Raw genomic sequence first — 115,343 nt, 5'->3', positions numbered from 1 at the left:
GATTCGTCTTTCATTTATCTTACACGCTTGTAAGATTTCTAAAAAAACTGACAACAGAACTATTTCAAACTAAAATTAATGCATAACTATCTTATAATAATTGTATAGTAGTAGGAAATACAATGTATAATAAATCTTTATTATATAAATAAGAAAAGACCGATTGCTTTATCGGTCTTTTCCTTCTAAAAGTTACATTTTTATCCACTCAGATTTTCTCAATATATAATGATTATATATTTGATTTTCTATCCTCTGTTGGTTCTTATAACTAAATCCGCATTTTTCAATAACTTTATTTGATGCTACATTGTTAATTAAAGCGATTGCGTTAAGGACATCTACAGTTGTTTTTTCGAACAAATAGTCCACCAGTCCTTTAGTCGCTTTCGTTGCATAACCATTATTATGATATTCGCTTGAAACTGCATACATAATTTCTCTATTCGGTGCAGGGAGTTCACCTTTCATACCTGTGCAGCACCATCCAATCAATTCATTTGTGGTTCTCTTAAATATTCCTAGTTTTAATATGTGATCATCTATTTTAGTCGTAGTTCTCACTGCATGAAGAAACGCTTTATTTTCTGGTATCTCATAATTTACAACCCAATTAATCCTTTGTTCTTTCGTTGACTTCCAGTCTGGTAAAAACTTTTCTATTTCCGGTTGATTGGATATGTTATAAATACTCTCTGCATCTTTAATCGTAAACTCTTGCAGGTATATATCTCCACAATCTATTTTAAATAACTTAGTGAATCTCTCTTCTCCCATGTTAATCCCCCTTACTTACATTATAGCTCCTTAATCTGCTTCGTAAGTTCTATAAACCGTTCATCCAGTGCTTTATATTCTTTGTCTTTAGAAGTTAAAAAACTTAATTTCCCTAATACTTCTTGTCTCTCCGTTTCTAACGTTAAACGTAGTTCTTCAATTTCATCTCTTGTTTTAATAGGTTCTTCTAACTGCTTTTGTATCGTATTGTTTACAAACACAAACTTTGTATTAGTTGTTTTCTTCAAAAAATATCGATCGTGAGAAACGATAACAAGCGTTCCATTATACTCAGCTAATGTATTTTCAAGCTGTTCACGTGAAGGAAGATCTAGGTGATTCGTAGGTTCATCTAAAATAAGTACATCTTTTTCATCTAAAATATAAGCCATTAGCTTACATTTTACTCGTTCACCCATACTCATATATCGAATCGGCTCTTTCCATTGGGAAGATTGGAACCCTAAATGTTTCATTAAATTTTGGACTTTTCCTCTTTCTTCAAATGTCTCTTTATAAAATAAATCTTCTGGTGTTTTATCAAGTGGTAAATCAAATACTTCTTGTGTTAAATAACCGATGTTTGCTGATGGTGAAATCCATACCTCTCCTTCAGCAGTTTCGGTTCCCATAATCATCTTTAGTAAAGTTGTTTTCCCGCTACCATTCGGCCCAATAATCGCAACCTTCTCACCATGCTGAATTGTAAAATTAATGTTTTCAAATAATGTCCGATTATTAAATTCTTTTCGCAATTGTTTTACTTCTAAGAAACGTTTCCCTACTTTTTTACTCGCTTGAATAGAGAATTCAACTGAATACTCCTCTTTCACACGTTCTACCTTCGTTTTCTCTAACTCTTTTTCGAGACGTTTTCGTTTTGACTTCACTTGTGCATCCATGCGCTTCGCTTTTACACGATAAAATTCTTTAACTCCTTCTTGTTTTGTAGACTGCGCATGTGCCTTTTGTGACCATGAACTTAATTCTTTTATATGAGTTTCTACTTGTTCTATCTTTTTTTGTTGTTTTTCATATTCACGTTGCTGCGTCATTCTTTTGTGCTCACGTGCTTTCATATAACTTGTATAATTACCGCTATGGTCAATTAATTTCTTATCCTCAATTGACCATATTCTAGTTGCAACAACATCTAAAAAGTATCGATCATGCGATACGACGATAACTGTACCTTTCATATTTTTAATTTGTTTAATGAGAAATTCCGTACTCATCTCATCTAAATGATTTGTCGGTTCGTCTAATATTAGGACATTGGGATTTTCAGCAAATCCTTTTGCTAATCGTACTTTTAGCTTTTCGCCACCACTTAAAGTATGAAAGTCGTTCGTTGGCACGCCCCATTTCGCAAGAAGTTCTGCTTCTTGTGCAATTATATCCTTACTAACGAAAGATTCTTTTTCTTGCTCAACATATGCTGTTGTCATATTCATTTGCATCCATTCAACAGTACCTTTTGAAGGTTCAATCTTCCCATTTATTAATTGAAGTAACGTTGATTTACCAGCACCGTTTTTACCAATTAATCCGATAACATCCCCTTGTTTTACTATCATATTCATTTTCTCTAACAACATATTTTCCTTTATTTCAACATAAACATCATTTAATTTTAATAGTTCTTTCATAAATACCGATCCCTTTCATTAAGGGAGAATAAAAAAATCCTCCCAAATAAATTTGGCAGGATTAGTCATTACATTATTTATACCCAAATAAGCTATTACGCAAATCAAATAGCAAAATCATTGTTTGGAATTGGGCAGACTAATCCTATTTTTTAGAAATTGAAATTTATTGAATTTCAACATTTAAAAATAAGATTAGTTAATCATCGTCCACCCATCATTCCTTTCCGTCATTAATAACCATATTGTACCATGATAGTACTGTATGAGTAAATGCAATTATTTGTGCTACTTGCTTTAGTATTCTCCTACTTGTCAAAACAACGACCAATTATCCGTTATACAATGATTAATTATTGTTTTTCAATAAAATTTTATTGAAAATTTCCACTCGTTAAGATATTATATATTTACAGAAAATATTAATATAAGGATTGAATTTATGGACAAAACATTAAAAATTACAAAATTAAATATTATTTTAAGGATCGTTCTCATCCCGATTATAGTAGGAATAATTGTTGGTATACTAACTAAATTGGGGCAAGGTATACTTCCTGGACATTGGAATTCATTAGCTAATCTAGGAAGCGTTTGGTTAGTTCCATCCTTTTTTGTGGCTAGCTTTAGTTATTCTAAGCGTACAGCTATACTTTCTGGTATCCTTGCACTACTCGGTATGGTACTAGGCTACTATGGTTATGCAATAATATTTAAAAATGTATCTCATTCTATTTATTTTATTTCTGTATGGATAACATGTGCATTCATTGGAGGAACTATCTTTGGAATTGCAGGTTTTCTATGGAAAGATACTACAAATCCACTTCATAAATTAGGAAGTGCACTTATTGGTGGAGTTTTTGTAACAGATGGACTTCACATTCTTTTAAATTTTGAAGACTATAATCACATGTTACCTGTTGGATATACCGAAGTCATAGTCGGGATTATCTTGATTCTTGTATTAGAACGCTCTAATGCTAATCGAATTTCTTCTTTCTTAATGATGGTTCCTATCACTATTTTAGGATTAATTGGATATAAATTATTAAGTTTGTTTACTTAATTAAAATTCATAAAGCTAGCTCTTTCAAAGAGCTAGCTTTTTTCTTATAAAAAACTATTTATATATTAATAAATTATTAAAACCCTCTCATTTAACAGCCTTATTTATTATTGTGTCATTACACATACTTACACGACCTTTTATTAGAATCATACCAGTCTTTTATATCATTTCATTTAATCCATATAAAGTAAGGCTAAAAAACTTATTTCAAAAGTTCTTTAGCCTTAGTCATTTTACACATTTAAAATTTAATACGTACAACGGTACCTTTACCAACTTCTGAATGGATTTCTACACGATGTCCTAATTGCTTCGTAATTTCATATACGAGATATAGCCCCATTCCAGTTGATTCTTTAAAATCTCTACCATTTTCTCCTGTGAAGAAAGGTTTAAACACTCTTGGTAAATCTTGCTTCGGTATTCCTACACCATTATCGGCAATTTCAAGTATAACATTATTACCTTCCTTACAAGCTCTTACTTTAATCTTCTCTCTACTACCAGATGAATATTTAATCGCATTTGATAGTATTTGTCCAATTAAAAATTGTAACCATTTCGCATCACTTTCTACTGTAATGTCCTTATCAATTTTAAGCTCTGGATATACAAAATTCCGGATAAAGAAGCGTTTATGTTCATGCACAGAATCATTCACTATTTTATGTAATTGTACTCTTTCCACATAAAAATCTTGTGTAAATGCTTCTAAACGTGCGACATACAGTGCCATCTCTAATCCCTTTTTCAGCCTATCTGTTTCCTCATTTATACTTTCAAAACGTGGATCCACTTCATCCTGTGTAATTAATTCTATTACAGATAAAGGTGTTTTCATTTGATGAATCCACTGATTCATAAAAGTTAAATGATCATTATTTTTTCTCTCTTGTATCTGGAGTTGATTTTGATAATGGCGATATTGTACCTCAAGCAAGTCTTGAAGAGCAGCAGATATAGCTGCAAAATCAGATTTTTGAACCGATTCATCTAAAGATTGCATCGGGTTTGCTAATCGTTCATAGAAAGTACGATGAGTAAAGTAACGAAATACTAAATAGCCTACCATAAAAAAGGCACCTAAAAACATTGCATACAATGCCGTCGCGATATGCTTATGTCCATCAAACCAATATACGAGAAATATGGATAGTAGTTGGATTGCTGTAAAGCAAATAAGTGGTATATGATCACGTATAAACAGCCTTATCATTTTTCCATACCAGTATCCCAAGTAATATGCAATCTATATCCAACACTACGAATTGTTTCAATCGCATTCTCAATATGTAACGTTTTTAACTTTTTTCGAACACGTGTCGTATTTACACTCAATGTATTATCATCAACATAGGATTCGCTATCCCATAATTTATTTAATAACACTTCTCTACTCACAACACGCGGATAATTTTTCATTAACATTTCTAATAAAATAGCTTCATTTCTCGTTACATCAATTTCTTGATTCTTAAGCTTCAATACAAGCCTTTCAGGATATAAACAAAGACCCTGTTGCTCAACCATCCGTTCTTCTACTTTCGGTGCATAATCTCCGTAAGCACGCCTTAAATGACTTCGAATTTTAGCCATTACAACTTCGTAATGGAATGGCTTTGAAATGAAATCATCGCCACCGTTTTCTAGCGCCATGACTTGATCCATCGTACCTTCACGAGCTGAAATAAATAATATCGGACATGTAGAAACTCCGCGAATTTGACGACACCAATAGTACCCATCAAAACTCGGTAAATTAATATCTAATAAAACTAACTCTGGTTGTTCTTCTAAAAAAATATTTAATACATTATGAAAATCCGATACAATAATTCCTTCATACCCATATTTCGCAACGTGTGTTGATAATAGTTCTGCAATTTTCATATCGTCTTCTACAATCATAATTTTAACCATGTGTTTACTCCTTTTTCGACCCACAATCTTATATTCAACTATATAAAATAAATACTACCTTTTTTTATATAATCCGTAAATCAAAAAAGATACTTTTATACAAAAGCATCCTTCTTCTATCATTTCTTATTTAATATGGAATTCACTCATAGTAAACCCCAATTTCTCCACATAATTCATCCCTAATTCCATTCGAGCAGTCTTCAGCGGATCAACCACTTGACAAACTTTTAAATTGCCGGCAGCTGATAATAAAAGTGTTGCATCAGCTTTAGACATTTCTAATTCTTCATGTAAAAATGTCACCATATTACGTACAGCACGATTCGCTGCATCATCTAGCAATTTTTCTGAAGCAATCGTCATTACTTTTTCTTTTTGAATAGCCATTGGTAGTGGCCATTTTTTCCCTTTTATAATTTGGACTGTTACGGTTACCTCACCAGCAACCTCTACTCCACTAACACCAATTTCACCATCACCCATCGCTGCGTGTAAATCACCTAATGCTAATAGAGCACCAGGAACATTTACAGGTAATAATAATGTTGTCCCTTCTTTTATCTCTTTACAATCCATATTCCCACCGTGATCATGCGGTGTGCCACATGAAATGCTCTCTTCTTTCGGCGCAGTACCAATTACACCGATCATTGGATTAATCGGGATTTGTAGTTCATTTGAAAACAAAACATGTTCATTATGTACTGAGACAATTTTCACTGTATTTTCATGTAGCTCTTCACCCATTACACCAAGATTCGCACCTGTAGTTAAAACGCCTTTCTCTGCAATTTTTATCTCTTCAATCGTTACAACTAATATATCACCAGGTTCTGCACCATTAATATATACCGGACCAGTCGCTGGATTAATCCGGTTCCAATCTAATTCTTGAAACACAACATCTTCAGAATCAATTTGATTTTCAAAGCAATCATATGTTTCAAATATAAGACGACTCCCAATTTCTACTTCCATACATGGTTTATTTTCTGGTGACATTGCATAAATGATATGTTCTTTCTGAATTCGATACATATTATCTCTCCTCTTTATATTAGTCTACAATTACTAATTAGCTTTTTTTCATAAAAGCTCCTTTTAATAATTAATAAATTTACATATAGAAAAGCACTTAGCTTATTTTCATACATACACTCTTTACTATAACAGGTAAAGAAAGGTGGTATCACTATGCCCCTTATTCCATATAACGAAAGCGATGTTGATTTACTAGCTCGTTTAATGCGTGCTGAAGCTGAAGGCGAAGGTCGACAAGGTGAACAACTCGTTGGCTGCGTAGTAGTAAATCGTGTATTTTGTGATTGCTTAGATTTTAAACAACTTCGTTCTGTACGTGACGCTGTATATCAAAGCCCTGGTGGATTCGAAGCAGTGCAATACGGATATTTTTATCAACGGGCTCGTGAATCAGAAAAAGAAATCGCACGAAAAGTTTTACAAGGTGAGTGGCGCTGGCCAGCAAGATGGGCTCTTTGGTATTTCCGTCCAGTTGGAGCTTGTCCGCCTGAGTGGTATAATCAGCCGTTTGTAGGACAGTTTAAAAGTCATTGTTTTTATGAACCTAGTGGTGACGAATGTCCGAAATTGTATTCACGGTAGTAAAATTTGCAACGCAAGTACTTAGAATTTTGGGTACTTGCGTTATTTTTAACTAAGTTCTAGTAGTCTAATAATGTGATGGATTTTTCGATATACTTTTCTAAATTAAGATCCTATAATTATCTAAAAAAATTCTTTATAGCTTCTAATTGAATTTTGTGACTACACTCATCACAGCAATATACCCCTTTTGGTTTCTCTTTAAATCGCTTATATTTTTCACTATCTTCATAAACACGAAATATATTTTTACAAGAAAAGCAAACAATCTCATAAAACATCATATGCATTTTCCTCCTCGTACTTATAACCTATCATCAAGCAACTTGAGAAGGCTTCTTTCCTATATCCATATATTATTAATAAAAGGTTTTTCTGAATTTTTATCGAATTATATAAATATCACTAAAAGTGAGGTTTATACCTTTTTCAATAATTTTCAACTGAAGGATCATGTTGCAATGAAAGTATTGGAGCTGAAACACTATGAATCGTATCGATTACATAAGACAAGAAGAAAAGAAATATCACGACCTTTGTTATGAACAATATAAACTATTTGAAACTGGTTCTTGGCTGTACAAACCGGTTAAAACAGTTATGGATTTAATGGATTACTTTGAAGGACAAAACAACATGCAAGTACTTGATCTCGGCTCTGGCGTTGGAAGAAATAGTATTCCAATTGCCCAAAAGATTCAAAACTCTAGTGGTACTGTTACATGTGTGGATTTACTTGATTCTGCTTTAACAAAATTACAAACTTATAGTAAAGAATATGGCGTAATTAATAATATTAAAACAGAACAAGCAGCAATTGAAAACTACTACATCCAACCTAATACTTATGATTATATCGTTGCAGTATCAAGTTTAGAGCATGTTCAATCAGAAGAAGAATTAAAACACGTGCTCCATTCCATGAAAGAAGGTACAAAAAGCGGCGGTATAAATTGTTTAATTATTAACTCGAACATACAAGAAATTGACTTACATACAAATGAAGAATTAGATGCTTTAATTGAAATTAATCTCCCTACCGATGATTTGATACATCTATTAAAAAGTATTTATAAGGAATGGAAAGAAATTAAAGTTGAAATAAAAGAATTAGTCTATAATATTGTTCGCGATAAAAGGCATATTCAATTAAAAACAAATGCTATAACATTTGTTTTTAAGAAATAAAACTATAAAAGGTAAGGTTTTTCCCTCATATATTCAGAGAAACATCCTTACCTTTCAATTGTAAATTCTTCAAAAAATTGCTTCGTTATTACTTCATTTAAAACATTATTTTTATTAGAAATACTATTCAGCTATTAATTGAATCCATTCGTTTATTAATAATTGCTTGTCGAGCTTTTTCTTTATCATCAAAATGAATAGTTGAATCTTTTAAAATTTGATACGTTTCATGCCCTTTCCCTGCAATCAAAACAATATCATTAGAAGATGCCATGTTTATTGCGTGATTTATTGCAAGTTCACGATTTTCTTCTACTTTATAATTCAAATTATTATTTTGCAAAAATCCTTTTTCAATATCTTTCATTATTGCCTGTGGATCTTCCGAACGTGGATTGTCAGAAGTAATAAAAACAAAATCGCTATAACTTCCAGCAATTCCGCCCATTATAGATCGTTTTTTTGTGTCTCTATCTCCACCACAACCGAAAACAGTAATAACTTTACCTGTTGAAAACTCGCTAATTGTAGAAAGAACATTTTCTAACGCATCCGGTGTATGAGCATAGTCCACTATTACAAGAAAATCTTGATTTTCATCTATGATTTCCATTCTACCTTCAATACTCTTTAAGTTAGTTAAGCTATTACTAATGTTTGTAAGTGGAATACCTTCAACCATTCCAACTGTTATTGCTGCTAATGCATTATAAACATTAAAACGACCAACAAGATTAAGGCTAACCTCTATTTCTCCATTAAAGGATGAAACTAAAAAACGAATTCCTTTTGCACTTAAAGTTATGTTCTTCGCTTGAACATCTGCTCCATTATGTATCCCATATGTGATAACCTCAGCTGGAGTAATTTTTTTAAAGTATTCGACTGTTGTATCGTCTGCATTCAATACAGCAATTTTTTTATCTGTAATAGTCAAATCATTTCCTAATCTTGAAAAAAGAAGACCTTTTACATGCTTATATTCATCAAATGTACCATGATAATCCAAATGATCTTGCGTTAAATTTGTGAAAACAGCTATTTTAAAGTTACACCCTTTAACTCTTTCCATATGTAAACCTTGTGACGTAACTTCCATAACACAATAATCTGCATTTTGATTTTTCATCATTTGCAAATTCCGTTGAAGTGTTGGAGGTTCTTGCGTATTAATATCAGTAGGATACCATTTTGAACCAACTTTCACTCCGTTATTCCCCATAAGCCCCGTATGATATCCATAATCACTTAAAATTTTTTCAAGTAAATAGGAAGTAGTTGTTTTCCCATTTGTACCTGTAATTCCAATTAACTTCATTTTATTAGATGGATAACCATAGAAATGTGACGCAATAACTGCCATTGCATACCTAGCATCTTTAACAATTATTTTAGGTATCTCAATATTTACATCTCTTTCTACAATTAGTGCTACAGCACCATTATTCACTGCATCCTCAACAAATTGATGTCGATCTTCAAGAAAACCATCGATACCTGATACACATATAAATAAATTTCCATTAGTTATCTTTCTAGAATCCATTTCTAATCCCGTAATTTTTACATTCATATCGCCAATAGTTTCTTTAACCAATAACAAATTCGCCAGCTCTTTTAGTTTCAAATCTCCCGCCCCCTTACACATTCCCCCTATTTATTTTACCACTTTATATAAAATAATGGCTTAAAATCCCATATTAGTTGAACGAAATTTATTCATCTTAAATAAACAAAAAATAAAAGAGCACTTGTTTCCGCAAGTGCTCTTTTGGGGATTTTGAGATACCCTATTAACGAAAGTTACGGTTACTTAAAGTTAATAGGTATTTCTATTATATGCTTGTCCTTTTTATTTGTGCATAATCAATATATAAACATATTTAATCATTCTTAATAACTTTTCGTTATCGTTCTTTCTTACATTTTATCGTTAAAAAGTTGATTGAAGGTTTATTTGCCATGTTCTTATTTGGTTCATCAATTTCCGAAACTTGTACTAATCCATATTGATTAAAATCTTTTTTTATAGATTTAGAATCATAGAAGAACATTTTTACGCCTTCCATTATCTCATAATAATCTTGATCCAACTGTTTTCCTTTTCCGTACATTGGAGCTTTTTTAGAAACAGTTGTAAAAACCATATATCCACCAGGTTTTAACTGATTATAACATTCTTTAATAAATGTCACTCTTTCCTTCTCACTTAACAAATGAAGAAGAGCATGACTAAATATCCCATCATAAGATTTATTATCAAAAGGCATTTCGTTTACCGAGCCGTGATATATACTAATATCTTCTAATCCGTTTTGTTTCGCTAAATCAATAGCTGTTTTTGAAATTTCAATCCCTGTTACATTTATATCATTATCGATAAACACCTTTGCATTTCTGCCATATCCAATACCTGGAACTAATATATCTTTAACGTTCTTTTCTAGGAAAAAATCCTTTGTCAAAATTGCAGATTCTGTAGGTTCAAATCCCCACATCGTTTGTTTCTCAATAAAACTTGATTCCCAAAATTCCATTATGTTTTTATCTCCTTGTTCTAATCCTGTTTTTAGTATCACATTAAAAACTTATAAATTTTAGTGCTGCAGCTACCTATACCAAATTAAATTTTTTACCACATTCACTTTAGGTCCATTGAATATAGCATAATTATAAGTCTATATCTATTATAACGATTGCTTTAAACCCCACCTTATTTTATTAATCCCTACGTTAGTAGAAAAATAAAAAAAGCCAATACTTCCGTTGTAGTATTGGCTTTTCTCAAAAGAAATTATCTTTTTGTACTGTACTGATCTATTACTTTTTCTAACACTTCTAAAGTGATTGGTTGAGCTTTCTCTATTAATTGATAACCAATACGCCCATTCGGTTCAGCTGTAACTTGCTGTAAACTCTTTAAATCATGAATCCCTTTTTCTCTTAATTGCATATAAAGTTGTTGTTCCGACATTTTCGCCTTCATCAAATTCTCTTTTACAATCTCTCCATTTTCTACTACTATAATGCTACTGCCATTTAGGAATTGTTCCATCTTCTTTGATTTCAATTCAAAGAAATGAATGATAAGAAGGACGCCTGCAAATATTACAGCTGCAAATATAGATGGGCCTACTTTCCTACTTAATACAGGCTCCACAATAATACGTGCAATTGATACTACTATAATAATTTCAGCTCTTGTCATTTGGCTAACAGATTTACTACCTGTCATTTTTAATGCAATAATCCCAGTCAGAATTAAAATAATGCTTTCAAAAATCATATTCATAATAGCCCAATCCTTTAATGGTGAATGTTACTAGCATTCCCATTAAAGTTGTATTTTACATACTTACCAAGTTTTTAAACCCTTCAGCCCATGATGGAAATAAAGGCTTCCACCCATACTCTTTACGCGCTTTATTATTTAAAGCTCCTCTTTCCCAACTATTTTTTCCACCTTGAACTTTAGGCTTAGGCGCTCCTAATGCAGCTGCATATATCGGTAACCACTCTTTACTTGTTGCTGGAAAGTCATCTACAATATTTGCGGTTCCCGTCGGCCAATAAAGAGCTAACATAGCTGCTCTAGCGGCATCTTCAACATGTATAAACGAGCTTATCCCGTCTGATGCGATAATTTCATTATTACGAACTTGATTTGCAATTAATTCGTTTTCCGCATACCATGTACCTGGACCATATAGCGTACCGTAACGAAGTATAACCGCTTCTGGCAACTCAGAAACAGCCTCTTCTAATTTTAATATGCCATTAATAGTCAGCTGCCGAGGCATGGTAGCAGTAATATCTAGTGAATCTTTTTCTGTCGCAAATGAATCGCCTGGTTCATACGCCCATGAAATACTTTGGGCAATCATTTTCTTTACCTCTACATTTTTAGCTGCATCAACAAGGTTACGAGTACCTTCGATTCTAATTTTGGCATTATCCTCAAAATTCCACGTAGATAATGAAGTTAATTGATGAATCACTACATCGGGAGTTGTTTCTTTTAATACAGAAAATACAGCCTGTCGATTAAATATATTAGCTATTACTGGGATAGCACCAACTTTTTTCATTTTCTCTACTTGCGATTCATTACGAATCATTGCAAATACTGTATGGCCTTCTTCTATTAACATCGGTAATAAAGAACGCCCTATTACACCAGTTGCACCTGCCACAAATATTTTCATATAAGTTCCTCCTCATTTAGCAATCATAAATATGACGAAACTTATATAAGATGTGTGACATATATCCCTTATTTTTTCGTTATTCATATGAAACAAATACTTTTAATGGCTTAATAATCCCTAAACTCAATTCTGCAAAGCATTGTATGAGTGAAGTATACTGTATTTCATGTTGAAAAATCTCTTCTATCCATGGGGTTTGTTCTATTTGATTAAAGAACCAATCTGCATGTTTTTGATAATCATATCCATCACTTGAACCAATAATTTGCAATTCTTTCTGATAAAAATTGGCGGTTAATGTTAGTTCTTCAATATTACCATCAGAAAGTATACATATTTGTCCATTAGTTTTAAGTGCTTTTTGTAATGTATGAAATCCGCTATTTGTAGCAGAACATTCGAAACCGTAATTATATGTTTCTATTATTTGTTCTTCTGAAGCATATATGTTTTTCGCACCAAACTTCTTTACAAAATCTCTTCTATTTTTATTAGGTTCAACAACATCCACGTGCTCAATGCCTACATAGTATTTTAAGAAATAACAAGCGAGTAAACCAATTACTCCCATTCCAGTTATAAGTACCTTTTCATCCTGTCGCGGATTTAGTTTCAATATACCTTTAGCAGCATCACACGAAAGAATAGATAATAAAGCTACTTTAGGTTTTATATAACTAGGTACTCGAATTACTTTATACCCCTTAACTACTCCTATCGTTTCATGTCCATAAAAAGAAACTACTTTATCGCCTATGTTTAAATTCTTTACTTTATTACCAACTTGAATCACTTCACCGTAACTTTCATATCCAGTTTTTCTTGGATAAATAGGATGTGTATCTGTAACATCGGATCCATTATACTGTGGTAACTCTGCTCCAATACTTATTGCACCAGCAATTGTTTTAACGATAATTTTATCATCCTGTATAGGCTTAATTTTACACGTTTCCCACTTAAGCAGTTTGGGTCCTTCTAAAACTAACTTATTTTGTTCCATTTATAACCCTCTCATTTTATAAAAATATATTCTCACTCAATTTCAAACAATGTATAATAAATCCATCTAAAATTTAAGCTATAACGTTGGCTAGCACCCAACAGTGATAACATGATAATTGAATTTGATCGATATGGTATAAATGAGTATGTAGCTGGACAATGCGTTTCAATTACGAAATTAAAAAGGATGTATTTGAATGTAAAACATGAGGGGATTTCTAACGGTGGTGTCATCGATCTGTTTTGTGTTCGACATAATTATGAACGTATTCCCCGCTCTTTTTGTAAAGACATTATAAGTGATATTGTAATCGATCTAGATACCGACTATATTTATTTACCTAATCTATAAGCCTATCTTTGTCCTTTGCCTTTGTTTACCGTACATTTCTGCCCAGCACCTAATAAACAATTAACCATACATTAACTATTCTGATAACATTTTCAAAAAAGTTGTTGCCGCCCAAATGAAATACGCAATTTGCGTCACGATATACATCGTAATTTCAAAACCTGTAAGTTTTCTTTCCCTTTTTATTTTCTTTAAATATCTATAAAAACAAAATGAACATAAGATTAGTAAAACAATAGACATTTGATATAGATTTTCCACTAAAAGAACTGCCATTTATTTCATCACCTTTCCAATAAAAAAGTATATAGTTTAAGCATATCATGTTAACGGAATTAATTACCATAATTTTCAAATTAAACAATTTTCCTAAGTAAAAGAAGTCACTTTTTTTTAATGTTTCAATACAATATTATATAATTCACTACGCTCTATATAATATTAAATTACTTTTTCTTTTAATGTACATGCTTAGGAGGAAGTTTTACATGCAATTGATTCATAACATAAAAAAAGCGTTTCATAACTTATGTGACTACGATACGGCCAATCTAATATCCGCTATTCAATCATTAAATATTACACTTCATAAAATATCTCCTTTTATTACTTCACCAATTAACCTTGAATACGGAAGAAATGTTATCTATACGTCTGAATTTGTGGAGATTTTAGTATTAAATTTCCCTAGCAAAGCAAAGACTCTCATTCATGATCACGGAATATCTATAGGATGTATATTAATAGTCAATGGTACGCTACAAAATATTACGTACGAAAAAAATAGCGAACGGATTGAAGAGTTTACAGAGGGAAATATTTTCACCGTAAAAAAAGATACTGTGCATAAAATGTATAATGCTACAGATTCAACAGCAATAACATTCCACGTATATTCACCACCATTAAAAGATGTACAAATATATGAGTAATCTTTAAAAGGAGGAAATATGCAAAATTTAAAGGATCACTATATAAAGAGCTTACAAGATGGTCGAAATGTTTGGCTCTATGGAAAAAAAGTAGATGTAACTACAGACAACAATTTTGCGGGGACACTATGTACCATTTCTAATTTATTTTCGTTATTTGATGATCCCAAACAGAGAGATTCTATTGGATATGTGAGCCCAAAAACGAAAGACTTTGTTCATAAATCATTTTTAGTTCCCAATTCCTATAATGAATTATTAATGAGAAGAACTGCATTTGAAACATGGAGTTATGCTACAGACGGTGTAATGAGTAGACTATCTGATTACGCAAGATCGAGACTTACTGGCTGGTACGTATCAAGAGATTTTTATAAAAAGTTCGATGCACAGTTTCCAGATAAAATCGCATCTTATTACGAAAAAGCTAGGGATAATCACTTGTTTTTAAGTGTAGTCCAACGTGATCCACAAATAAATCGCTCAACAGAATCAATGTTAAATGCAAATGACTTAGGGTTGCTAAGAGTTACAAAGGAAACTTCTGATGGAATTTATTTAAGTGGTGCGAAAATGATAGGAACTGCTTCTCCTTATTCAAATGATTTATTAATCTACCCATTAACAAAACTCACTGACGCTCAAAAAGATTTAGCTCACTTTCTTATCGTGGCAGCCAATTCTCCAGGATTACATATGGTTTGTAGAGAACCATATGCGAATACAACTTCAAGCACAGTTGATTCCCCTATTAGCTCACAGTATGATGAAATGGATGCACTATTAATCTTCGATAATGTATTTGTCCCTTGGGAACGTGTTTTACTTTATAACAATCCAGAAGCAATTTGGGCTATAAAATCAGATACAGCTTCTAGTAGTTTAGCTTATCATCAAGCTATAGTACGATTACTAATAAAGCTAGAATTTATAACTGCGATTGCTTTTGAAATTGCTGAAGCAATTGGAGCTCACACTTATTTGCATGTTCAAGAAAAACTTGGAGAATTAATTATGCAAATCGAAACAATTCGCGCACTTTTAATTGCTGCAGAAGTTGAAGGTACTACAAATGAAACAAAAACTTATTTACCAAACTTTAAATATATCGAAACTGCAAGGAATCTTGGTTCTAAATATTATCCCCGTGCAATAGAAATTTTACAATTAATTGGAGCAGGTGGCTTCATTCAACTTCCTTCAAGCTCGATTGATTTCCAGAGTCCAATAGCTGATTTATTAAAAAAGCACTTTAAAGGAACAAATATAGATGCCGAACAACGCACAAAATTATTTAAGTTAGCCTGGGATATTATTGGAAGCCCGTTAGGATCAAGACACGAATTATACGAAAGATTTTACGCTGGAGATCCAATACGAAATACAGCTACACAATATGTAAATTATGATAAAAATCACTTTAAAAAGATGATAAGTAAATATTTATGATGAAAAAGAGCACCCTTTGCTAAGAGTGCTCTTAAAAAACAAATAATTATCCAGTTACATATATAATTGCTCCGGCCACAACTGCTACTTTTCTCCGTAATGGTTTCATCTTATTCACCTTTATGTTTCTATTTAAGCTTTAAACTTTTGGTATATGCTTCCTATCATATTTCTTCGTATAGATTTCTCCATCTGGAGTAACGAATTGTAATACAATCTCACCACAAACTCCATCTAGTATTTCAAATTCACCTTCTGCATTTGAAATACTGCGTTCCTTACCTTTAATAGAACCTTCATAAATTTTCACATTAAATATAGGTTCGTTATTTTGACCTATGATAATACCTCTTGAATACTTACCAACTGCAATGCATTGATCATATTTTTTATAATAATTAGTCACAACTATAGCTCCAATTATTGCAGTGATACACACAAACAAGAGAATCATTTTGCGTCTCACAACAAACCTCCTAATTCAATTTATTCTTTTTTAAATTGAAAATTTAGACGTTCCACTTGTTTGATTTCCTCCACTACTTTACGAATTCCTTCCTCAATCCTATCTTCCTTTACATTCGATACGTTTAACTTTAATAGTCTTTGTTTTGGAAAACCTCTCACATAATTTTTATCAATCGAATCAATACTGATTTGTATTTCACTTAGTCTTTGTATCAACATGTCCGAAATACTTGTTTTATGTACTTCTAAACAAGTATGGATTCCAATTGTATTTTGCTTTTTATATGTGAATAAAAGCGGGTTTTCACTATGCATTCTTTCTAATGCTTCTGCTAGTTTTTTAGATCTATTATTATAGGAAGATTTAATTTTATTTTTATGGCGTTCGAACATGCCACTCTTTATATAAATTTCTAAAGCAGCTTGAGATATCATGGGACTATCAATATCTAGTATCTTTTTGTATGTATAGAAATCATTTGCAATAGACGATGGAATGACCGCAACTCCAACCCGTAAACCAGGAAAAATAATCTTCGAATAACTTTTTAAATATATAACATAATTACCATGATCCAAGCTATATAACGGATCGGCTTTTGAATCTGTTTCTAAATCTGCTAAATAATCATCTTCTACTATAAATACATTGTATTTCTTAGCCAATAGTACGATTTTTTCTTTCTCATCTTTAGAATAAGAAGTTCCAAGTGGATGATGATATCTTGGTATTGTATAAAAGAATTTTATGTTACCAGTTCGAAAAATACGCTCCAATTCATTTAAATCAATACCTTCATTCGTACGTTTAATACCGATTACTGGAACTTTATTTATTTCTAGATATTCTATATATAAATGATACGTTGGCTGTTCAACTAATATTGTTTCATTTTCATTTGGAAATGGGATAGAAGTTAATATTGCAAGTGCCTGTTGCACGCCTGACGTTATAAAAATATTGTCTTCTTTCGTGAACACTTGATAATTTGCCAACTGTTTTTGAATGACTGGAATTAAAGACGGTAACCCTTTCGGTGTTCCGTATACGAACAAATCATTTTTATAAGTATCAATAGCCTTATTAATGCAATGCTGAAAATCTAAATATGGGAAAACATCTGGATCTGGTGCTGAAGAAGCAAAATCAATTATCTCGTTACTTTCTATAGTACTCCCCGATTTCTTAACTACGTAGTATCCACTTTGAGGGACAGAATATATAATATGACGCTTTTCTAATTCATGTAGTGCCCGTATAACTGTCGCCTTATTGCATTCATATTGCGCAACAAGCGATCGTATAGACGGTAATTTCTTTCCTTCTTTTATCACTCCATATTGAATCATGTTTTCTATATCGTTTAAAATATGTAAATACTTATACATATTACACCTCCTTCAACAATTCTATATTTAATTACATCGATTTTTCATTTATATAGCAATCATTCCTCAATTTGTTAATTTTCCGATCATCTATATCGGAAATCCCAATAACATATGAATCATTTTCAATCCATTTCTTTACTGCTTCTGTTTTAAGCACACCTTCCACTTCGTTTTCTATTCTCTGTCCAAGTTCTCTTGCCCCTACTTCCTCATTGCTAATCTTAGTTTTTATATCAATGGTAACAGGCTGATTCTTTTTATAATTTATTTGCTGAATCCCAAACCCTTCATATCCATTCTTTCTGAATACGTCATCAAATATCTGTCCAAAAACTAACTCCCATCTATGTTCTGCATTTACAATCTCCTTGTTTCTTTGAGATATATTTACTTTATAGGACATAATGCCTTGAATTTGCAATCTTTTATTAATTTCTTTTTTTATTTCGTTAGCATTTTCGCTATCAGCAATCTCTAAATCTACTATTCTTTCCTTTTCATCCCATATAGCAGCACTAAAAAATGATTCCTCCTTGACTGTCGCTGTAGCAATATCTATCACTATAGAATCTTCACTTTTGGATTCTTCCATTTCAGGCTCACAAGCACACAATAAAGCAATTGAAAATAAAAATACAATCAACTTCTTTCCTCTTTTCATTGTACTTCCCTCCGTAAATTTTCATTTACGATAAACTTTTACTTTCACATATAAATACCTTCTATAATTTTTAAATTTAACATTATTTCATATTTCCTCCTCTTAAAAAGGAAATTACAATTAATAAGTAGAATATTTTCATGAATAAATAAAAAGTGAGGGATATATAATGCAACGTTTAAATACGATTGATATTAGTAATGTACTACAATTAGAAAAAACTCTTTCGTCTTTATTAAATAAAAAGATTTCTTCAAAACTAGACCTAGAAAACTGGTTAAAAGAGCAGTCAAAAGTGATTTGGGAAATCGAAGAACAATTAAGATCACATTATATCGCCTTTCAATGTAATACGGATGATGAAGAAACAAAGGATACTTTTGAACATGATCAACAATTTGTAAAGCCACTTTTAAAGCGGTACCAAAATTTATTGGATAATAAATATTTAGAGTCACCTTTTCGAATGGAATTAGATTCTAACGTATATGGTTTATTAGATACAAAAATAAAAAATGCTCAAAAGTTATTTTGTGAGGAAAATATCGAATTAGAAATAAAGGAAGACAAATTAGTCACAGAGTATTTTGAAATCACTGGAGGATTAAGTGGAATTTGGGACGGAGAAGAAAAAACGATAACAGAATTACAATCCTATTTACAAGATTCGAATCGTGATATCCGTAAAAAGGCAAAAACCATTATTTCTGAACAATTTTTATCTGTTGAAAAAGAACTCCAAAACATATTAAATCAATTAATTGAAATTCGCCATCAAAAAGCAAAAAATATTCAACTAGAGAATTATCGTGATTATATGTTCAAGAAATACGAACGTTTTGATTATTCGGCGAAAGATTGCTATGAACTAGCTGAATCCATACGTAAGTATGTTGTACCTCTTAAAGATAAAATATTACTAGAGAAAAAAGAGAAACTACAAGTGGATACGCTTCGCCCGTGGGATGTATCAGCTGTAACTCCAGATCAAAAAGTACTTAAACCAATTGCAAATGAAAATGATTTAATTGAAAAGAGCACTCATATCTTTAATAAACTAGATGTTGAATTTTCAACACTATTAAACCGATTGAATAAACACGATTGTCTTGATTTAATAAGTCGCAAAGGAAAAGCAGCTGGAGGCTTTTGTGAGTACTTACCAGCTTCACAATTATCATTTATTTTTATGAACTTAAATTATACACAGGATGATATTATCACTTTTATACATGAAATGGGGCATAGTATTCATAACGAACTTATAAAATCATTAAAATTACGACAGTATATAGAAATTCCCGCTGAAACAGCTGAACTAGCCAGTATGACAATGGAATTATTCTCGCTTAATTATTGGGATACCTTCTATACAGACAAAAAAGATTTAAAACAAGCAAAAATTAACTTCTTTAAAGATGTTATTTCATATTTACCTGTTATGCTTATTGTCGATCAATTTCAACACTGGCTGTATGAAAATCCAACTCATACTTCTGAAGAAAGAAATGAAAAATACTTACAACTTCAAAAACATTATCAGTCTAACGTCATACATATTGATGGCTACGAAAACTGGATAGCAACGAGTTGGTTACCTGTACTCCATATTTTTGAAGTACCATTTTATTATATTGAATATGCGATCGCCCAACTTGGTGCATTACAAATGTATAAACAATATAAAGAGGATCCTAAGCAAGCACTAGAAAATTATAAAAAGGCATTATCACTAGGAAGCTCGCAATCTATAAAAGAAGTGTATGATGCAGCTGGAATTCGTTTTGATTTTTCTGGTGAAACAATTAAAGAACTGATGCGATTTGTGGAAAAAGAGTTAGAAGTACTTGAACAAATATAAGAAGAAAGCTGCACCTATATTTTAGGTGTAGCTTTCTTCTTTATTTTATTAATCAGCTCTATGTACTGAGTATCACCATATCCGATTGTAGGAAAAAGGTGAAACAACTTCGTTAATAATTCTTGAGTTGATAAATCTTTATTTTTAGAGATAAATTTCACTACTGCATTATCTTCTTTTAGCATTTCTAAAAATAAGTCTATAGCCTGATACATTACTGGCAATGTTTCAATAGATGGTTTTTCATGATTCACGAGCACTTCTTTATATGCAGAGTGATAGTTTTCTAACTTTATTTCAGTTTGACTTACTTTAAATTCATCCTCTCTGAAACTATTCAAATATACTTTCCCTTCATAATAAGACTGTTCAAGGTATGAAAGTATTGTAAGCAGATTCATTTGGCAAAACATATCTTCACCAAACCATAAAACAATACATTTATACTTTTTCGTAAAAAGTTTTTCTAACGGATCTATAACCTTTTTTGTATAACTCTCTACGGAACTGTTGTGTCCTTCCGCTCTTGTTTTAATAAAATCGTCATCAAAAACTTTTATAGTAGCGGGGTTCACACACATCGCCTCATTAAATGGTGCATAATCAGAATCACCCATTAACTTTTCGTTTTTAAATTCTTCATACATAACTTGACCATTTAATATGTTAAGTACTTCTTTATCAAATAGCTCACTCTTCCTATTTCGTAACTGTTCAACCTCTAATTTTCTAGAAATATTCATATGAAACGCCCCTTCTTTATTTAAATTTAGTTTAACAAATGATTGAATAGGCATTTTGCTAAGTTGGTATTCTCTTGGATTCATTCCAAAAACATTTTTGAAAGCTCTACTATAAGCCTCTTGGGAAGAGTAATCGTAATCCAATGCGATCTCAATTATTTTCCTACCATTCTTTAAATCTTCTGTAGATAAATACAACCTTCTAAGAAGAATATAACGTCTAATACTGAAACCCGTTACTTGATGAAATTTAAAAGAGCAATAATAAGGAGAATACCCCATATAACGAGATAATTCATCTAATGAAAATCCCTTTTTCAAATTGCGCTCAATCCAATCAATCATCTGCTGTATATGTTCATTCATTTCATTCACTCCTTATATAAAAGTATAAGAGAAGTGCGTTTCATTCTTTTGATATTTCTTGTGTTTTATAACATGAGCCATTCTGTAAAATCTATATATAAGTATTGGTTTTATATTTTTTACCTATCTTATTTTGACATACCTTCTATTCATTTTTCAATTTAGTGTTAAATCGTATACTGGCAACATCTAACTAATTATTAAAAGACAATGTATATCATATTTCATTTTAAAGGATTTCAAAAATGAAACTCGAATTTTGTAAAATAAGATTCTTTTGATTCTCTAATTAAAAAATAAAAGTTTGGAAAGGACATTACTATGAACAAACTAGAAAAAGAAATACTTCAATTCATAAATAAACTATATCCGTTGAATTTTATTAACATTACACCAATAACAAATGAAATGTATAAATGTCTCACAGAACAAGGTACATACTTCATTAGAATTACAAACTATAAAACGTATAAAGAACAATTAGAAGAAGTTACATATACGAATTTTTTATACCAAAACGGTTTATCTGTTCCACCAATCATTCCTTCATTGCAAGGGAATTTTGTAGAAAAGTTAACATTAGATAAAGAGATTTTTGCCGTATTATATAAAGCTGCGCCTGGTATACATTTACCAAAGTACGAATGGGATTCTAAAATATTTAAAAAGCTTGGTAAACAAATTGGAAAATTACATCGTATTTCTAAAAGCTTTGAAAAGACTAAACCAGTTAAACATATAAACGATTGGTATGAAAATGAAGAATATAATTTTCTTAAGTATATCCCTCAAGAAGAAACTACTATAAGAGAAATTGCATCAGACGTTTTAACTTCTATAAAAGAGCTACAAAAATCCATTTCAAATTACGGCTTAATTCACGGAGATTTATGGTTAGAAAACATTTTAGTCGAAAATAATTCAAACTTAACAATGATAGATTTTCAAGACTGCGAAAAACATTTTTATATATTCGATTTAGCCGTTCCTATTTATAGTGCGATAGAATACTCATTTGTTGGGAATGGGAATATCGTTGACTACGAGCACTCTATTACAAAAGCACTATTTGAAGGATATCAAGAAGAAAATGAACTCCCAAAAGAGATGATAGACAAGTTTCCATTGTTTATAAAATTAAAGGAGATTTTTGAATATAGTTTAATGCATATGTATTGGAATAAAGAGGAATTAACTGAGGAACAAATACGAATAATGAATCTTTATAGGTTAAAACTTGAAAATAATTATTCCTTAATAAATATGTAAAGCGAATATTGTTTAACTACGTAACTATAGTTGAACAACATCCGCTAAAAACTCGATTAATTAGGAAGGTTTTACATATCATCTTTTATTAGTTGTGATTCTTTTACGTGCTGTTTCTTAATTAATATTGCTTTATACAAAAACGTAATACCTAGTACAGCGAAAATGATACTTACAGGAATACGAGCAATATGAGGAAGGTAGCGCGGAAGAAAGAAAAGACGGACTCTTTCTTCCACATCAAACATTTCAAAGACAATCGGCACTATACTTTGGTGAACTAAGAAAAAGATTCCCATAAACACAAGAAGAACAACAACAGCAAGTTTGTTCTTCGGTAATTCACTTGCTTTATTGTAAAATTTCTTTTTGTGATTATCACTGTTAATTTTCAGCCCACTTTTCATTTCAAATAGCAACTCAGGGCCATTCCTTTCAAGTTTTGTGTAAGCGATGCGCCCAAATAGCCATGCTAAAAACACCCCCGTACAAATTCCAGTCGGTACACCTAACCATTGTATGAATTGTATATGTAATGATGTTCCTAACCATACAACTAGTAAAGCGGGTATCGTAGTTACTAGCACCATCAGCAGCATGAGCCACGTGGTTATAAACATTTTACTCGCATTCATATCGTCACCAGATATTATCGTTCCTCTTCCACGACGATGTGGATCAGTAATTGGAATTAAATTAACTACAGAAAATAAGACAATAAGGCCGACTGCCCCACCAAGTAAAGCTGGGACTACTGCAAAGACCCATGGGTAAACGAAAGTAAGTCCGCTAGTAAAAGTGAAAATTATTGTAGTTAAAATTGCTACAGGACCAATAGCTATCAACCAAGCTAATTGACGACCACGCACGTCAATCCTTTCTGCCCCAGGTGTCAGCAATGTTAACCATAATGCACTTCCATCGAAGCCATATAAATTACAAGTGAACATACTTGTAAATACAATCATAATTACCCCTGCCCAGGGTATTAAGTATGGTATATCAGCAGTTGTAACTATAATTCCATAAAATACGCCTATCCATATGCCCATCCGTAAGAATCGACCTCGTTGTGGATCATTCCCCCAACTTTTTAGCTCCTTTGTTATGATTGCTCCTATTTTAGTTTCATAAAAGATTTTAAAAACTTTTTTATAATGCTTATTAGTAATCTTCCCTTGAACTTCTTTAGAATTTCTTACTGTACTTCTAGTCAATAATGTAGTCCATATAAATAAAAGAAACCAACAAAATATTGTTATCGCACTTAAGAATACAAAAACTAATAACCAATTAGATTGAATTGCATATTCTACAGCAAGTATTGTCCAACTAGATGGAAGCATGTAAAATATTGCGGTATCATGAAATATTATTCTATTGATTACTGGAAGTGCATACCAACCCACATTTAAAAATGCAATGATGAGACCAATAAACATCGCTCCTATTTCCATACCTGCTCTTGATCTCATCGCTTCCCCCATAAGACTAATTATAACTTTCGATAACAACACCACAAAAATTAACTGTAAAATAATTGCTGGAACTGCAACTATAGTTGCATATAAGCTAATTCTGGCTGCGTAAATTAATAATCCTATAAAAGCAATAAAACTAACGATTGGTCCTAATCCTATAAAAGATACAACGAGAAGCGTTCTAGCTAATTTATAAGGATTAAGTGGAAGCAATACAAAATATTCTGTACGCAATATTCCATCTCCCCCACTAAGTATCGGACCTAACATCCATCCTACTGTCCAAATTGTGAACGTTACATATAGAATGTTTTTTGATATGGCTTGTTCCGTAGGATAAAAGGAAAAAAGAATAATGGTTCCAATTGCTAGCAATAAACCTATTAATCCTGTCATAATAAATAGAACTTTCCTGCCACCATTCATTGAATGTTTAAGTATTGATAACTTCATTTGCATTAGAACACTAACCAAGACAATTCCCCTCCTTTAACGGCGGGTTTTCCTACTAATCGAATGAAAATATCCTCTAGTTTTTCTTCACCACAAATATCCTCCATCTTTCCAGACGAAACCACTCCCCCTTTCGAAATAATCGCAACGTGATCACAAAGTTGTTCAACTAACGCCATGACATGACTTGAAAATACTACAGTACCACCCGAACTAACAAATTTCTGTAAAATCTTTTTAATAGTAACTGCACAAATGGGATCTACCGCCTCAAACGGTTCATCAAGAACGAGTAACTTTGGCGCATGAAGAAGTGCAAGTGCAAGGCCGATTTTCTTACGCATACCAGTAGAATAATTAATAACGAGAGTTCCCTCAGTATTATTTAACTCTAATATTGTAAGTAGTTCTTCTGTCCGCTTAGCAACTTCCTTGGCATTCATCCCTCTTAACAATCCCATATATGTTAATAATTCGCGACCAGTAAGTCTTTCCGGTAAAGCTAATCCATCTGGTAATACTCCAATCAGCGTTTTAGCTTGTTTTGGATTACTCCAAACATCAATCCCAAAAACTTTAGCGTTCCCTCCATCCGGCCGTAACAAACCAACAGCCATCGATAAAGATGTAGTTTTTCCTGCTCCATTAGGCCCAACAACTCCGTAAAAAGAGCCTCTTGGCACAATTAAATTAATATGATTAACTGCAATAAATTCTCCGAAACGCTTATATAGTTTCGAAATCTGTAGTGCTGGAGCAACTTGCTCAAATTCAGTATGCATTGAAATTGGTTCACCAGTTTTCATAAAATGGACTCCTTCTTTACAAATGTAATAACCGATTACAAATCTCAATAACCTTACTCATCCATTTGCATTGTTAGAACGGATATAATAAAAAATAAATTTAGGAAGAGCTTTTCTTTAATTACAATACTGCGCTACCAAATCATTTAAATATTCAATGTTTGTAGCAGTTACATTTTCAGATATTCTAGCCGCAATAATAATAGGTGCCCATTGAAAAATCTCATCTCTCGATAATCCAGTATTTCTGCAATAAATATGCAAATACTTTTCAGCTACTTCTACCGAAGATTGTGAGTACAACAAGTATGTCCGAAACAAATCTGCGCGAATGTCACCTGAACTAGCATCTACCCAGTCTATAATTTTCACATTATTATTACTCATAATTAAGTTAAACGGATGGAAATCCCCATGACATAATCTAGGCTCAAATTTGATTGAATGTAACTTATTCAATATATTTTCTTTTTGTTTTTCATCTAATTTATGTACAGATTTAATTTGACGCTCTAACTTTTCTCTCATTGATTCTATTTCATCTGACTTTACACAAATAGAATGAATCTTTTTTTGTTCATTCACACAAATATTTATGTAATAGTCTGCCTCTTTTAGATTATTAAGCAGGAGCTCACCTATACTGTCTCCTTTTACGTATTCCATAATAATTGCCTGTCTATTTTGTATCTTTGTCACTTCAAATACGTTTGGAACTGGTAGCCCACATGAATAAGCATATTTTTGTTTTTTTGCTTCATTCATAGACTCTGTATCTGGAAGATATTCTTTAAATAATTTTACAACTTTAGTCTCATAGAGGTAAATTTCCGCAGTATTCCCTTTTGCTATCGGATTTCCTAAATTCAATTTATTTCTCTCCTTACAGTAAATTAAGCTAACATCTTATACTACTCTATAAATTCAGTGTAATTAAGCTGAAACCCTTCTCCATGAAAATATAAAAAACTTACCACTTTCTATCCTTAAATAGAAAGCGGTAAGTTTAATTTACTAGGAATATCGGAAGGAAACTCTGGTGTATGCACAATCGAAAATGTATATCCCTGTTCAATAAATGATATTTCATTATTCTTACATTCAAATGGTATACTATTTTTCTTAAAGTTGATTTGGACCTGCTGTAAAAGTGCGGGATCCGGTGTTCCGAAAGAAACATGTACTTTCGGTGGTAAAGCTTTCATCGCAATCGGAATCCAAGGTCGCTGCCACCATGTTGCAACAATATATGCAGTGCCTCCAACTACAAAGTTAAAAATGTCCCCATCTTCCATCGTTTTCATATTTAGATTTGATTTCAGCCATTCCCTAAAAACAGGAACACTTTTAACAGGAAGACCAATTTCCCTTACGTATAAAATGTTTAAAGGTGACTGTGGTACTAATACCTCCTCTTTAACATAACTATGTGCGATAATTTCAAGAAGGTTTCCATCTCCGTCTTTAAAGTATAAATTGAATAGCTCGTTCTTCTCACCAATTGTATTTCCATCTTTCCATTTCACAATAAGTAACCCAGACTTTTCAAGCCATTTTGCTGTTTCATGAAATTTTGAATATGAAATTTCAAAGGCGAAGTGCGCAGGTGCAATTGGCTCATACACTTCTTGAAAACTAATTGTTGTATACGGTGTTACTTCAAATTGAATGTAGGATGCTGTTTCTTTTTTTATTGGAAAAGATAATACTTCCCTATAAACTTGTTTTACCCCTTCTATAGAAACTGTTTGTAGTTTTATATCTGATATATGTGTAATCACACTACATTCCCCCTCGTTCTTATTATCTATTCGTATTGTATTACATTTATAAATAGATAGAATCAAACGGAAGGATGGATTTTTCAAATGAAAACTATAACTTTAGTATGAATATGTTAGCTCCAAAAATCTTTTTGTTTAATACCCACCATCAATAACGGAACATTTTTAAGTTTTTCTTGCATTCTTTTTTACACAAAAAGCCGCTTTTCTATACAAGAAAAACAGCTTTTACGCTATAATACGTTATAATTTAACAGCAATAATCATAAACCTTTTTGAATTCGTGCGAATACCTTTTTCAGAGCTATTAGCATCAATAAACTTTTGTAAAATAGTAAAATCCTCTTTCTCTTCTCCAAATCTAGGAATAATAGGCGTATGTTTTAATAAGAAAATAAGATCTTCAGGCGTACTGTAATAATCAGTCACATCATATTCACGTACTTGCACGAGTTCAAATCCTGCACTAATAAGTTCACTCATATACTTTTCTTTTAATGTGCCATCTCTTTCACCTAAGCATTGTCCTCGTCCAAATGCTTCCTTAAGATTTAATTTATCATGTTCGCAAACTTGTTGCGTTAAGAAAAAAGCACCTTGTTTCATTACTTTTGCTAATTCAGATGCTATAAACGGTGCGTGACAACTAGAAGCGATATCAAAATGGGCAAGCGGAAACGTTAACGCTTCAGAATTCATTTGAAAAAACTCAACATTTTGTACACTTGATTTTTTTAAATTGGAATGTGCCGTTTCAATCATGCCATTAGAATTATCAATTCCAATTAGCAATTTAGCTGAAGATGCTATGTTAAGTACATTTTCCCCTCCACCTGTACCAACATCAAGTAAAGTGTCTGATAGTTTACATCTTTCTTTCACTTCTCCATAAAAATCCCATGTATCTCCTACAGTTTCACATTTTACTTTACTAAAATCCCAGCCATTTACTCTTCCTACTTTATCATAAAAGCTTTTGTACTCTAATTCATTCACCTTATACCCCCCTTTGTAAAAACGAATTAAATATGTATAATAACCTGCAACACTATTTAATTATATATTATAAAATAAAAATTATTAAAACAATATTTCACTTCACACTACATTAAGTTTACATAATAATTTTATAGTTTATCTTTATCGATATATTCTAAATGCGCTCTTCCCCAACTGCACATACTATCCAAAACTGTACTCACTGTTTTTCCATGTTCAGTTAAGCTATATTCTACTTTAGGTGGTATTTCTTGATAAATTTCACGTTTTATTAGTTGATCTTGCTCTAATTCACGTAATTGCTTCGCTAATGTCCCCTGAGATATATCGGGTATTAATCGCTTTAATTCACCAAATCGTTTCGTTCCATCTGTTAGCAAAATAAATAAAATGAGTGGCTTCCATTTTCCACCGATTATTTGTAATGTTGCTATTACCCCTTTTAACTTCGGTTCTTGTAAATCCATTTTCTCACCTCTCCTCAGATAGCATAAAACATATTTAGCTATTTTTCATATTACTTATCCACATAAATAGCGATTAGTACGAAATTTGTGACTATGTACATATAAAGTGCGTACTTTTCACTTGCTATCTTTTAGCGAATAATAAAAGGCATAACAGTTTTATTTTAAAGTTTTTATTAAGGGAGTGGCTTAAATATGTCTATAACTACATTAAAAGGTAGCCGTATCGTTATCATTGGTGGGAGTTCTGGTATTGGATTTGCAACAGCAGAACAAGCAATTGAACAAGGAGCACATGTTATTATTGCAGGGCGTTCGAAAGAAAAATTAATGGTCGCTCAAGAAGTAATAAATAACAATCATCTTCAAACTTATGTACTCGATAATCAGGATACAAACCAATTACAAGGTTTTTTCAAAAAGGTTGGGAATTTTGATCATTTGTTCACACCAGGAGCTTCTTACACACTTGGACCAATAACCGCTACAAATGATATTGCTGAAAGCAGCTTCATTGGAAAGTTTTGGCCACAATATTATGCCGTAAAATATGCAATTCCTTTTCTTTCAAACTCTGGATCGATCGTGTTAATGTCCGGTGCATTTAGTCAACGGCCACTTAAAGGGGCACCTGCTTACGGAGCTTGTAATGGTGCTATTGAAAGTTTAGGGAAAGCTTTAGCTGTTGAATTAGCTCCAATTCGAGTTAATGTTGTCTCTCCTGGAACGATACGGAGGGAACACGAACAAAACGAAAATAGACTAACTGCTTATGAAGCTTATAAATCTCTTTCTCTTGTAAAAAGGCCTGGGCATAATGATGAAATTGCACATACTGTTCTATATTTAATGCAAAATAGTTTTACTACAGGCAATGTATTGTTTCCTGATGGAGGGTACACCTATCATTAATTATTAAAAATTGAATGCCTCCTTGTATTAACTAGTATAAAGGAGGCTATTATTAATTTAGAAAGTGATATAGTAATATAGGATCTTCTTTTAAAAGTTCTGCTAAAAATAATAGTTGTGGAAAAGGTTGTAAGATTAAATTTTTATTCATTTTTTCTTTTAAAATAGCATTCCCGCCTTGATTGATATAATCATTTAATGTTATTTTCCCCGTCCAAATTAATTCAATATCATTCAATGAAAGTAATAGTAGTCCTTTTGTTTCAGAAGATGGTTTAGGTAGCATCTTTGAATAGGCAACATACATGATTGATAAACTTTCATCTGGGCTATCAATAATTAATATTGGATTGACTTTATTTTCTACTTTTATTTTCTTTGATTGTGCATTCCAATACTCTTTATAATATGTAGTTGGTGAATTCAATATAGTAATATCAATAGAAGCTTCTTCTTTCACTTCTCTTTTAGCAGTTTCTACTGCTGTTTCATCCGCTTCTTTATGTCCTCCAAGTCTTACTACACCTAATGTATCCCCTTAACTCGTTGGTCCCACTTGAAAAACAAATGAATTCTTATACATTACATATGCACCAGATGTTCGTACATTCTTATCTATATATATCAATATTTCCCCTCCTAAATTAACTATCTCACAAACTAGTTTACTATAATTTTGTTATGTTCTTAAATAACCTTCAATCAAAAAACTACCTTCATTTTATTTCCTCCTTAAAATTTAAAAATACATCTAAAAAGTAGGATTCACAAAAGAATCATAGAATTCTATACATAACAAATATTGGACGGATTATTTTCAAATTCCTCTATAATAAAGGTGGTTCAAGCAGTGTGAAATTTATACAAGAACGAAGGTTTACCATAAAGACAACTTTTTCTAAAGAATACAAGATTTTTATTTTGGGTTTACTCATTTCACGAATTGGGGATTCACTATATACTTTTGCGTTACCTTGGATTGCCTATCAATTAACCGGTTCAGCTGTAATTATGAGTTCTTTATTTGCTATTAACGTATTACCAATCGTTTTATTTGGACCTTTAGTTGGTGTAATGATTGATCGATACGATCGAAAAAAATTGCTTTGGATAGTGGATATTACCAATATTATTTTAGTAAGTTTCGTACCAATTCTACATACATTGCATCTATTAGAAGTCTGGCATTTATACGTAATTACTTTTATCCTAGCAGTTATGTCCATGCTTTTTGATGTAACAACTATTACAGTCATTCCACACATCGCGGGTGCATCATTAACGAAGGCTAATTCTTTATATCAAATGGTCAATCAATTGGCTAGTTTGTTTGGCCCAATGATAGCCGGAGTTTTCATTTCATTTATTGGTGGGTTTCATGTACTTTGGATTAATGTTCTTTCTTTTATTGCAACATTAATTGCTGTGATGATGTTACCGTCTATCAAAAACAAAAATAAGAGAACTGAAGATAAAAATTCATTTCAAAATATATTAACAGATTTATTTGATGGATTTAAATGGCTAAAAAAGGATCAGTTAAATATATCTTTATCACTTCAAGCTATGGTAGGGAATTTTGGTGCAAGTGCTGTTTTAGGTGTACTTATGTATTATTTATTATCCACATTACATCTTACCTCTGCACAAAGTGGTTATAACTATACTTTAATTGGGATTGGAGGACTTTTAGGTAGCTTTATTGCGGTCCCTTTAGAAAAGAAATTCCGGCGTGGCCTACTTATCCCTTTACTCCTATTATTAGGTACATTTGGATTAACAATCGCTTTATGGAGTACATATTGGTTAGCTCCCGGAATTGCTTTCGGTATTGCAATGACTTGCAATATTGCATGGAATACAATTGTAGCCTCAGTCCGTCAGGAAACAGTTCCATCAAATATGCAAGGAAGAGTTTTAGGATTTTCACGTGTACTTACACGATTAGCTATGCCACTCGGGGCATTAGTAGGAGGCATTATTTCAGCCTATAATCCTGTCTTTGTATTTGCTTTAGCTGCTTTCACGAAGCTAGTTGAAGTTTTTATTGCACTATATAGTCCAATACGAAAACTATGATGGAAGGCAAGATAATTATGTATGATTGGTTAATTGCAATTACGGATAAGTTTATAAAGAAAAAAGGCATATTATAATGCCTTTTTTTTATCATCATTTAACTGGATAACAAACTTCTGTAACCCACTTATTAGGGTCTGACTCCATCGCTGGGCTCACATGATAAATATTAAACATCGGGCCTACTAATTTGTAACCTTCTGTCTCAATCCATTTTGCCGCAGCCTCATTTACAGCTGTCATCTGTTCATAACTTCCATTAACTGTTATAGAAGCTACATTAGCTGATTCCACATTTTTAAATGTAACGTCTTTTGTATTTTCGTGCTTACCTAGAATACTTAGCTGTATTTCTATATCTACATCATTTTCTTTGTATTCACGATCATGGAAAACCGCAATACTATAACTCGGATGGTCAATACTAATATTCTCCATTTGAATTTCTTGCATTAATATACTCCATAAATCACCTTCGCAATTATACGATGGAATAATCTTTCTAACACTAGCTATATTTCTTTCTGGAATTTCTTTTATTGAAACATGATAACTCATCTCAACTACATCCTCTCTCATCGTTTTCATTGAGTCTTCGAGAAGACGTAATTGTTTTTGGAGGTTATACATGTCTTCTTTAATTTGAACACTACGATTTAAAAATTGCTCCTTAATGCCATCTATATTATTGCATTCTATTATTTCTTTAATGGTAGCTATATTAAATCCCATATCTTTTAACGTTTGAATTTGATTTACTTTCTTTAATTGGGATGCTGAATAGTATCGATAACCACTTTGTTCATCAACTTTTACTGGTTGCAATAACTCTACTTTATCGTAGTGTCTCAACATACGTATACTAATGGAAGATAGTTTTGAAAAGTCCCCTATTTTAAACATGAATTCCTCCTATAAATTACATCTACTTCGAAGCTTAAATTTATCTTAAACAATGACATTATGTGAGAGTCAACTGTTTATAACACTTAAATTATATTTCTTTAATTCTTTCCCCTTATACTTACTTCCTTCTTAAGGCTATAAAAATTGACATTAGTCCGTTCACAGCAAATAAAGTTACAATAATACTTGTAAATAAAGCTACGTCTGGCGCAAATATTTTTATCGTACGCCATGGTGAACTTGTACTATAAGTAAGAAGTGGGATGAAAATAATAGATAATAGCAGGGATAGGCTCCCTATGAATAACCAAATTAGCTTTTTTACGCTTTTCATATGTTTATACTTTTTAATTAACATAATTGATATTATGAAAAGTATAAGTGTAACTAGCAACAAAACAATTTGTATTAATGGGATGTTTTTAGGGATATTAACCGGTTCATCTCCATTCAAAATACTAATAATCCCCTTTTTCAATTCTGATAGTGCGGTTTCTTCTAATACATGATTTTTATTTGTTAAAATCACACCACTCCAGCCACTTTTATTTAAAGTAAATATTTCTGCACGAGCATCGGGCGTTGATCCTGAATGCCAAATCATCGTTTCGCTTTCATTTATATTTGTTGTTCTTAATCCAAAACCATAACCTTTTTCTGAATTTATTTTATAAAGTGGTGAAAGATAAAGATCCATGTTTTCTTGCTTTAAAAATTGAGGGTTTTCTTGGTGATTCAAAAACATAATGAATTGAATCATATCTTCCAAATTCGCGGTAATATAACCATATGGTGCCCCGGCATTATCATAGGACACTATGCTTTTTCTTCGTATGCCAAACCACGATTGATAACCTGTTAAATAGCCTTTTTCATATGCAGTTTCTTTACTTGCTGCCGCACCATTCATATTTAATAGCTGAAAAACATGTTTTTCCATATATGAAGAATATGTTTCATTTGTAACTTCTTCAATAAGTGCCCCTAAAATCATATAATTCGCATTACTATATTGATACTTTTCACTTGGTAGAGCAGTTACTTTTACATTTGAAAGCTTCATTACATTTTCTTTTAATGCTGTAGAACTTTTGGATTGTTTATCTGATAATGATAAGCCCTCATATGTGCTTATTCCACTTGTATGAGTTAGTAGATGTTGGATTGTTATAGCTGAGGATTTTTGAGGATTTTTTAGTTTAAACCAAGGGAGATATCGTTGAACGGGATCCTCTAATTTTATTTTTTTATCTTCTATTAATTTCACTATAGCTAAAGCTGTTAAAGATTTACTTATTGAGCCGATTGCAAATGGCGTTTTACTAGTTACCTTTTTTTCAGATTCTCCAGTAACCCCCATTGTTTTTGTGAAGAATACTTCTTTATTATGTACAATTGCAACAGCAGCTCCTGGAATATTCTGCTCCTTTATAAACTTTTCAATATACTTATCCAATGTAACTTTAATATTTTGCTCAGCGTAAACTTTTGGAGATGTGATACATAATATTAATACATTACAAAGAATACAAATTAGAGACAGTTTATAGATCGTATTCTTCATTATACTTTAGATGCTTTCTTTTTTTATAACTTACTAAGCTACTATATACTACTACAGAGAGTGTCAAACTAGTCGTTATTAATAATGCGTTCCACCATTGATTCTCTGATATACGATATAAAATATTATAATCAAATGTAGTTTTACTATTAGTTGGATTAAATGATTCAGTTAAAAATATTGAAAATATAGTTTGCGAGATGAGGTAAGTAATAAACGCGATAAATATGCCACGTAACATAAATATGTTATATTTGTCCTTTTCATTTTGAAGTTGTTTCATTTTAACTTGTAAATCAATTTCATTTACTTCTAAAAAATCCTGAACAAATAATTGAGGTGTACCTAAATCATCTATACTATCTTCACCATGTTCACGACATTCTTGAATATGTTCTAATATTTGTCGCTTAATATTATGCCTTTCTTCTAAACTTATATCGTATTGCTTTAATTCCTTTAGTACGTCTGTTAAAAATTGCTTTTCTTTACCTATCAATCTATTCCTCATTTCAGAAGGTCTCCTTTCAAACTGCTTTTTAATAATGTTTGAATATCCGATTGCAATTCTAACCACTCATTAATTTTTTTCTCAAGACGTATTTTCCCATTTTCATTAATTTCATAATAAATCCTAACTTTACCACTGTCTGTTACTTCTTGATAAGTATTAACCCACTCTTGATTTTTCAACTTAGTTAAAATGGGATAAATACTTCCTACTCCTTTCAATTTTAAATTGTGTACTTCAAGTTCTTTCATAATCTCATAACCATAACTTTTCTTTTTCGACAAAATAGATAATACACACATTTCTAAATGACCTTTAATTAAACTCGTTCTATCCATAGGATAAATTTAACAGAAATATATACTTCATTCAAGTATATATTTCTGTTAAATTTTAAAAAATCAGACAATAAAACAAAAAGATTAATAAACAAACATACCACTTATAAACTGTTTTCACCCTTAATTATCACTTTTATAATATAATAATTACATAATATATCAATCGTTTATCCCTATTAGTTTTTTATCTCTCTCCCCTTAATACTTCTTTCCTTAATGAAAAATATTGTATGGGAGACATAAAAATACTAAAAGATCCAATTTCTTAATTTTGATATTAAGAAATTGGATTTTCTTTCATTACCTTGTATTAATCATACTGCGTTAATATATACATTATAAAGAATATATGTTTTATATAAGGTATGTTATAACACATAAACTAATAAAACTTTACTGATTACGCTCAAGACACTCATAAACCGCCATCATATCTCGTTTATCCAATTCACGAATACGATTAAAAATTGGTATTTGCGAAACAGCTTCTGTTAATAAGCTCTTATCCACAACATCACTAACTTTTCCAGTTAACCATGTTTGTACATCCACACCCTCAACAACTTCTTTTAGCCCTTCATCATTAATACCACTTGCATTACAAGTTACACATGGAATTGTTAGTTTAAACACACCATCATGCAAATTATCTTCAGTAATAACTTTCTTTCCTTTACAGAATGGACATGGATTACTTTTTTTAATTTTATTAATTTGGGTAACTAACTTTTTGTATCCAAACGCTTCGTATACATACGTAAGTTTTTTATATCTACCATTTGTGAAATACTGATCTATCATGTTTTCTCTCGTTTCATAAACATTAGGGAAATCACACACAGTTACTTGATTATTAACACTAATGGATTCAATATTTCCTTCTATTTCGTCCCAAAATGGTAAAACATTTTGTAACACCATTTCATAGTTTGAAAAGCTTGCCTGCTCTAATTCAAACATTTTCAGTGCAACTTGTGCTTTTCTTGGCAATAAAGAAATATCTTCTGTCAATCTCATATCGCCACCAACTATATACTTCAATTTATGAAGTGCAGGTAAATCACCGACTATTTCCAACACTTCATCAACTGGTTGATTGATAATTTCACGAATATCTACATTACCGAATTTAAGTGGTTTATGGTGATTTAAAACAGTCCCTTCACAAATTGGGCATGTCATCATTTCTTTAGAAGTCTTAATTTCTTCTTTAATAGCTGCTTTTGAAATAACAATATATCCACCAATGATCGTATTAAATCCTACCCATGTTCTGCGTGTCTTTCCTTTTTTATCATAAAATGATTTTTCAAAATATCCGTACCAAAACGTATGCTTTTCTTCTTCTGACATATCATTATAGCTTTTTGACAAATCGTGACCAAGCTCATTTTTAATTTCTTCGAATAGAAACTCTATTTTTTCATATTGATAAAATTTTAATACTTTCATGATTTCCGGATCAAATAAGCCATCCCAAAATGGAACATTTTTATCTTGAATTGTAATATCTTTATCGAACACTTCAATTTGAAGACGTCCAGAACAAGATGGACAATGATTGTCCTGTGAATAGAAATCAAAACTTCTCGTATCTTTATTAGTTGAATGAGCAGCTACAATATGATTAATTAGTCCACCAACCTCATATAAGAAACTATATTGACTATACAAATGTCTTTCAAGATCAATAGCAACAACAGGAGCGATTATTTCCGATTCATATTCACCATAAATTAACCTAGCCATTGATGATAAACTTTTTAAAATACCACCCTTATAAATATTTTCGGCATTTTTAAAATAGTTAATATGACCTTCTTCTAAATAATGAACGCCTTCCTTCTGCTTAAGGGCTGAAGGAATATGTATTTGTTCAGCATTATTCACACTGCCTTTTTGACGATAATAATCATCATGACTTACTATTTCAAGGTGATTGATAGCTTCAAGCTGTCTTTTCCCAAAATCTACAATATAATCAGAGCTTTCTAACATGTAACTATTATGTTCAATCATAATGATAGAGACTGATTCATCTTGCAATATTCCTCTAACACTATCTATAAATTGATTTAAAATATTTTGTGATAAACCTTTTGAAGGCTCATCAAAAATAAATAATGTATGTGGATTTCTTGTGTTTGCAAATAGCTCTGAAACTAAATGAACACATTGAAACTCACCCGTTGATAATGTTTGTGTTTTTCGTTCTAACGTTAAATAGCCAAGCCCTAATTTAATGAGTAGACTCAAGCGTTTATACGCAATATCTTCATTTGGAAGTTCATCAATAATATCCTCAATTGAGCGCTCAAAAATATCATCGATTTCTTCACTATACTTTGCTAGCTTCTTTTTAATATCTAGGAAAGTGGCTACAGTTGATCGACTTGTAATGGATTGATTTCGATCTTGTCCTACCATAACTAGTTTATCTTTTGGATATCGTTTCAAGAAATCTGTAGCTAAACATTCATTGACAAGTGTAGATTTCCCGCATCCAGACTCTCCAGTAACTGTTACAAGCCTATTTTTTGGAATCTGAAACTCCGCCATTTGGATATTACGGCAATATAATTCTTGAAATGTATAATATTCTGTTGGTACTACTTTATTTAAATCCCACAGTAGTGGTTTTGGCCTTGGTGATTCTTTCACAATTTGTCCACCATATTTTCCGCTACCAGGTCCAAAGAACAATTGCTCATCAGTTGTATCCAGTACTGTATCTGAATGATCTATAAGCCAAATTTGATTTTTACACCCTAATTGCTTAATCTCTTCTAATATTTGTAATAATGTTTCATGATCAAGTCCAACTGAAATCTCATCAATAATAATTACAGCATTTTCACTTACTGCCATGAATTCAGCCAAATATAGTCGTGTTAACTCTCCACCTGACAACGTACCCATTATTCTATTTAATGTTAAATAACCAATGTTCATATTAATTATATTTTGTAATATATGTTGCTTTGCTTCACTAATATTTAACTCTTCCGCTAGCGAAAGAATAGACTCAACACTTAAATCATTAATATTTGAAATGGTATATGGTTTAGCAAATAAATCTATAGTATGTTGTTCAATTTCTTCGCTATAACGTTTTCCCTTACATTTTTTACACTCAATATTTTTTGTAGTACCTCGGCCTTTACAACCAGTACACCAACCTAACTGGTTATTGAATGAAAAGACCTCAGGGGAAAGGTGAAATACTTCAGCAAGTTTTTCGCGAATTTCAGTGAAAACACCAGTATGTGTACCTAGCGTTGAACGTGGATTGGAAGAAATTGATGATTTCCCCAGAAAAAGTACTAATGGCATATTCTCCATCTTAATTGCACTAAAATTCGTTTCCATGATATTAGGAAATAAATATTGATATTCAGCCTTTGGTAATAAAGAAACTAATCGTTTTTTTGATTCTTCACCAATCGTTTGACAAAAAGTTGTTTTACCCGACCCTGATAAACCAGCGATTCCAAACGACTTATTAAATGGAATGTCTGTATCTAATTTATTTATGTTGTTAGCAATTAATTGATTTACCTTCATATTAACCTCTATTCTTATTTCTCATTAAAATCATATTTGCAATATAATAATTACACAATGAATATAACCTTTAAGTTGATTATCCTCTTAATTCAAGAACCTTATCTTTATATATTTCAAACCATTGTTGCCATTTATCTTTAGAAAATTCTTTTTCTTCTCCTTCTAGAACGGCAGAAAAAAGATCTAAACAAATATGCCAACCAGCCATATCTTTCGGTGTATGATCAGTTAATACATGAATGTATTCTTTGAGAAGTAAAAGGCTACCACTATCCTCTTTATGTATTTCAAATCGGACCCGATCTTTATCCCAAGTAAATTCAAGCACTGAGTTTTGTTGGCACTCTATAATATCAATATTTATAAATGAACCATCCATCATGTCGAACTTTATTACACCATTTGTTTTAAGGCTTTCAATCTGCAAATTAGACATCCATTTTTTTAACTTACTGTTTTCTGTTAAAACTGACCAAACCTCTTCAATCGTATATGCAAATTGACGTTCAAATTTTACAATATATCCATCAGTTAGTTTCCCAATTTCAGCTATCATATTGATTGCCCCCTATACAGAATGTATGTTCTCACTTCATTTTACACGAATATAAATATAAAATAAATCTTTATATCAACGAAGTATTAATTTAAAGTGAATGATGATGAAAAAATTTAAATATTTTCTAAATCAAATTTTATAATCTTTAGAATTAATTATCCTAACTGTACGTTTCCGTATTAAATATAGACTTACGCACAAATAAAAAGAGCCGCATTTGCGACTCATAAATTTATAGAATTACTCCTGTTTTTGTTGAATGATTTACCGCTTAATCGCATCAACAATTAACGATGGAAAACCAAGTTTATCCCCTTTATTTCTAGAATCATACCTTTTCGAACGGAAAATAACACCGTCGTTTGCATCCCATTCCTTGTAATAAAACTGACCATTTTCATCACAATATTCAAGTAAAACTACCTCGAATCCAGCAGTTTCAAACATTTTCGTTAATGTTTTATAGTTATGAACAATTTTATGACTTGCTGCTGGGTGATCTTTTGAGCCAGGTCCACCTATTTGAACTATATTTTGATACGCCTCATCTCTGAAAAATGCATCAGGAACCCCGCAACGAATGTGCCCTGTTGGCTTTAAAAATTCATAACAAATTCCAGCTGCTCTTACACCTTCTTCAAACGTAAGGTGTTCCCATACATGCTCCGCTAAAATTGCTGAAATAGAGTTGTATTCAAATCTTTCTTCCCACGTAGCTTTATCTAGTAAGCTAAGTTCATCTTCTTGCGTTTGAATCCAACCTGGATTATTATTAAACACACCAGCTCCGACTACTATTTTAATTTCGTCTTGTTTTATTGCCATCACTTTCACCTCGTAAACATTTTAATTTATTAATATATTCTATGTTTACTAATATCCTTCCTTCTTCAACAAATTAAGAAAAATATAATGAAAGTAATAACAACATAACGAATTAAGGAAAAAATTCAGTATCAAGAGTCCAGAACAATATCTGAATTCAAATACTAAAAATTTCTTAATGCAACAATCTAACTAACTTTATGTAATCAGTTCATGATACACAACCTTTTTATTTCTTCTAGATAATGGACTTTTTAGAAAGGAATAATCCTTACTATTATTTTTGTACCTTTCTAAATTTACGAACTAAAGTGAGTACTGTACCTGCAATAACCATCCATATCCCCATTGTTGCACTGTTAGTTGTACTGGCTCCAGTGTTGGGAAGCTCTTTATACATAGACTCTTTTTTATCGGATTTATTGTTGTTCGTTATATTACTGTTATTAGCAAGGCCATTAGCTTTTCTAGTGTCTTTATCTTTTACAAATACTTTTTGTATTGTATGTACCTCATTACCTACGGAATCTCTAACACTATATATTATTTCGAAAGTACCAGGTTTAGAGGTATCTATAGTTCCTTCATACGCGACTTTAGAAGTAAGATCACCATCCTCTTTATCCGTAACGGATATTCCTGCCATTGGATTGAATTGATCTCCTTTAGTAATTGTAGTTGTAGCAGGTACTTTTAGTATCGGTATTTCATTCTTAACTTCTTCTCTACCTTTGACCGTTACAGTTTGTTTCGCAATTCCTTCATGGCCTTTAGAGTCTGTAACTGTATACGTTAATATGTAAGTACCGGCTTTAGAGGTATCTACTTCACCATCAACTTTTACTTTAGAAGTAAGATCGCCGTCTTCTTTATCAATAGCTTTTACTTTTACCATTGGATCGAATGAATCTCCTACAGTAATTATCGCTGCAACAGGTACTGTTAGTGTAGGATTTAGATCTGATGTTTCTTCATTTCCCTCTACAATTACAGTCTGTGTTGCCGTTGCATTCCCACCTTGAGAATCAACGACAGAGTAATCCACAATGTATTTTCCTGGTTTAGAAGTATCTACTTCACCTTCATGTTCTACTCGATTTGTTAAATCACCATCTTCTTTATCAATAGCTTTTACATTGCTCATTGGGTCAAACGTATCACCTACACGTAGTGTAATTGTAAGTGGTACAGTTAACTCTGGGACTTGATTTGCCTTAGTTTTTTCGTCTTCTTTCACTGTTCCTTTAATTTTTGCTGCATCAAAAGCTTTTTGGACCGCTTCAACCTCAATTGAATTTGCTCCATATTTATTTGTTGCAACTTTAAGGCATGCTAATCTTAATTCAGAGAAATTAGAAGTCATATTCAATTCATCAGTATTTGCATAATAGAAAATATCAAACATTTTATCTTCACCAATACCATTTACAGTTACACCGTTATGAGTGCCGCCTTGTGCAATTAAATAGGCGACTTTATTAATAATACTTGAGTTAAAATGAACGCCCTCATTATCTTCTCCGTTTAAATCACTAAATTTACTATAATCATCCGGATATGGTACTCCATCAAAAAATTTGACTGAAGATGGATTTTTCATATTACGGAGAACGGATCCACTTTGTTCTCCTATTGTCCAATTAAATTCTCCATTATTTACATATTTCTCAATAGCCGTTCCCATAATATCAGATAATGCTTCATTAATTGCCCCCGATTCCCCAAAGAATTCAAGATTAGATTCGCTAGATGTAACCGCATGTGTGAATTCATGGCCCGCTATGTCAAACGCTCTAACCATTGGATCACCATATATAAGCATACTAACATTGTTAATATTAGCACTAAATGCATTCCCCCAATTTTTAGGATCATCTGTTTCTCCTGAATGCCATGCATGTACAACTGATACTACTTTTTTCCCCTTATTATCAAAACTATTACGCTTATATTTGTCTTTATAGAAATCATATACCTTTGTTGCTAAGAAATGAGCACTTACCGCCTTTGGATCATTAAACGTTGTTGAAGTGCTAGTTGCTAATATACCCGGATAATATTTTTCTTCAAAATTAATATCTCTATAATTCACATCATACGTCTCAATTCCTTGTCCTCTTGTATAATCAGCAAGTGCATATTTTCCGTTACTTTGCTCAGAAATACCCAATGAGCGAGTTATACCTAAGTCATCTTTTCCTGTTCCCGTTAATGATATGGAATTGCTTTTTTTACTCTCCTTTAAAGATTCAAGATGCTCTTCCCTTACTTTTAAACTGGATTCTTGCACCATATTTTTCAACATATCACCACTATGAGCATCCACTAAATAAGTTCCAGAAACATAGTTTGGTGTGGCAGCTGCAAATGTAACTTGATATGCATTGCTAGCCTGTCCATTATTTTCATCAACAAAAATAACTTCCCTAACTTCTGGCTCAGAAATAAATTTAATATCATTTCCGTACTTCGTATAAATATATTGTTTTGCTTCTTCTTTTGATAAATTAATAGGATTCTTTAAATCTTCTTTTTCTAAATTTTGTGCACTTTTCCCTGAAACACTTTTAATAATACCTTTTTTATCTACATGAGCAGTCAATTGGTGTCCATATACTTCTTTTCCTTCATATATTTGTTGCATACGCAAAAGTGTAGTCCCATCATATGAACCACGTTTTTGAAGAACCTTGTAATCTACCCCTTTGTCTCCACTAACTTGTTTTGGAGACAAAACATGCTCTGTCTTTTCCTTAAGTGCATCTTTCACTACACTCTCTGGCGTTTTTTTTGATGGTTTTGTAAGTTCACCTGTACGGAACGAATCCTCTTGAATATCAACTTGCATTTGATCCGTTTCCTCCGCATAACCTATCCCGTATGGTGTTATGCTTGTTAAAGCTAATCCTGTTGTTAATGCAACTATAGCTATTTCTTTTTTATTTTTCATGTTATTTCCCTCTTATGATTTCCTGAAATATGAAATTACTAAAATTTATACACTCTATTTCTAATGTAAAAAGATGACTTCTGTACTCAACAAAAGTCATCTTTTCAATATGTAATATACCTAATATATTTTTAATACATACTTTCTATATAAAACAGAAAAGCATTCGTTAACGAGCATTTTGCAATACTTTTATTAGGTCATTTATATTTTCAACCTTCTGCTGAAACTGATCAAATCTACTATGTAATAATGAAGGATTCTTATCTTCAGTTGAAATAACTTTTTTTAATTCCTGTTCTAATATATCATATGTATCAAAGAAATTATCAAATTCTACACTTACAAGTTCTTCATTTTCACGATAAAATCTTTTTGCTTCTATATAAGTCATATATGATTTATTCAAAAATCCTAATGAAATTAAATATTTAGAAGTGTTTTCTTGATAAATAGCAATATCACATGCTATTTTCATATCAGAATAAGTCTTTTGAACGAAACAATGCAATTCAAAAATCTTAAACTTTAATCCATTATTCATTTCATCCCCTCCCATCCTATCTATTCTACATAAAAAAATAATATTATACAAAGTAAAATAGCAATATAGTACAAAAATAAAAAGCGAAAGAATAATTCCTTTCGCTTTTTATAGCAGTACATACATTTCATATTGTGCTAAAGAATTCTTTTCAAATCCAATCTTCTTTAAAAATCCTTCTAGTAAATTGTTATTTGGAAATCCAATTGATAAACTTGCTAAATTCAACTCATCTCTTGCTACTTGTATTAATTTTGATCCAATACTACGATTTCTATAGTCTTTGTCTACAAAAATAAAACTAATTTTACCTTGTTCATTCGTACATATAGCACCTTTTAATTCATTATTGACATATGCGCCGTAAAATAAATTATTTGTTTTTTCAATATAGTCCATATCATTTTGCCAATTTATATGGAAGTGTAACCATTTTTGAATTTCAACTTTAAAAGCTGCAAATTCTAATTGTTTTACTTCAATTCCCTTACATTCTTTAGGTATTATTTTAGTCATATCTTTTAAATTATAATAAGATAAATCATATACTTTTTCATAGCCTAATTTATTATAAAAACGAATCGCTCGGTCATTGCCTACAATGACTTCAAGGAAAAGTTGCTTACACTCATTTTGAATTGCCTCTTCTTTATGCAGTTCAAATAACTTTTGACTCACACCAATACCGCGATACTTAGGGTGAATAGCTAATGTTCCACAACGCATTGTTTTTATACTTTCATAAATCTTAATACCACCAAGTATTACACCAACTGGCTTATCACCATCTAAAGCAAGAAACGAGTGTTCTAACGAATTCCCTTCTGCCCCAAAAAACCTTTTTACAAAATCTTCTTTTGAAACTTCCATCTTAATAATATAATCTGAAAACCCATCCTTAAAAGCCTCATACACTAAATCTATACTTACTTCACTGCATCTTTTGTATTGAATCATATAAAATTATCCCCCACTTACTCGTGTTAAACTGAACATTCAAATACATAAAATGTACTAATTTCACTCTACCCATCATTCTTTAATTTTTAATTCTATCCCTTAATTTGAAATGAACGGACATTTCCCTACATATCTCTCACTATTTATTTCTTTTATAACAAACGGTGCAATATCGCCATTTTGTATTTTGATTCCTGGCATATCTACTAAACTCTCTTTTATCTTTCCAATGCCCTTCCCTTCCATAACAAATGGTAATCTAACAATTGTCCAATCTACATCACTACCTTGAATACTTTGCAATTCTTTATATTTATCTTGCATCATCTTTGGTAAAAACAAATTAAACAAGGTAGCTCCTATTTTATTTACCATTCCCTTCTGATCTCCCGTAACATTTAAAGAACCTCCGGAAATTAGAATATATCTTTTTATTTCAAACTCCTTCATCGCTTCTAAAACATGCTTCGTTACTGTACTAAAAATGTAAGATTCATTTTTCGGTTGACCTACCGCATTAACTACAGCTTGACACCCTTTAAGTAATTCGCGTATTGAGGAAAAATCACGTGCATCCCCAATAATAGTCTCTATATTTTCATTAGTTATCGTCATATTATTAGAATTTCTCGTTAATATTTTTACTTCATATCCCTTTTCTAACGCTTCGTTTACAAGAAATCTCCCGGCTTTTCCGTTCGCACCCAAAATAGCTATTTTATTTGTGCTTTCCAATATTAAACCCCTCTTACTATCTATTGTTTACTACATTAATCTCATATACACGTAAAAAAGCAATTAAATACTCGCACGCTCTTTCACATGCTAACATTTTAAAGATTTTTTGTTCCTCTTTCGTTTTATCATTTGCTTGATCTGAAGCAGCTTTTAAACATAGAAAAGGCTTCTTATTGATTTGGCATACATAAGCGAATGCTGCCACTTCTTGATCAACCGCCAATGCTCCATATACAGTATGGAGTAAATATCTCATTTCTGAACTACGGATACGTTGATCTCCAGATAAAAATGTACCGAAATGAATCGGTTCATATGATCGGATTTTTTTTATTCTTCTTACAATTGACTTTGTTGTTTCAATTGGTGCTGTTCTACCATTATATAAATTAAAAACATCTTCCCCCGAACCAGCAGCAGTAACATCGTGTTGTATTGTATTAAGGGCTACTACAATATGACCATTTTTCACCTTATTTGATAAACTTCCGCATATCCCTGTCATAAACAACTCATCTGGCTGAAACTCACTAATTAATAATTGTACACAACTTGCACAACTTACTTTGCCAACTCCAGTTATAACGGAGATAACTTCCAGATTATTTATATAATGAAAATGAAATTCCCAAGCTGCTCGTTTTTCAATGCGTTCACTTGGATAATATTGATGCAAATACGTAAGTTCTGGTTCCCATGCGGATACGATTGCAATACGTTTCATTACACACTTCACTTCCCTTACTGTCATTTAAATAAGTTATCTATGCTTTCTCTTTTATAATCTGGAATCCACTTTTTATATTTCTCATATAAATTTCGTATTGTTTCTTTATTCTTCGAAATTACTTCACTTCCTCTATCATCATACATAAACATGATAATATCTTTTGTTGCATTTATGAGAAATACATCTGGATAAGAAATTTGTTTTTTTGCGTCCAAACGAGGATAAAAACCTGGAAAATCTTCATGATTCGCTGCTTGAATAAGTCGTTTATGCTTTATACCACCAGCGAAACATTTTAATAAAAATTGATATATACAATACGAGTCAACTTCTTCATTTTTATATAAAAATGGTATTGTTTCTTGCCTTATATGATACTTTAAATCTCTTTTCTAAATAAATCGTCTATATATTTATTTTCTGTAGATTTTTCACATTCTCCTTTTTTCAATCGATAAGCATTTGTTACTATAACACTTCATCTTCCTCTGAAAATATATCTTCAAATAAGAATTTATTATATGTATAAAGTTGAGAGAGGTATTCCATATTTAAATCGCCGGTTCCTTCTATATTTTGATATTTCCCTTTCCCGAAATCAAAATACAAATGACTTTTCCACTGAGAGTATATGTATGGTACTAATGTAACCCTAGAAAATGTTTAATTCATTATTTTCTTACCTACATTTTCATACCCTTTCTACTCTACAATTTCTTTTAACTGCCAATATGCATCTTCTAGCCAAGGATGTATAACTTTCAACGTTTCTTTTCTTTCCCACAAATATGAAATATATGCAAAAGCAGCATGTTCTAAAGATTGTTTTATCCCCTTTTTTACTTCTACTAAGTATGGTGGTGTCCCATTTTGATCCCATTCTATTTTATCAGCAACAAATAACACTAAATCCATCTTCGTTGCATGTTTACGTAGTGTGGTATGACAACAAATTGCATTTAAAGTCTCTTCATCGTTCACTTTAAATATCTCTTTTGCGATTACTCTCGAAAGTTTTTGATGAATAATCATTGGGAATTTTCGTTCTTCTTCTAATATCTCTATTCCAAATTCTTCAGCAACTGCAATCCGCACTTCATTTGGAAAGATTGCGCTAATATCATGTAAATATCCCGCGATTGCTGCTTTTTCTTCATCTTCATAAAACATTTCTGCAATGTTTCTCGCTTCATTTGCTACACGAATTGAATGTTTATATGTAAACCCCTGATTGTATTTTAATAAAAAATCTTTAATATCATTTTCTATTTTTCCAGTTGGAGAAAATGAATATATATCTTTATATAACATAGCAAATCCCCCTTAAAACTAACTTTCAATATAATATGTAATCCTAATATCCTTATGGTTTGTATTCGTTATAAATGTTTTAATCCCTTTTTTTATACGTTACATGAAATTTTATAGGGAATCATTGCTACAAAACACATAAATGTTTGATATTATAGTAATGTTAATGATTTGTAAGGAAAGGAACTACATAATGAATAAAAATATATTAATTATTGATGATGATAAAGAAATTGTTGAATTACTTGCTGTTTATTTGCGAAATGAAGGCTATAACATTTATAAAGCATATGATGGCGATGAAGCATTACAAATGATTTCTACATATGAAGTTGACCTTATGATTTTGGATATTATGATGCCAAAACGAAATGGATTAGAAGTTTGCCAAGAAGTTCGTGAAAATAATACTGTACCTATTCTTATGCTGAGTGCAAAAGCAGAAGATATGGATAAAATATTAGGACTTATGACAGGCGCTGATGATTATATGATTAAACCATTTAATCCATTAGAATTAGTAGCTAGAGTGAAAGCTTTGCTACGACGATCATCTTTCCAAAATGCTACTTCTCCAAAAAATGAAGATGGTATGATTCGCATTCGTTCTGCTGAAATACACAAACATAATCATACTGTTAAAGTAAATGGGGAATATATTAAGCTTACATCTATTGAATTTGATATTTTATATTTACTTGCGAGTAATACAGGAAGAGTATTTAGTTCTGAAGAAATATTTGAACGTGTTTGGAATGAAGATGGTTATGGTTCAAATAAAACTGTAATGGTCCACATTAGTAATTTACGAGATAAGCTTGAAACAGGAATGAATGGAGAAAAATTTATTCATACTGTTTGGGGAGTAGGCTACAAAATTGAGAAATGAAGCATTTGATATATTAAAAGATATCCCGAAATGGAAACTTATTTTTTGGCTCTTATTAGCTATCACACTCACTCCTATTACTGAATTAATTATATATCGCCTCGTTACAAGTGTAATTGAGAGTTCGCTTACGTTAAGCGAACTTGGTAAAGAATTCATTAGAATTTTTGGTTATGAAAAATATAAAGGAATAAAAGAATCTCTATGGATGATGATTGTCTCTTATTTATTTTTATTTTCTATTTTCTCATCCTACCTATACATTTTTTATCGTCATGAAAGAAAGCTTTACTATGAAACTTGCATTAAAAAAATGATAGAAGAGATTCGCTATATTGCAAATGGAAACTTCAATCATAAAGTTTCTATCGTAAACCATAATTATCTAGAAGAGTTAGCAAGCGGGGTTAATCAAATTGTTGAACAATTGAAAGTCTCGATTGATGAAGAAAGACAGGCAGAACAAGCAAAAAGCGAACTTATTACAAATGTATCGCATGATTTACGTACTCCTCTTACCTCTATAGTTGGATACGTGAATTTAATCCACCATGATAATTATAGAGATGAAGTGGAATTACGGCATTATATACAAGTCATTTACGATAAAGTAACTCGTCTTAATGCATTAATGAATGATTTGTTTGAATATACACGTGTTCAAAATAAAGAATTAAGTTTATATTCTGTCCCTATTGATATTGTAGAACTTCTTGGACAATTAACCGTTCAATTTCGAATACAGCTTCAAGAGGCTAATATTGATTGTCGCCCCTTTTTCCCATCGAAGAAGCTAATGGTATTAGCTGATGGAGACAAATTAGTGCGCGTATTTGAAAATCTAATTATTAATGCTATCGCTTACGGTAACGATGGTGATTATATTGATATTACTGCTTATGAAAGTAATAATATGATCGCAATCGATATAACCAATTACGGCCAACCTATTCCTAGTACCGATTTACCTCATATTTTTGAACGTTTTTATCGCGTTGAGAAATCGCGCTCTACAAACACTGGTGGATCTGGACTCGGATTGGCAATTGCAAAAAGTATTGTCGAATTGCATAAAGGAACAATTGAAGTGTATAGTGATGACAAAAAAACAACATTCACTGTAAAACTACAACCATACAAATGTTAATACAGCTTAATTTTAGGTCCAATTTCTTACAATATAAGAAATTGGACCTTTTATTTTCCAGTAACATCCAATTTTTAATAATCCTTTATAATTCTTTAGAAATTCTTTACCTTTTCTTTCTTCCTAATTAAGCATTCCTTTTTACAATATTATTATCGATGTCATTATAGGAGGATCGCTTATGCAATTCTTAAAAAAATTCGCAATTTTATTATTATCTTTTTTTATTACCGCACTTATCGTTTTATATTTTTACCTTTATGTAAATGGCCCAATTATTCAAGCTAAATCAGCTATTTTAATAGATGCTAATTCTGGTGAAGTTGTTTATAAAAAAAATGAAGAAACTCCTATACAATCAGCTACTTTATCTAAATTAATGACTGAATATATCACACTGGAACAACTAAATGAAGGAACTATACAGTTAGATGAAGTAGTAAAAATAAGTAACGAAGTTTTCCGAGCAGAAACGAGTCCTATACAAGTAACTTCGAAAGATAAAACGACGGTTCGTGATTTACTTCATACACTGTTATTGACAGGAAATAATCGTTCCGCACTTGCTCTTGCAGAACACATCGCTGGAAACGAAGATAAATTCACACAGTTAATGAATGAAAAAGCAAAACACCTAAAGTTATCACAATCATCTCCGTTTCTAAACGCTACTGGAATGAATAACGATACAAATAAACTTTCAACTGCAACAGCAATTGAAGTTGCTAAACTAGCAACACAATTAGTAACAGACTTTCCAGATGTACTGAACGTTACAAAACTAACCTCTTACCAGTTCACCTTCAAAGATACGAAAGTTTTCAACACCAATAAAATGATTTATTCCCTTAATAAAAACATTAAACACCAAGGTGTTGATGGCTTACAAACTAGTTTTTCAACTAATGGTAATTATAGTTTTGTCAGTACAGCAAAACGAGGAGATACTAGACTTATTTCAGTAATATTAGACGCCGAAAATGAAAACAGTACTTTTATTGAAACAAAAAAGTTACTTCAGTACGGTTTTGATCCTTCTTCATACTCTGCACTCCAAGCATTTAAAGATGCTGTTACATCTTGGGCAGTTTTGCTTCAGTTTAAAAATTTGATCATACAAACATTGTTGATTTTCTTTATTATTACAATTTTAATGTTTTTACATATACGTCAGAAAAAATCCGAGGATTTCAACTAGGAAATCTTCATATATATATAAAAGGCTTGCATTTACAGTGCAAGCCTTTTTCTAAATTTATAGTCCTCTCCCAATTAAATTCGCTGAAACAGGCTGAAGATTTAACTCCCTCGCCCATATAGATAGCTGACCAATATGGTGAATTTCATGTACAATTACATGTCTTAAAACCTCTCCATATGTATGTCTTTTATCTGTCCACGAGGCTTTTAATATTTTACATTCTAAATTAGCTGACCATACTTGTAAAAACTCTTCTAATTCTCTTTTATATAAATCAGATAGCGCTTTCACTTTCTGGATTGATTGATACTCTTTAAACTGCGGTGCACGATCTTCTTTTCCTTGAAGAGCATTAATCCAGCTATACTCAACATCAACAATATGAAATAATGTTTCTAAAATACTTCCAACACCACCAATACGCTTGCGGAGTAATTCTTCCTCTGAAAGTTTTTCACACCACTTAAACCAATCATCTCTTACTTGCCAATTGTATTGAAATAAAGTGTACACGTTTATCCCTCCCCTACCTCAATTATCCACTTAATAGCATCTGTTATATAATGTGGTTCATCTTTTTGAATATAATGACCACTTTGTTCTGCAATTATTAGTTTATTTTTGTTTGATAATCTTAATAATTCTTCTTGCAATTGTAACCATTTTATTTGTGCATCTTGCGAATAAAATGGTTTTTTACCAGCAGCTAACACGACGAGTGGAATATCTCTCGTCGACTGACAATATTTATCTGCTTCACCCAGACTAAACATAAACTCTTCATAAGAACTTTCATGTACAAATTGTTTATAGTAAGCTTCTTGAAATTCTGGAGACATGATTGGCAAAAATGCTTCTTTATAATTTTCTGGTGTCGAATCAACCAAAACTATTCCCAACATATCTTCAGGATAAAAATCAGTAAATAAACGTGCATTTATACCACCAAAAGAATGTCCTACAAAAATATAAGGTGGCTTCAGTTGTAAAAGATTTAAGCATGTTCTCAAATCTTTTACCATTTCAGAACTAATACGTTTCTTGGAACTCTTCCCGCTTTTTCCTAATCCAGCCCGATCGTATGTAAGTACCGTACCATATTCCGTCAGTTCTTCAGCAGTTTGATTCCATGCCTTCGAATAATCACCATAGCCTGATTCCAATATAATAACAGGCTGCTGCTTCTTTCCTTGGAATATTTTCGTATACATTTTAAAATCAGCAACTTGTATATATTCCTCTATACATTTAACCATTGACAATCACTTCTCTTCGGCCAAGTTCCTCTACAGCGTGATTAATTATTTCACTTACAGATAAAGAACCATCCAATATGATATCTGAATTCGGCTTAACAGTATGAATTGCCTCTAAATAAGCTTTTCTCGCATATGTCATGTAATGTTCCAAATCATTATGTATTTCATCTATTGTACCTTCCTTAAAATCTCGCAAAATCCTTCTAGCCATCGCAATATCTAAAGGCGTATCAATAAATATAGTTACATCAATGAATTTTCGCATCTCACTATTTAAGTATGCAAAAGGATAATCTACAATAATATAGTCTAAGGTATTATTTTGTATAAGTTGCTCAATATCATGAATTAATGGTGTTAATACCCACTCGTCGTAATTCGCCCCATCATCAATCCATTTACAAATATCAGCAGGAGAGTTATCAAATGTATAACTATCAAAATATAGAGCTTTTGAGTTTTTAAACTTATGCTTTAATCTTTCTGTAATTGTAGTTTTACCTCCTCCCGAAACAGCTGCAATTGAAATTATTTTTGTTTTATTATCCACTATACCCACCAAACCCCTTTGTTAACATAATATAATTATAAATTACTATCGTTGCTACTTCTTCCATTCATATTCTAACATACTCATTTCCCATAAATTCCAATACGTTTCTCCTACTCTTTTTGACTCTCTTAATAAGCCTTCTTTTACAAACCCTATTTTTTCGTAACATGAAATGGCCGATGTATTAAAATCATACACACCAAGAGTTACTCTATGTAGTTTTAATTCGTCAAAAGCAATATGAAGTACTGCTTTCATCATATGTTTTCCTATAGAACGTCCTCTCATCTTCGTATTACCAACTAATACTTTTCCAATTCTAGCGGACTTATTAATATTATCTATTTGCCCAAGCGAAATATGTCCAATAACGTCTGAAGTCTCTTCATCTACCACTTTGAAAGCGAGTGTATTTGCACTTTCTATATACTTCTCTAATTGCTGTTCGTCTAAAGGAAATGTGAATGCATTTCCTGACCACTGTATTAGAAATTCTTCGGAATTAATCCAATTTATTAATTGTTTAAAATCAGATTTCTTAAAGCTTTCTAGTTTAATCACTTCCTTGCTCCTTTCGTACATCATGCTTTATAACCTCAAACTTATTTCTATATAAAGAATATATTCTCCTTTTATATAAAATTAAAATAAAGCCATTCATGTGAATGGCTTTACAAAAAAGCAGCATAATTATGCTTTGTTTGCTACATCAATACCATTAAAATCAAAGTCAGCAGTAACCGTTGTAACCGGTGGGAAAATTGCTTCAATTTTGCAAATGGAAATAATTACTCCAACCGATCCAGGAATAGCCGCAAGCCTAACTACATCACAACTTACAGACGAAACAGTACCTACATAAGTACGTCCCTCTGTATTAATTTGAACTGTTCGATTAATTAATTTCTTAAGTTCATCTCTAATTCCTTGTACACAAGAATTATCACATTTCTCATGCTGTTCTTTTTTACACTCTTCGAATACTTCCCAACAATCATCTTGTTTACATGTACACTTCTTTTTACAATTATTAAATCGAGAACCCAATACCTCACCCCCTAATCCTTTCTATTAGTAAAGTATGTCCACTAGCTTAAAAGGGTACGAGGCAAACACATAAAAAGAAAAAAACAAACAATTGTACCAAACTTTCTTTTCATTATTCATTATAAAAACAGACTTCTCCTAATTAAAAGCTTTTTAATGAGCGGCCATGAATTTAGTCCTACTCCATTTAATGTTTAGACACCACTTTCTAAAACAAACCTTTTTTCTTTTAAATAAGACGCCCCTTAAAAACACACTAGATTTTCCCATTAACTCACATATACATAGACTTTATTTGTGGATTTCCCATTTTTCATTGTGAAATATACATTTAAAAAGCATACTCGAAAATAAGATATTATTTGTAATCAGAACATTTTCTTCAACAAGTGTTTATTGAAAAATAACATAACTAGTAGTAGTTCTCTCCACTTTCTCTTAAAAATTAGCATAGTTTGTATGAATTCTATATCGAGTAGAAGACACTCTATCATATAAAGATAAAATAGTAGGTTAATAAACAAGCCATTTTTTTATTAAAACATAGAATAATATGAACACTATTGAAAGGAGGTAGAAATAAATGTCCTGGAAAAATGATTGCTGGAGTTCTCAGAAAAAGCATTGTTGTGATGATTGGTGGAAATCTAAAGAAAAGCATCATTGTGATGATAATTGGAGTTCTCAGAAAAAGCATTGTAATGATGATTGGTGGAAATCTAAAGAAAAGTGTCATTGTGATGACGATTGGAGTTCTCAGGAAAAACATTGTAATGATGATTGGTGGAAATCTAAAGAAAAGTGTCATCGTGATGATGATTGGAGTTCTAAACGAAATAAGTGTCGTTGTAAATGTTTCTTTATTTGTTGCCATTGTAAAAGAAAAAATTGGTAATATTTTTAATGTCAACGTAAAGGAAAGAATATGTCTTTTGAAACCAATCGGGCTTTTCCGGAAAGTTGATCCCTCATCTACTTCCTTGCTTTCGCTGAATTTTTAGGTGGGGGCACTACTGCCCGGCAAATAGCGAGATAAATACTAGAATGTAATATATAAAAAGCTGACTGCTTATAGTCAGCTTTTTATATATTAACCCGTAAAGGTTTAAACAGACATATAAGCAGTCACGCTTTGTCATCACCTTGTTGTTGTAAATTTGTATTTCTCCATTGAATAGACATTCCATAATATCGTATTTTGATTAAAACTAAAAAACATACTTAACACTAATAGTAGAATTTTTTTTCTTCATCAACTTCACTTCTTCTCTTTTTATAAACATAAAAAAGGAGCTCTATTTATATAGAGCTCCTTTCTAATTTTATAATTTACTAGACTGTAACCCCTGAATAAACGGAACTACTTCAGGATTTACAAGCGATGATAAATCACCTAATTCTTTTCCTAAGTAAGCTGCTTTAATAACACGGCGCATTACTTTAGAATTACGTGTTTTCGGTAAATCTTCTACAACGTGGATGTCTTTAGGACACAACGCTTTTCCAATATGAGAGTTTACTAAACTCATTAATTCTTTCTTTAATTCTCCTGTGAATGTTACATGGTCTCTTAACACTACAAAACAATGACAAACTTCACCTTTTACTTCGTCAGGTACACCAATTGCAGCAGCTTCGATTACATCGTTATGTTTCACAAGAATAGATTCATATTCAGCAGGTCCAATACGTTTACCTGCAATATTTAACGTATCGTCTGAACGCCCTGTGATGATATATTGTTCACCATCGTAAATGACCCAGTCACCGTGGACCCATTTATTTTCAAAACGCGACCAATATGTGTTTACGTAACGTTCATCATCTTCCCAGAAGCTTTTCGTCATACCTACCCAAGGTTTCTCTAAGCATAATTCTCCGACTTCATCTCGAATTGGTTTACCTTGATCATCCAGTACGACAGCTGCCATTCCTGGTAAAGATGCGTTAAAACTAATCGGTGCTATTGGCTTAATAAGAACATTACCGAAAATCCCACCAGAGATTTCAGTTCCACCTGAGTAGTTACAGATTGGGACATTTCCTTTTCCAACTGTTTCAAACAGCCACATCCATGGATCAGGATTCCAAGGTTCTCCTGTTGATGCGAATACTTCCAAACTCTTTAAAGAATGTTTATTGACATACTCATCACCTTTTGCCATCAATGCTCGGATTAACGTTGGCGAAATACCTAGATGAGTAATCTCATATTTATCAACTGTCTCCCATAACCGGTCTGCTTCTGGGAAGTCTGGAACACCTTCGTACATAACCATCGTTGCTCCATTAATGAGTGAACCGAATAATAGAAACGGCCCCATCATCCAGCCCATATCAGTTACCCATAATACACGATCACCTTGTTTAATATTCATTCCAAATCCTGCATCAAAAGCTGCTTTCAAAGGAAATCCTGCATGCGTGTGTACTGTTCCTTTCGGCTTACCAGTCGTTCCTGATGTATAAATGAGCATTAATGGATCATCACTTTGCATTTCCTCGGCATGTATGAATGGTTTTTCTTTTTCTAGCGTACTCCACGAAAAATCATAGTTATGTGGTGTAAAATCATTTCCTGCATGACGAACGATAACAACTTTTTCAACAGTTGGGCAATGTTCACAAGCTTTATCTACTTCATCTTTTAAAGAAACAATTTTACCGCGGCGTGAAAATCCATCTGCGGTAATAATCATTTTTGAACCTGCCGCTTGCACACGTGTCATGACTGCATCAGACGCAAAGCCTGAGAATATTGGTGAAATAATTGCTCCGATTTTCATTACAGCTAGCATCGCAACAACTGTTTCTGGAATCATCGGCATATAAATTGTTACACGATCACCTTTTTCAATACCCGCGTGTTTCAGACCATTTGCAACACGGCTTACCCAGTTGTCAAGCTCTTCATATGTAAATGATTTTGAAGTTCCATTTTCCCCTTCGTACTGAAGTGCTGGCTGTATTCTCGTCTCTTCATCCGCAAGCCAGCGAGATAAAGCTGATTCTACAACGTTACATGTTCCGCCATTATACCACTGTGCAAACGGTGTACCATTTTCTAAGTCTAACACTTCTGTATAAGGTTTCATCCATTGATAGCCTACTGCTTTTTCTGCCTCTCCCCAAAACCAAGCTGTTTCCTCAATAGATTTATTATAAAAAGTTTCATAGTCTTCATATCCCAATGATTTCATCCAACCATATAAACGTGTTTTTTCCTTGTACTCTTCTGTTGGAAACCAAACTGCTTGTTTCAATGTTTTCCCCTCCTTAACTTTTTGAGCAAGAAAGCCCTAAATAGGGCTTTTAAACTGGATATACAGGATGTTTACGATCTGTGAATACTTGATATTTACTCATATACATTTCGAAACGTCCTTTTAACTCTTCACGTAAATTGTTTGGATGAACAATACCATCAATCACCATCTCTGATGCTAAATGATAAATATCAATATCTTTCTTATACTCTTCGCGTTTTTCAGCAATGAAACTATCACGCTCTTCTTCAGGTAAAGCTGCAATCTTATTTGCATATACAGCATTGACCGCGGCTTCTGGACCCATTACTGCAATAGAAGCTGTCGGTAATGCTAGGCAACAATCTGGTTCAAAGGCTGGACCTGCCATCGCATATAAACCAGCACCATATGCTTTACGAACAACGATAGAAATTTTCGGTACAGTTGCTTCACTCATTGCGGAAATCATTTTTGCACCGTGACGAATAATGCCAGCACGTTCTACTTTTGTACCAATCATAAATCCAGGTACATCTGCAAGGAATAATAACGGAATATGATATGCATCGCATAAATTAATAAACTTTGCTGCTTTATCAGCTGAATCGTGGAATAATACGCCGCCTTTCATTCGCGGTTGATTTGCAATAATACCTACTGGCTTACCATCAATACGTGCTAAACCTGTAATTAGTTCTTGAGCAAATAATTTTTTCACTTCATAGAAAGAACCTTCATCAATAACTCTATTAATAAGATCTTTCATATTGAAAGGAGCATTTTGATTTTCTGGAATGATTTGTTCTAACGTTTTATCGAATTGTTTCGGTTCTTGAGGTGTAACCAATGGAGTCTTTTCTAAGTAGTTGTTTGGAAAATATGAAATATATTGTCTTGCTTGTGTAATCGCATCTTCTTCTGTTTTACATAAAACATCTCCGCATCCTGATACAGAGCAATGCATACGCGCTCCGCCCATTTCTTCTAAAGTTACCTTCTCACCGATAACCATCTCAGCCATACGAGGAGATCCTAAATACATAGAAGCATTTCCTTCTACCATCATAACAACGTCACAAAAGGCTGGAATATATGCGCCACCAGCTGCAGAAGGTCCAAATAATAAGCATACTTGCGGGACTTTACCTGATAATTTCACTTGATTATAGAAGATTCTTCCTGCACCGCGGCGCCCTGGGAACATTTCAACTTGATCAGTAATACGCGCCCCAGCAGAGTCAACTAAATAAAATAACGGAACACGTAATTTTTCTGCCGTTTCTTGAATACGTAAAATCTTTTCAACTGTACGCGCGCCCCATGATCCAGCCTTTACCGTAGAATCATTTGCCATTACGCATGCAGTACGACCATGTATTTTTCCCGTTGCCGTTATAACACCATCAGCAGGTAATCCTGTTTGTTCACAATTTGCAAATAATGCATCTTCTACATATTCACCATTATCAAATAAAAGAGCTAAGCGATCTCGAACGAATAGTTTACCTTTCGCTTTGTTTTGTTCATGATATTTTGGTGCGCCGCCTTGTTTAATCGTTTCAACTCGTTCTTCAAATGTATTCGATTGTTCTTTTTGATCTATCATATTTACTCCCCCTTATACATTGGTGTGCGTTTTTCCTTGAATGCCTGTAATCCTTCTAATCTATCTTTCGTATGGATTACACCTTCATACGCTTGTTTTTCCATTTGTAATCCGGTATGTAAATCAACTTGAATACCGTTTGAAATTGCTTCTTTCGCTAATCGAACAGCAATAGGGCCATTACTAGCAATTTTCTCTGCTATTTCAATCGCTTTTTCTTCAAGTAAATGAGCTGGTACAACAAATTCTACTAGACCATATTCTTTTGCTTCTTGCGCGGAAATACGTCTTCCTGTATAAATTAATTCTTTCGCTCTACCAACACCAATTAATCTTGGCAAACGCTGCGTACCACCTGCTCCTGGTATAATTGCAAGTGTAGTTTCAGTAAGACCAAGACTTGCAGATTCAGCCGCAATTCTAAAATCACAAGCTAAACTTAATTCCGTACCACCACCAAGTGCGATTCCATTTATAGCAGCAATAACTGGCTGTGGTAATTGTTCAACCATTTCCATAGTAGTGCGAATCATACTAACAGCATGGCGAACTTGTTCTTCATTCATGCCAGCACGTTCTTTTAAATCAGCACCAGCACAAAACGCTTTTTCACCAGCACCTGTTAGAATAACTACACGAGTATTTACCTCTTCATTTATTTGAGTTAATATGTTTTGTAACTCTTCTAATAACGCTAAAGATAATGAGTTTGCTTGTCTTTCACGATTTAATGAAATCTTTACAATGTGAGGTGTTACATAATCAACTGAAATATTTTGTAATTGTAGCATCTTCTCACCTACTTATCGTTTTATGTTGAAGCGCTCTATACACATGACTCGGTAATTGGATATTTAATTTACTTTGAATAAATTGACTCGCTCTCAATAACTTCTCTTCATCAATATTCGTTTGGACACCTAGCTTATGGAGCATATGAACTAAGTCATCAGTTGCAACATTTCCTGATGCCCCTGGTGCATATGGACATCCCCCAAGACCACCACAAGAACTATCAAATGTTGTAATACCATATTCTAAAGACTTTACTACATTCGCAAGAGCCATTCCGTACGTGTTATGGAAGTGCATTGCAAACTGCGAAGCATCATATTTCTTTAATAAATGCTCTAATACTCGCTCTACTTGTAACGGATTTGCTACTCCGATTGTGTCACCAAGAGACACTTCATAAATGCCGTATGAAAATAGTTGATCACATAATTCGTCAACTGCTATGACGCTTATATCCCCTTCATAAGGACATCCAAATACAGTAGAAACATAGCCTCTTACTTTTTTCCCTTCGAATAATGCCTGTTTTGTTATATCTTCAATTACAACTAATGCTTCTTTAATTGATTTATTAATATTACTTTTATTATGAGATTCACTTGCTGATAAAAAAACATTCACCTCATCTACATTTTGCAAAAAAGCTCGTTCCAAACCATTTTGATTTGGAACAAGCGCTGCATATGTAACATTTGGATCCCTTTTCAGCTCAGAAAACACATCATTTGCATCTGCTAAAGCAGGGACCCATTTAGGGTGAACGAATGAGGAAACTTCAACGTACGATAATCCCGCCTCTGTAAGTAGTTGAATCCATTTTACTTTATCTTTTGTGCCAACAATCTTTTTTTCATTCTGTAAGCCATCACGTGGCCCGACTTCTTTAATGACAGCAAAATTAGGTAGTTTCAATTCGCTTCCCCCTATATATCCCTATTCAATTTCTAGTAATACATCTCCTTCATTTACAAAATCGCCTTCTTGCACATTAATTTTCATAACTGTGCCAGCTTCTTCTGAAACGATTGGAATTTCCATTTTCATAGATTCCAAAATGACGACATCCTGCTCTTCCTCTACTGTATCTCCTACTCCTACAACAATCTTCCATACATTTCCTGCCATCGATGCATATACTTTCGTCATCATTTTTTCCCCCTTAGTATTGTTAAATCTTATTTTTTAACAAGTTGTTTCGTTACAAAACCCGTTGTATAAATGCCACTTTTGAACACATCATCTTCCAATACTTGAAGTAGCATTGGCGTGTTCGTTTTAATACCTTCCACTTTTAATACTTCTAAAGCATCATGTAATTTCGAAATTGCTTCTTCACGCGTTTCACCATGAGCAATGACTTTCGCAATCATTGGATCATAGAAAGGTGTAATCGTTACTTGATTCTCTAAAAAGTGATCAATACGTACATTTGTTGGAAGCGTTAAATCTGTAATTTTCCCAGGTGATGGGAAGAAAGTTTTCGGATCTTCTGCATAAATACGTGCCTCAATGGCATGACCACTACGTTTTACATCATCCTGAGTAAATGATAGTTTCTCTCCACTTGCGATAAGGAGTTGCTGTTCTACAAGGTCTAATCCAGTAATTTCTTCTGTAACTGGATGCTCTACTTGTAATCTCGTATTCATCTCTAAGAAATAGAAGTTCTTCTGATCATCTACTAGAAACTCAACTGTACCAGCATTTGTATACCCTAGAGCTTTAGCAGCTTGTACAGCAACTTCACCCATCGCTTTTCGTGTACCTTCATCTAAAAATGGTGAAGGTGCTTCTTCAATTACTTTCTGATTTCGGCGCTGCACTGAACATTCACGCTCCCATAAATACACTGTGTTACCATGTGTATCTGCTAAAAGCTGAATTTCAATATGATGTGCATCTGCAATATAGCGCTCTAAATACATTTCTCCATTACCGAAGAAGTTTTGTGCTCTCGTTTTGTTACTTTCAAATGCTTTGGTGAGCGTTTGCTCAGTTTCCATCAACTGCATTCCAATGCCTCCGCCTCCTGCGGATGCCTTCAACATTAATGGATAACCAATTTGTTTAGCAATTTCAATTGCTTCTTCAGCAGTTTCAATATTTGTAGTAATACCTGGAACTACTGGGACATCTGCAGCTTGCATTGCAATACGTGATTCGATTTTACTTCCCATCTTCTTAATAATTTCTTCTGATGGACCGATAAATACGATTCCTTCTTCTTTACAACGTACCGGAAAAGATGGATTCTCAGATAATAATCCATATCCCGGATGGATTGCTTCTGCATTTGTCTTCTTAGCTATTTCAATAATTTTTTCAAGGTTTAAATAGCTTTCTTGGACACGCGGCCCACCTACTAAGTAAGCTTCATTTGCCATTTTTACATGTAGGGCATTTTCATCTGCCTCAGAATAAATAGCAACCGTGCGAATGCCAAGTTTTTGACAAGTTTTCATAATACGAACTGCAATTTCCCCGCGATTAGCAATTAATACTTTTTGAAACATAGTGATTCCTCCTTTTTATCTACATCCTAAATGTCTAGCAATTACGAGACGTTGAATTTCAGAAGTTCCTTCACCAATTTCTAATAGTTTTGCATCACGAATATGTCGTTCTACTTCATATTCACGCATATAGCCGTATCCACCGTGAATTTGTACCGCTTGATTTGCAATACGGCTTGCTGCTTCCGATGCAAATAGTTTTGCCATAGCCGCTTCTTTACCGAAAGGTTTATCGTTATCTTTTAACCAAGCTGCTTTATGTACTAAATTACGAGCTAGCTCTACTTCAGTCGCCATATCAGCTAATTTAAATTGAATCGCTTGGAAATTAGAAATTGCTTTTCCAAATTGTTGACGTTCTTTCGCATATTGCAGTGCACGTTCAAATGCTGATTGCGCAATACCAACAGCTAATGCTGCGATTGAAATACGTCCTCCATCAAGTGTATATAAGAATTGTTTAAATCCTTTATTTACATCACCAAGTATGTTTTCTTTCGGTACACGTACACTATCAAGTACGATTTCACAAGTATTAGAAGCACGTACGCCCATCTTATCGTAAGGGCTTGAAATCGTTAACCCTTCACTAGTAGTCGGTACGATAAATGCAGAAATACGTTTTCTACCATTCTCTTCAACACCGTTGACAGCGGTTACAATAATTGTATTTGCATACTCTGCATTTGTAATCCAACACTTCTCACCACTAATAACATACTCGTCTCCGTCTAATATAGCTTTCGTTTGTGTGCCACCAGCATCAGATCCAGCATTCGGCTCAGTTAATCCGAAGGCACCTAAAGTTTTACCTGATGCCATTGGAACTAAATATTTCTGTTTTTGTTCTTCTGTACCGAAATAATAAATTGGAGAAGCACCTAATGAAATTGTTGCAGCGTAACTTAATCCTGTTCCACCACAAGCACGACCAATTTCTTCAACTGCTAACGCGTACGATACTGTATCGCCACCTGAACCTCCATACTCTTCTGGGAATGGGATGCCTAATAATCCTAGTTCGCCCATTTTTTGAAATGTTTCATATGGAAACTCTGCAGTTTTGTCATAATACACAGCTTTTGGTGCGATTTCCTTTTCAGCAAAGTCACGTACCATTTCTTTAATCATTTGTTTTTCGCGAGTTAGAGTAAATTCCATTCCGCTACACACCCCTTATCGAATATTGAGTTTCGACAGCGTGCGAGTTTCTACTACAAACATTACGAATGAAAAGACAAGAACATTAGTTAGATAATTGTTATAATTCTGTCATAATCTAATTTTAAAACAGATTCTGTACTAATGCACAAAAAAATTCCTACATTGTTCTACAACAACATAGGAGTTTTCTTGTCGAATTATGTAATTTTGTGTTTAATAATCTCTACCTTTACCCGAATCTGAAATCTCTACTAAAGCTTCAGGATATGGTTCGAAATATGTTTGTCTTAATAAATACTTTTCATCAAATCGAAGAGCCCATGATTTTAAAATTGCAAGTAGACTACTAAGCGGGATTTTCTTTTCTTTATATTTTTGTACCAAATCTAAAAAATGATCTTTTTCTTGTTTTTTCAACTTTGTTTTAAAATATCCGAAAATATGCTCACATACATTTACATTCGATGTATAGCGGGGTGTGCGCATAAATAATTCATGTAAAGTCTTCTCATAGTTTTCAAATACAACTTCAATCTTTTCATTTTTGTGATTTGCAATAATACGCCCTAATTGCTTTTGTTTTACCTGATTATATGCCATAAATAAATATTTATTATCCGACTGAAACGATACCAGGTCTTTCATATTTTTATTACGTTTAATCATCTTGTAATATGCAATTGTAAATAACCTTGTAAAGAAATGTTCTCTAATAATAAAATTCGACAATCTGCCTTCTTCTTCAATTGGAAGATGCGAAAATTTTTTTATTACTGCCCCGCCAAATAAGCCTGGCCCCTTTCCTTTCGCTGGCGCTTTTTCAAAACCAGAATAAATTTTCACATCACGCGTACCACAACTTGGTGAGCGATTCTTTAAAATAAAACCATCCACATCCGATATCGTTTGTAAAAAGTCATTTGAAAACTGCTCCATTTTTTCAGTTACATCTTCTCGTGTCGACGGTTGCACAAGTCTATTCTCACCATTTTCTTCTACAATTCGTATCGTTTCACGAGGAGTCCCTAATCCAATCTCGACTTCTGGACAAACAGGTATAAATGTAACAAATGGCTGCAAATTTCGTATTGTTACATCCGGAATCATCTCTCCATTATAACGACAAGCATCAAACTCTAAACATTTACTTACAACAACTTTCGGTTTAGCAAATTGCCGCATTTCATTACCTCCTTTGTGCTAGTCCCTATAATATAAATTGTACTAAGATTAACATTTTAAGCAAAGTTTGATTCATTTAATTTTATGACAAATATCTATCAAATAATATATTAGCAATCATTCAACTCTATTTTCTATAAACGCGCGCTCTATAATGACAGTTTAGATACTGTAAAACGAATAATACACACATACTCTGGAGAAATTAACACGTAAGAAAGGAGGGAGCGTTATGAAGAAGAAATTATCATCTATTTTAAGTGTTTTAGCACTATCTATTATGTTTTTAGGTACATCTGCACAAGCTGAATACGATGGAACTAATATGAATAGAGTTAATAACACTGATATTTCAACTCGAGTTAATGACAATAACTTAGACAGAGTTAATAATGATGTAAGAACTCGAAATGTAAATACAACAAATGATTTAAATGATAATCGTGATAGAAATAATAATTGGGCTTGGCTCGGTTTATTAGGACTAGCAGGATTATTAGGTCTTAGAAGAAGAGACAAAGAAACACGTTAATTTAGAACATTTTTAGTAAACAAGTACTTATTTATCAAAAATATATAATGGATATAAATCGCCTTTTTAAAGGCGATTTATTATTTTACTTAAATATAAAATATGTAATTCACACTTCAACGATTAAATTCGTGGCGTTAATCCGTACAATATAAACTGAATCGTATTTTCAATTTCCGCTTCATCATCCCATTTTTCTTCTGGCAATAATAAAAATCGTGTTAATAATAAACCTAATACAGCTGATAAAGTAAGTCGTAAAACAGAGGCTGGGGGCATTTCAATAATTCCCCCTTTTTCTTGAAACTTTGCAATCAACTTTTTAAAATGTGAAAGTAATTCTGTTTCAACTAACTGTTGTATTTCATTTTTCAGTTCCGGCTGAAATGGCACTTCTTGAATTAATATTTTTATCATTGGAAAATGCTTTTTTGCAAATTCAAATCTATTATGGATAACAACTCTTAGAAGCCCTTCATATGATTCATACTCCGATTTAAATATTTCCTTTGCGAATGCTTGTACGAAAAATGGTGCGGCAAACTTCGTTAATGTCGGCATGACGACTGCTAACAATAAATCTTTTTTTGTTTTATAGTAGCGGAAGATTGTTCCTTCCGCTACACCAGCCCGCTTTGCAATTTCACTTGTTGAAGTTGAAGCGTATCCTTTTTCGCCAAACATATCAACAGCCGCCTCTAATATACGCATTTGACGTTCATTTCGTTTATCCGTGTTAGTTGCAGCAATTAATTCTTCTAGCCAATCCTTCTGCATTTATAAAGCTCCTTTTTATCATTATTATATTTTGCGATGTTTCTTTAAAGCAAATACATTTCCTACTGCAAATAATAGAGCAAAAAGTAGTAATACAGTTAAATCTAATACAATCTCTGTAAATCCTTGATTTCGAATCATCACTTGTCTCATTGCGTCAGCGCCATATGTGAGCGGAAATAACTTTCCTAACATTTGGAGCCACTTATTCATAGATTCAATTGGAAACAAACCAGAAAAGAAAATTTGTGGCACAATGACAAGCGGTATAAACTGGATCATTTGAAATTCATTATTTGCGTATGCCGATAAAAACGTCCCTAAAGTTAAAGCAGTTAAAGAAAGCATGCATGTAATAAGTAGCGTTAGCCATATGGAGCCAGCTACATACAAGTCTAAAATGTAAACTGAAAAACTTACGATAATAATGGATTGTATAAATGCAAAGATCCCAAAACCAATAATATATCCTACAACTATTTCCCATCTTTTAATTGGAGTCGATAATAATCTTTCTAAAGTACCACTTAAACGTTCTCTTACGAAAGACACCCCTGATAAAATGAATACAAAGAAAAATGTAAAGAAACCGATTAATACAGGACCAAGCCCATCAAACATTGTAAAGTCTTTAGAGCCATGTAAATAATTTACTTCTGGTTTCATAATCGATATATCATTCTTCTCTGTACTTTTTTGTAATATTTGAAGTACAGCACGATTTTTTGACGAATCGCTACCTTCTAATACAATATTCATTTTTCCATTTTCTAAACGAATGACTGCATCTACCTTTTGATTTTCCAGCTCAGACATTGCCTTTTCTGTATTATATTCATAAATTGACGCTTCCTGATTTTTCATCACTTTTACTAACTGAGCGGGCATATCAACAACAGCAATATGCGGTACATAGTCTTTTTGTGTGAACACTAGCGACAATAACCAAAGTAATAACATAGGTGCCCCAAACATCATCGCTAATGAACGCTTATCTCGAAAAAATTGGCGAATAATACGAATGATTACACCGATAACTCTCATGATGGAGTCACCTCTTCTAACAAAAAGACATCTTCAATCCTTCCTGATGATACCCGATTTTTCAATTCTTCAGGTGTTCCAGTCGCAACTAGCTTTCCTTCTCTAATTAACCCTAGACGTTCACAAAATTCAGCTTCATCCATAATGTGTGTCGTTACAATTATAGTTGTACCTTCCTTTTTCAGATCATAAAATTTTTCCCAGATTGTTTTTCTAAGAATCGGATCTATCCCAACTGTTGGTTCATCTAAAATTAATATTTCAGGTTCATGAAGAAGCGCTATTGCTAATGATAAACGCTTCTTCATCCCGCCTGAAAAATGCTGCACTTGCTTTTTCATATGTTGTGATAATTGTACAAGGTCAAAAACTTCTTCAATTCTTTCTTTTTTATGCTTTCCCTTTAATCCGTACATCGTTGCCATAAAATCTGCATTTTCATATGCTGATAGTTCTTCGTATAATGCATCAGCTTGAGCCATATAACCAATTCTTTTCATTTTATTTAAATTAGGCATGTTCGTGTTGTAAACAATCACTTCACCTTCCGTTGCCTCATTAATACCCGCAATCAATTTAATAAGAGTCGTTTTCCCTGAACCTGAAGGCCCAACTAAACCAAATATCTCTGCTTTTTCAACTTGTAATGAAAGATTGTGTAAAACTTCTTTTTTTCCAAAACTTTTCGATACAGTCCGTAAAATAATGGCAGGTTGCTGCACGTATTCTTCCCCCTTCCCCAAAATGAGTGAGTACTCACTTTTATTTTACTCTTGCGTAATTATATGTCAAACTTCATTGATTAGTATGGTTTTCCGTCAACAATATTAAACAATGAAACAGAGTCGACATTAGAATATCCTTTCTTAAAGTCGACTCTGTTTCATTTAAATTATATAATTTGCTTTACGTTTTTAAATTCATATATTTCCTAATTCTAGCAACATCTAAAGAATATTCGATAACTAACTGCTGTAACGGTAAAATCACTGTATCGGGATATAAATGTGCATATTGTAATGTTTCTGCATATTTTTCTAACCTTTTTTCTAAATACTTTATAATTTGATCAGGATGACTTACTAATAAACATTTACAATAATAATGTATTTGTTCCTCGATCGCCGTATACTCTTCAATTTCATATTCTTTATGCATGTGTACACCCCTTTAAATTTTTATACAGATTCCTTATCACAATTTTCACTCGACAAATTTTAAGTTTTTTGATTATTTACACTATAACAAACTCTACGGGTCAAATTTTGTTACTTTATGTAACGTAGAAAATTTTTAACAAAATTGTAATGTTAACTTGTATAAATTGCATATAACCTAATTTTTCTGCACAAAAAGCCGTACAGTTCAATTTAACTGTACGACTACAAGTTCTGGCCTATTAAAAATTCTTTGCGGAATGATACTATTACCTAATCCTCTACTTACTACCATAGACATATTTTGTTCTTCATATAAACCAGCTGTATATTTAGGTAAAACACCTTAATTTAGAGCCACTAATTTGCTGATAAATAGTAACCTAAATTGTCCACCCTGAGCGTGTCCTGATAAAACTATATCCATTTGCTCATCAGCATAATACTGAATAAATTTAGGTCTATAGAATAAATTATCTATTTCTCCTATTTTAATGTGGTGCTCCTATTTATAGATATACTCCTATGTAATCCGTAATTTTCCTTATCGGATAAATTAATAAAAATTATTTCCCTACACATTGAGATTACAAGTTGTATAAGGAAGCTCTTCTTTTTTCCATGCAAGAAATCCTCCCTTTAGATTAACTACTTCCTTTATACCAGCTCTCTGTAAAATACTAGCTGCTATAGCGGAACGCAATCCGGTTCGACATTGTAAAACGATTGGGCAATCCTTTGGTATACAATCTAGCTGCTTAAATAGATTTCCTAAAGGGATATGTATTGCATTATAAAGATGTCCTTCCTCCCACTCTTTCTTACTACGTACGTCGATTACCTTAACACTTCCATCTTTTATATGCGGATATAATTCAATTGATGTTTTTTCTTTGTAACTTTCAAATCTATCAAGTCTTTGTATAACTTTTAAGGGTGCAAAAGCAATAATATTATCTAGCCCAATAGATTCAAAGTCTCTAATAACCTCCTCCACTCTAACCTTTTCCTCATCTAGAATGATTATAGTTTCTGTTTTATAATCTAGTAACCATCCACACCAGGTTGTAAAGGCATTGTTATACGGTATGTTAATTGATTTCTCGATGTGACCAGAAGCAAAACTCTCTACATCCCTTATATCAACTATTTGCTGAACACCCCTCATAACTTCTTGAAGTTCTTTTACTGTTTTAATAGCAAAAACTTCTCTCTTCTTACGAATTGGTGGACCGTACTTATTTAAATCCTTCATTAATGAAAAATATTTTGGCGGCTCTGGCTGTCCCGTCAATAAAGTCGATACAAAATCACTTTCTTCATTACACTGAAATGCCCAATTGAACATCTTTTCATAGCCTAAGGTAGAAGTTGGAATTGCTCCTAATGCTTTTCCACATGCGCTTCCTGCACCATGTGATGGCCATATCTGCAAATAATCAGGGAGTATTTTTATTTTTTGTATAGAATTAAATAATTGTTTCGCTCCTATTTTTGCAGTATCTTTCATACCTATAGCGGTCTCTAATAAGTCCGGCCTTCCTATATCTCCTACAAAAATAAAATCACCTGTGAATATTCCTATCGGCTTATCATTCGTATAATTATTTTGACTTGTATCAGTTACTAAAAAAGAAATACTTTCAGGCGTATGCCCTGGTGTGTGCATTACATTAAATTTTATATGACCTACTTTAAACTCTGAGCCCTCTCTAACTAATTTGTATCGACTTTCGTTAAGATATTGATATTTCCAATCACAATCCCCTTCATCAGATACATATAAATTGGCATGATAAAGAGTAGAAAGTTCTCTAGACCCAGAAAGAAAATCTGCATGAATGTGAGTTTCAGCCGCAGCTATTACTTCCATCCCCTCTTTCTCAGCAAATTCTATATATTGTTCTATATAGCGACCTGGATCAATTACAATTGCTACACCTTCCTTCTGACAACCGACTAAATAGGAAGCATGTGCTAATTTTTCATCATAAAAATATTTTAAAAGCATAGCTATTCCCTCCAATTAGTTATTTCAAATTGCTTTTCAATTTTAATTTTTATAACCACTTTCTCTTTTCTCTTATAGGATCCCTTTCAACATAAAATTCCAATACATATAGGGCAACATATATCTTTTAAGTAAAAACATACTATACCGTTCTTTCGCTTGATTAAATGGAAACGTTTCTTGAGGCTCATGTTTATAGTTAAATTCAGCGAGTATCAGACTTTTATAACCAGTAATAATCGGACAAGATGTATACCCATCATATTTAGCCTGCAAGTCTCTTCCGTTAAGTACGTCCATAATATTTTGTTTTAAGATAGGTATTTGTTTTCGAATTGCCGCTCCAGTTTTAGAGGTGGGTAAATTGGTACAATCTCCAAGTCCGAAAATATTCTTATACTGCACATGTTGTAAAGTATAAGGGTTTATATCTACCCACCCCTGAGAATCACTTATTTCACTCTCTTTAATAAAATTAGGTGGCCCCATTGGTGGAACAACATGGATCATACTGTATGGTACAGTTTCTCTTTTCAGTGTTTGCGTATCTTCAAAAATTGCTTCTCTCTTTTCGGCAATAATTTCTACTAAGTTTTTATTATAATTCGTTATAATTTGCTTTCTTTCTAGTACTTGTTCCAATGTATTAGCATAACGTGGAACCTGAAATATGTTAGTGTTCGCAGTATAAAACATTACTTCACTTTTGTTTCTTATACCGCTATTAGAAAAATACTCTTCTGCTAAATACATAATCTTTTGTGGGGCACCACCGCATTTAATAGGAGTATTGGGGTGGGTAAAAACCGCATTTCCCCTTTTAAATTTTTCAATTTCTTTCCAAGTAGAATCAACATATTTATAAGAGTAATTGCTACAAACCCCATTAGTCCCAATAGACTCTTTTAAACCTTTAATACCGTCCCAATTTATTTGTATACCGGCTGCTACAATAAGAATTTCATACTCAAGCAGCAGTCCATCATCTAAAAGTAGCTTATTTTCATCCGGAAACAACTTAATAACACTTTTAGGGATCCATGTTGCCCCTTTTGGAATAAGCAATTCTTGATCACGCATCGTAATTTCCTTTGAAACAATTCCTCCCCCCACTAAACTCCATAGTGGTTGAAAGTAATGTTTTTTTGACGGATCAATAATTGCAATACTTTCTTTCAATAGGGGTACATTTCGTAACAAATGTGCAGTAGAAGATATTCCAGCAGTCCCAGCACCAATTACAATAATTTTATAACTATCTCTGGTCTTCATTATCCTCTTCCTATCTAAAATTGATTTTTAAAATAACTATTTAGTAGCCTTATTTTCATCGTAATAACATTATTATAATTTAAAAACACCATGTATTTATTTGATTCAAATGAAAATTTCGTTAATTTAATCTTCAATATTACTTTATGCGTAAATCCCCTATGTTACTTCCCTCTTTATATATTTCTCAATGCTATTCTTTTTCCTATCTTACTTTAATTACAATTTCTCTCTACGCTCAAATATATCTTTATCTCTTTTTCCAAGAAAGCGCTTCTTCTAGACCTTCTTCACCATTCACTTCATAGCTTATTTTCCAAGCTCTAATCGTTCCAGAATTAATAGAAAACTTTGCCGTAATGTCAGCTATCGCATGATAACCATCTTATAAAATAGTTCCATTCATCCAAAAAACACCCCTGATTTCTATTATTCATAGGAAATTAGGGGTGTTTATCAGTATATAAACCTTTAAAATTATTAATGAGTCTTCTTTTAAATAGATAAACGGTTAAACAGATAAAAAAACTTCCACTGTTATATTATCCCTTATTTCTTAAATACAGGTGCTATTTTATCAATGCGATTTGTCCAAATTCCACCTGTATAATCGTTAGGAAGGCGTTTTATATCTTCAGATGAGTCAAATCCACTTGAAAACCCAAACTCATTTCCTCCTACAATGATAACTCGAGTATCTGCTTTATCCATTAGATAAATTAAACTTGTATAATGTTAGCTTGATGGGCATAGAGCACCACCCACATTTTAATTATTTTATAGACCAAGCAATTCTCAAAAAATGATAGCACAATTTTAATTATGATTTTGATTTTAATAATACGTTCTGAGACACTACTCTTCTTCTAAAATAGCGTAATAATATTCATCCCACCATTCATTTCCATGAGGTATACACTTCTTGAAATAGCCTTCTCTCCTCATTCCAATTTTCTCCATCACTCGATATGATGGGGTATTTTCTGGCTGACATGTAGCTATAATTCTATGTAATTTCATTTCCTTAAACCCATATTTCAATGTAGCTTGTGCTGCTTCAGAAGCATATCCTTTATTGAAATATTTAGGATTGAATACCCACCCAATCTCATAAGTATGTTCACCAAAATATTTATGAAAAACAATATGACCAATCAGGATATTTTCACCTATTAGTATCACAGGAAAGTTCTTAGCATTTTCACCCATATTTTTATTTACAAAGTTTCTTGTATCTTCTTCAGTAAAAACCCCTTCAGGTATGTATTTCATAACATCACTATCTGATGTATACTCATGAACAGCTTCCCAATCCTTGAATTCAAATTTTCGTATTAGTAATCTTTCTGCTTTTATAAACATTTACTTTTCTCCCCTCAAAAACTCGTTACTTTATTTCAGATTCACATTTAATCCTTAAAAAAAGAACTTGCAGGAATCTCTACAAGTTTTTTTATATCACGTGAATATATGGGACAAACAAACTATCTTACCGATTCATCATAGAAACTACAGGGGGTAGTACTTTGACAACTATATTATATAACAAATCTTAACATCTGCAGATTTTATTTTTGAAAATTTTGTTAATTAAGAACAAAATTATCCTTTTCCTTAACTATTCTAACTTTTATTCACTTAAATAAGCGTGTAGTTCAAAACAAATCTAATAATGAGAATATGGATACTAAATTTACTCTCAAAAACAGAAACTTAACTGCATACCTTCTGAAAGTAAACATAAGAAAAACGTTCTAATCCATATGAGTAGAACGTCTTCTCACTTTAATTCATATATTTTTTGGGACTTATTTATTTTGTGTCGTATTTAAAAAATTAATAAATTCATCTTCATAGTGATTGCGCTAATAATAATTCGTAGAATCCAATTTGTATTCATGCTAATCTTTTCTAATTGCTTATTAAATGTAGCAATGTCTTTCTCATTAATTGTTGTGCGAGTTTCTAAATTACGAATATCTCGCATAATTTCTTTTTGTTCTGCTTTTAAACTGTCAATTTTTCCAGAAACATCTTCCAATACGTTCACATCCTTTTATAATCTTAATAAAGCAATCTTTATATGATATGAGACAACCTTATTCATCGTAAATTCTTTGCAGGAAATTCCATACAAAACCCGTATTTTGTTAATAATAAAATACGAAGAAATTCATTTATTTTCCCCTTTGAATAACTTTTTTACAAAGAAAAAAGACCTTGTAAATTACAAAGCCTTTTTTCTTATATATAAATTTACAACTTTCATTTTAGTATTAGTTAAATCCCCTCACCAGGCTCTGTATTAGCTGGTGCTCCTGTATTTCCATGTGCGTAACTCGGAGACCATGTATCTCTCTTATTGTAAGAAGGCGCCCCTCCTGTATGCCCTTCCGATTCTAACTTCGGTGCAGGGAAATGTCCATGAGTATAAGTTGGTGCTCCCCCATGATTTCCATGTGCATATGCAGGTGCTCCTCCTCCATCACCTACTGAAGCCGCTTGAACAACCCCTCCACCATTTCCATGAGTAAAACCAAAAATTCCAAATCCTAAAACAGATAAACCTACGACTGCTGTACCAATTCTCCTTTTCATAATCTCTCTCCTCTATGTGTATTTCATGTTAATTGAAATGAACATATTATGGATATCAGTCATGATGAAAATTCGACTCATTTCATTACCATATATTTATACTTATATGTATTTTTGTAAAACCTTCTTTAAATCTGAAAAAATGTTTATTTTTTACAAAAAAATAAAATACATTAACAAATTATTCACTTCACAATTTAGGCTTCTTTGCCTAGCCATATTCACCACCTCGCGGTAATCCCTAATTTAATATTGAAATTCTCTAAATCCTGATGTATTATATTTTTGTATTTTCTCAGTTCCCAAGCCGAGAATACATCATCACTTCTGAAAGGACCCGAACTCCATCGGGTTCTTTTTCATTCCTCTTATTGTAAATCCGTTTATTTAAATGTAAAATTACAAATGAGCTCTAATATTTTGAATCGAGGTGAAAATCATGAGAAGTTTTAGCTCATTAATAATCTCTACTATCTGTTCAATACTTCTTATAATTTGGAATTTCAATTCCTTCTATCACGGATTGACAACAGGACGTACATACTACTGGATTAATGGCATCGCAGCTGTTATCTTCCTTTTATTCTTTATCCTCAACATGCGCGATTTTAAAAAGAAAAACTACAGAACCTCATAACAATAGGAGCTGATACATATGTGGGAAAGATTTAAAAACTATAAATATTCCTCAAAAGAATTAAAGTTCATGCTTTGGTTATTTGGTATTACTTGTTTTGTACACTCGGTCGCTTTCTTTGGCGGACTATTTTCTTCCGAGTTCCTTTGGTTTAAAGGCCTTTGTGCAATTGCTGCATTACTAGCTTTTATGGATGTTAAGCGAAAAATCAATAAGTATAAGATAGCAATGTGAAAAGGAGCCACTACAGGTTCTTTTTTTCTGTTCAAAATGAGAACGCCCTCCATATTTCCTCGTTATAAATAATGATATGATAATTTCATGTCACCAATCAACCCAGCAATATTGGCGATCTCAACAAATAACACAAAAGCCACGACACTCACGCACCATGGGTAAATATATAAATGTAATTAGCCTTTTCGTCCTTTTTGCGGATTCTTACCGTCCATGCCCGTTCTCTGGTAACGTTTTAATAAAAGGGGCTATGTTGACTGTTTATCAACGCATAGATACATTATCCCCACACTACTTTTCTTTCAAAGAACTGTATAGATATAGTGTAATATCGACTCTGTTTTGAGAAATTCCTGGAAACTTCCCTTTTTTATCGAAAAAAAGACCTGCATTTATGCAGGTCAAATATAAATTAGGGACTTTACTTAGATAAAATTACTGACAAAATTTCATACTACTTATACTTGTGGAGACGGGAATCTTGCAGCTTCAAAATGCGTACTATTTTCTACATTTGAAATAACTCCAGCTACGCTACTTTGTGCAAAAACCTCAACTATATCCCCTGCATTTAATTGAATTATCGATGAAACAGCTACAACATTAGCAAAGTTTATTGGACCAAAAAAATCATTATCTATTGCAATTGCCGGGTTTCCATTTACTCGAATCTCTACCCGTGCTCTATAGTTTGCGTTTAGATTATTGGGAATGAACGCAATTGTTCCAATAACAGAGTAAACACCTCTAGTCTTTGGTATAAAAATGGATGTTGTAGGGTTATATTCATTTGCTAAATCAAATTGTTCATTTTGAAATAAAACTTTAACAAATGTATTTGCTGGCAAATTCTGATTAACTGTACTCACAGCTCTAAAAGCAGATGCTCTTACAAGATTATATCCGTTATCATCAGAACAACAATTCACTTTTACATTAACCCAAGGCTTTTCCTCATGTTTTTTATCACATTTGTCATAGCTCTTACTGCTTTTATGACAATCATGATATTTCTTTTTGGAATCCTTACAATAATCATCGTAGTAATAAGACATACTAGATTCCTCCTTTCAATTTATTACTACATACTATGTAAGATAGATTAGATAAGTTTGGACGAGCTGTTACTATTTTTAATAGAATTACAAATCTCAGCATAATGGCAGAATACAACTAAAGTAAGCAACTGGAAAGCGATGCTTAGGAGTATAATAACAGTCTTTCTAACATTTTCATTATCTGTATTTTTAGCCATTATTTTGTTTGTGGTATATGGATTAAGTTAAAAAGAAAACCTTTAGGTATCCCTGAATAAACCTCAATATTCCGTCAATAATATAGACAACCCATTTCGAACCATATTCCATGATTGGAGCAGTTAGCTTTTACTAACTGCTCTTTTTTGTAAAAAACGAACTCAATTAACTGCACGCACATATAATATTCAGTGTTCCTTTCTTTATAAAATCGTCTTTACAAAATGAATCTCGTCACGAGAGCACTTTATTACGTGCTCGTTTTTATTTTTAAACTAACACAAAATAAAATTTTTACCACATAGCTAATTGTTAAATATTTTACGCTTATACATTATAATGGAATAGTTATTGTATATTGGCATTAAGAGGAGCGTCCGGATTAAGCGCTTCTCTTTTTTTATACAGTAGGGTTTTGGTTAACATTCACTTATCTACCGTAAAATATATACAGATTTGAAACTTTATAGTAAAAACTTTCACACCCTTCATTTTAATTATATTAATATATTAAATGAAGAGTGTGATAAATTAATGGAACAACTTGACTTTAGTGCTTTAGAACAACCACTATTTTTGTTAGCACTTCAATTAGTTGCATTTGTATTGATCATTTATATCGTATACGGAATCTTACACAACACCATATTAAAATTAAATAGCCTAAATGGACTGCCCATGCGGTAGCTACGGTATTTTCCCTCGGTAGTGCCTATCAATCCTTTATGAATTTCATTTAAAAACATTTTTCTTTATTTCTCCCTTTTGTAGAGGAATCTATCCTTTACCGTGCAAAAACGTCAGGCAACTTAATTGGTTGCCTGACGTTTTTGCCGTTAGTTATTTTCAAATAACTATTTTGTTAAGTTTTGCTCCATCCATTTTTTATACGTCTTTCCGCTAAACATATTTGTCCAGAAAATCCTATATTATTGAACAGAATTATCGACTCTCAATTTACAATTTTCACTTTCAATATTGTAACCATCTATAATGGAACTATACTTTTTCAAGGGAGGAATCTAATGTATATATCAAATAGGATTGGCTTATTTAGCTGGATTGCAACTTGCCTATACTTTTTAATTGAACCTTTCTTTATTTTCACTTCTACAGCACCTTATAACTATTTGCATCATGCAATGAGTGACCTAGGTGTAACAACCTGTGGAGAATTCACCTACAAAATAGCGCCTTATGAAATATGCTCCCCTAATCACTTTTGGATGAATTTACTCTTTATTCTTAATGGAATAACATTTTGTATTGGAGTACTATATATTTCACAACATCTAAAAAAAACAAAAATTAATAAAATAGCAACATTTTTTATACTTATAATAGGAGTCTCTACTATAGTTTCAGGATTAATTCCTGCAGATATAAACCTAATTGGACATTCTATTCTAGTTTGGATAGGTATGCTTACTGTATTTCCAGGATTATTTATTTTTGCTAAGAATCTTAAAAAAGCAGGAAAATGGACATATTTCTGTTTACTAAGCTTAATAGTAATAACAATCCTTATCTCACTTGTTTTTCTTTTCCCCTTACCTGCAGGCCTACTACAAAGACTTTTTTACTTGGTTCTTTTCGTTTGGGGAACTGTATCAACCTACAAATTGATAAAATAAAGTTTTTATACAAAAGTGCACATTTATCAGGAACATACGTAAAATAATCATGATCAACTCAGTGGTAGTTATTGAGCACCTTTTATGGTGCTTTTTATTTGCGACTAAATAGGGATTTTATTTAAATTTCATAAAACTTCTCTTTACACAAATAAGTTCAAAATTATCTATTTAGCATATATAATACTTTTAAGCAGTTTAAATTCTATACATAGGTAATGGAGGCATTAAAATGGGGAGTATCCCAAATTCACTACCACAACAATCAATCTCAAAAATACAAATTAATTCTAAAAAGAATCCACAAACGAACAAAAAGCTAAGACGTCGTCTTTTATTAGCACTTGCTTTTATGCTACCTATGGTTATTTCCATTCAAATCTGCATTTATAAGCAAGAACAAATGATTCAAGAAAAACAAATTACACTAAATAAAGAAAAGAAAAGATTGTCTGAATTAGAAATCATAGGACGTTATTATGAAAACGATATTAAAACTTTAACAGAGAGCGAAGAAGGTATTTTAAAGTTCGCAAGGAAATTGTATGGATTCTCTAGACCTGATGAAACTATATTTCAAATAAATGAATAGTTTTTCAAGACATAAGCGATTGTCATTAATCATGAAGTGATTTAATGATAAAAAATACATACAATAAGTACCCTATACATCATATTAGATTAAATCTTATTAAAACAAAAAGGGATGTCCTAGTAACATATCTAGGACATCCCTTTATTTTTACTCATCTTAAAACATAACTTGTCTAAATTTCAAAATTCTATATATCTCTAACAATTAAACAAATATTAGAGATATCTTCTACCTAAAACATCGTATTATTATTAGCTGCCTCATTTGGAATCTCTTGAATTACATCCCAATGTTCAACAATATTTCCATCCTTTATACGGAAAATATCCACTATAGCAACTCCCATATCTTGAGAATTAGTACGAGAATGTACATGAAGAGCAACTGTATCTCCTTCAGCTACTACACGTTTAATCTCTGCAGAGGAATTTGGATTTTTTACAAAGTCCTCCTTAAAGAAATCCATGAAAGCTTTTCGGCCATCAGCAACAAAAGGATTATGTTGCTTATAATCTTCACTTACATATTTAGGGATAATATCGATATTATGTTTGTTAAAAACTTCATTATAGAAATCAACTACCATCTTTTTATTCTTTTCTTTTTCTGTCACATTATCTTTCGATACCGATGCAGCATTCTCGCCCTTTATTGAATGACCTTTGGTATTACCAGTTGAAGCTTGAAATATCAAAGTTGACACAATTCCTAAAATAAACACAGAAATAATTATTACTATTAAATTTTTCTCTACTTTCATATATACCTACCTCTTCTAATTTTATAATTCATCTTCGTTAACACCTTTGATACAGGAAAAATTTTTCCCATAATGTGATGTAAGAGATATTGTTAGGAAAACACATTTATTCTAAAAATACTCCTTATACGAGGCATGTTAGAAACTAGTAATCCTAACTTAATACCTCATTAACAGTTGCACTGTCCACAATTTGAATAAACTTCTTAACCTTATCGTTCTCATCTAACTCATAAAGATGACAAAAATCTGCTACAAATGATTTCCCTGTTACTTTATACGTTCCACTATATTTTCCATACACGATAACAGTATTGTTATTAAAAGCATAAATTTCATCTTTAGCGCTATAGTTATCCCATTCAGTTCCAAGACGTTCATGTACATTTTTCACTACTTCATCAGGACCTACATAAGTGCCCGCATATGGAAGCCCAGCAGCTTCTGTCCAAGATACATTTTCACTTAAATACGTTTTAAAAGCATCTAATTTTCCTTCGCCAGTTAACACATACGTTTCATGTAATAGTTTTTGATATTCATTCATAGCATTAACCCCAAGGCATTTCTTTTGTTACAACTTTTGCACTTAATTCTAATACACCTTTATTTGCATAGCCTGGATATGCTGCATCAAGTTTTGCTACAAAATCGTTTGAATTCTTACTTTCCTCAGAAGCTTGAATTGCAGTTCTTAAATAATCCATAGTTGCAGTAATTGCTTGATTATCTAATGATTTTTCAATTGATCCATGGCTCGGTATAATTACGTCAGCATTTAACGCCTGTAACACTTTCAAGTTCTCAATCCATGCCTCCATTGCTGATTTTGAGCTAGTATCTGCTAAGAATAGATGAATTTCGTTAAATACATCTATTCCCCCAATTAATAATTTCAGTTCTCTGTTAAATAAGCTAGTTCTGTAATCGTCTAAGCCTACTAATTCAAATGTTAGTCCCTGAAAATCAATAGATTTTTCCTTAAACACTTGAGGTAATACCACATTACTTGGTGCATTTTCTCCAAGCGCACCTTTCCAAACTTTCAATTTCCCTAATACAGAATGAACAATATGTTCAACCGTAGACTCTGTAGCATACGCTATAGCTTCTGGATAAGCAGCTTTAATGCTCTCTAATCCAAAGTAGTAGTCTGGATCCCCATGAATAATAAAGATTTTATCTAGAGATAAGTTATTTTTTTTCAGATAATCAATTATTTCTTTCGAATCAGACTGAGTAAATTTTGAGTTTATTAAAAATGCATGTCCTGCTTTCTCAACTAAGGTTGCAGTGACCATGAAACTTTTCTCGTCTGAACTAAACACCGTCAATTTTACATCTTTTTGATTTGTATCGATTGTTTTAAACATAGAATGTTTCTCTCCTTTTGTTAAAGTTTTTATATAAATCACACATTTTTTCTTGTTCAAATAGAAACTCCCTATTCAATTCACCTGAAAGTATGACAGCACAAACAATTATTCGGGAGATAAATGTCAGTTGGCGTCAGATAATATGTTTATTACTATGGCCTATAATAAAATTGGACTGTTTAAATACAAATTGAAACCAACTATTATAAAAAAGGTTTAGTCCATTTACTTATAGTAATTTTTCTTAAAACGTTACATGCAATATACTGTAGCTTAAGATTTTTTAATATAAACTTTTAAAACGTGCTTCGATTTTATCTGGCGTCATTACCCCTCCACCAATAGGAATAATTTGATTATCCTTTTGTAAAAGTAATGAAGGATAACTATTAACACCAAGCTGTCGAACTTTATTGAAATCATTTTGGACATCTATTACTGTTTCTTGAGCGTTTAAGCGGTCCAATACTTGTTCAGGGTCCAAACCATGCTCGATTGCAATCTTACGATATGTCTCAGGATCACTTAGACTTTGTCCCTCATAATAAAACGCTTTTTGCATAGCCGAAGTGAATTCTAACAAACGGTCTGGAGCTAATGAGCGTAATGCCGAAAAACCAATTGCAGCATCTTTCGAATTCATTTTAAAAGTACCTTCTTCCACAAATTTTTGATATGAAGGACCAAATTCTGCACCTGTGAGTTGATTAATTCTTTTATTTCCCTCTTCTATATATGAGAAATTTTTCATTGGTAAATTATCTAAGAATAAACCTCCACATAAAACGGTTAACGGCATTTCAGTGTGGTTTTTGTAAAACCCTTTAATACTTTCTGAAAAGCCATAGCACCATCCACAATAAGCGTCCCATACATAAATAAGGTTATCTTGTTTCGTCTCCATTTAAATCTCCTACCTTTATTTTTATTATCCAGCTCAGCTAAATTTCTGGTTTATATAAGTACATCTTTTTATATCTTGTTCTTTTTTGAGTTACCTTAATATATTTTTCAAAACTAACCCTTTAAAAAAAGATTAACTTTGATTTTTAACAAAAGATAACTATGCACATTTTTTCAAAAAACAGACACTTGATGTAACTCATTTGATTACACCTTTATGTAACTATCTTAGTTACAACTAGTATATAAGTCAATTCTTTTTTACAAAAACACTTAATTTATATCCTAGCGCTTCCAGAATTCTAGTATTAAATACTTTTCTTCTTGTTCATAAATTTGTCATAGTCCTTAGTAAATTAATCCCAAAACTTCTCAGAAAGAAACGCTCACTTTTTAATATGCTTTATATAAAAACTACAACATAACATATAATAAAAAACGGCGAACCCTACAGAACAGGATTATTAACATATAAAGTGACAACCACTTTGTTAAAACCACAGGAATTCAACATTTTTGTTATGCCGTATGTATAGTAAAAGGTATAGAGACCATTCATGTCCTGTACAAAAAAGCGAAGTCTTCAACCAAACTTCGCTTGTCATTGTATTATGAATTACAGGAATTATTGCTAAATGCCAAAAGTTTATTTCTTCAAACATAGATCTTTTTTATTTCAGCTAACTTTGCAAAAGAATTTGATCAAATATAATTAATTATTGATTAACCGCTTTAGCCACAAGGACTGCGTATGCTTCTGCACCTACATTGGTTAAATGCACACCATCAGGTGCAAAGTAGTCTTTCTTTCCAGCACTTGCTGCATACCAATCAACTAGAGTTACATTAGGATATTTAGTTACTGTTACTTTCAGTCTCTCGTTCACAATTGATTCCCACGGACGTGGCACTCTCGTATTAATAAATATTATTTTACGTTCGTTTCCAATTAATTTTATTAATGAAACAAGTTGCTCAGTAGTAAAGGCTCCATTTGTACCTAATCCGATAATGACATAGTTTCCTAAATTCCCTTCATTTTTTAACTGTTCAACTACTGGAATTGCTTTTGACAGCTGACGGCCAATTTGCGCATCAATCCTAATATCAGGAAAAGTATTTTTTAAATATGGAGTAATATCAATCATAACGGAATCGCCTATCGCAGTAACTGTGAGTGGATTTTTAGGGTGTGCAGAATTTACTTCTTTTGATTCCCCTTGATTTAGAGGCGTTTCTTGATTTGGTTTTTCCCAAACAGCAACTGGATGTGGCGCCGGTTGTGTTTGTACTGCTTCCACCTTATCTTGTTGGTAATTCCCCTTAGCCTTACTAGCATTTGATAAGCCTAAAACTGCTATTGACGTAAAGAATAATGAACAAACTAAAGCTAACTTAACACCTAAAGTGACATTTTGAAGTCTTAAGTTCTTAAACTGAATGTTCCGGAGCGCACCTTGTCGGATTGGTTTTTCGATAAACTTCCATGAAATTTGCGCAATCAATATTATTAGAAGAAATTGAAGGATTGCTCTTATTATTGAAAAATCCCCTGCATTTACTTTTGGAGTTGTTAATGTCAGAATTGGATAATGCCAGAGGTATATGCCATACGATCTTACCCCTACCCAACGTAAAGGTCTAAATCGTAAAAATTGAGCAATGCGACTAGCTGGATGAGCTAGATTTGCCACTAACAATGCTGTTGCAATTGATAAGAGAACCATTCCTCCCTTGTATAGAAATGGATCATATTGATTGGTCTTCCAAAACATAACCAAAATAATAATAAGAGCAATGCCACCCACTACATCAAGAATGAAACGCGCCTTCGGGATAATTTTATTAGCAAGCCTATTGCTTGGCCAAACTAAAGCAAGTACCGCTCCGATAAGTAATGAAAAGGCCCTCGTATCTGTACCATAATATATTCTGCTCGGATCAACTCCAGGTTCATACAAAATCGCCATTGCTAAGGCTGAAGCAAATGCTCCTAGACAAATCAATAACATCATACGGGATTGTTTTTTTATGTAGTAAAGTCCTAAACTAATAATAAACGGCCAGACAACATAGAATTGTTCCTCAACTGCTAACGACCAAAAATGATTTAATGGAGAAATTTGGTTAAAATTATCAAAGTACGATAATTTATGATAAATATACCACCAGTTACTAACATAAAATAATGCCGCTAATGAATCTCCACGCATTTTTTCAAGTAAAGAGCTATGAAAAATCGTAATCCATGCCAATGTTATAACGAGCATAACAAGCATTCCTGGAAGCAATCTTCTTGCCCTACTAAGCCAGAATTTTTTCAAATCAATTCTCTTATTTCTCTTCCACTCCATGGCTAGAATATCTGTAATTAAATAACCTGAAAGTACAAAAAATACTGTAACTCCTAAAAACCCCCCAGGCATCCAATTAAAATTAATATGATACAAAATAACACCTAGTATAGCTAGACCCCTTAGGCTGTCCAACCCTACCATATAACGACTATTTTTTTTAAAAGGTTTAGTCATCCTACATTCACCTCTATTTCTTGAAAACTAGGTTAATAATAACGTCATAAAATGCTATTAATTTCTTAAAATTGTATAAGCTAAACCAATACAAACATCATTTTGTAAGACTTTTTTTGATATTTACATGCACAGCAATAAATACTTTATCACGTTATCTGGCTCTGTTGTGAAAATTTTTATAGTAGATGTTTTTACTCTTCCTAAAAAAGAGGAATTTGCCCAATCAAAAATTTATATACCGTGTGTGTTAAAGTAAAATTTTGATACGTTTTTACAGACATATCAAGGCCTGTGACATTTTGAATATAATCGATAATGCATACGTAAAGGATTTTGCATATAAAAACATTATAAAAAAGAAATATGTATAATTACATATTTCTCTTACTGATAAAGCGCCTCCATTTTAAAAATTTCTCTTTAATATTTTTAATCTCTTTGTTAGCTTGATAGCGTAATGGTATAGCAAACAAAACATTATCTTATCGGAAACATTTGCTTTAAATCAATTATGTTTTTGTTATGGATATCCAAACCAAGACGTTACTAATCTAGCCCTACGAAAATGGGGCTGCTCTTCTTGTTGTACGCACCATAATCGGGAGATTTCCGCAAGTATCAATTGGAAGAATGAAGCGATAAGGCTTCTAACCACAATAACTATAGTCATAACCTACTATTAAGTGAGAATTCTATTGAGCCCCTTACCTATTAATTTCCCTCATCTTTACGAGATAACAGTGGGAGTAGTTCAATAAGGGGATAATCTTCATAAAGTAAAATTACAGCTTAGATTTCGAGGATTTCTGGATGTAATAACCAGCTCGATAAATCGAGCTGGTTATTTTTTGAGGAATTCATCATTTTTTTGATTTTTGAGCCGCGTTAGCTTAGATAATAGTACTAAAATTCAAAGGAACGTGTATAAAAAGTGACAAACAAAAGATATATTGTTAATAGCAATAATATTAATACACAAGTAAAATACACGATAGAAATACGTTTTCTATTTTCTTTCCAATTACGTATACTGGAAATTATAAAACTCACTATCACCATGCAACAAATCCCTACCAAAAACACCAATACATATTCGTGAATAATAACAGCAAAAATTAAAAATATAACTGCTAGTATTGCTAATAGTGAATGAACTACACGCAAAAATAACCTCTCCTTATCTCATTGGAAACCTATTAATGTATGATTATTTTATTTAGCAAACAGATGGTTCCCAATTTGTGCAACGGTTTGACGTGTTGTAATCCATTTATCAGTCGAGGTTTTTGGATTGTAGAAATAAAGCCAATCAGAATTTGTTCCTTTTGAAGTGAGAGCCTCTTCTACTGCCATTTTTGCTTCCTGTGTAGCAGGCTGATTAATTCTACCGTCTGTAACAGGAGTAAATGCATAACCATTTTTAATGGGTTCATAAATTACGTCTGTAATTGTATTTGGAAAACCATTTGCGTTAGCACGATTTAATACTACCTTTGCAACTGCAACCTTTCCTGCATGCGGTTCTCCTCCTGCTTCTGCATTTACTAACCTGGCCATTAAGTCCACTTCTTGTAATGAAATACCAGTATCAATCTTTAAGTGCTGACCGGCAAAAATATGGTTTTCATCTACGTTATTGTTTTGTTTTAGGGACTGTATTGAAACCTTATATTGTTGTGATATAGAACTTAATGTATCCCCACTTTTCACTTGGTAAATTGCTTGATATGTATTAGTTGAAACTGGTGAATTATTTTTTTGAACATATTTGTTTGCAGTTGACGATATCGGAATTGTTAAACGTTCTCCAATATTAATTTGATCATTTGCTTTATTGTTTTCTTGTTTAAGTGATTGTACGGACACCTCATATTGTTTACTTATTGCTTCTAGGGTATCATTCTTTTGAACCGTATAAACCGTTGAAGCCGCAGTCTCTACTGGATTTGATACTACTGTAATCATTGCAGCAGATAATGGTAACCAGGTTTTCGCCTTACATAACTTCATTCAAAAAAGCCTCCTAAAAATTATTAAGTACTCTTAATATGTTTAAGTTAAAAACAAATCAAGCTATTTATAGCGTAACAAAACATTGAATTCAAGTCATTGAATTTGTATTTCTATATAATAATTGGGTCGCTTATGATGTTGCAATTGAATTATTATAATTATGTTTCAAAAAAATCGGACAATCTAATTCTTAAACTAAATATGGTGAAAGTAGAGGCTTATTTCAATTGTCTAATAGTTTCTTCCTAAGAACTGTTTCTATATGCTATACTGACTCCTAATTACTTATGGTAATAGTTTTCCGAAGTGAACGATATGGCATTCCTTCTTGCATTTTGGAAGTATAAAGTTTACTCCAGTAATATAAGGCGCGCTTCACCATATCATGTGTATTTCGAAGCTGAATTTCAATATTTACTTGCGTCCCATTATCTAGCGTTGCTAATAGGTCTAAAATCGATAACTTATCATCTTCATAAGATTTATGGAGATGTGGATCATCTAATTGTAACGAAGTAATAGGCGCATCTAAAGATTCCTCTAAAATTGCATTTAGGAAACCCGTTAAATATATTCTAAAAAGCACACTTTTTGACAGAACTCCACATGTAACTTTCATCAATCCTGTTTTATTGAATAATCTTGAGAAAACATTAATCTTATAAAAAATTAACATTTTTTCAATTTCCTGTAATTATAATTAAAGGTATTCTGTTAGTGTTATACAGGTGTATCTGTCGATCTATTCCATGTATGAATCTAGCCTGGATATTTACAGAATATTCCACATACCAATAGAAAAGGAGGAAGGTTTATGCAAAGAATTTTTAAAATCCTGTTCATATCCGTTTTTTCTTTAATTTGTGTTTTGTATGTTGAAACGAATGCTTTTGCGGCACCAGCATACGATAGAGTTGTCAACATGAAGCAGCCGTCAGGCGAATCTTTTGAGGGCACGTTACATGGTGATGAATGGTTCCATTGGGTAAGCACAAAAGATGGTGACGTACTTTTACAAGATCAGAAGGGATATTGGAATTATGCTGAGCTTACATCAGATGAACTGAAATCGACTGGGAAAAAATATAAAATTGATAAGAAGCCTTCGATGGCGGTAAATGAGAACAATTTGAACAAATGGATAAAGAAATACAACCCTCAAGCAAAGAAAAAACAAGAGTACATGAATAAATTACAAAAGGAAGCACCAAAAAATATTGATGGGACTGTCACTCCACTTTTAGGAACTAAAAAATTGCTTGTTTTGTTAATTGGGTTTACAGATGTTGATATTGCATATAACGATAACGATTGGAGTAATAAATTCTTTTCTACAAATCAAAAGTCAGTAAAGAATTACTATAATGAAGTAAGTAATGGAAAAGTACAAATCACTCCAGCTTCCGAAACATATGGTACGCAAAATGATGGGGTAGTTAAAATAAAATTAGACTACGCTCATCCGAGTACATCGGGAAAAAGCACAGGAACGGTTATAACAGATGCATTGGCTAAAGCTGATTCCCAAGTGAATTTTGCTAGTCTTGATACTAATAATGATCAAATCATTGACTCCAAAGATGGTTTCTACATTGTAACTGTTTTTGCTGGTAATGAACAGGCTAGTAGCGGTCCACTTCCAAATATTTGGGCACATCAGTCATATGCTCCTAATACAAATCACGATGGCGTTACAGTATCAGGCATGTATACAGCGCAAGGTGAAAAACAATATGGTCATATGGCGACAATTGGTATACCTGCTCATGAGTTAGGACATTCTTTTGGTCTTCCAGATCTATATGGCGACAATAACCGTGTGGGTAGTCTAAGTATAATGGGTAACGGCGCTTGGAATAGTCTTCCAGGTGAAGAGTATGGAACTACGCCAGATCATATGGATGCTTGGTCCAAGGTAAAACTAGGCTTTGTAACGCCAAATGTAGTAAATACGAGCAACAATTTTACTCTAAATGCAATCCCAAATAACTATAATGTGTTAAAGGTTCCTTTAAAGGATAATACGTATTTTTTAGTTGAGAATCGTGCAAAGGTTGGTTATGATGCGAGCTTACCAACTAATTCTGGTGGTATTGCGGTTTGGCATATTGATGAATCCATGAATAATAATTCCAGTGATTCTCATCCTTTCATTGATATAGAACAATCCATTAGTGAATACCAAGACCCTTTCTATTACACGAATCAAAATCATGCTGCTACCTTTGGTCCAGACACCAATCCGAATAGTAATACCTATACGGGAGAAAAATCAGGAGTAACAATTACAACTACAAGTACAAGTAATTCTGCAATGAATGTAGCAGTCACAACAAAAGAAGCTAGTTTGATTCCGCAAACAAACTGGACACTAAAATATGTAGATAGCTATAATTGGTACAATTTAGGTACGTATGCCTTTGATGGAAACAAAGACACATTTTGGCATACAAACTGGAGCCCCGTAGCTCCAATGCCGCACGAGATTCAAATTGATTTAGGTGCAACCTATAATCTCTCCAAATTCAGCTACTTACCAAGGCAAGACGGTCAAATAAATGGAACGATTAAGGACTATGAGTTTTACGTCAGTAGTGATGGAGTGAACTGGGGAACAGCTGTATCCATAGGTGCTTTTGCAAATAATACTAATTTGAAAGAAGTTAGCTTTGCGAACAAGACAGGTCGTTATATTAGACTACGCGCATTAAGCGAGGTAAACAATAATCCGTGGACAAGTGCGGCTGAAATCAATGTATTTGGAGTGGCTCAATAATATATTTTGTAAGGGTATAACACTACTTAAAAAGGTTATCATCTGCTGAGAGTTTCGCTCGGCATTTGATAACCTTTTTATTCTATATATGTAAAAGAAAAACACGGATTGATAAAATTCAATTTCTTAGTTTAAAACTGAAACCTGTTAGGGGTTATTACGTATACAAATCTTTCAATCACCTACGATTCAGCTTTTCAAATTTTTTTGCACCAGAAACCTTTATTTTCATCTATTCCTTTTCTGGCCAAATTTTCGCTTTTGGTTCTAATAACCACTTGTGGTCTTCCTCCATAATACGATCATTCCATGGATTATTCTCAAGATGTCGAATCATCCAACAAAAATACATGGCATATCCAGGCGCGGTTGCCTGTGGATGGTCTAACTCACCCGGAATTGTAATAAAGCTATTATGTACAACGCGATATGCATCCTCACCAACCATTGCACATCCAAATCCCTGTGGCTTATTAAAGCGATAATAATATACCTCCGGTTGATCATGGTGATGTGGTGGATAACTGGACCATCGCCCTGGATAAGAAATAACTTCTCCTACTACCATATTAGAATATACTGCATTGTTATAATCAAAAATCGTACGAATGACACGCTGTGCAGTGCCCTCCCATACTCCTTCTCCAGCCACAACACTTTGACACTCATTTGGGGTATATAACTTAGAAGTAAATTCTTGATCATTATCCGTTTTTTGAACAAGCACTTCACTATCTGAAAGAGCAGTAATGGTAACCTTCACACTTTTAGATACATGTAAACACCAAGGATTTTCTTCAAACACAGACTGTCTTTGAATAACTTGTTCCATTCCTTCCCACTCTAAACGTATTGTCCCTTCTAGTAAAAGTACTGCCGTTTCATTTTTATTATCAAATAGCAATTCTTCTTTTCCATTAGATATCTTATATATGCCTATATCCATTAACATATCACTGCATTGACCGTTCATTTCTGTTAATACATTATATCCTTCATTTAATTCACCTAATTTTCCTAACATGGCTTTCTCCTCCTTTTATAAAATAGCTACTCAATCATTCTCTACTTTTGTCAGTTCACTATATTCCGAGTTTCTTCTAACTATCAATGAAGAAAGCTTTTCTGATTATGCTCTATTTTCACTTCCGAATATTTGCATATGACTTTTAACGTTTTCGTATGCAGCCTCAATAGCATCCTGGTGATACATAAAATAATCTGAATACGGAGTATTTAGGGCGGCAGTGTTAACCGCATTAATTACATTCTGAAATGTGGCTGTTGCTACATTAATTTTTCCAACACCATGTTGAATACATCGCTTGAAATCCTCTGGACTAATGCCAGAGCCACCATGTAAAACGAGTGGGATATGGACTACCTCATTAATCTCTTGTAGGCGGTCTAATCTTAAATTAGGATCGCCATTGTACATACCATGCGCATTTCCAATTGCAACAGTTAACGCATCTACGTCTGTTTCTTCAGCAAATCGTTTTGCTTCTGTAGTGCTTGTCAGCAACATTTCAATATCTTCTGATCCGTCCTCACTACCACCTACTCTGCCAATCTCAGCCTCTACCGTCGCTCCGTATTGTTTTGCGAGCGCTACAATTTCTTTTGTCTTTTTAATATTCTCTTCTAATGGATAGTGCGAGCCATCAAACATAACTGAACTAAAACCAATTTCTAACGTCTCTCTAATCTTTTCAAACGTCATACCGTGATCAAAGTGAACTGCTACTGGGACAGTCGCATTTTTCGCCGCAGCAACCATCAAAGGACCAATCATATGAATTGGCGAATGATTCAAACGAACTTCCGCAATTTGTAGAATAAGGGGAGAACGTAACTCTTCTGCTGCTTTAATAGCTCCCATAACCATTTCCATATTAGCGACACTAAAAGCTCCAACCCCATAATTCTCTTGATTTGCTTTAATTAAAATATCTTTCATTTGAACTAATGGCATTACATACTCCCCTATTTCAATATTATTTATTAAATGTAAAACCAACCGTCACGTCTTTTTACCCCTTTTGTAAGAAGACATGTTGATTACCATACCATTTACTTAGGGATAATCTTAAAATACTTAAATTACAGACCTGCTTTTTCTTGTATAAATTTTCGGGCTTTTAATGCGTATTCAAAAGGATTCGCTAAAGCTGGATCTTGCTCTGCTTCTACCACAAACCACCCTTGATAATCAGAGTTTGCAAGGATAGTAAACACTTCATCAAATCCAATTACACCATCCCCAGGGACTGTAAATGCCCCATTCTTCACTGCCTGCAAGAAGCTTAGTTCGTTTTCCTTTACAGCATCTACTACTTCCTGGCGAATATCTTTTAAATGTACATGTTTAATGCGAGGTAAATATTTTTTCAAAATATAAAGTGGCTCTTCTCCTGAAAAAACAAGATGACCTGTATCAAAAAGCAGGGATACAAGTTCTGGATCCGTCATATCCATTAACTTTTCAATTTCTTCTGTTGTTTGAACACCCGTACCCATATGGTGATGGTATACAATATGTAGCCCTTTTTCCTGAGCTAATTTACCGAGATGATGTAATCCATCCGCAAGCTTATTCCACTCTTCTTCTGTAAAAACAGGCTTATTTTTAAATAGTGGTACATCCATTAAACCTTGAATACTATGCCCTTGCTCTGAAACAACGATGACTTTTGCACCCATATCATGCAAGAAATCTCTATGCTTAATAAATGCTTGTACCGTCTCTTCAAGCGGCTTCGTTGTCAAGAAGGCACTAAACCATGCGCTAGCAATCTCCAGATTTCGTAATTCCAAAGACTTTTTCAATATAACCGTATTTCTCGGATATTTATTGCCTACTTCACTTCCATTAAATCCAGCAAGTGCCATCTCACTAACACATTGTTCAAACGTATTTTCTGCGCCTAACTCTGGCATATCATCATTTGTCCAAGCAATCGGTGCAATCCCAAGCTTGATTGTATTTTCTTTAAACATCCCCTTGTCTCTCCTCTTTGTAAAATGTTATAGAGTTTCTCTAAATTCTCTTATCCGCTCGTTAAAAAGAGAGCTTCCTAAACAATATACATGTAGATAAAAAGCCCTCTTTGTGCCTCAATCTAATAAGATCTTGCCTTTTGCAGGTTACTTATTTTATCCTCGTACGCAGCTTGTACACTTTTATTATTAGATACCTCTGCAACACCTACATGCCACCATGAATCGTATCCATTTGTCATTGTTTTTGGTAATACTTTAATATCAATTAATGTTGAAACCGTTTGTTTTTGTGCATCTATAAGCGCTTCCTGTAGTTGTTCTATCGATGTAACATGATATGTTTTCACGCCATATCCAGCCGCACTTGCTGCAAAATCTATTTTCATAATAGCCCCATTTAATTTACGAGTTTCTTGGTTTCGGTAGCGAAATTCTGTTCCAAAGCTGCCCATTCCGTTGCCCATTTGTAAGTTATTAATGCAGCCAAATCCGGAGTTATCAAACAATAAGACGTTAATTTTTTTGTTTTCTTGAAGACTTGTGACAAGCTCAGAATGCAGCATTTGGTAACTTCCATCCCCTACCATTGCATATACTTCCTTCGATGGTTCAGCTAGCTTGGCACCAAGTGCACCAGCAACCTCATAACCCATGCAAGAGTATCCATACTCCATGTGATATGTATTAGGTTTTCTTGCTGCCCACATTCTTTGTAAATCACCTGGAAGACTTCCTGCCGCCCCAACGATAATTGCATCTTCATCAAGTAATGTATTGATTTGTCCGATAACTGCAGTTTGTGTTAATTGTGTACCAAGTACGTCTACATACTCATTTAAATCCTCATCAAAATGACCTTCAACTTCTGGCGTAAAATCTTGACCTGTAAAGCGAATATTATGTAGACGTGATAATTCTGTTTCCCAAGCCTCTTTTGCATCAGCAATTTCTACCGTATAACTAGATCGATAATCAATTACTTGCAGTTCATCTATTAAAGCAAGAAGTGCTTCTTTTGCATCTGCTATAACCTTCAATGCGTCAAGCTTGTTCGCATGAAATTCTGAAATATTGATGTTTAAAAACTCAACCTCTTCATTCTGAAACAATTGCTTAGATGCCGTTGTAAAATCAGTAAATCTCGTCCCAATTCCAATAACAAGATCCGCTTCCTTTGCAATTGTATTAGCTGCTAAATTTCCAGTTACCCCAATGCCGCCAAGATTATATGGATGATTGCTTTCTATCGCGCTTTTCCCAGCTTGCGTTTCTCCAAATGGAATGCGGAATGTCTCAGCAAACTGTTTCAGTTCCTCTGCCGCTCCCGCGTACCTTACACCACCACCGCAAATCATAATTGGCTTTTTCTTTCTTTTAATCATTTCAACCGCATCCACTAAGCTTGCTTTTGTAGGTAGGCGACGTTCAATACGATGAACACGCTTTTCGAAGAAGTAACTTGGAAAATCCCATGCTTCCCCTTGGACATCTTGTGGTAAGCAAATTGTTACAGTTCCTGTATCTGCCGGATTCGTTAAAACACGCATGGCTTGAATCATAGCAGTCATCAATTGTTCAGGACGATTTATCCGATCCCAGTACTTACTTACTGCACGAAAAGCATCATTCGTAGAAATAGATAAATCATGCGTTTGTTCAATTTGTTGAAGAACAGGATCAGGTTGTCTCGTTGCAAATACATCTCCTGGAAGTAATAAAACGGGAATATTATTTGCAGAAGCTGTTGCTGCAGAGGTAATCATGTTTGCTGATCCAGGACCAATAGAAGAAGTACAAGCCATTATTTGTTTTCTATGTTTTTGTTTAGCAAAGGCCATCGCAGCATTTGCCATACCTTGTTCGTTTCTCCCTTGATATACTTCTAATTTCCCTGCATCTTCTTCTAAAGCTTGACCTAGGCCTACTACATTTCCATGACCAAAAATCGTAAAGATTCCCTTAATAAACTTTTGTTGCTCTCCATCAAACTCTACGTACTGCTGATTTAAAAATTTCACCAATGCTTGTGCCGTCGTCATTCTAACAGTTTGCATTTTGTATGCTCCTCTCTATCTCTATCAGTCATTCTGCATATGAAAAAGGAGTATCAGGAATTTGATAGACTCCTAATACTTCCTTCTTATGTTTTACTACTTCCGTTACTTTCGCTTACAAGCAACTAGAGAAATTCTACTTCTCTTTTAATGATTACTTTTCCCAACGAGATGTAAGCATTTTCTTTCTAGTATAAAATTCAACGCCATCCGTACCATTCGCGTGAAGATCACCATAGAAAGAGTCTTTCCAGCCAGAGAACGGGAAGAATGCCATTGGTGCTGGAACCCCAACATTTACACCTAACATACCTGATTCAATTGTTTCACGGAATTGACGTACACTTGCCCCGCTATCTGTATAGACGCAAGCTCCATTCGCAAAGCGAGACTCATTCGCAATTTCAATCGCTTCATCTAATGATTTCACACGAACAATGGATAAAACAGGAGCAAAAATCTCATCTTGCCAGATTTTCATTTCTTTTGTAACATGGTCAAAAATTGTTGGGCCAACGAAGTAGCCAGCTCCTTTTACAGCCGCATCTTCGCGTCCATCACGAACTAATGTAGCTCCCTGTTCTACACCTGAATCGATGTAACCAATTGTACGCTCTTTATGGTTATCACGAATAACTGGTCCTAAAAATACATCTTCATCAAGACCATTGCCGATTACGATTTTATTTGCTTCTTCTACGAGTCTTTCAACTAATTGATCAGCAATTTCTTCTTCTACTGTTACAACAGAAGCAGCCATACAACGCTCACCAGCTGAACCGAACGCAGCACTAATAATTTGCTTTGTTGCTAATTCAAGATTCGCATCATTTAATACAATGGAATGGTTTTTCGCACCTGCTAATGCTTGCACGCGTTTTAAGTTTTCTGTTCCTTTTTTGTATACATATTCTGCCACAGGCTGAGAACCTACAAATGAAATTGCCTTCACTAATTTATGTTCCAGAAGACCGTTTACTACATCGTGAGCGCCATTTACGATATTTAATACCCCTTTTGGTAAGCCTGCTTCTTCAGCTAATTCTGCTAATCTTGCTGCTAGAAGTGGTGTACGCTCTGAAGGTTTTAATACAAAAGTATTACCACAAGCAATTGCAAGTGGGAACATCCAGCATGGAACCATCATTGGGAAGTTAAAAGGTGTAATGCCTCCTATAACACCAATTGGGTAACGATACATACCAGACTCAATACCTGTTGCAATATCAGGTAGCTGTTTTCCCATCATTAATGTAGGAGCACCCGCTGCAAACTCCACGCACTCAATACCACGAAGAACTTCACCGTAAGCCTCGCTATAGCTTTTTCCGTTTTCAATCGTAATTAGTTTCGCTAACTCTTCCCAGTTATCTACTAGTAACTGTTGATATTTAAATAGAATACGAGCGCGTTTTGGTACAGCAGTTTTAGACCAAGATTTGAACGCTTCATTTGCTGCTAATACAGCTTGTTCAACATCTACTTTTGTTGAAAGTGGTACTTGAGCGATTACTTCTCCTGTTGCAGGATTATATACAGCTTCCATCTTAGTTGAAATGGATTCTACCCATTCGCCGCCAATGTAGTTTTTTACAATTTGTGCTGTTTGTACTGTCATATTCATTCTCTCCCTTTTATGTAATGTAGTAGCGTCAATAGGATACGCTCTTACTTGATTATTGATTCATGAGGTTTTTCTATACTCAATTCCTCAGCCGTTTCCATGAATGCAGAAATCTCTGCCCTTGTTGGCATTGCATCAGAACAACTATGTTTAGAAATAACGATTGAAGCAGAAGCACCACCTAATCGCATCGCTTGAGGAATCTCAAGCCCTTGCATTAGGCCATAAATAAACGCAGAAGCATACGAGTCGCCGGCGCCAAACGTCTTTAACACTTTTGTCTTAAAGATACCGCCGCGGTGAGATTGACCGTCTCTCGTATAAGCGATTGAACCATCCCCGCCATGCTTAATTACGACAATTTTCGCATGATAAGAAAACCATCTTTCAGCCGTAACTTGGTCATTAGATTGTTCGTAGTTTAATAGTTTTTCCATCATATCGAATTCTTCACGCGTTCCAATAATGACATCAGATTTTTCAGCCGCTAGATTATAATACACAGCTGTTTCAGCTTCTGACTGCCATGTATAAGGGCGGTAATCCACATCAAAAAATACAACTACTTCATGCTTACGGGCATATTCTAGCGCTAAAAACACCGCCTCACGAGAAGGGCTTTTTGCTAAAGCTGTTCCTGAAATTAAGAGAGCTTTCGATTGTTTAATATAGTCCTCAGATACCTCTGTTGGATCAAGGTTTAAATCTGCGACATTGTCGCGGTACATTAAAATACTGCAATCTTCAGGGCTTTTAATTTCTGTAAAAGCTAGACCTGTCACCGCACCAGTGCGATCAATACATATCTGATCTGTATTAATATTGTTGTCCTTCAGGTACCCAGTAATAAAGCGGCCCATTTGATCATCGGACACTTTACCGATAAAGCCTGTTTGTAAGCCAAGACGTGCTGCACCAATCGCAATATTCGCAGGAGATCCTCCCACATATTTAGTAAACGTTCTTGTTTCTTCCATAGGACGTTGTGTTTCGTTGGCATTTAAATCAACGCATAAACGTCCAACTGCAATTAGATCCAATGGACAATTTTCTTTAAAAATAAGTGGATTCATTATTACTACCTCCCATGCTTTATGAAAGAATGAATGATATGGTTCATATTTTTATAAACCTACTATTCATTACTCTTTATCTATCTAAAAGTAAGTGCTCTCTGTATTAATTTAATGCAGGCTGCTTATGTTCAATTTGAACAGGTTTTCCTGTTAGTAAGGATTCCTTCGCAGCTTTCGCAATTCGCTCCGCTTGTAACCCATCATTACCACTGCAAATAACAGCTTGGCCTTCTATAATTGACTTTGTAAATTGTGTTACTTCCTCAATGTAAGCTTGCGTGTAACGTTCTAAGAAGAAATAAAGCGGCTTATCTTTTACAACACCTTCTGTTTTTGACACTTGAACTGTTGTCGGACAGCAATTATCCGCAGCAACCGCGCCTTTTTCACCAAATACTTCCACACGCTGGTCATATCCATAAACAGCTTGGCGGCTATTATCAATTACCCCTAAGGCTCCATTCGCAAATTTTAGTGTGACAATTGCAGTATCAACATCATTTACTTCCTGAATGGATGGATCAATTAATGTTGTTCCATATGCAAATACTTCAACGACTTCACTATTCATCACATAACGAGCCATATCAAAATCATGAATCATCATATCCATAAACAATCCGCCTGAAGAGCGAACATATTCTATACTTGGCGGTTTTGGATCGCGTGACGTAATTTTTAAAATATGTGGCTGTCCCACTTCTCCTTGTTGAATAAGATCATAAACTTTCCTGAAGTTCGGATCAAAACGACGATTAAAACCTACTTGAAGTGATACCCCCTGTTCTTTCACCACTTCTAACGCATCTAATGTTTCTTCTACTGAGAAACTAACAGGCTTTTCACAGAAGATATGTTTTTTCGCAAGAGCCGCTTCTTTAATAATTTGCGCATGTGTATTTGTTGGTGAACAAATACAGACAGCATCAATTTCTGGATCAGTTAATAAGTCCTGATAGTTTGTAGTCAGAGTGGAAATCCCTTTATCTTGAGCCCACTTTTCTAGATGACTAATTACTACATCTGAAATCGCTTTAATTTTCACTTGTGGCATAAGTTGCAAATTATCAACATGTAGTTTCCCAATTCGTCCAGCACCAATAATCCCAATTGTTAAAACGTTCATATGATTTCTCCCTCTATATTAAAATTTAAGAACGAAATGAAAGTCTATAGGGTTTAGCGTATTAAATTAAGTTAAGCGCTTTCCCTATTTTCTTCATTATACACATTTGATTCTAAATTGAAAACATTTTTATTTTTTTGAATACTACTCTTTTCATCCGAATTTTACATTCCCTCAATATACGTATTACATAAAAAAAAATTAGAATAAACACTCTAAAAAGCTACAAATATATTCTTTTAAAATACTGATATAACAAAGAAAACCAAGCTCTTTAAATAGTAATTCCCCATCTATAAGGTATGCCATTCTTTTCATATTCACCATTACTTTATTCTCCAATAAGTAAATAGAATGTTTCTATAAAAGAAAGTTGTAAATTGTCAAAAAATTTAATTGACGACCTCATAATGTAAGCGTATACTTTTTTTATCAAAAAGAATTAAGCGCTTAACCAAAAATAACTTATCGGTGGTGGGAGAATGAACGCTATTAGTTCAAACAAAACATTTATGGACAAGATTGGTATCCCTTCTAATTTAACTTGGGGATACTTAGGAATTATCGTTTTTATGATTGGGGACGGGTTAGAACAGGGATGGTTATCCCCTTATCTCGTTGAAAAAGGACTAACGCTAGAACATGCTGCATTTTTGTTTACTATTTACGGTATTACTGTATCTGCTTCTTCTTGGTTTTCAGGGGTATTTGTACAAATGTGGGGACCAAGAAAAGTCATGACATTTGGTGTAGTATCATTTATTTTAGGATCAATTGGTTTCATCGGTATAGGAATTCAACATATGAATTATCCCGTAATATTAATTTGCTATGCCCTACGAGGGTTTGGTTATCCCTTATTTGCTTATTCTTTCCTAGTTTGGGTATCTTACAGTACTCCTCAACAAATGCTTTCAAGAGCAGTTGGCTGGTTCTGGTTCGTATTCCAGCTAGGACTTAGTGTGATAGGAGCCTTTTATTCTAGTTATATGGTTCCAAAAATCGGAGAAATCGCTACATTATGGAGTGCTTTAATTTTTGTTGTCGTCGGGGGATTGTTCTCAATTGTTGTAAATAAAGACAGATTTAAAGCACAAACCGTAAGCGCTAACAAATCAAGCGAATTACTAAAAGGCATTACCATCGCATTTGAAAATCCTAAAGTTGGTATAGGTGGTATTGTTAAAATTATTAACTCGGCGGCTCAGTTTGGGTTCGTTGTTTTCCTTCCTACCTATATGATGAAATATAATTTTACGATGACTGAATGGCTTCAAATTTGGGGTACTCTGTTCTTTGTAAATATGGTGTTTAATATTATTTTTGGTATTGTTGGAGACAAGTTTGGTTGGGTAAATACAATTAAATGGTTCGGAGGAGTCGGTTGCGGTATTGTAACTCTTGCACTCTATTATGTACCACAAATGGTAGGACATAATTATTGGGCAATATTATTTGTTGCCTGTTGCTATGGAGCAACACTTGCCGGTTATGTACCTCTTACAGCCTTAGTCCCATCTTTATCTCCTGAAAATAAAGGAGCTGCAATGTCTGTCTTAAATTTAGGTTCAGGATTATCAGCATTTGTTGGACCATTAGTAGTAACTGCCTTCATCGGGCCATTAGGTGTTGGCGGCGTGATGTGGATCTTTGCTGGTTTGTATTTCTTTGGTGCATTTTTAACTCATTTCCTTACTATTCCAAAGGAAAATGAGATGGAACAGGATTTAAATACGAAAAGCAGTGAGCAATTCTCTGTATAAATCCTAAATATAAAAGAAGGTCATCCTAACTATACTTAGTTACGATGACCTTCTTTTGTTACATTCAAATAGATTTGAAAAAAACTATCATGTAATACTCTTTACTGAGAATCGCTCTACTAACTGAGGAATAATTGTAATTTTTTGCTTAGCATGCTCCTTCATTTCCATCGTTTTTAAGAGTTGTTCAAACGTACAGGCTGCCATTTGTGTAATTGGCTGTTCAATCGTCGTTAACCCTGGATCTGCAATCTCAGCGTAGATTGTATTATCAAATCCGATAATCGATAAATCTTCAGGGATTGAAAGCCCTTGTTTTCTTGCTTCATTCATAAGGCATATAGCAATCAAATCTGTACAAGCAAAAACCGCTGTAGGTCTGTTAGGTAAATTAAGTAACTCTTTACTTGCACGTTTGCTATCTTCCACTGTCGAATAGCAACTAATAATAGCATCATCATCTAACGAAATCGCTGAATCCGTAAGAGCTTGTTTGAAACCATTCAATCTCCCTAAGCTACTTTTCCTATCCTTCTCCATCATAATTGTTAAAGATGTATGGCCTTTCTGCGTTAGATAACTTCCAGCTAGATAACCTCCCCTCATATCATCAGTTGTCACAACATGAGTCGTGATGGAAGGATGATCTACAGTGAATAAAACAAGTGGCAAATCTCGGTTCACGATTTTTTTTACAAGTTTATAATCGTTTAGTTCCGTTGCAATAATAATGCCATCTACTTGCTTTTTAAATAATAAATCAATGTATTCGTGCTCACGTTTTGTTTGATGGTCTGTACTACATAAAATGAGTGTATACCCTGATTCTCGTGCACTATTTTCAAATGCTCTTGCTACTTCTGCAAAAAAAGGGTTTGAGATATCTGGGACAAGTACCCCAATCGTATATGTTTTTTTACCTGTTAACGCTGCCGCTACACTACTTGGCTGGTAATCTAGTTCATCCATTACCTGATTTACTTTGTTTATTGTTTTTTCACTAATACGTCCAGTTTGATTAATTACCTTGGATACAGTCGCTATTGATACACCTGCTTTTTCCGCAACATCATAAATTGTTGGTTTCACTTTAATTATCCCTTCTTAATCATCTTTTTCTATATTTTATCATAAAAATATTTTACTTCTTGGTACACAAAAGGAATTCTTTTAAAATTTGTAAGTATTTCTATCTTTTAGCGTAGTACTTCATATTTACAAATTAATTAGCCTTGATGAAACACCAGTAGAAAAATATTTAACTGATTATTTAGAGAGCATCTGCATCAATTATAAGATGTTTAGGGCTATCAATCGTCTAGCTGGTCGTAACTCAACATTTTGGATACATTTATGATATTTATTTCACAAAAGACTCGATTCCTGTACATTTTCTTATTAACCTTAATGTGGTTTAGAAACAATTCCTACAAAAAATTTATTTTATTTGCAGGGGTATCAGTAGGATTCGCATTATTTATAAACCGCTTTACCCAGCTCTTTTATTTTAAACCTCGTCCATTTGTTATACATCGTGTGCGTTTACTTATCCCATCACAGAATAATTCCTCATTTCCTAGTAAACATAAAGTCTTAGCATTTGCCTTAGCGACCTCCGTCTTACTTCGTGAACGTCTATTTGCCTCAATCATGCGGTTCTTAGTTTTTTCACGTATCTGGCTAGACCATCATTATCCATTTGATATCATAGGAAGTGCCTTCATAGGAATCTTAACCAATATAGCTATTGGTAATACTACATATAATATATTTAATTCTTTTGTTACCTGGATTATAAATGTATTAGAAATACAAAAAAGCGATTCTTTTCACATTAAAAAGAATCGCTTTCCAAGTTCATATTTTCAATTACATTACATAAAGAATTGAGAGATTATCACTTAAAAGCATTAACGACAACTTCAGCCGCCTCTGCAATGAGTTGATTATCATAGGTAGCCTCTTTCTCATCTTTACTAGATAAAATTGCGATGATAATGGGTGATCTATTTGGTGGCCAAACGATAGCAACATCATTTCTTGTCCCGTAACTTCCAGCTCCTGATTTATCTGCAACTACCCAGTCAGTTGGCACGCCTGCACGAATAAGTTTGTCTCCTGTAGCATTCCCTTTCATCCAATCTGTAAGAATGTTACGCTTTTGATGCGGAAGCGCATTTCCGACCGTAAGATCTTTAAGATTCGTAGCAACTGCTTTTGCTGTACTAGTATCACGAATGTCTCCTGGAATAGCTTCGTTTAACTCTGTTTCAAAGCGATCAGACATAGTAACCCGATCCCCCATCTTTCTAAGCGCTTTTTCATATCCTTTCGGTCCGCCTATTTTATGAAATAAAATGTTCCCTGCAGTATTATCACTGTAACGAACAGCAGCCTCCGCAATTTCTCCTAGTGTCATTCCAGTATCTACATGTTTCTCTGTAACTGGTGAATAATCCACTAAGTCCTCTTTCGTAAATTTGATAACTTCATTTAATGTATCAATTGAGTTTTGCTGTAGTAATACTCCTGCCGCTAAAGCCTTGTAAGTTGATGCGAAGGCAAATCTTTCGTTAGGTCGATAAGAGATTGTTTGATTGGTACCAGTATCAATCGCATATACACCTAATCGAGCATCAAATTTTTGCTCAAGTTTAGAGAACTCTTTATGCGTCGCCTGATTTTTATGTTTCACTTGTCCAGTCTTTTCTTTCGCTTCAACTTGCAATGTCCCTCCTTTAAAAACTTCTAAGCTTGTAAGACTTATACCTAATATACCAACGCATATTCCTATTTTTAGCATCCTCTTATTTTTCAAAATCATCATTCCTTTCAAGTTCTTAACACTTTTTTTACTTACATATAATAGACAATCACCGAAATAAATTTGTTCCACAATCTAAAAAAATTTTATAACTAATATCGGTGTTATTAACAAAATAAAGAGTAGCAACTATGATCGACGCTACCCCTTATTTCACACCTCATCTTTTTACTTATAAATGCTTTATATAAAATAGGGTCTCTTCCCCTGAGAAAAGTAATCAAATTTTACTAATTTTGATTAGGACTATCTGTACTAGCACCCTCACCATGTATACGTTGCTGTTTTAAATCAAAATATGCATCTAAAACTTCCTTTCCAATTATAGAATTAATTCCACTTTTATCATTATGAAGCCACGGAACTACTACTGAGAATGCTATTTCTGGATTATCATATGGAGCATATCCAACTAACGTTAAGTTGTAACATTCCATACGTTCTCCTTTTGCATTTCTACCAATTGGATCATCTCCACCATACACAGTTTGGGCTGTCCCTGTCTTTCCTGCTGGTTTATATGGAGCATTTTTGAAATGCTTTACGCCAGTTCCATCCCCTTCTTGGAATACCCATCTAAACCCTTCTTTTATTCGATCAATATATTCTGTCTTCATATCAATCCGATTTAATACGACAGGCTCTATAGAACGAATAACTTTACCAACCTCTTCTTTAATTGATTGTTCTCGTATTTCTTGTACAATTTGAGGTTGCATTCTATAACCACCATTCGCAATCGTTGAAATATATTGAGCTAATTGCAATGGCGTATACGTATCATACTGACCGATAGAAAAATCTAGTAAAAAACCAGGTTGACTATCTACTTTTCTCGTTTGTCCAATTATTTCATTCGGTAAATCAATACCTGTTGGGACACCTAAACCAAATTGCTTGAAATAATAGCGCATCGTATCAAATGCTCCTTGTTTAATGTCCAATGAGCCATTTGGTACGTAATTAACTCCCGCAATTTTTAAAGCTGTCTGGAACATGTATACATTCGAAGATACTTGCAAAGCACGTAAATCATTAATATTACCAAATCCGGATACATTCCATGATTTTTTGGCTTGTGTACCTTTAAATTTCATCGGTGCATCATAAAATTGATCTCCTGGATGTATTGCTCCTGTCTCATATCCCGTTAATAAAGTAGCACCTTTTACAGCAGAACCTAGCTCATACGAAGTTGTCATGTTACCTAATGCCAAATCCTCAATCTCTAGTACTCCTTCTTTTTCTACAATCTTTTTGCCTGCCATAGATAAAACCTGTCCGTTATTTGGATTCGTCATGACGACAAAAGCTCGATCGAGCAGCGGCTCAGAACTCTTAAAAGCTCTCAAATTTTTCTCTATACTTTCTTCCACTTTCTTTTGTAATTCCATATCAATCGTTAATGTTATACTGTTACCACTTTTTCCTTTAGAGATTATTTCGGTGTTTATAATGTTTCCTGCTTTATCAGTAACATTTTTCACTTCTTCTTTTGTACCATGTAATACATCTTCATATCGCTGTTCAATATAACTTTTTCCGACACGATCATTCCGGTTATATCCACGTACTAAGTAAGAATCTAAATTTTCTTTTGGCAAACCTTCTTCGCTACTCGTAATATTTCCTAATACAGAACGAAATAAATTTCCGTTTACATAATTACGTTCCCAATCAACCGTCGCATCTACTCCTGGAAATTTCGCAAGGTTTTCACTTATCCGCGCATACTCTTCATCTGTTACATCCTTTTTAATAATTTGTGGTGTTAGTTGATAACCCGAACTCATTTTACTTTTAATAGCTAACACCTTTAAATCTTGTGCTGTTAATTCTGCCAATTCTACTTCTGTAACGCGACCTCGTCTTAAGTCTTCTATTTTTTTATCTAACTCTTTTCCCTCTATACCCTTTTCTTTAAACGTTTCTATATCTTTCTTAGTAATCTTTGTCTCCGCACGTTTCGAATTCAACTGCATCCAAAAATCTTTTTTATCGATATCGGTTAATTTATTTATGTCTTGTTCGGGCATTTCAAGTACTTCCGCCAAGTCTTTTGCTGTTTTTAAAATAGCTTCACTCGTAATCCCCTTTACCCTTGTATACGTAATTGTGCGAAGAGGTTTATTATTAACGACTGTTTTCCCTTCTCGATCTAAAATTTGTCCACGTGGAACTGGAATACTAGTTATTGCATTTTGACTACTTTCCACTTGGTTCCTATAAGCCTCTCCCTCCACAATTTGTACTTTCCCTAGCTGCATAATAATAGCTGAGAATAGTAAAAATATGCAAAGGAACATAATATTTAACCGAATAGATATATATGTCTTCTGTTTCTTTCCTTTTTGTTCTTTCATAAATCCTCCATATAATTCTTCCGGAACTCCTCACTAATACTTAAACGTTCCCTATATATTTGAAACCATTATTCGGTTATAAATAGTGTCTTATCTTTTTTTCTAAATCTTTGTAAGTATTAATTCCTTTTTGTATAGCCGCGTAATTGATAAATCTCCCTTCCTTTTTTCTCACTTGTTTTTTGTCGCTTGCAATGTGACTCATATTATATTTTACACATAGGCTTGCTAGTAACTTTTCATATTGATTATTCCTTTCTTCATGCTTTAATACTTAATAGACAACCTAAATAATAAAGTTGTTCCACATTTACAAAAAAAATAATTAACTATAAGATGAAATAGGCTACAAAAGGGAGGGTTTTATGTTACATATAAAAATAAAAAAATGGAGATTTTTTGCGGTTCTTTCTATTCTAGGTTTGATTTTACTAATTTTATTTAAAATCAACTTCATTTCAGTTACTATCGCAACTTCTTCAGCCGAAAGAGGAAAAATCTTTGATCAAAATGGTGTAATACTAGCTACAAATAAGAAAGTTAAGTCTCTATATTGCACTTCTAATGCTGAAAAGCTATCGAAACAAGATACATCAAACACATTAGCTTTTTTCAATCAATTTTCAAGCGAGTTTCAATATAATATTTCTACAGAGAGCATAAAATCTCAATTACAACAATCTTGTAAAAAGCAAACTATGAATGATGTACCGTTATACTCTGACATAACTGAGAATGAACTTGCATTCATAAACAAAAACAAACCCAATAATGTAATAATCAAAGATGAAGTGATACGATATTATCCTAAACATGAAATTGGTTCACAAGTAATTGGGTATGTAGAAAATAATCTTAATTCAAAGCATATGCCGGTTGGAAAAAGTGGGATTGAGTTGCAATATGAAAATGATTTAAAAGGCAAACCGGGTAAAACTCTTATTTTTAAAATGAATAATAAAAAGTTCTTTTGGAGCATTCGAAAAGTACAAAACGGAAAAGATGTCCGGCTAGCTTTAGATTTTAAGTTGCAACAAAAAACGGAAGAGGCATTAAAATCTCAAATTAAGAAAACACCTGATGCTAAAGGTGGTTATGCTGTAGTGAGCGATGCAAAAACTGGCGCGATTTTAACTATGGCCAACTCAGCAGTTTTTGATCCAAATATATTACATACACATGTAACAACTAAAATAGATAACATAAAATCACTTTCGCAAAATAAAGCAATTCAAAAATTAAAATATGGTGAATCTTATGTAAATATGGCTTCTACTATAAAGCCACTTACTATTTTAATTGGATTAAACGAAAAGCTTTTTCAACCTGAAGATACGTATTTAGATAACGGTACTTTTGAGTATGATAATCAAAATAACATTACAAATGCACCCGGAACGCCAACAGGTGAGATTACACCGAGGCAGGCTATCATTAATTCATCTAACACATTTATGACAGCAAAAGTAGCTCTACCATTATTTAACCAAAATAATGGCAATGTAGAAAAAGTGGCACATATATGGACAGATTATTTAATGCAATTCGGCCTACGTTCTAAAACCGGAATTGATTTACCCTTTGAAGAAGACGGTCAGTATGAATTCCATCCTTCTAATAAGTTTGAAAATGGAATCTCCGCTTTATTAAATGCCTCGTGGGGCGGAAATGAAGTGCATACTCCTCTTCAACTCGCTCAATATGCAGCAACTTTGGCAAGTAAAGGTGATAAATATAAACCTCAAATGGCAAGTGCTATTATTGGTCAAGATGGTAAGGAAACAAAAAAGTTTAAACCAATTTTAGAAAGTTCAAATCGTTACCCGATGAACTTTTGGAGTGTCGTGCAAGGTGGAATGAGTCAAAATATAGAGGAGATTAAAAAGTTGCCCTTTGACGTCGCTGGTAAAACAGGTATTACAGGTTTTCCAAATGAGCAAGCAAGAATGATAAATCATTCTCTATTCATTGCATATGCTCCTACCGAAGATCCACAGATTGCCGTTTCTGTCGTTATTCCTGGTAGTAATTCAGAAAAAAACATTGCTGCTCTCGTTACATCAGAAATTTTAGAGTCCTGGAATACTCTTCAAAAAGAGAATAAAAACAAAAAGGAAGGTTCATTAAAGTGAACCTTCCTTTTTTACCAAATAGAATCTATATTTATTATTTTCCATTCACCTTCATTATTCTTTTCAAACATAAATGAGTATTTAATGTCAGTTAAAACGTACTCTTTTTGTACATATCCAGTATTACCGTTAATTGTCGATATTTTTATATATTCATCATTCTGCACTTTTTCTGGAATCCAAGCTTTTACCATTTCATTAGATACTTCATATAAAACTTGAGATTCTCGCTTTGGTTCAGCTAAAATTTTCGTTTTATTTCCAGTAACAGTTGCATATATAAAGTGTGCTTGCTTTGGTTGGTTACTTTCTGTCAATCCACTTGGTACTCTGTATACTTGTTTTGTATCATTTGCAAATTCTCCTCCCATTGTAAGAGCGACTTGCAACTCATGAAAAATATCTTCATCAAACTTCAATCCATCCTTCTTATAACTCTTCCCTTTAAAAAGAACTTCATCATTTAACGCTTTGTACAGCTCATTTTCATTTTTTGAGTTCGTACTTTGATATAGTTCATTCATAAATTGTTTTAGTGATGGATCTTGAGCAGACTCATCTTTTGTTTTAGGCTTAATTTGTGTACTACTTTGTACTGGTGATTTATTATCATCAAGCCAAGGTTGTTGAACAATAAAAAATAAAAATGTACAAGCTAAAACCACTACAATTGGCAATGCTTTTTTACGAAACAGTCTTGTATGTTTTGGAGAACCTCCCTCATTACTTTGATATATAGATTGCTTTATTTTATAAACGTATTCTTCTTCATCTTTACGGTGTTCCATTGGTCCGTTCTTTAATTTACTATACCAGTCAGGATTTTTTTTACTTTTCATCACTACTACCCTCCCCTATTAATTTTGAAACCTTACTTCTTGCTCTACTTAATCTAGATTTTACAGTTCCAATGGATACTCCTAACGTTTCAGCCATTTCTTCATAAGATAATTCATATTTTGCATCCAATATGATTATTTCACGGTGCTTTTTAGGTAGCTTTAATACAACTTTCCACACATCATTCATTTCTTCTTGCTTAAAAAATTCTTGTTCTGCCGACTGGGATTGCTTATCGTCACTAAAAAAACCTATTAAAGATATTCTTTTAAAATAAGATGATTTCAAATAGTTTATTGCCGTATTTCTTGTGATTTTTAATATCCACGTTTTAATAGATGACTCCTTTCGAAATGAATTCCAATTTTTAAATACCTTTATAAATACATCTTGCGTAATATCATCTGATAAGTGTGGATCTTTCGTAATAATAAATGAATAATTCCATACATCTTGCCAATAGTCTTTTATAACATCGTCCAGCTCATCATGATTACACTTTTCAATAAACGTCTGTTCCATTTCCACACCTCAAACTTATTTGAATAAACGTAAAACTACCCTCACTTTTATTATGGTTTCAATATATAGACAAGATACAAGTTTCATTTGTTCCATTGATTATTTTTTCAATAGTAGAAATCTTAAATAATCACCAATATATTCTCTTAAATGACAAGTTCCATAATATCACATTTAAAACGATAAAATTTGATTTAAACAATGCATATAATGAGGTATTAACTCCCTAGAACTACAACAAAATAGAAAAAGCATTCTCAATTAGGAAGAATGCTTTTTCGAAACTTAATTCTTCATTTTTTTCTCAATTTATACATTTGAGTTAAGCAAACAATGAATGTAGTAAAAGAATTTACTTTATAATTAAGTATTATTTCTGAAAAACATGTTTTACTTTTTCACCTGGAACGTTACTTCCTCCTCTTCCTTTTACATCTTCAATCATCATGGTAACAATCATGTCTGGCGCATTTACATCGAAAGCTGCGAACCATCCAAGTTCTTTTCCGTCTGCTTCTTTCGACTCTTTCAGTTCTGCTGTACCGGTTTTACCAGCAAGCGTTACACCATCAACTTTTGCAATTCTCCCTGCGCCATCAGGTTCATTAATGACTTTGATTAATGCACTCTTTAATATCTCTTGATTCTTTTTAGAAACCACATTTTCTTTCCAATTCCCCGCTACTTTTGCTTCTTTTAAAAGATGGGGTGACGGAATATTCCCTTCATTCACAATCGGTGCATATGTTAATGCTAAATGAAGTGGTGTCATTAATACTTGTCCTTGTCCGTATCCCGTGTCTGCTAGTTGAATATCATTTTTTATCCCATCCCTTGCAATAATTGAAATAGGAAATTCATATTCAATTGGTAACTTTTCATGAAAACCATATTTCTTCAGTTCATTTACATACTGAGTTTTTCCTATTTTCAAAGCTTGTTGAGCAAAATAAATATTATCAGAGTACTTCATTGCCTTGTCAAAATCAATTGGATTTGTATCCTTCACACGTGTTACATAATAATTTCCCCAAGATGAATCTTTTGTCCACTTTAACCCTTGAATTTTAAATTCTTCCTTAGGATTTATTGCGTTTGTTTCCAAACCAATTGCACCTGTAATCGTTTTAAATACGGAACCTGGTACAAATGCTTGTGTGAAGCGATTCATCATTGGTAGTTTCGCGTCGTTAGTCCACGCTTCTCTTTGGGCTTTTGAGGTTCCTCTAACTATTATATTTGGATTATAAGCAGGGCTACTTACAAGTGCGATTGTTTCACCCGTTTTAGGATTGATTGCTGCACTAGATCCTGCTTCATTTCTCATCTCATTAAAGATTTTTTCTTGAATTGCAGCATCAATTGTTAACGTAACATTTTCCCCTGTCTTCGCTTCTTTTTTTGCTACGTTTTTCATCTCTTTCCCATTCTCATCTTCTATAAATACGCGTCCACCCTTTTCACCACGTAATTTTTTCTCCAGTACTTTTTCTAGACCTGTCTTACCTATGAAATCATCAGCTTGATAACCTCTTTTTTGAAGAGATTTTAACTCCTCTGCATTCACCTTTCCTATATATCCTGTTAAGTGTGCCGCTGCTTCTCCTAATGGATACGTCCGAATATTGACTGGGCGAGATGAAACTCCTTCTAATTCAATATAATCATTCTGTCTAGTCCCTTCTTTTAAAATGCCTATTGGTACAAAGGAATCTGGTTTTATCCATTTCGCTGTAAGCTTCTGATTGACCTCTTCTATAGACATATCCAGTAACTGTGCTACTATTTCTTTTGTTTGCGCCGCCGTTTCGCCTAGTTTCTCTGGAATAATTCCAACCTCAGTCGCTTTACCATTCGTTGCTAGACCTTTCCCATTTCGATCGTATATTTCCCCGCGTTTTCCTTGTTCTGTTTGCATGCGTACTTTATAATCTTTTTTCATACCTGGAAAAATGAAATCTGGTGTCCAATCTATTTTCCAAGATTCCTTTTCTTTCACGAGTTTTGCTTCATGGATAAATGAAGCTGGTCCTCCATCCGTATCCATCTTAACTTCAAAAAGAAAAAGTTCTTTATTTTTCATATTCTCTCCTTTAGTTTTAACTTTTAAATTCTTAACGCCAATACCTTCATAAATTTTTTGGTATTTCTCTGTGAATTCCTTTTTAGAAATTGTTTTTTTAGCATGTTCTGATAAATCATCATACATATTTGCAAATTTTCTATCATTCCATAAATTTATATATTCTTCAAATGCTTGTTTTGGCGATTCGTTTTTATTACATCCTACCAACATCACTGCAAAACAAATGAAAAGCAGCATCCATAATTTTTTCAATTCAATCTTCTCCCTTAGTTAAAAATGTTTTTTCTTTCTTTATATATAAAATGAAAAATGTTTTAACGCTTAATTGACAATGTAAGTAATGAAATTGTTCCATATCTACACTAAAAATTTAATTTATGGTTAAGTTGGATTAGAAGAGAGAAGTTTTTAAGCTCATACAAGCAGTAGAAGCGGATATAATTAATGAACTTTATTATGAGTATTGTTTTAACAATTTCATTTAAAATATCTCTTAGTTCGGGTTCTCCAATTCTACCTTTTTTGTATATATTTGATAAAAAAAAAGAACCCTTATACTAAGGGTTCTGCAACAGAAAATATCAAAAATATAAACAATAAAAAGAATTACTTAAAGTATAATTTATAGGCACCCTATATACTTCTTTTCGTTTCAAAAAACCCCTGCGCTGTTTGCGACAAGGGTTTAGCTCATTCTAAAGCTTATTTAGAAGAGTCATGTACAGGCAAACTATTAAAAATCAATTCAGCAACTTTTACATACCCTTTTGAATTTGGATGAATGAAATCCGTAGACCAAAGCGTATTGTCATTAACTAACGGATGACTCCAAAAGTCAACAAGATGAAGCTTATACTCTCTACTCAGTGAACGTATAACATCATTTGCCTCTAATAATTGTTCTTTTAATGTTTGTTTTTTCTCTGAAGAAAAAGGAAGCCTTACTGTAAAATCTGGAAGACTTGCTATCATAATATCAGCACCTGTTTTACTTAATTTATCTATCATAAATTCCATATCGTTCCTATATGTTTGAAGATTCCAACGTCCTTTTAATACATCGTTTGCACCCGCAATTAGACTAACCAAATCTGGTTTAAAAGCTAATGCTTTTTCCAATTGCTGTGAGCGAATTTCTTTCGTTACTAACCCACGCTTTGCAAAATTAACATATTCTATATCGTTTACACACATTTGAACAAAATGATCTACCCAGCTTTTTAATGCGATTCCCTCAACTTCATCCCCTATCCCCTCTGTAAAACTATCACCAATCGCTACAAATCGCTGCCACATATGTATTCCCCCTTTATTATGAACCATATCTATACTATACAATAGCTCACAACGTATTTGTTATTTCTAAGTGTTTTTCAATTTCAATTACATTCCATTTTAGTATGTTTACATTTAGAATCCAAATTGACCGATTCCAAATATACTTAGGAATCGGTCATATTCGTTTACTAAAGAAATAAAATCCCTCTAGGTATTATACCTTTTTAAAAATTTGTTGTTCTTTATTTCGCCCAGTTGATACATTTCTATTCGATTAAATGATACGAAACTATAGAAAAAAGTAGTGTCATTGCAATGCACAAAGTAAGAAGGAAAAACAAAAGAAAAGCAATAGATATACGCATTTCTTGAGCCAATGACCAGATAACTGGATTATAGTTTTCCGTAAAAAAGTTATTAATAAGCACAAAGTGGTTTAAAATATCTAATTTCATTATAGATCCTTGCCACCTATCATAGAACCAATCCCGTAGCCCTACCACTTCATACAGCGAAAACAACATAAATAAAGCAAAGGTAATGATTATCCAAAAATAATAAGGAATATAGATTCTTACAAATCTCTTAATTAAATATCCCCAATAATTTGTTTGCCCTTTATTAGACACAAGAACAGGAAAATTTAGTTTATATAATAATCAGCCATTCATTTGTAGAATCTATGGCAATACTCATACAGATCTTGCATAAATTAATGATATAATAAATCTTGATATTTTTTGGGTTTAACATAATTTGATTTTTTACTCGTCTTTAATCAATGGGAGTCTCAAATAATGAATGTCTCTATTTCATTATTCTTTTAAGAATAAAAATCAATTTTCGAGAAAGGAGATTATGTATGATAGGGATAGTGGCATTATTCATACTGTCATGGATTGCACTTCAAATCTTCGGAAAACAATCTCTCTCAGTATTAGGTTTACTGCCAACAAAAAAACGAACAAAACAATTTATTTTCGCATTCCTATTTACAAGTATGTTATGCGCGTTGGTACAAAGTATAGATTTCTTGATTACACATCAATATTGGAAACTCAATCCAACCTATTCATTTATGAATTTTCTCACAGTTTTTTGGTGGAATATAAAATCTGTTCTCTTCGAGGAACTTATTTTCAGAGGAGCATTACTATATATAATAATGCAAAAAATTGGAGAAAAAAAGGGGGCTGCTTTTTCTGCTATTTGTTTTGGTATCTATCACTGGTTTTCTTATGGATTATTTGGAAGTTTCATACCAATGATTCTTATCTTTTTAGCAACCGGATTCTCTGGTCTTGTCTGGGCTTATGCTTTTCAAAAAACAAAATCAATGCTATTACCCATTGGATTTCATTTAGGATGGAACTTCACACTCAATCAAATTTTTTCAAAAGGTCCATTAGGAGATCAGCTTTTTATCCCTGTAAAAGGCTTTGACTATGTCCAGCTCGTAGGAATTCCTTCCTTATTTCATTTTTTATTACCCAACATAGCCGTGCCGCTCTTTACTTATTTATTCATTAAGTTTTATATTTGTAAAACTCAAACAAATTCAATAGCTTCTACACAAAAATAATTCAAAACTCAAATAAAAAGGAGCATGATAGCTCCTTTTTATGTTGAATCTCGTATTGATACTAAAAAACAGTATCCTTAATAGTTTTTCTAATAAGAATTTATAAAGCTTCGAAACTCTTTGACTTCTTTTCCAGCAATCTCTTCAGCTAAAGCAATTGTTGCAAATTACCATTGCCTCCTATAACTCTTTGACCGTATAAGATCCACCATTTTCTAATAGAACATTTGATAATGAGCGATCTTGCGAGATTTTATGTGCATATACAGAAATTTTAACTCTTTGATCCCGAGTTGTCCTTTCTCTACTGCTTCATGAACTAAGTATTCACTCATCATTTTTGTCATACTAGCAATTGCTAATGATTCCTCTGCATTTTTTTCATATAAAATTTTTCCGGAATTTGCTTCTACTAAAATTGCTGATCCTGCTTCTATATCTAAAACAGGGACTGTTTCCGCTGATGTGCTCCCAGACGTAACAACTATGCTACAAAATAGTGTAAGCACTGTTACTATTACAATGATTTTTTTGTAAAACATACCTTTCACTTCTGTTACCTCCAATATCTTTGTACTTAAAAAAACGTTGTTCTAACATAATCCTTCAAAAAATAGACAGCTTTATCAAATTCTATATACATATAAGACATTAGGACCACTTTCATATAGAACATCTCATCCCACACTTTTAGGTGCACTGATACTTTGTATTCCTACACATATCCCTATTTTTAATACCTTTGTATTTTTCAAGATAATCCGTACTTTCATATTTTTTAGGATTACAAGGAATAGACAATCAAAATAATAAATTTGTTCCACATTTTCAAAAAATAAAACCAGCGTGTCCCGATTAAATATCGAGACACACTGGTTTTATTAGCTATCAAGGATTTTAATTATTTAATTCAGCTATTTGCTAAACCCATACTAGAGATGAATTTCCCTTAGTCTTGACTATTCATTTTTATAATAAAAGAACTACATCCTATATAGAATGTAGTTTTTTCACAGATCTATCTATTTTTTAGTTCCTTTTTATAAAAATCATATAATAATTCAATAGATGAACTAGATAAAATAGGAATTGCCTTCTCAACTAATTCTCTATCCCAATCAAACCAACGCATTTCCATTAGCATATTTATTTCAGCATCAGTGAACCGTTTCTTTATTTCTTTAGCGGGATTACCACCAACTATCGTATAAGGTGGAACATCGTTACTTACAACAGATCCTGCTGCAACGATTGCACCTTCACCGATTGTAACGCCAGGCATAATAATAGCATTCATTCCAATCCAGGCATCACTTTTTATAATTGTATCGCCCTTCGGTTCATATGAATGTTCAATTTGCTCAGCGAATGGATATACTGTAATCCATTCTGAGTGATGATTGTGATTACCACCCATTAAAATAACTACTCCACTGGCAATACAAACATAGTTCCCAATAATGAGTTTATCAAGATGCCATCCCATTTGTTCAATTGGATTGAAAAGTGCTCGGGACTTAGCATCCCCCCACAAATACCTTACACAGCCATCTTCAAAATTTGGATGACCATAATAACCTGAATAATAGGAGTACTCTCCTACCTCAATGAGTGGATTTGTAACTATATCTTTTAAATACTTTGTTTCTGACCAATGATTAAATAATGGATGCTTCATAACTTTATTCCTCGCTTCTAAATAGTGTAGATTTTTGCAATTTACTTAGAAGCTTACTGCGACTGCTACATTTTTTAGCTTTTTCAAACGACGAATCATTATATTCAAGCCTTTCTTTTATAATAAAAAAATCATAACGTGATAAATTACATAAGTCCAATTGTAAAATTATGTAACAAACCTTAAAGTGTGAATTGAAATTTCAACATTAAAACAATCGAGTTTTCAAATAAAAAAATTCCAATTATATACAATAAAGACATCTTAGCTATACAACTAACTTATTTCTTATATTAGCCTTAACTCTCTCGATATAGTTTTATTATTTATCAATTTGTCTGATATATCAATAAATGTTAATATAATTATAGAAGATATTATCATCCATTAGATTTCACAGCTAGTTTTTCATAAAAACGATTTCTGAATCCTTAAGTAAATAGGAGGTTTAGAGGATGAAACTTTTAAGGCAAGCAACAATTATTGGTGCATTGACTGTTGGAGGATTTTTATTTTCGAATACAATTGGTACACTCCCACCTGCGTCTGCTGAATCGCAACCTACACAAAAAGAATCACGATTTTTAGATACTTGGCGGTGGCAAAACTATTTTTTATTACATCATAATGCAGATTTTATAGAAGAGTTAGCAGTTGGGGACTTAAAGCATGGAGATACATTCGATGTTACTATATATACTGGTGGTAAGGATACCGGTATTGTAAAAATATATCAATTGAGTGGAAATGAAAATGATGAAATAAACTTGCATAGATATAAAACCATTTATGACTCTGGTTTAAAACATAATTATGGTAGATTTGTAACGCCTATTACTAAGGCTTATAATCCGGGAACATATGTAGCCGTTATGAAACTTGGAGAAAATTATTATTATGGGGGCAGCTTTACAATCTCAAAATAATTAAATCTCTTCAAAAAATATTGGACAAAAACCATTTTAAAAGCTCCCCTTATTTAAGGGGAGCTTTTTTGATTATTTTCCTTTTTTAAGGTTAGAAAAAATACATATCTTTTTAATACAGCATTTTTATTCAATAACTGTTTCCCCCTCTTTAAGTTCTACAATTCAATATGCAATATTGCATATTCTTTATGTTCACTCTTTAAAAATGCAATAATTCATTTGTTAAAATATTCAAATTTAATATTGAAAGGAGAATATTACATGTCTTTTTATTCTTGGTCTCCTCTTATTTTCTTAATAGTTGTTGCAATCATCATTTCTA

The 115,343-nt window shown here is 32.9% G+C and carries 103 protein-coding genes and 10 pseudogenes; 27 read left to right on the top strand and 86 right to left on the bottom strand.

The genetic code is table 11. The annotated features are described in order from the left end of the window. Positions 1-192: 192 nt before the first annotated feature. Entirely contained in the window at positions 193-777 is a 585-nt protein-coding gene (locus AC2CGR_RS08000; protein ID WP_484480720.1) for a GNAT family N-acetyltransferase, read from the bottom strand. Between the two features lie 20 nt (positions 778-797). After that, on the bottom strand, positions 798-2,426 hold the full coding sequence (gene abc-f / locus AC2CGR_RS07995; RefSeq protein ID WP_484480719.1) for a ribosomal protection-like ABC-F family protein: 1,629 nt from the start codon (positions 2,424-2,426) through the stop codon (positions 798-800). A gap of 442 nt (positions 2,427-2,868) precedes the next feature. Here abc-f and AC2CGR_RS07990 point away from each other — a divergent pair, with 442 nt between their 5' ends. Continuing rightward, complete coding sequence (locus AC2CGR_RS07990) at positions 2,869-3,495, top strand: DUF6518 family protein (RefSeq protein ID WP_484480718.1); 627 nt, start codon at positions 2,869-2,871, stop codon at positions 3,493-3,495. 244 nt (positions 3,496-3,739) lie between these two features. Here the strand turns inward: AC2CGR_RS07990 and AC2CGR_RS07985 are convergent, their stop codons facing one another. The 3 genes from AC2CGR_RS07985 to AC2CGR_RS07975 form a co-directional block, all read right to left on the bottom strand. Then, positions 3,740-4,714: a sensor histidine kinase gene (locus tag AC2CGR_RS07985; protein ID WP_484480912.1), complete on the bottom strand. Its 975-nt coding sequence runs from the start codon at positions 4,712-4,714 to the stop codon at positions 3,740-3,742. After that, positions 4,711-5,418: a response regulator transcription factor gene (locus AC2CGR_RS07980; RefSeq protein WP_087953671.1), complete on the bottom strand. Its 708-nt coding sequence runs from the start codon at positions 5,416-5,418 to the stop codon at positions 4,711-4,713. Before AC2CGR_RS07980 ends, AC2CGR_RS07985 begins: the two co-directional genes overlap by 4 nt. Positions 5,419-5,544: 126 nt before the next feature. Beyond that, the gene (locus AC2CGR_RS07975) at positions 5,545-6,459 is read right to left on the bottom strand and encodes an acetamidase/formamidase family protein (RefSeq protein ID WP_484480717.1); all 915 of its coding nucleotides are present in this window, start codon (positions 6,457-6,459) and stop codon (positions 5,545-5,547) included. A 156-nt stretch (positions 6,460-6,615) separates the two neighbouring features. On the opposite strand from AC2CGR_RS07975, the gene AC2CGR_RS07970 reads away from it, so the two are divergent. Further along, positions 6,616-7,044, top strand: a complete 429-nt coding sequence (locus tag AC2CGR_RS07970; RefSeq protein ID WP_071725507.1) for a cell wall hydrolase — start codon at positions 6,616-6,618, stop codon at positions 7,042-7,044. 119 nt (positions 7,045-7,163) lie between these two features. Here AC2CGR_RS07970 and AC2CGR_RS07965 read toward each other — a convergent pair whose 3' ends face one another. Continuing rightward, complete coding sequence (locus AC2CGR_RS07965; protein WP_087965183.1) at positions 7,164-7,334, bottom strand: DUF2197 domain-containing protein; 171 nt, start codon at positions 7,332-7,334, stop codon at positions 7,164-7,166. 196 nt (positions 7,335-7,530) lie between these two features. Between AC2CGR_RS07965 and AC2CGR_RS07960 the strand changes: the two genes are divergently transcribed. Beyond that, positions 7,531-8,232: a class I SAM-dependent methyltransferase gene (locus AC2CGR_RS07960; RefSeq protein ID WP_484480716.1), complete on the top strand. Its 702-nt coding sequence runs from the start codon at positions 7,531-7,533 to the stop codon at positions 8,230-8,232. 127 nt (positions 8,233-8,359) lie between these two features. On the opposite strand, the gene AC2CGR_RS07955 is transcribed toward AC2CGR_RS07960, so the two are convergent. The 5 genes from AC2CGR_RS07955 to AC2CGR_RS07935 all read right to left on the bottom strand — a co-directional run bounded on the left by AC2CGR_RS07955 (position 8,360) and on the right by AC2CGR_RS07935 (position 13,443). Beyond that, complete coding sequence (locus AC2CGR_RS07955; RefSeq protein ID WP_484480715.1) at positions 8,360-9,880, bottom strand: UDP-N-acetylmuramoyl-L-alanyl-D-glutamate--2,6-diaminopimelate ligase; 1,521 nt, start codon at positions 9,878-9,880, stop codon at positions 8,360-8,362. Between the two features lie 259 nt (positions 9,881-10,139). Continuing rightward, positions 10,140-10,769 carry a class I SAM-dependent methyltransferase gene (locus AC2CGR_RS07950; protein ID WP_087965189.1) on the bottom strand — a complete coding sequence of 210 codons (630 nt, stop codon included), beginning with the start codon at positions 10,767-10,769 and terminating at the stop codon, positions 10,140-10,142. Positions 10,770-11,026: 257 nt separating this feature from the next. Then, positions 11,027-11,524, bottom strand: coding sequence for a DUF421 domain-containing protein (locus tag AC2CGR_RS07945; RefSeq protein ID WP_071716412.1), 498 nt, complete (start codon positions 11,522-11,524; stop codon positions 11,027-11,029). A gap of 55 nt (positions 11,525-11,579) precedes the next feature. Next, on the bottom strand, positions 11,580-12,437 hold the full coding sequence (locus AC2CGR_RS07940) for an NAD-dependent epimerase/dehydratase family protein (RefSeq protein ID WP_071716413.1): 858 nt from the start codon (positions 12,435-12,437) through the stop codon (positions 11,580-11,582). Positions 12,438-12,516: 79 nt separating this feature from the next. Further along, positions 12,517-13,443 (bottom strand): zinc-binding dehydrogenase, encoded by a 927-nt coding sequence (locus AC2CGR_RS07935; protein ID WP_484480714.1) that lies wholly within the window; start codon positions 13,441-13,443, stop codon positions 12,517-12,519. 111 nt (positions 13,444-13,554) lie between these two features. Here AC2CGR_RS07935 and AC2CGR_RS07930 point away from each other — a divergent pair, with 111 nt between their 5' ends. Further along, positions 13,555-13,797, top strand: a complete 243-nt coding sequence (locus AC2CGR_RS07930; protein ID WP_071716415.1) for a hypothetical protein — start codon at positions 13,555-13,557, stop codon at positions 13,795-13,797. A gap of 75 nt (positions 13,798-13,872) precedes the next feature. Here AC2CGR_RS07930 and AC2CGR_RS07925 read toward each other — a convergent pair whose 3' ends face one another. Further along, positions 13,873-14,073: a hypothetical protein gene (locus AC2CGR_RS07925; RefSeq protein WP_000279696.1), complete on the bottom strand. Its 201-nt coding sequence runs from the start codon at positions 14,071-14,073 to the stop codon at positions 13,873-13,875. A 212-nt stretch (positions 14,074-14,285) separates the two neighbouring features. On the opposite strand from AC2CGR_RS07925, the gene AC2CGR_RS07920 reads away from it, so the two are divergent. Next, positions 14,286-14,729, top strand: coding sequence for a cysteine dioxygenase (locus tag AC2CGR_RS07920; protein WP_270185188.1), 444 nt, complete (start codon positions 14,286-14,288; stop codon positions 14,727-14,729). Positions 14,730-14,747: 18 nt separating this feature from the next. Continuing rightward, positions 14,748-16,178 carry a 4-hydroxyphenylacetate 3-hydroxylase family protein gene (locus tag AC2CGR_RS07915; RefSeq protein WP_484480713.1) on the top strand — a complete coding sequence of 477 codons (1,431 nt, stop codon included), beginning with the start codon at positions 14,748-14,750 and terminating at the stop codon, positions 16,176-16,178. Positions 16,179-16,317: 139 nt separating this feature from the next. Here AC2CGR_RS07915 and AC2CGR_RS07910 read toward each other — a convergent pair whose 3' ends face one another. The 3 genes from AC2CGR_RS07910 to AC2CGR_RS07900 are packed head-to-tail and all read right to left on the bottom strand — an operon-like array spanning position 16,318 to position 18,699. Then, positions 16,318-16,644 carry a serine/threonine protein kinase gene (locus tag AC2CGR_RS07910; protein WP_071725496.1) on the bottom strand — a complete coding sequence of 109 codons (327 nt, stop codon included), beginning with the start codon at positions 16,642-16,644 and terminating at the stop codon, positions 16,318-16,320. A 20-nt stretch (positions 16,645-16,664) separates the two neighbouring features. Continuing rightward, a complete protein-coding gene (locus AC2CGR_RS07905) occupies positions 16,665-18,035 on the bottom strand; it encodes an aminotransferase-like domain-containing protein (protein ID WP_484480712.1) in 1,371 nt (456 codons plus the stop codon). A 31-nt stretch (positions 18,036-18,066) separates the two neighbouring features. Continuing rightward, a complete protein-coding gene (locus tag AC2CGR_RS07900; RefSeq protein ID WP_484480711.1) occupies positions 18,067-18,699 on the bottom strand; it encodes a DUF4030 domain-containing protein in 633 nt (210 codons plus the stop codon). A gap of 169 nt (positions 18,700-18,868) precedes the next feature. Here AC2CGR_RS07900 and AC2CGR_RS07895 point away from each other — a divergent pair, with 169 nt between their 5' ends. Continuing rightward, the gene (locus AC2CGR_RS07895; RefSeq protein WP_484480710.1) at positions 18,869-20,560 is read left to right on the top strand and encodes a M3 family oligoendopeptidase; all 1,692 of its coding nucleotides are present in this window, start codon (positions 18,869-18,871) and stop codon (positions 20,558-20,560) included. Positions 20,561-20,574: 14 nt separating this feature from the next. On the opposite strand, the gene AC2CGR_RS07890 is transcribed toward AC2CGR_RS07895, so the two are convergent. Beyond that, positions 20,575-21,669, bottom strand: a complete 1,095-nt coding sequence (locus AC2CGR_RS07890; protein ID WP_071725492.1) for a helix-turn-helix domain-containing protein — start codon at positions 21,667-21,669, stop codon at positions 20,575-20,577. Positions 21,670-21,990: 321 nt separating this feature from the next. Between AC2CGR_RS07890 and AC2CGR_RS07885 the strand changes: the two genes are divergently transcribed. Beyond that, positions 21,991-22,938, top strand: a complete 948-nt coding sequence (locus AC2CGR_RS07885; protein ID WP_270185193.1) for a phosphotransferase enzyme family protein — start codon at positions 21,991-21,993, stop codon at positions 22,936-22,938. Positions 22,939-23,009: 71 nt separating this feature from the next. Here AC2CGR_RS07885 and AC2CGR_RS07880 read toward each other — a convergent pair whose 3' ends face one another. From AC2CGR_RS07880 to AC2CGR_RS07855, 6 genes are all read right to left on the bottom strand, one after another. After that, positions 23,010-24,893, bottom strand: a complete 1,884-nt coding sequence (locus AC2CGR_RS07880) for a hypothetical protein (protein WP_087953687.1) — start codon at positions 24,891-24,893, stop codon at positions 23,010-23,012. Continuing rightward, a complete protein-coding gene (locus AC2CGR_RS07875; RefSeq protein WP_087965209.1) occupies positions 24,878-25,678 on the bottom strand; it encodes an ABC transporter ATP-binding protein in 801 nt (266 codons plus the stop codon). The genes AC2CGR_RS07880 and AC2CGR_RS07875 overlap by 16 nt, the downstream gene beginning before the upstream one ends. A gap of 117 nt (positions 25,679-25,795) precedes the next feature. Continuing rightward, positions 25,796-26,548 (bottom strand): phosphotransferase family protein, encoded by a 753-nt coding sequence (locus AC2CGR_RS07870; RefSeq protein WP_131102212.1) that lies wholly within the window; start codon positions 26,546-26,548, stop codon positions 25,796-25,798. Positions 26,549-26,664: 116 nt separating this feature from the next. Then, complete coding sequence (locus tag AC2CGR_RS07865) at positions 26,665-27,459, bottom strand: VOC family protein (protein WP_131102210.1); 795 nt, start codon at positions 27,457-27,459, stop codon at positions 26,665-26,667. A gap of 246 nt (positions 27,460-27,705) precedes the next feature. Next, positions 27,706-28,458 carry a class I SAM-dependent methyltransferase gene (locus tag AC2CGR_RS07860; protein WP_270185194.1) on the bottom strand — a complete coding sequence of 251 codons (753 nt, stop codon included), beginning with the start codon at positions 28,456-28,458 and terminating at the stop codon, positions 27,706-27,708. 131 nt (positions 28,459-28,589) lie between these two features. Continuing rightward, complete coding sequence (locus AC2CGR_RS07855) at positions 28,590-28,928, bottom strand: winged helix-turn-helix transcriptional regulator (RefSeq protein WP_048554534.1); 339 nt, start codon at positions 28,926-28,928, stop codon at positions 28,590-28,592. A gap of 195 nt (positions 28,929-29,123) precedes the next feature. Here AC2CGR_RS07855 and AC2CGR_RS07850 point away from each other — a divergent pair, with 195 nt between their 5' ends. Then, entirely contained in the window at positions 29,124-29,840 is a 717-nt protein-coding gene (locus AC2CGR_RS07850) for an SDR family oxidoreductase (protein ID WP_077316843.1), read from the top strand. Positions 29,841-29,892: 52 nt separating this feature from the next. On the opposite strand, the pseudogene AC2CGR_RS07845 reads toward AC2CGR_RS07850, so the two are convergent. Next, positions 29,893-30,468, bottom strand: a pseudogene (locus AC2CGR_RS07845) (NUDIX hydrolase). Between the two features lie 224 nt (positions 30,469-30,692). Here AC2CGR_RS07845 and AC2CGR_RS07840 point away from each other — a divergent pair. Then, positions 30,693-31,919 (top strand): MFS transporter, encoded by a 1,227-nt coding sequence (locus AC2CGR_RS07840; RefSeq protein ID WP_270185195.1) that lies wholly within the window; start codon positions 30,693-30,695, stop codon positions 31,917-31,919. A 93-nt stretch (positions 31,920-32,012) separates the two neighbouring features. Here the strand turns inward: AC2CGR_RS07840 and AC2CGR_RS07835 are convergent, their stop codons facing one another. The 14 genes and pseudogenes from AC2CGR_RS07835 to yqeK form a co-directional block, all read right to left on the bottom strand. Beyond that, positions 32,013-32,822 (bottom strand): MerR family transcriptional regulator, encoded by an 810-nt coding sequence (locus tag AC2CGR_RS07835; protein WP_071716425.1) that lies wholly within the window; start codon positions 32,820-32,822, stop codon positions 32,013-32,015. Between the two features lie 121 nt (positions 32,823-32,943). Next, a complete protein-coding gene (locus AC2CGR_RS07830) occupies positions 32,944-34,389 on the bottom strand; it encodes a serine hydrolase domain-containing protein (protein WP_484480709.1) in 1,446 nt (481 codons plus the stop codon). Beyond that, on the bottom strand, positions 34,370-34,900 hold the full coding sequence (locus AC2CGR_RS07825; protein WP_131102196.1) for a hypothetical protein: 531 nt from the start codon (positions 34,898-34,900) through the stop codon (positions 34,370-34,372). Before AC2CGR_RS07825 ends, AC2CGR_RS07830 begins: the two co-directional genes overlap by 20 nt. Then, positions 34,897-35,202, bottom strand: a complete 306-nt coding sequence (locus AC2CGR_RS07820) for a PadR family transcriptional regulator (RefSeq protein ID WP_434683333.1) — start codon at positions 35,200-35,202, stop codon at positions 34,897-34,899. Before AC2CGR_RS07820 ends, AC2CGR_RS07825 begins: the two co-directional genes overlap by 4 nt. 432 nt (positions 35,203-35,634) lie before the next feature. Continuing rightward, a complete protein-coding gene (locus AC2CGR_RS07815) occupies positions 35,635-38,805 on the bottom strand; it encodes an ATP-binding cassette domain-containing protein (RefSeq protein ID WP_270185196.1) in 3,171 nt (1,056 codons plus the stop codon). Between the two features lie 79 nt (positions 38,806-38,884). Next, on the bottom strand, positions 38,885-39,364 hold the full coding sequence (locus tag AC2CGR_RS07810; protein ID WP_131102192.1) for an SRPBCC family protein: 480 nt from the start codon (positions 39,362-39,364) through the stop codon (positions 38,885-38,887). A gap of 267 nt (positions 39,365-39,631) precedes the next feature. Next, the gene (locus AC2CGR_RS07805) at positions 39,632-40,192 is read right to left on the bottom strand and encodes a class I SAM-dependent methyltransferase (RefSeq protein ID WP_484480708.1); all 561 of its coding nucleotides are present in this window, start codon (positions 40,190-40,192) and stop codon (positions 39,632-39,634) included. Positions 40,193-40,469: 277 nt separating this feature from the next. Continuing rightward, a complete protein-coding gene (locus AC2CGR_RS07800) occupies positions 40,470-43,142 on the bottom strand; it encodes a M4 family metallopeptidase (RefSeq protein ID WP_484480707.1) in 2,673 nt (890 codons plus the stop codon). A gap of 169 nt (positions 43,143-43,311) precedes the next feature. After that, a complete protein-coding gene (locus AC2CGR_RS07795) occupies positions 43,312-43,686 on the bottom strand; it encodes a hypothetical protein (RefSeq protein ID WP_087965234.1) in 375 nt (124 codons plus the stop codon). Positions 43,687-43,794: 108 nt separating this feature from the next. Next, positions 43,795-44,643 carry a GNAT family N-acetyltransferase gene (locus tag AC2CGR_RS07790; protein WP_071716431.1) on the bottom strand — a complete coding sequence of 283 codons (849 nt, stop codon included), beginning with the start codon at positions 44,641-44,643 and terminating at the stop codon, positions 43,795-43,797. Between the two features lie 102 nt (positions 44,644-44,745). Then, positions 44,746-45,381 carry an SDR family oxidoreductase gene (locus AC2CGR_RS07785; RefSeq protein ID WP_087965236.1) on the bottom strand — a complete coding sequence of 212 codons (636 nt, stop codon included), beginning with the start codon at positions 45,379-45,381 and terminating at the stop codon, positions 44,746-44,748. 16 nt (positions 45,382-45,397) lie between these two features. Next, the gene (locus AC2CGR_RS07780; protein ID WP_131102189.1) at positions 45,398-46,135 is read right to left on the bottom strand and encodes a phosphorylase family protein; all 738 of its coding nucleotides are present in this window, start codon (positions 46,133-46,135) and stop codon (positions 45,398-45,400) included. Continuing rightward, a pseudogene (locus AC2CGR_RS07775) lies at positions 46,132-46,747 on the bottom strand (DUF3885 domain-containing protein). Before AC2CGR_RS07775 ends, AC2CGR_RS07780 begins: the two are co-directional and overlap by 4 nt. Positions 46,748-46,816: 69 nt before the next feature. Beyond that, positions 46,817-47,425 (bottom strand): bis(5'-nucleosyl)-tetraphosphatase (symmetrical) YqeK, encoded by a 609-nt coding sequence (yqeK, locus tag AC2CGR_RS07770; RefSeq protein WP_087965238.1) that lies wholly within the window; start codon positions 47,423-47,425, stop codon positions 46,817-46,819. A gap of 193 nt (positions 47,426-47,618) precedes the next feature. Here yqeK and AC2CGR_RS07765 point away from each other — a divergent pair, with 193 nt between their 5' ends. From AC2CGR_RS07765 to AC2CGR_RS07755, 3 genes are all read left to right on the top strand, one after another. Further along, positions 47,619-48,314, top strand: a complete 696-nt coding sequence (locus AC2CGR_RS07765; protein ID WP_062822442.1) for a response regulator transcription factor — start codon at positions 47,619-47,621, stop codon at positions 48,312-48,314. Beyond that, entirely contained in the window at positions 48,304-49,461 is a 1,158-nt protein-coding gene (locus tag AC2CGR_RS07760) for a sensor histidine kinase (RefSeq protein WP_001243301.1), read from the top strand. The genes AC2CGR_RS07765 and AC2CGR_RS07760 overlap by 11 nt, the downstream gene beginning before the upstream one ends. Positions 49,462-49,642: 181 nt before the next feature. Beyond that, a complete protein-coding gene (locus AC2CGR_RS07755; protein ID WP_087965240.1) occupies positions 49,643-50,659 on the top strand; it encodes a D-alanyl-D-alanine carboxypeptidase family protein in 1,017 nt (338 codons plus the stop codon). 57 nt (positions 50,660-50,716) lie between these two features. Here the strand turns inward: AC2CGR_RS07755 and AC2CGR_RS07750 are convergent, their stop codons facing one another. The 5 genes from AC2CGR_RS07750 to AC2CGR_RS07730 all read right to left on the bottom strand — a co-directional run bounded on the left by AC2CGR_RS07750 (position 50,717) and on the right by AC2CGR_RS07730 (position 53,521). After that, the gene (locus tag AC2CGR_RS07750) at positions 50,717-51,175 is read right to left on the bottom strand and encodes a DinB family protein (RefSeq protein ID WP_087965241.1); all 459 of its coding nucleotides are present in this window, start codon (positions 51,173-51,175) and stop codon (positions 50,717-50,719) included. A 2-nt stretch (positions 51,176-51,177) separates the two neighbouring features. Continuing rightward, positions 51,178-51,918, bottom strand: coding sequence for an alpha/beta fold hydrolase (locus AC2CGR_RS07745; protein ID WP_484480706.1), 741 nt, complete (start codon positions 51,916-51,918; stop codon positions 51,178-51,180). Then, entirely contained in the window at positions 51,911-52,480 is a 570-nt protein-coding gene (locus AC2CGR_RS07740; RefSeq protein ID WP_000513268.1) for a nucleoside/nucleotide kinase family protein, read from the bottom strand. The genes AC2CGR_RS07745 and AC2CGR_RS07740 overlap by 8 nt, the downstream gene beginning before the upstream one ends. A 45-nt stretch (positions 52,481-52,525) precedes the next feature. Continuing rightward, positions 52,526-53,059 carry a GNAT family N-acetyltransferase gene (locus AC2CGR_RS07735; protein ID WP_000990082.1) on the bottom strand — a complete coding sequence of 178 codons (534 nt, stop codon included), beginning with the start codon at positions 53,057-53,059 and terminating at the stop codon, positions 52,526-52,528. A gap of 105 nt (positions 53,060-53,164) precedes the next feature. After that, positions 53,165-53,521: a hypothetical protein gene (locus AC2CGR_RS07730; protein WP_000535577.1), complete on the bottom strand. Its 357-nt coding sequence runs from the start codon at positions 53,519-53,521 to the stop codon at positions 53,165-53,167. Between the two features lie 563 nt (positions 53,522-54,084). Here AC2CGR_RS07730 and AC2CGR_RS07725 point away from each other — a divergent pair. Then, positions 54,085-54,522 carry a hypothetical protein gene (locus AC2CGR_RS07725; RefSeq protein WP_175545695.1) on the top strand — a complete coding sequence of 146 codons (438 nt, stop codon included), beginning with the start codon at positions 54,085-54,087 and terminating at the stop codon, positions 54,520-54,522. A 321-nt stretch (positions 54,523-54,843) separates the two neighbouring features. Here the strand turns inward: AC2CGR_RS07725 and AC2CGR_RS07720 are convergent, their stop codons facing one another. The 8 genes from AC2CGR_RS07720 to AC2CGR_RS07685 all read right to left on the bottom strand — a co-directional run bounded on the left by AC2CGR_RS07720 (position 54,844) and on the right by AC2CGR_RS07685 (position 64,029). Next, positions 54,844-56,784 carry an AMP-binding protein gene (locus tag AC2CGR_RS07720; RefSeq protein WP_000806481.1) on the bottom strand — a complete coding sequence of 647 codons (1,941 nt, stop codon included), beginning with the start codon at positions 56,782-56,784 and terminating at the stop codon, positions 54,844-54,846. Between the two features lie 49 nt (positions 56,785-56,833). Further along, the gene (locus AC2CGR_RS07715; RefSeq protein ID WP_029438406.1) at positions 56,834-58,375 is read right to left on the bottom strand and encodes an acyl-CoA carboxylase subunit beta; all 1,542 of its coding nucleotides are present in this window, start codon (positions 58,373-58,375) and stop codon (positions 56,834-56,836) included. 2 nt (positions 58,376-58,377) lie between these two features. Continuing rightward, positions 58,378-59,166 carry an enoyl-CoA hydratase gene (locus AC2CGR_RS07710; protein ID WP_087965246.1) on the bottom strand — a complete coding sequence of 263 codons (789 nt, stop codon included), beginning with the start codon at positions 59,164-59,166 and terminating at the stop codon, positions 58,378-58,380. Positions 59,167-59,170: 4 nt separating this feature from the next. Next, a complete protein-coding gene (gene mvaB / locus AC2CGR_RS07705; RefSeq protein WP_000775434.1) occupies positions 59,171-60,082 on the bottom strand; it encodes a hydroxymethylglutaryl-CoA lyase in 912 nt (303 codons plus the stop codon). A 21-nt stretch (positions 60,083-60,103) separates the two neighbouring features. Further along, a complete protein-coding gene (locus AC2CGR_RS07700) occupies positions 60,104-60,319 on the bottom strand; it encodes an acetyl-CoA carboxylase biotin carboxyl carrier protein subunit (protein ID WP_001985297.1) in 216 nt (71 codons plus the stop codon). Positions 60,320-60,345: 26 nt separating this feature from the next. Further along, a complete protein-coding gene (locus AC2CGR_RS07695) occupies positions 60,346-61,683 on the bottom strand; it encodes an acetyl-CoA carboxylase biotin carboxylase subunit (RefSeq protein WP_071716440.1) in 1,338 nt (445 codons plus the stop codon). Between the two features lie 15 nt (positions 61,684-61,698). Further along, the gene (locus tag AC2CGR_RS07690) at positions 61,699-62,844 is read right to left on the bottom strand and encodes an acyl-CoA dehydrogenase (RefSeq protein WP_001980414.1); all 1,146 of its coding nucleotides are present in this window, start codon (positions 62,842-62,844) and stop codon (positions 61,699-61,701) included. A 216-nt stretch (positions 62,845-63,060) separates the two neighbouring features. Further along, the gene (locus AC2CGR_RS07685) at positions 63,061-64,029 is read right to left on the bottom strand and encodes a YbgA family protein (RefSeq protein ID WP_087965248.1); all 969 of its coding nucleotides are present in this window, start codon (positions 64,027-64,029) and stop codon (positions 63,061-63,063) included. 232 nt (positions 64,030-64,261) lie between these two features. On the opposite strand from AC2CGR_RS07685, the gene AC2CGR_RS07680 reads away from it, so the two are divergent. Beyond that, the gene (locus tag AC2CGR_RS07680; protein ID WP_000728154.1) at positions 64,262-64,561 is read left to right on the top strand and encodes a WGxxGxxG family protein; all 300 of its coding nucleotides are present in this window, start codon (positions 64,262-64,264) and stop codon (positions 64,559-64,561) included. Positions 64,562-64,684: 123 nt separating this feature from the next. Here the strand turns inward: AC2CGR_RS07680 and AC2CGR_RS07675 are convergent, their stop codons facing one another. The 11 genes and pseudogenes from AC2CGR_RS07675 to AC2CGR_RS07625 all read right to left on the bottom strand — a co-directional run bounded on the left by AC2CGR_RS07675 (position 64,685) and on the right by AC2CGR_RS07625 (position 73,420). Continuing rightward, positions 64,685-65,338 carry a TetR/AcrR family transcriptional regulator gene (locus AC2CGR_RS07675; RefSeq protein ID WP_071716442.1) on the bottom strand — a complete coding sequence of 218 codons (654 nt, stop codon included), beginning with the start codon at positions 65,336-65,338 and terminating at the stop codon, positions 64,685-64,687. 24 nt (positions 65,339-65,362) lie between these two features. Further along, positions 65,363-66,382 carry an ABC transporter permease gene (locus tag AC2CGR_RS07670; protein ID WP_087965252.1) on the bottom strand — a complete coding sequence of 340 codons (1,020 nt, stop codon included), beginning with the start codon at positions 66,380-66,382 and terminating at the stop codon, positions 65,363-65,365. After that, complete coding sequence (locus tag AC2CGR_RS07665; RefSeq protein WP_071716444.1) at positions 66,379-67,104, bottom strand: ABC transporter ATP-binding protein; 726 nt, start codon at positions 67,102-67,104, stop codon at positions 66,379-66,381. The genes AC2CGR_RS07670 and AC2CGR_RS07665 overlap by 4 nt, the downstream gene beginning before the upstream one ends. Before the next feature lie 184 nt (positions 67,105-67,288). Continuing rightward, positions 67,289-67,540 (bottom strand): hypothetical protein, encoded by a 252-nt coding sequence (locus AC2CGR_RS07660; protein WP_000548621.1) that lies wholly within the window; start codon positions 67,538-67,540, stop codon positions 67,289-67,291. 207 nt (positions 67,541-67,747) lie between these two features. After that, positions 67,748-68,011: pseudogene (locus AC2CGR_RS07655) on the bottom strand (metallophosphoesterase); the annotation flags it as partial. Between the two features lie 102 nt (positions 68,012-68,113). Then, the gene (locus AC2CGR_RS07650; protein WP_484480705.1) at positions 68,114-69,550 is read right to left on the bottom strand and encodes an MBL fold metallo-hydrolase; all 1,437 of its coding nucleotides are present in this window, start codon (positions 69,548-69,550) and stop codon (positions 68,114-68,116) included. A 72-nt stretch (positions 69,551-69,622) separates the two neighbouring features. Further along, positions 69,623-70,822, bottom strand: coding sequence for an FAD/NAD(P)-binding oxidoreductase (locus AC2CGR_RS07645; RefSeq protein ID WP_071716446.1), 1,200 nt, complete (start codon positions 70,820-70,822; stop codon positions 69,623-69,625). A 549-nt stretch (positions 70,823-71,371) separates the two neighbouring features. Beyond that, positions 71,372-71,533, bottom strand: a pseudogene (locus AC2CGR_RS07640) (glycerophosphodiester phosphodiesterase family protein); the annotation flags it as partial. A gap of 144 nt (positions 71,534-71,677) precedes the next feature. Further along, positions 71,678-72,184 (bottom strand): GNAT family N-acetyltransferase, encoded by a 507-nt coding sequence (locus AC2CGR_RS07635; RefSeq protein ID WP_060630906.1) that lies wholly within the window; start codon positions 72,182-72,184, stop codon positions 71,678-71,680. A 466-nt stretch (positions 72,185-72,650) separates the two neighbouring features. Continuing rightward, positions 72,651-72,863 (bottom strand): hypothetical protein, encoded by a 213-nt coding sequence (locus AC2CGR_RS07630; RefSeq protein WP_071716448.1) that lies wholly within the window; start codon positions 72,861-72,863, stop codon positions 72,651-72,653. Positions 72,864-73,102: 239 nt separating this feature from the next. After that, positions 73,103-73,420 (bottom strand): hypothetical protein, encoded by a 318-nt coding sequence (locus tag AC2CGR_RS07625; RefSeq protein ID WP_484480704.1) that lies wholly within the window; start codon positions 73,418-73,420, stop codon positions 73,103-73,105. A gap of 439 nt (positions 73,421-73,859) precedes the next feature. Here AC2CGR_RS07625 and AC2CGR_RS07620 point away from each other — a divergent pair, with 439 nt between their 5' ends. Together AC2CGR_RS07620 and AC2CGR_RS07615 are read left to right on the top strand one after the other, a co-directional pair. Continuing rightward, positions 73,860-74,057: a hypothetical protein gene (locus AC2CGR_RS07620; RefSeq protein WP_071716450.1), complete on the top strand. Its 198-nt coding sequence runs from the start codon at positions 73,860-73,862 to the stop codon at positions 74,055-74,057. Positions 74,058-74,075: 18 nt separating this feature from the next. Further along, on the top strand, positions 74,076-74,291 hold the full coding sequence (locus tag AC2CGR_RS07615; protein ID WP_071716451.1) for a hypothetical protein: 216 nt from the start codon (positions 74,076-74,078) through the stop codon (positions 74,289-74,291). A gap of 461 nt (positions 74,292-74,752) precedes the next feature. Here AC2CGR_RS07615 and AC2CGR_RS07610 read toward each other — a convergent pair whose 3' ends face one another. Next, positions 74,753-75,349 carry a complement C1q domain-containing protein gene (locus tag AC2CGR_RS07610; RefSeq protein ID WP_000122951.1) on the bottom strand — a complete coding sequence of 199 codons (597 nt, stop codon included), beginning with the start codon at positions 75,347-75,349 and terminating at the stop codon, positions 74,753-74,755. A gap of 735 nt (positions 75,350-76,084) precedes the next feature. Between AC2CGR_RS07610 and AC2CGR_RS07605 the strand changes: the two are divergent. The 3 genes and pseudogenes from AC2CGR_RS07605 (at position 76,085) to AC2CGR_RS07595 (ending at position 77,776) form a co-directional block, all read left to right on the top strand. After that, a pseudogene (locus AC2CGR_RS07605) lies at positions 76,085-76,290 on the top strand (hypothetical protein). 285 nt (positions 76,291-76,575) lie between these two features. Beyond that, complete coding sequence (locus AC2CGR_RS07600) at positions 76,576-77,184, top strand: DUF998 domain-containing protein (RefSeq protein ID WP_087968147.1); 609 nt, start codon at positions 76,576-76,578, stop codon at positions 77,182-77,184. A 232-nt stretch (positions 77,185-77,416) separates the two neighbouring features. Then, complete coding sequence (locus AC2CGR_RS07595; RefSeq protein ID WP_071716453.1) at positions 77,417-77,776, top strand: FtsB family cell division protein; 360 nt, start codon at positions 77,417-77,419, stop codon at positions 77,774-77,776. A gap of 235 nt (positions 77,777-78,011) precedes the next feature. Here AC2CGR_RS07595 and AC2CGR_RS07590 read toward each other — a convergent pair whose 3' ends face one another. The 5 genes from AC2CGR_RS07590 to AC2CGR_RS07570 all read right to left on the bottom strand — a co-directional run bounded on the left by AC2CGR_RS07590 (position 78,012) and on the right by AC2CGR_RS07570 (position 83,349). Beyond that, positions 78,012-78,539 (bottom strand): nuclear transport factor 2 family protein, encoded by a 528-nt coding sequence (locus AC2CGR_RS07590; RefSeq protein WP_000861923.1) that lies wholly within the window; start codon positions 78,537-78,539, stop codon positions 78,012-78,014. Between the two features lie 154 nt (positions 78,540-78,693). Then, complete coding sequence (locus tag AC2CGR_RS07585) at positions 78,694-79,086, bottom strand: nuclear transport factor 2 family protein (protein WP_071716454.1); 393 nt, start codon at positions 79,084-79,086, stop codon at positions 78,694-78,696. A 4-nt stretch (positions 79,087-79,090) separates the two neighbouring features. Next, on the bottom strand, positions 79,091-79,912 hold the full coding sequence (locus AC2CGR_RS07580; RefSeq protein ID WP_071716461.1) for an MBL fold metallo-hydrolase: 822 nt from the start codon (positions 79,910-79,912) through the stop codon (positions 79,091-79,093). Positions 79,913-80,198: 286 nt separating this feature from the next. Continuing rightward, a complete protein-coding gene (locus AC2CGR_RS07575; RefSeq protein ID WP_071679626.1) occupies positions 80,199-80,819 on the bottom strand; it encodes a DsbA family protein in 621 nt (206 codons plus the stop codon). A 715-nt stretch (positions 80,820-81,534) separates the two neighbouring features. Then, positions 81,535-83,349 (bottom strand): acyltransferase family protein, encoded by a 1,815-nt coding sequence (locus AC2CGR_RS07570; protein WP_071716455.1) that lies wholly within the window; start codon positions 83,347-83,349, stop codon positions 81,535-81,537. A gap of 461 nt (positions 83,350-83,810) precedes the next feature. On the opposite strand from AC2CGR_RS07570, the pseudogene AC2CGR_RS07565 reads away from it, so the two are divergent. Further along, positions 83,811-84,035: pseudogene (locus AC2CGR_RS07565) on the top strand (IS200/IS605 family element RNA-guided endonuclease TnpB); the annotation flags it as partial. 529 nt (positions 84,036-84,564) lie between these two features. Here AC2CGR_RS07565 and AC2CGR_RS07560 read toward each other — a convergent pair. Beyond that, entirely contained in the window at positions 84,565-85,362 is a 798-nt protein-coding gene (locus AC2CGR_RS07560) for a LysM peptidoglycan-binding domain-containing protein (RefSeq protein WP_042514451.1), read from the bottom strand. 286 nt (positions 85,363-85,648) lie between these two features. After that, a pseudogene (locus AC2CGR_RS07555) lies at positions 85,649-85,933 on the bottom strand (Rpn family recombination-promoting nuclease/putative transposase); the annotation flags it as partial. Positions 85,934-86,179: 246 nt separating this feature from the next. Here AC2CGR_RS07555 and AC2CGR_RS07550 point away from each other — a divergent pair. Continuing rightward, positions 86,180-88,141: a M6 family metalloprotease domain-containing protein gene (locus tag AC2CGR_RS07550; RefSeq protein WP_484480703.1), complete on the top strand. Its 1,962-nt coding sequence runs from the start codon at positions 86,180-86,182 to the stop codon at positions 88,139-88,141. A gap of 232 nt (positions 88,142-88,373) precedes the next feature. Here the strand turns inward: AC2CGR_RS07550 and AC2CGR_RS07545 are convergent, their stop codons facing one another. The 7 genes from AC2CGR_RS07545 to iolG form a co-directional block, all read right to left on the bottom strand. Next, the gene (locus AC2CGR_RS07545; protein ID WP_000900819.1) at positions 88,374-89,165 is read right to left on the bottom strand and encodes a 5-deoxy-glucuronate isomerase; all 792 of its coding nucleotides are present in this window, start codon (positions 89,163-89,165) and stop codon (positions 88,374-88,376) included. Positions 89,166-89,270: 105 nt separating this feature from the next. Then, complete coding sequence (locus tag AC2CGR_RS07540; protein WP_484480702.1) at positions 89,271-90,116, bottom strand: class II fructose-bisphosphate aldolase; 846 nt, start codon at positions 90,114-90,116, stop codon at positions 89,271-89,273. A gap of 128 nt (positions 90,117-90,244) precedes the next feature. Beyond that, a complete protein-coding gene (gene iolE, locus AC2CGR_RS07535) occupies positions 90,245-91,141 on the bottom strand; it encodes a myo-inosose-2 dehydratase (protein WP_000471993.1) in 897 nt (298 codons plus the stop codon). Positions 91,142-91,263: 122 nt separating this feature from the next. Continuing rightward, on the bottom strand, positions 91,264-93,198 hold the full coding sequence (iolD, locus tag AC2CGR_RS07530) for a 3D-(3,5/4)-trihydroxycyclohexane-1,2-dione acylhydrolase (decyclizing) (protein WP_484480701.1): 1,935 nt from the start codon (positions 93,196-93,198) through the stop codon (positions 91,264-91,266). Positions 93,199-93,352: 154 nt separating this feature from the next. Further along, positions 93,353-94,816 (bottom strand): CoA-acylating methylmalonate-semialdehyde dehydrogenase, encoded by a 1,464-nt coding sequence (locus tag AC2CGR_RS07525; protein WP_000218127.1) that lies wholly within the window; start codon positions 94,814-94,816, stop codon positions 93,353-93,355. A gap of 50 nt (positions 94,817-94,866) precedes the next feature. Continuing rightward, positions 94,867-95,895, bottom strand: coding sequence for a 5-dehydro-2-deoxygluconokinase (iolC, locus tag AC2CGR_RS07520; RefSeq protein WP_071715828.1), 1,029 nt, complete (start codon positions 95,893-95,895; stop codon positions 94,867-94,869). Positions 95,896-96,001: 106 nt separating this feature from the next. After that, complete coding sequence (gene iolG, locus AC2CGR_RS07515; protein ID WP_484480700.1) at positions 96,002-97,024, bottom strand: inositol 2-dehydrogenase; 1,023 nt, start codon at positions 97,022-97,024, stop codon at positions 96,002-96,004. Between the two features lie 482 nt (positions 97,025-97,506). Here iolG and AC2CGR_RS07510 point away from each other — a divergent pair, with 482 nt between their 5' ends. Next, entirely contained in the window at positions 97,507-98,787 is a 1,281-nt protein-coding gene (locus AC2CGR_RS07510) for an MFS transporter (protein WP_270185202.1), read from the top strand. Between the two features lie 87 nt (positions 98,788-98,874). Here the strand turns inward: AC2CGR_RS07510 and AC2CGR_RS07505 are convergent, their stop codons facing one another. Beyond that, complete coding sequence (locus AC2CGR_RS07505) at positions 98,875-99,876, bottom strand: LacI family DNA-binding transcriptional regulator (RefSeq protein ID WP_484480699.1); 1,002 nt, start codon at positions 99,874-99,876, stop codon at positions 98,875-98,877. A 196-nt stretch (positions 99,877-100,072) separates the two neighbouring features. On the opposite strand from AC2CGR_RS07505, the pseudogene AC2CGR_RS07500 reads away from it, so the two are divergent. Beyond that, positions 100,073-100,677, top strand: a pseudogene (locus AC2CGR_RS07500) (undecaprenyl-diphosphatase). Between the two features lie 7 nt (positions 100,678-100,684). Here the strand turns inward: AC2CGR_RS07500 and bla are convergent. Both bla and AC2CGR_RS07490 read right to left on the bottom strand, forming a co-directional pair. Then, positions 100,685-101,611 carry a class A beta-lactamase Bla1 gene (bla, locus tag AC2CGR_RS07495; protein ID WP_416241370.1) on the bottom strand — a complete coding sequence of 309 codons (927 nt, stop codon included), beginning with the start codon at positions 101,609-101,611 and terminating at the stop codon, positions 100,685-100,687. Positions 101,612-101,841: 230 nt separating this feature from the next. Further along, positions 101,842-103,974, bottom strand: a complete 2,133-nt coding sequence (locus AC2CGR_RS07490) for a peptidoglycan D,D-transpeptidase FtsI family protein (RefSeq protein WP_484480698.1) — start codon at positions 103,972-103,974, stop codon at positions 101,842-101,844. Positions 103,975-104,339: 365 nt separating this feature from the next. On the opposite strand from AC2CGR_RS07490, the gene AC2CGR_RS07485 reads away from it, so the two are divergent. Further along, the gene (locus tag AC2CGR_RS07485; RefSeq protein ID WP_074569402.1) at positions 104,340-106,106 is read left to right on the top strand and encodes a peptidoglycan D,D-transpeptidase FtsI family protein; all 1,767 of its coding nucleotides are present in this window, start codon (positions 104,340-104,342) and stop codon (positions 106,104-106,106) included. An 11-nt stretch (positions 106,107-106,117) separates the two neighbouring features. Here AC2CGR_RS07485 and AC2CGR_RS07480 read toward each other — a convergent pair whose 3' ends face one another. The 5 genes and pseudogenes from AC2CGR_RS07480 to AC2CGR_RS07460 form a co-directional block, all read right to left on the bottom strand. Then, a complete protein-coding gene (locus AC2CGR_RS07480; RefSeq protein WP_131102173.1) occupies positions 106,118-106,945 on the bottom strand; it encodes an SH3 domain-containing protein in 828 nt (275 codons plus the stop codon). Beyond that, positions 106,935-107,468, bottom strand: a complete 534-nt coding sequence (locus AC2CGR_RS07475) for an RNA polymerase sigma factor (RefSeq protein ID WP_000438317.1) — start codon at positions 107,466-107,468, stop codon at positions 106,935-106,937. Before AC2CGR_RS07475 ends, AC2CGR_RS07480 begins: the two co-directional genes overlap by 11 nt. A 370-nt stretch (positions 107,469-107,838) precedes the next feature. Beyond that, positions 107,839-109,806, bottom strand: coding sequence for a penicillin-binding transpeptidase domain-containing protein (locus AC2CGR_RS07470; RefSeq protein WP_087963888.1), 1,968 nt, complete (start codon positions 109,804-109,806; stop codon positions 107,839-107,841). Between the two features lie 450 nt (positions 109,807-110,256). Beyond that, the gene (locus tag AC2CGR_RS07465) at positions 110,257-110,877 is read right to left on the bottom strand and encodes an SGNH/GDSL hydrolase family protein (RefSeq protein WP_484480911.1); all 621 of its coding nucleotides are present in this window, start codon (positions 110,875-110,877) and stop codon (positions 110,257-110,259) included. A gap of 227 nt (positions 110,878-111,104) precedes the next feature. Next, a pseudogene (locus AC2CGR_RS07460) lies at positions 111,105-111,446 on the bottom strand (acyltransferase family protein); the annotation flags it as partial. A gap of 260 nt (positions 111,447-111,706) precedes the next feature. Between AC2CGR_RS07460 and AC2CGR_RS07455 the strand changes: the two are divergent. Continuing rightward, entirely contained in the window at positions 111,707-112,414 is a 708-nt protein-coding gene (locus AC2CGR_RS07455; protein ID WP_484480697.1) for a CPBP family intramembrane glutamic endopeptidase, read from the top strand. Positions 112,415-112,597: 183 nt separating this feature from the next. Here AC2CGR_RS07455 and AC2CGR_RS07450 read toward each other — a convergent pair. Together AC2CGR_RS07450 and AC2CGR_RS07445 are read right to left on the bottom strand one after the other, a co-directional pair. Beyond that, a pseudogene (locus tag AC2CGR_RS07450) lies at positions 112,598-112,965 on the bottom strand (D-alanyl-D-alanine carboxypeptidase); the annotation flags it as partial. Positions 112,966-113,432: 467 nt separating this feature from the next. Continuing rightward, positions 113,433-114,092, bottom strand: a complete 660-nt coding sequence (locus tag AC2CGR_RS07445) for a CatB-related O-acetyltransferase (protein WP_484480696.1) — start codon at positions 114,090-114,092, stop codon at positions 113,433-113,435. A 455-nt stretch (positions 114,093-114,547) separates the two neighbouring features. Between AC2CGR_RS07445 and AC2CGR_RS07440 the strand changes: the two genes are divergently transcribed. Then, a complete protein-coding gene (locus AC2CGR_RS07440) occupies positions 114,548-115,018 on the top strand; it encodes a DUF5065 family protein (protein ID WP_087963883.1) in 471 nt (156 codons plus the stop codon). The last annotated feature ends 325 nt before the right edge of the window (positions 115,019-115,343 follow it).

It is taken from the genome of Bacillus sp. LSHTCR4 (assembly GCF_057197025.1).
Note: the sequence above shows the minus strand (reverse complement) of the source record. Positions and strands in the feature narration are given on the sequence as shown.

Excerpts from the sequence above, each read along its gene's own strand:
- AC2CGR_RS07560 (WP_042514451.1), bottom strand. The coding sequence starts at position 85,362 with ATGAAGTTATGTAAGGCGAAAACCTGGTTACCATTATCTGCTGCAATG.
- AC2CGR_RS07445 (WP_484480696.1), bottom strand. The coding sequence starts at position 114,092 with ATGAAGCATCCATTATTTAATCATTGGTCAGAAACAAAGTATTTAAAA.
- AC2CGR_RS07795 (WP_087965234.1), bottom strand. The coding sequence starts at position 43,686 with ATGAATAATGGATTAAAGTTTAAGATTTTTGAATTGCATTGTTTCGTT.
- AC2CGR_RS07980 (WP_087953671.1), bottom strand. The coding sequence starts at position 5,418 with ATGGTTAAAATTATGATTGTAGAAGACGATATGAAAATTGCAGAACTA.
- AC2CGR_RS07825 (WP_131102196.1), bottom strand. The coding sequence starts at position 34,900 with ATGAGGAATAGATTGATAGGTAAAGAAAAGCAATTTTTAACAGACGTA.
- AC2CGR_RS07695 (WP_071716440.1), bottom strand. The coding sequence starts at position 61,683 with ATGTTTCAAAAAGTATTAATTGCTAATCGCGGGGAAATTGCAGTTCGT.
- AC2CGR_RS07735 (WP_000990082.1), bottom strand. The coding sequence starts at position 53,059 with ATGATGTACGAAAGGAGCAAGGAAGTGATTAAACTAGAAAGCTTTAAG.
- AC2CGR_RS07485 (WP_074569402.1), top strand. The coding sequence starts at position 104,340 with ATGTTACATATAAAAATAAAAAAATGGAGATTTTTTGCGGTTCTTTCT.
- AC2CGR_RS07900 (WP_484480711.1), bottom strand. The coding sequence starts at position 18,699 with ATGAAAAGAGGAAAGAAGTTGATTGTATTTTTATTTTCAATTGCTTTA.
- AC2CGR_RS07700 (WP_001985297.1), bottom strand. The coding sequence starts at position 60,319 with ATGATGACGAAAGTATATGCATCGATGGCAGGAAATGTATGGAAGATT.
- AC2CGR_RS07905 (WP_484480712.1), bottom strand. The coding sequence starts at position 18,035 with ATGTATAAGTATTTACATATTTTAAACGATATAGAAAACATGATTCAA.
- AC2CGR_RS07660 (WP_000548621.1), bottom strand. The coding sequence starts at position 67,540 with ATGCATAAAGAATATGAAATTGAAGAGTATACGGCGATCGAGGAACAA.
- AC2CGR_RS07960 (WP_484480716.1), top strand. The coding sequence starts at position 7,531 with ATGAATCGTATCGATTACATAAGACAAGAAGAAAAGAAATATCACGAC.
- AC2CGR_RS07945 (WP_071716412.1), bottom strand. The coding sequence starts at position 11,524 with ATGAATATGATTTTTGAAAGCATTATTTTAATTCTGACTGGGATTATT.
- AC2CGR_RS07620 (WP_071716450.1), top strand. The coding sequence starts at position 73,860 with ATGAGAAGTTTTAGCTCATTAATAATCTCTACTATCTGTTCAATACTT.
- AC2CGR_RS07570 (WP_071716455.1), bottom strand. The coding sequence starts at position 83,349 with ATGACTAAACCTTTTAAAAAAAATAGTCGTTATATGGTAGGGTTGGAC.
- AC2CGR_RS07885 (WP_270185193.1), top strand. The coding sequence starts at position 21,991 with ATGAACAAACTAGAAAAAGAAATACTTCAATTCATAAATAAACTATAT.
- AC2CGR_RS07595 (WP_071716453.1), top strand. The coding sequence starts at position 77,417 with ATGGGGAGTATCCCAAATTCACTACCACAACAATCAATCTCAAAAATA.
- AC2CGR_RS07475 (WP_000438317.1), bottom strand. The coding sequence starts at position 107,468 with ATGGAACAGACGTTTATTGAAAAGTGTAATCATGATGAGCTGGACGAT.
- AC2CGR_RS07580 (WP_071716461.1), bottom strand. The coding sequence starts at position 79,912 with ATGTTTAAAACAATCGATACAAATCAAAAAGATGTAAAATTGACGGTG.
- AC2CGR_RS07835 (WP_071716425.1), bottom strand. The coding sequence starts at position 32,822 with ATGTTTAAAATAGGGGACTTTTCAAAACTATCTTCCATTAGTATACGT.
- AC2CGR_RS07490 (WP_484480698.1), bottom strand. The coding sequence starts at position 103,974 with ATGAAAGAACAAAAAGGAAAGAAACAGAAGACATATATATCTATTCGG.
- AC2CGR_RS07780 (WP_131102189.1), bottom strand. The coding sequence starts at position 46,135 with ATGACAGTAAGGGAAGTGAAGTGTGTAATGAAACGTATTGCAATCGTA.
- yqeK (WP_087965238.1), bottom strand. The coding sequence starts at position 47,425 with ATGTTATATAAAGATATATATTCATTTTCTCCAACTGGAAAAATAGAA.
- AC2CGR_RS07670 (WP_087965252.1), bottom strand. The coding sequence starts at position 66,382 with ATGAGAGTTATCGGTGTAATCATTCGTATTATTCGCCAATTTTTTCGA.
- AC2CGR_RS07935 (WP_484480714.1), bottom strand. The coding sequence starts at position 13,443 with ATGGAACAAAATAAGTTAGTTTTAGAAGGACCCAAACTGCTTAAGTGG.
- iolC (WP_071715828.1), bottom strand. The coding sequence starts at position 95,895 with ATGAATCCACTTATTTTTAAAGAAAATTGTCCATTGGATCTAATTGCA.
- iolD (WP_484480701.1), bottom strand. The coding sequence starts at position 93,198 with ATGCAAACTGTTAGAATGACGACGGCACAAGCATTGGTGAAATTTTTA.
- AC2CGR_RS08000 (WP_484480720.1), bottom strand. The coding sequence starts at position 777 with ATGGGAGAAGAGAGATTCACTAAGTTATTTAAAATAGATTGTGGAGAT.
- AC2CGR_RS07680 (WP_000728154.1), top strand. The coding sequence starts at position 64,262 with ATGAAGAAGAAATTATCATCTATTTTAAGTGTTTTAGCACTATCTATT.
- AC2CGR_RS07635 (WP_060630906.1), bottom strand. The coding sequence starts at position 72,184 with ATGTTTATAAAAGCAGAAAGATTACTAATACGAAAATTTGAATTCAAG.
- AC2CGR_RS07895 (WP_484480710.1), top strand. The coding sequence starts at position 18,869 with ATGCAACGTTTAAATACGATTGATATTAGTAATGTACTACAATTAGAA.
- AC2CGR_RS07715 (WP_029438406.1), bottom strand. The coding sequence starts at position 58,375 with ATGATAGATCAAAAAGAACAATCGAATACATTTGAAGAACGAGTTGAA.
- AC2CGR_RS07685 (WP_087965248.1), bottom strand. The coding sequence starts at position 64,029 with ATGCGGCAATTTGCTAAACCGAAAGTTGTTGTAAGTAAATGTTTAGAG.
- AC2CGR_RS07510 (WP_270185202.1), top strand. The coding sequence starts at position 97,507 with ATGAACGCTATTAGTTCAAACAAAACATTTATGGACAAGATTGGTATC.
- AC2CGR_RS07650 (WP_484480705.1), bottom strand. The coding sequence starts at position 69,550 with ATGCTTTTAAAATATTTTTATGATGAAAAATTAGCACATGCTTCCTAT.
- AC2CGR_RS07920 (WP_270185188.1), top strand. The coding sequence starts at position 14,286 with ATGCAATTGATTCATAACATAAAAAAAGCGTTTCATAACTTATGTGAC.
- AC2CGR_RS07965 (WP_087965183.1), bottom strand. The coding sequence starts at position 7,334 with ATGCATATGATGTTTTATGAGATTGTTTGCTTTTCTTGTAAAAATATA.
- AC2CGR_RS07930 (WP_071716415.1), top strand. The coding sequence starts at position 13,555 with ATGATAATTGAATTTGATCGATATGGTATAAATGAGTATGTAGCTGGA.
- AC2CGR_RS07810 (WP_131102192.1), bottom strand. The coding sequence starts at position 39,364 with ATGATAGCTGAAATTGGGAAACTAACTGATGGATATATTGTAAAATTT.
- AC2CGR_RS07480 (WP_131102173.1), bottom strand. The coding sequence starts at position 106,945 with ATGAAAAGTAAAAAAAATCCTGACTGGTATAGTAAATTAAAGAACGGA.
- AC2CGR_RS07765 (WP_062822442.1), top strand. The coding sequence starts at position 47,619 with ATGAATAAAAATATATTAATTATTGATGATGATAAAGAAATTGTTGAA.
- AC2CGR_RS07800 (WP_484480707.1), bottom strand. The coding sequence starts at position 43,142 with ATGAAAAATAAAAAAGAAATAGCTATAGTTGCATTAACAACAGGATTA.
- AC2CGR_RS07540 (WP_484480702.1), bottom strand. The coding sequence starts at position 90,116 with ATGCCATTAGTTCAAATGAAAGATATTTTAATTAAAGCAAATCAAGAG.
- AC2CGR_RS07855 (WP_048554534.1), bottom strand. The coding sequence starts at position 28,928 with ATGGATTTACAAGAACCGAAGTTAAAAGGGGTAATAGCAACATTACAA.
- AC2CGR_RS07940 (WP_071716413.1), bottom strand. The coding sequence starts at position 12,437 with ATGAAAATATTTGTGGCAGGTGCAACTGGTGTAATAGGGCGTTCTTTA.
- AC2CGR_RS07545 (WP_000900819.1), bottom strand. The coding sequence starts at position 89,165 with ATGTTAGGAAAATTAGGTGAATTAAATGAAGGATATAATGTATTAACA.
- AC2CGR_RS07790 (WP_071716431.1), bottom strand. The coding sequence starts at position 44,643 with ATGATTCAATACAAAAGATGCAGTGAAGTAAGTATAGATTTAGTGTAT.
- AC2CGR_RS07890 (WP_071725492.1), bottom strand. The coding sequence starts at position 21,669 with ATGAATGAACATATACAGCAGATGATTGATTGGATTGAGCGCAATTTG.
- AC2CGR_RS07440 (WP_087963883.1), top strand. The coding sequence starts at position 114,548 with ATGAAACTTTTAAGGCAAGCAACAATTATTGGTGCATTGACTGTTGGA.
- AC2CGR_RS07975 (WP_484480717.1), bottom strand. The coding sequence starts at position 6,459 with ATGTATCGAATTCAGAAAGAACATATCATTTATGCAATGTCACCAGAA.
- AC2CGR_RS07990 (WP_484480718.1), top strand. The coding sequence starts at position 2,869 with ATGGACAAAACATTAAAAATTACAAAATTAAATATTATTTTAAGGATC.
- AC2CGR_RS07610 (WP_000122951.1), bottom strand. The coding sequence starts at position 75,349 with ATGTCTTATTACTACGATGATTATTGTAAGGATTCCAAAAAGAAATAT.
- AC2CGR_RS07955 (WP_484480715.1), bottom strand. The coding sequence starts at position 9,880 with ATGTGTAAGGGGGCGGGAGATTTGAAACTAAAAGAGCTGGCGAATTTG.
- AC2CGR_RS07815 (WP_270185196.1), bottom strand. The coding sequence starts at position 38,805 with ATGAAGGTAAATCAATTAATTGCTAACAACATAAATAAATTAGATACA.
- AC2CGR_RS07645 (WP_071716446.1), bottom strand. The coding sequence starts at position 70,822 with ATGAAGACCAGAGATAGTTATAAAATTATTGTAATTGGTGCTGGGACT.
- AC2CGR_RS07830 (WP_484480709.1), bottom strand. The coding sequence starts at position 34,389 with ATGAAGAATACGATCTATAAACTGTCTCTAATTTGTATTCTTTGTAAT.
- AC2CGR_RS07805 (WP_484480708.1), bottom strand. The coding sequence starts at position 40,192 with ATGGCAATAAAACAAGACGAAATTAAAATAGTAGTCGGAGCTGGTGTG.
- AC2CGR_RS07585 (WP_071716454.1), bottom strand. The coding sequence starts at position 79,086 with ATGAATGAATATCAAAAACTATTACATGAAACGTATGTGTTAACTGGC.
- AC2CGR_RS07710 (WP_087965246.1), bottom strand. The coding sequence starts at position 59,166 with ATGCTACAATTACAAAATATTTCAGTTGATTATGTAACACCTCACATT.
- AC2CGR_RS07950 (WP_087965189.1), bottom strand. The coding sequence starts at position 10,769 with ATGGAATTTTGGGAATCAAGTTTTATTGAGAAACAAACGATGTGGGGA.
- AC2CGR_RS07550 (WP_484480703.1), top strand. The coding sequence starts at position 86,180 with ATGCAAAGAATTTTTAAAATCCTGTTCATATCCGTTTTTTCTTTAATT.
- AC2CGR_RS07875 (WP_087965209.1), bottom strand. The coding sequence starts at position 25,678 with ATGAAAACTGGTGAACCAATTTCAATGCATACTGAATTTGAGCAAGTT.
- AC2CGR_RS07755 (WP_087965240.1), top strand. The coding sequence starts at position 49,643 with ATGCAATTCTTAAAAAAATTCGCAATTTTATTATTATCTTTTTTTATT.
- AC2CGR_RS07985 (WP_484480912.1), bottom strand. The coding sequence starts at position 4,714 with ATGATAAGGCTGTTTATACGTGATCATATACCACTTATTTGCTTTACA.
- iolE (WP_000471993.1), bottom strand. The coding sequence starts at position 91,141 with ATGTTTAAAGAAAATACAATCAAGCTTGGGATTGCACCGATTGCTTGG.
- AC2CGR_RS07970 (WP_071725507.1), top strand. The coding sequence starts at position 6,616 with ATGCCCCTTATTCCATATAACGAAAGCGATGTTGATTTACTAGCTCGT.
- abc-f (WP_484480719.1), bottom strand. The coding sequence starts at position 2,426 with ATGAAAGAACTATTAAAATTAAATGATGTTTATGTTGAAATAAAGGAA.
- AC2CGR_RS07915 (WP_484480713.1), top strand. The coding sequence starts at position 14,748 with ATGCAAAATTTAAAGGATCACTATATAAAGAGCTTACAAGATGGTCGA.
- AC2CGR_RS07525 (WP_000218127.1), bottom strand. The coding sequence starts at position 94,816 with ATGACAGTACAAACAGCACAAATTGTAAAAAACTACATTGGCGGCGAA.
- AC2CGR_RS07925 (WP_000279696.1), bottom strand. The coding sequence starts at position 14,073 with ATGGCAGTTCTTTTAGTGGAAAATCTATATCAAATGTCTATTGTTTTA.
- AC2CGR_RS07745 (WP_484480706.1), bottom strand. The coding sequence starts at position 51,918 with ATGGTTAAATGTATAGAGGAATATATACAAGTTGCTGATTTTAAAATG.
- AC2CGR_RS07615 (WP_071716451.1), top strand. The coding sequence starts at position 74,076 with ATGTGGGAAAGATTTAAAAACTATAAATATTCCTCAAAAGAATTAAAG.
- AC2CGR_RS07465 (WP_484480911.1), bottom strand. The coding sequence starts at position 110,877 with ATGGTTCATAATAAAGGGGGAATACATATGTGGCAGCGATTTGTAGCG.
- AC2CGR_RS07690 (WP_001980414.1), bottom strand. The coding sequence starts at position 62,844 with ATGGAATTTACTCTAACTCGCGAAAAACAAATGATTAAAGAAATGGTA.
- bla (WP_416241370.1), bottom strand. The coding sequence starts at position 101,611 with ATGATTTTGAAAAATAAGAGGATGCTAAAAATAGGAATATGCGTTGGT.
- AC2CGR_RS07820 (WP_434683333.1), bottom strand. The coding sequence starts at position 35,202 with ATGTGTGTATTATCTATTTTGTCGAAAAAGAAAAGTTATGGTTATGAG.
- AC2CGR_RS07575 (WP_071679626.1), bottom strand. The coding sequence starts at position 80,819 with ATGGAGACGAAACAAGATAACCTTATTTATGTATGGGACGCTTATTGT.
- AC2CGR_RS07625 (WP_484480704.1), bottom strand. The coding sequence starts at position 73,420 with ATGAAAAGGAGAATTGGTACAGCAGTCGTAGGTTTATCTGTTTTAGGA.
- AC2CGR_RS07675 (WP_071716442.1), bottom strand. The coding sequence starts at position 65,338 with ATGCAGAAGGATTGGCTAGAAGAATTAATTGCTGCAACTAACACGGAT.
- iolG (WP_484480700.1), bottom strand. The coding sequence starts at position 97,024 with ATGAACGTTTTAACAATTGGGATTATTGGTGCTGGACGAATTGGGAAA.
- AC2CGR_RS07590 (WP_000861923.1), bottom strand. The coding sequence starts at position 78,539 with ATGAAAGTAGAGAAAAATTTAATAGTAATAATTATTTCTGTGTTTATT.
- AC2CGR_RS07850 (WP_077316843.1), top strand. The coding sequence starts at position 29,124 with ATGTCTATAACTACATTAAAAGGTAGCCGTATCGTTATCATTGGTGGG.
- AC2CGR_RS07600 (WP_087968147.1), top strand. The coding sequence starts at position 76,576 with ATGTATATATCAAATAGGATTGGCTTATTTAGCTGGATTGCAACTTGC.